The organism is Alteromonas sp. 4NH20-0056 (genome assembly GCF_057539655.1).
This window is the reverse complement of the sequence record NZ_BAAJLS010000010.1, coordinates 1-115,343: the sequence shown is the minus strand read 5'-3', so window position 1 is coordinate 115,343 and position 115,343 is coordinate 1. Positions and strand designations below refer to the sequence as shown.

General features: G+C 45.1%; 94 protein-coding genes and 1 tRNA gene (1 of these 95 running past the window's edge). 72 read left to right on the top strand and 23 right to left on the bottom strand.

Annotation, left to right across the window (positions count from 1 at the left end; all coding sequences use genetic code 11):
* From AC27EZ_RS15545 to AC27EZ_RS15505, 9 genes are all read left to right on the top strand, one after another.
* Positions 1 to 809, top strand: partial view of an ATP-binding protein gene (locus tag AC27EZ_RS15545; RefSeq protein WP_487136194.1) — the 3' portion only. The gene continues 493 nt to the left of window position 1, outside the view; 809 of the gene's 1,302 nt are visible here — the last part of the coding sequence; its start codon lies off the left edge, out of view; the stop codon is at positions 807 to 809.
* Positions 806 to 1,207 carry a cupredoxin domain-containing protein gene (locus AC27EZ_RS15540; RefSeq protein WP_487136193.1) on the top strand — a complete coding sequence of 134 codons (402 nt, stop codon included), beginning with the start codon at positions 806 to 808 and terminating at the stop codon, positions 1,205 to 1,207. The genes AC27EZ_RS15545 and AC27EZ_RS15540 overlap by 4 nt, the downstream gene beginning before the upstream one ends.
* Positions 1,200 to 1,961: an FTR1 family protein gene (locus AC27EZ_RS15535; protein ID WP_487136192.1), complete on the top strand. Its 762-nt coding sequence runs from the start codon at positions 1,200 to 1,202 to the stop codon at positions 1,959 to 1,961. Before AC27EZ_RS15540 ends, AC27EZ_RS15535 begins: the two co-directional genes overlap by 8 nt.
* 32 nt (positions 1,962 to 1,993) lie before the next feature.
* Positions 1,994 to 2,689: a hypothetical protein gene (locus tag AC27EZ_RS15530; protein ID WP_487136191.1), complete on the top strand. Its 696-nt coding sequence runs from the start codon at positions 1,994 to 1,996 to the stop codon at positions 2,687 to 2,689.
* Between the two features lie 93 nt (positions 2,690 to 2,782).
* The gene (locus tag AC27EZ_RS15525) at positions 2,783 to 3,481 is read left to right on the top strand and encodes a thermostable hemolysin (RefSeq protein ID WP_487136190.1); all 699 of its coding nucleotides are present in this window, start codon (positions 2,783 to 2,785) and stop codon (positions 3,479 to 3,481) included.
* On the top strand, positions 3,478 to 4,923 hold the full coding sequence (locus AC27EZ_RS15520) for an AMP-binding protein (protein WP_487136189.1): 1,446 nt from the start codon (positions 3,478 to 3,480) through the stop codon (positions 4,921 to 4,923). The genes AC27EZ_RS15525 and AC27EZ_RS15520 overlap by 4 nt, the downstream gene beginning before the upstream one ends.
* 14 nt (positions 4,924 to 4,937) lie before the next feature.
* On the top strand, positions 4,938 to 5,609 hold the full coding sequence (locus AC27EZ_RS15515; RefSeq protein ID WP_487136188.1) for an iron-containing redox enzyme family protein: 672 nt from the start codon (positions 4,938 to 4,940) through the stop codon (positions 5,607 to 5,609).
* Positions 5,606 to 6,418, top strand: a complete 813-nt coding sequence (locus AC27EZ_RS15510; RefSeq protein WP_487136187.1) for an SDR family oxidoreductase — start codon at positions 5,606 to 5,608, stop codon at positions 6,416 to 6,418. The genes AC27EZ_RS15515 and AC27EZ_RS15510 overlap by 4 nt, the downstream gene beginning before the upstream one ends.
* A complete protein-coding gene (locus AC27EZ_RS15505) occupies positions 6,415 to 7,053 on the top strand; it encodes a tetratricopeptide repeat protein (RefSeq protein WP_487136186.1) in 639 nt (212 codons plus the stop codon). The genes AC27EZ_RS15510 and AC27EZ_RS15505 overlap by 4 nt, the downstream gene beginning before the upstream one ends.
* A 58-nt stretch (positions 7,054 to 7,111) precedes the next feature.
* Here the strand turns inward: AC27EZ_RS15505 and bamJ are convergent, their stop codons facing one another.
* The 5 genes from bamJ to gloB all read right to left on the bottom strand — a co-directional run bounded on the left by bamJ (position 7,112) and on the right by gloB (position 12,048).
* Positions 7,112 to 7,582 carry a BamJ family beta-barrel-assembly machinery protein gene (gene bamJ / locus AC27EZ_RS15500; RefSeq protein WP_487136185.1) on the bottom strand — a complete coding sequence of 157 codons (471 nt, stop codon included), beginning with the start codon at positions 7,580 to 7,582 and terminating at the stop codon, positions 7,112 to 7,114.
* A gap of 130 nt (positions 7,583 to 7,712) precedes the next feature.
* Positions 7,713 to 8,444, bottom strand: a complete 732-nt coding sequence (locus AC27EZ_RS15495; RefSeq protein WP_487136184.1) for a hypothetical protein — start codon at positions 8,442 to 8,444, stop codon at positions 7,713 to 7,715.
* Positions 8,445 to 8,485: 41 nt separating this feature from the next.
* Positions 8,486 to 9,520 carry an ion transporter gene (locus tag AC27EZ_RS15490; protein WP_487136183.1) on the bottom strand — a complete coding sequence of 345 codons (1,035 nt, stop codon included), beginning with the start codon at positions 9,518 to 9,520 and terminating at the stop codon, positions 8,486 to 8,488.
* A gap of 4 nt (positions 9,521 to 9,524) precedes the next feature.
* Positions 9,525 to 11,192 carry a lytic transglycosylase gene (locus AC27EZ_RS15485; RefSeq protein ID WP_487136182.1) on the bottom strand — a complete coding sequence of 556 codons (1,668 nt, stop codon included), beginning with the start codon at positions 11,190 to 11,192 and terminating at the stop codon, positions 9,525 to 9,527.
* Between the two features lie 64 nt (positions 11,193 to 11,256).
* On the bottom strand, positions 11,257 to 12,048 hold the full coding sequence (gloB, locus tag AC27EZ_RS15480; RefSeq protein WP_487136181.1) for a hydroxyacylglutathione hydrolase: 792 nt from the start codon (positions 12,046 to 12,048) through the stop codon (positions 11,257 to 11,259).
* 85 nt (positions 12,049 to 12,133) lie between these two features.
* Here gloB and AC27EZ_RS15475 point away from each other — a divergent pair, with 85 nt between their 5' ends.
* Positions 12,134 to 12,973 carry a methyltransferase domain-containing protein gene (locus AC27EZ_RS15475; protein ID WP_487136180.1) on the top strand — a complete coding sequence of 280 codons (840 nt, stop codon included), beginning with the start codon at positions 12,134 to 12,136 and terminating at the stop codon, positions 12,971 to 12,973.
* Between the two features lie 85 nt (positions 12,974 to 13,058).
* On the opposite strand, the gene metG is transcribed toward AC27EZ_RS15475, so the two are convergent.
* The gene (gene metG / locus AC27EZ_RS15470) at positions 13,059 to 15,086 is read right to left on the bottom strand and encodes a methionine--tRNA ligase (protein ID WP_487136179.1); all 2,028 of its coding nucleotides are present in this window, start codon (positions 15,084 to 15,086) and stop codon (positions 13,059 to 13,061) included.
* A 108-nt stretch (positions 15,087 to 15,194) separates the two neighbouring features.
* Here metG and apbC point away from each other — a divergent pair, with 108 nt between their 5' ends.
* The 7 genes from apbC (at position 15,195) to AC27EZ_RS15435 (ending at position 21,237) form a co-directional block, all read left to right on the top strand.
* Positions 15,195 to 16,295, top strand: a complete 1,101-nt coding sequence (gene apbC, locus AC27EZ_RS15465; RefSeq protein WP_487136178.1) for an iron-sulfur cluster carrier protein ApbC — start codon at positions 15,195 to 15,197, stop codon at positions 16,293 to 16,295.
* 169 nt (positions 16,296 to 16,464) lie between these two features.
* Positions 16,465 to 17,193, top strand: a complete 729-nt coding sequence (locus AC27EZ_RS15460; protein ID WP_487136177.1) for a DUF4114 domain-containing protein — start codon at positions 16,465 to 16,467, stop codon at positions 17,191 to 17,193.
* Positions 17,194 to 17,348: 155 nt separating this feature from the next.
* The gene (gene dcd / locus AC27EZ_RS15455; RefSeq protein ID WP_421131760.1) at positions 17,349 to 17,942 is read left to right on the top strand and encodes a dCTP deaminase; all 594 of its coding nucleotides are present in this window, start codon (positions 17,349 to 17,351) and stop codon (positions 17,940 to 17,942) included.
* 94 nt (positions 17,943 to 18,036) lie between these two features.
* The gene (locus AC27EZ_RS15450) at positions 18,037 to 19,470 is read left to right on the top strand and encodes an SLC13 family permease (RefSeq protein ID WP_487136176.1); all 1,434 of its coding nucleotides are present in this window, start codon (positions 18,037 to 18,039) and stop codon (positions 19,468 to 19,470) included.
* A gap of 148 nt (positions 19,471 to 19,618) precedes the next feature.
* A tRNA-Pro gene (locus AC27EZ_RS15445) sits at positions 19,619 to 19,695 on the top strand.
* A gap of 142 nt (positions 19,696 to 19,837) precedes the next feature.
* Entirely contained in the window at positions 19,838 to 20,782 is a 945-nt protein-coding gene (locus AC27EZ_RS15440) for an SPFH domain-containing protein (protein WP_487136175.1), read from the top strand.
* A 2-nt stretch (positions 20,783 to 20,784) separates the two neighbouring features.
* Positions 20,785 to 21,237 (top strand): NfeD family protein, encoded by a 453-nt coding sequence (locus tag AC27EZ_RS15435; protein WP_487136174.1) that lies wholly within the window; start codon positions 20,785 to 20,787, stop codon positions 21,235 to 21,237.
* 130 nt (positions 21,238 to 21,367) lie between these two features.
* Here the strand turns inward: AC27EZ_RS15435 and AC27EZ_RS15430 are convergent, their stop codons facing one another.
* The gene (locus AC27EZ_RS15430) at positions 21,368 to 23,488 is read right to left on the bottom strand and encodes a response regulator (RefSeq protein ID WP_487136173.1); all 2,121 of its coding nucleotides are present in this window, start codon (positions 23,486 to 23,488) and stop codon (positions 21,368 to 21,370) included.
* A gap of 200 nt (positions 23,489 to 23,688) precedes the next feature.
* Between AC27EZ_RS15430 and AC27EZ_RS15425 the strand changes: the two genes are divergently transcribed.
* Together AC27EZ_RS15425 and AC27EZ_RS15420 are read left to right on the top strand one after the other, a co-directional pair.
* On the top strand, positions 23,689 to 24,078 hold the full coding sequence (locus tag AC27EZ_RS15425; RefSeq protein WP_487136172.1) for an MbcA/ParS/Xre antitoxin family protein: 390 nt from the start codon (positions 23,689 to 23,691) through the stop codon (positions 24,076 to 24,078).
* Positions 24,062 to 24,745, top strand: a complete 684-nt coding sequence (locus AC27EZ_RS15420; protein ID WP_487136171.1) for an RES family NAD+ phosphorylase — start codon at positions 24,062 to 24,064, stop codon at positions 24,743 to 24,745. The genes AC27EZ_RS15425 and AC27EZ_RS15420 overlap by 17 nt, the downstream gene beginning before the upstream one ends.
* A 73-nt stretch (positions 24,746 to 24,818) precedes the next feature.
* On the opposite strand, the gene AC27EZ_RS15415 is transcribed toward AC27EZ_RS15420, so the two are convergent.
* A complete protein-coding gene (locus AC27EZ_RS15415) occupies positions 24,819 to 25,865 on the bottom strand; it encodes an NAD(P)-dependent alcohol dehydrogenase (RefSeq protein WP_487136170.1) in 1,047 nt (348 codons plus the stop codon).
* Positions 25,866 to 26,135: 270 nt separating this feature from the next.
* Between AC27EZ_RS15415 and AC27EZ_RS15410 the strand changes: the two genes are divergently transcribed.
* From AC27EZ_RS15410 to AC27EZ_RS15400, 3 genes are all read left to right on the top strand, one after another.
* Positions 26,136 to 27,926 (top strand): diguanylate cyclase domain-containing protein, encoded by a 1,791-nt coding sequence (locus tag AC27EZ_RS15410; protein WP_487136169.1) that lies wholly within the window; start codon positions 26,136 to 26,138, stop codon positions 27,924 to 27,926.
* Positions 27,927 to 28,171: 245 nt separating this feature from the next.
* On the top strand, positions 28,172 to 29,497 hold the full coding sequence (locus tag AC27EZ_RS15405; protein WP_487136168.1) for an efflux RND transporter periplasmic adaptor subunit: 1,326 nt from the start codon (positions 28,172 to 28,174) through the stop codon (positions 29,495 to 29,497).
* An 11-nt stretch (positions 29,498 to 29,508) separates the two neighbouring features.
* Positions 29,509 to 32,625 carry an efflux RND transporter permease subunit gene (locus AC27EZ_RS15400; protein WP_487136167.1) on the top strand — a complete coding sequence of 1,039 codons (3,117 nt, stop codon included), beginning with the start codon at positions 29,509 to 29,511 and terminating at the stop codon, positions 32,623 to 32,625.
* A 26-nt stretch (positions 32,626 to 32,651) separates the two neighbouring features.
* Here AC27EZ_RS15400 and AC27EZ_RS15395 read toward each other — a convergent pair whose 3' ends face one another.
* Positions 32,652 to 33,269 (bottom strand): LysE family translocator, encoded by a 618-nt coding sequence (locus AC27EZ_RS15395; RefSeq protein ID WP_487136166.1) that lies wholly within the window; start codon positions 33,267 to 33,269, stop codon positions 32,652 to 32,654.
* Between the two features lie 236 nt (positions 33,270 to 33,505).
* On the opposite strand from AC27EZ_RS15395, the gene AC27EZ_RS15390 reads away from it, so the two are divergent.
* The 4 genes from AC27EZ_RS15390 to AC27EZ_RS15375 all read left to right on the top strand — a co-directional run bounded on the left by AC27EZ_RS15390 (position 33,506) and on the right by AC27EZ_RS15375 (position 38,447).
* Positions 33,506 to 34,207, top strand: a complete 702-nt coding sequence (locus tag AC27EZ_RS15390) for a DNRLRE domain-containing protein (RefSeq protein ID WP_487136165.1) — start codon at positions 33,506 to 33,508, stop codon at positions 34,205 to 34,207.
* A 348-nt stretch (positions 34,208 to 34,555) separates the two neighbouring features.
* On the top strand, positions 34,556 to 36,511 hold the full coding sequence (locus AC27EZ_RS15385) for a methyl-accepting chemotaxis protein (protein WP_487136164.1): 1,956 nt from the start codon (positions 34,556 to 34,558) through the stop codon (positions 36,509 to 36,511).
* A gap of 183 nt (positions 36,512 to 36,694) precedes the next feature.
* Entirely contained in the window at positions 36,695 to 37,366 is a 672-nt protein-coding gene (locus AC27EZ_RS15380; protein WP_487136163.1) for a nitroreductase, read from the top strand.
* A 202-nt stretch (positions 37,367 to 37,568) separates the two neighbouring features.
* Positions 37,569 to 38,447, top strand: coding sequence for an FAD:protein FMN transferase (locus tag AC27EZ_RS15375; RefSeq protein WP_487136162.1), 879 nt, complete (start codon positions 37,569 to 37,571; stop codon positions 38,445 to 38,447).
* Between the two features lie 84 nt (positions 38,448 to 38,531).
* On the opposite strand, the gene AC27EZ_RS15370 is transcribed toward AC27EZ_RS15375, so the two are convergent.
* From AC27EZ_RS15370 to AC27EZ_RS15360, 3 genes are read right to left on the bottom strand one after another with little or no spacing between them, the layout of a single operon-like run.
* A complete protein-coding gene (locus tag AC27EZ_RS15370) occupies positions 38,532 to 40,151 on the bottom strand; it encodes a hypothetical protein (protein WP_487136161.1) in 1,620 nt (539 codons plus the stop codon).
* A gap of 9 nt (positions 40,152 to 40,160) precedes the next feature.
* Complete coding sequence (locus AC27EZ_RS15365; protein ID WP_487136160.1) at positions 40,161 to 42,641, bottom strand: LamG domain-containing protein; 2,481 nt, start codon at positions 42,639 to 42,641, stop codon at positions 40,161 to 40,163.
* Positions 42,642 to 42,643: 2 nt separating this feature from the next.
* Positions 42,644 to 43,897, bottom strand: a complete 1,254-nt coding sequence (locus AC27EZ_RS15360; RefSeq protein WP_487136159.1) for a hypothetical protein — start codon at positions 43,895 to 43,897, stop codon at positions 42,644 to 42,646.
* Positions 43,898 to 44,738: 841 nt separating this feature from the next.
* Between AC27EZ_RS15360 and AC27EZ_RS15355 the strand changes: the two genes are divergently transcribed.
* The 15 genes from AC27EZ_RS15355 to AC27EZ_RS15285 all read left to right on the top strand — a co-directional run bounded on the left by AC27EZ_RS15355 (position 44,739) and on the right by AC27EZ_RS15285 (position 60,338).
* Positions 44,739 to 47,444: an HzsA-related protein gene (locus tag AC27EZ_RS15355; RefSeq protein WP_487136158.1), complete on the top strand. Its 2,706-nt coding sequence runs from the start codon at positions 44,739 to 44,741 to the stop codon at positions 47,442 to 47,444.
* Positions 47,445 to 47,448: 4 nt separating this feature from the next.
* A complete protein-coding gene (locus AC27EZ_RS15350) occupies positions 47,449 to 48,189 on the top strand; it encodes an SH3 domain-containing protein (RefSeq protein ID WP_487136157.1) in 741 nt (246 codons plus the stop codon).
* Positions 48,159 to 48,794, top strand: coding sequence for an outer membrane beta-barrel domain-containing protein (locus AC27EZ_RS15345; RefSeq protein WP_487136156.1), 636 nt, complete (start codon positions 48,159 to 48,161; stop codon positions 48,792 to 48,794). Before AC27EZ_RS15350 ends, AC27EZ_RS15345 begins: the two co-directional genes overlap by 31 nt.
* Positions 48,795 to 48,805: 11 nt before the next feature.
* Positions 48,806 to 49,330, top strand: a complete 525-nt coding sequence (locus AC27EZ_RS15340; RefSeq protein WP_487136155.1) for a TlpA disulfide reductase family protein — start codon at positions 48,806 to 48,808, stop codon at positions 49,328 to 49,330.
* A 2-nt stretch (positions 49,331 to 49,332) separates the two neighbouring features.
* Positions 49,333 to 49,587 (top strand): DUF4266 domain-containing protein, encoded by a 255-nt coding sequence (locus tag AC27EZ_RS15335; protein WP_487136154.1) that lies wholly within the window; start codon positions 49,333 to 49,335, stop codon positions 49,585 to 49,587.
* A complete protein-coding gene (locus AC27EZ_RS15330) occupies positions 49,574 to 50,713 on the top strand; it encodes a DUF3570 domain-containing protein (protein WP_487136153.1) in 1,140 nt (379 codons plus the stop codon). Before AC27EZ_RS15335 ends, AC27EZ_RS15330 begins: the two co-directional genes overlap by 14 nt.
* A 10-nt stretch (positions 50,714 to 50,723) precedes the next feature.
* The gene (locus AC27EZ_RS15325) at positions 50,724 to 51,305 is read left to right on the top strand and encodes a hypothetical protein (protein WP_487136152.1); all 582 of its coding nucleotides are present in this window, start codon (positions 50,724 to 50,726) and stop codon (positions 51,303 to 51,305) included.
* 16 nt (positions 51,306 to 51,321) lie between these two features.
* Positions 51,322 to 53,409: a hypothetical protein gene (locus tag AC27EZ_RS15320; protein ID WP_487136151.1), complete on the top strand. Its 2,088-nt coding sequence runs from the start codon at positions 51,322 to 51,324 to the stop codon at positions 53,407 to 53,409.
* Positions 53,399 to 56,374 carry a tetratricopeptide repeat protein gene (locus AC27EZ_RS15315; protein ID WP_487136150.1) on the top strand — a complete coding sequence of 992 codons (2,976 nt, stop codon included), beginning with the start codon at positions 53,399 to 53,401 and terminating at the stop codon, positions 56,372 to 56,374. Before AC27EZ_RS15320 ends, AC27EZ_RS15315 begins: the two co-directional genes overlap by 11 nt.
* Positions 56,358 to 57,116: a tetratricopeptide repeat protein gene (locus AC27EZ_RS15310; RefSeq protein WP_487136149.1), complete on the top strand. Its 759-nt coding sequence runs from the start codon at positions 56,358 to 56,360 to the stop codon at positions 57,114 to 57,116. The genes AC27EZ_RS15315 and AC27EZ_RS15310 overlap by 17 nt, the downstream gene beginning before the upstream one ends.
* Positions 57,116 to 57,451, top strand: coding sequence for a hypothetical protein (locus AC27EZ_RS15305; protein WP_487136148.1), 336 nt, complete (start codon positions 57,116 to 57,118; stop codon positions 57,449 to 57,451). Before AC27EZ_RS15310 ends, AC27EZ_RS15305 begins: the two co-directional genes overlap by 1 nt.
* A 120-nt stretch (positions 57,452 to 57,571) precedes the next feature.
* The gene (locus AC27EZ_RS15300) at positions 57,572 to 58,237 is read left to right on the top strand and encodes a MotA/TolQ/ExbB proton channel family protein (RefSeq protein ID WP_487136147.1); all 666 of its coding nucleotides are present in this window, start codon (positions 57,572 to 57,574) and stop codon (positions 58,235 to 58,237) included.
* Positions 58,238 to 58,243: 6 nt separating this feature from the next.
* Complete coding sequence (locus AC27EZ_RS15295; protein ID WP_487136146.1) at positions 58,244 to 58,819, top strand: ExbD/TolR family protein; 576 nt, start codon at positions 58,244 to 58,246, stop codon at positions 58,817 to 58,819.
* Entirely contained in the window at positions 58,816 to 59,352 is a 537-nt protein-coding gene (locus AC27EZ_RS15290; RefSeq protein ID WP_487136145.1) for an ExbD/TolR family protein, read from the top strand. The genes AC27EZ_RS15295 and AC27EZ_RS15290 overlap by 4 nt, the downstream gene beginning before the upstream one ends.
* Entirely contained in the window at positions 59,349 to 60,338 is a 990-nt protein-coding gene (locus AC27EZ_RS15285) for an AgmX/PglI C-terminal domain-containing protein (RefSeq protein ID WP_487136144.1), read from the top strand. Before AC27EZ_RS15290 ends, AC27EZ_RS15285 begins: the two co-directional genes overlap by 4 nt.
* A gap of 117 nt (positions 60,339 to 60,455) precedes the next feature.
* Here AC27EZ_RS15285 and AC27EZ_RS15280 read toward each other — a convergent pair whose 3' ends face one another.
* Together AC27EZ_RS15280 and AC27EZ_RS15275 are read right to left on the bottom strand one after the other, a co-directional pair.
* Positions 60,456 to 62,258 carry a putative bifunctional diguanylate cyclase/phosphodiesterase gene (locus AC27EZ_RS15280; RefSeq protein WP_487136223.1) on the bottom strand — a complete coding sequence of 601 codons (1,803 nt, stop codon included), beginning with the start codon at positions 62,256 to 62,258 and terminating at the stop codon, positions 60,456 to 60,458.
* Positions 62,259 to 62,471: 213 nt separating this feature from the next.
* Entirely contained in the window at positions 62,472 to 63,626 is a 1,155-nt protein-coding gene (locus AC27EZ_RS15275) for an iron-containing alcohol dehydrogenase (RefSeq protein WP_487136143.1), read from the bottom strand.
* 214 nt (positions 63,627 to 63,840) lie between these two features.
* Here AC27EZ_RS15275 and AC27EZ_RS15270 point away from each other — a divergent pair, with 214 nt between their 5' ends.
* Entirely contained in the window at positions 63,841 to 64,752 is a 912-nt protein-coding gene (locus AC27EZ_RS15270; RefSeq protein ID WP_487136142.1) for a LysR family transcriptional regulator, read from the top strand.
* A 63-nt stretch (positions 64,753 to 64,815) separates the two neighbouring features.
* On the opposite strand, the gene AC27EZ_RS15265 is transcribed toward AC27EZ_RS15270, so the two are convergent.
* Positions 64,816 to 65,220, bottom strand: coding sequence for a type 2 periplasmic-binding domain-containing protein (locus tag AC27EZ_RS15265; protein ID WP_487136141.1), 405 nt, complete (start codon positions 65,218 to 65,220; stop codon positions 64,816 to 64,818).
* A gap of 415 nt (positions 65,221 to 65,635) precedes the next feature.
* On the opposite strand from AC27EZ_RS15265, the gene AC27EZ_RS15260 reads away from it, so the two are divergent.
* From AC27EZ_RS15260 to AC27EZ_RS15220, 9 genes are all read left to right on the top strand, one after another.
* Positions 65,636 to 65,887: a hypothetical protein gene (locus AC27EZ_RS15260; RefSeq protein ID WP_487136140.1), complete on the top strand. Its 252-nt coding sequence runs from the start codon at positions 65,636 to 65,638 to the stop codon at positions 65,885 to 65,887.
* Positions 65,888 to 65,993: 106 nt separating this feature from the next.
* Positions 65,994 to 67,916, top strand: a complete 1,923-nt coding sequence (locus tag AC27EZ_RS15255) for a methyl-accepting chemotaxis protein (RefSeq protein ID WP_487136139.1) — start codon at positions 65,994 to 65,996, stop codon at positions 67,914 to 67,916.
* 227 nt (positions 67,917 to 68,143) lie between these two features.
* On the top strand, positions 68,144 to 70,723 hold the full coding sequence (locus AC27EZ_RS15250) for a M1 family metallopeptidase (RefSeq protein ID WP_487136138.1): 2,580 nt from the start codon (positions 68,144 to 68,146) through the stop codon (positions 70,721 to 70,723).
* Positions 70,724 to 71,051: 328 nt separating this feature from the next.
* Entirely contained in the window at positions 71,052 to 75,062 is a 4,011-nt protein-coding gene (locus AC27EZ_RS15245; protein WP_487136137.1) for an ExeM/NucH family extracellular endonuclease, read from the top strand.
* Between the two features lie 18 nt (positions 75,063 to 75,080).
* Entirely contained in the window at positions 75,081 to 75,677 is a 597-nt protein-coding gene (locus AC27EZ_RS15240) for a PEP-CTERM sorting domain-containing protein (RefSeq protein ID WP_487136136.1), read from the top strand.
* A gap of 142 nt (positions 75,678 to 75,819) precedes the next feature.
* Positions 75,820 to 76,704: a WYL domain-containing protein gene (locus tag AC27EZ_RS15235; protein ID WP_487136135.1), complete on the top strand. Its 885-nt coding sequence runs from the start codon at positions 75,820 to 75,822 to the stop codon at positions 76,702 to 76,704.
* 261 nt (positions 76,705 to 76,965) lie between these two features.
* Positions 76,966 to 78,831, top strand: a complete 1,866-nt coding sequence (locus AC27EZ_RS15230) for an alkaline phosphatase PhoX (RefSeq protein ID WP_487136134.1) — start codon at positions 76,966 to 76,968, stop codon at positions 78,829 to 78,831.
* A 62-nt stretch (positions 78,832 to 78,893) separates the two neighbouring features.
* On the top strand, positions 78,894 to 80,567 hold the full coding sequence (locus tag AC27EZ_RS15225; RefSeq protein ID WP_487136133.1) for a hypothetical protein: 1,674 nt from the start codon (positions 78,894 to 78,896) through the stop codon (positions 80,565 to 80,567).
* 548 nt (positions 80,568 to 81,115) lie between these two features.
* Positions 81,116 to 81,694, top strand: coding sequence for a hypothetical protein (locus AC27EZ_RS15220; protein WP_487136132.1), 579 nt, complete (start codon positions 81,116 to 81,118; stop codon positions 81,692 to 81,694).
* On the opposite strand, the gene AC27EZ_RS15215 is transcribed toward AC27EZ_RS15220, so the two are convergent.
* On the bottom strand, positions 81,691 to 82,680 hold the full coding sequence (locus AC27EZ_RS15215; protein ID WP_487136131.1) for an endonuclease/exonuclease/phosphatase family protein: 990 nt from the start codon (positions 82,678 to 82,680) through the stop codon (positions 81,691 to 81,693). The genes AC27EZ_RS15220 and AC27EZ_RS15215 overlap by 4 nt on opposite strands.
* Before the next feature lie 279 nt (positions 82,681 to 82,959).
* Here AC27EZ_RS15215 and AC27EZ_RS15210 point away from each other — a divergent pair, with 279 nt between their 5' ends.
* The 3 genes from AC27EZ_RS15210 (at position 82,960) to AC27EZ_RS15200 (ending at position 84,685) form a co-directional block, all read left to right on the top strand.
* A complete protein-coding gene (locus AC27EZ_RS15210; RefSeq protein ID WP_487136130.1) occupies positions 82,960 to 83,100 on the top strand; it encodes a hypothetical protein in 141 nt (46 codons plus the stop codon).
* A 146-nt stretch (positions 83,101 to 83,246) separates the two neighbouring features.
* Positions 83,247 to 83,861 carry a BON domain-containing protein gene (locus tag AC27EZ_RS15205; RefSeq protein WP_487136129.1) on the top strand — a complete coding sequence of 205 codons (615 nt, stop codon included), beginning with the start codon at positions 83,247 to 83,249 and terminating at the stop codon, positions 83,859 to 83,861.
* A gap of 476 nt (positions 83,862 to 84,337) precedes the next feature.
* Positions 84,338 to 84,685 (top strand): hypothetical protein, encoded by a 348-nt coding sequence (locus tag AC27EZ_RS15200; RefSeq protein ID WP_487136128.1) that lies wholly within the window; start codon positions 84,338 to 84,340, stop codon positions 84,683 to 84,685.
* Between the two features lie 61 nt (positions 84,686 to 84,746).
* Here the strand turns inward: AC27EZ_RS15200 and pyk are convergent, their stop codons facing one another.
* Both pyk and AC27EZ_RS15190 read right to left on the bottom strand, forming a co-directional pair.
* Complete coding sequence (gene pyk, locus AC27EZ_RS15195; protein ID WP_487136127.1) at positions 84,747 to 86,183, bottom strand: pyruvate kinase; 1,437 nt, start codon at positions 86,181 to 86,183, stop codon at positions 84,747 to 84,749.
* 306 nt (positions 86,184 to 86,489) lie between these two features.
* Positions 86,490 to 87,341, bottom strand: coding sequence for a MurR/RpiR family transcriptional regulator (locus AC27EZ_RS15190; RefSeq protein WP_421131701.1), 852 nt, complete (start codon positions 87,339 to 87,341; stop codon positions 86,490 to 86,492).
* Positions 87,342 to 87,623: 282 nt separating this feature from the next.
* Between AC27EZ_RS15190 and zwf the strand changes: the two genes are divergently transcribed.
* Genes zwf through AC27EZ_RS15165 form a run of 5 tightly spaced genes read left to right on the top strand, consistent with a single transcriptional unit; the run spans position 87,624 to position 93,251 of the window.
* Positions 87,624 to 89,117, top strand: coding sequence for a glucose-6-phosphate dehydrogenase (gene zwf, locus AC27EZ_RS15185; RefSeq protein WP_487136126.1), 1,494 nt, complete (start codon positions 87,624 to 87,626; stop codon positions 89,115 to 89,117).
* Between the two features lies 1 nt (position 89,118).
* The gene (gene pgl / locus AC27EZ_RS15180; protein WP_487136125.1) at positions 89,119 to 89,811 is read left to right on the top strand and encodes a 6-phosphogluconolactonase; all 693 of its coding nucleotides are present in this window, start codon (positions 89,119 to 89,121) and stop codon (positions 89,809 to 89,811) included.
* 9 nt (positions 89,812 to 89,820) lie between these two features.
* Positions 89,821 to 91,650: a phosphogluconate dehydratase gene (edd, locus tag AC27EZ_RS15175; RefSeq protein WP_487136124.1), complete on the top strand. Its 1,830-nt coding sequence runs from the start codon at positions 89,821 to 89,823 to the stop codon at positions 91,648 to 91,650.
* Entirely contained in the window at positions 91,647 to 92,600 is a 954-nt protein-coding gene (glk, locus tag AC27EZ_RS15170) for a glucokinase (protein ID WP_487136123.1), read from the top strand. Before edd ends, glk begins: the two co-directional genes overlap by 4 nt.
* A gap of 3 nt (positions 92,601 to 92,603) precedes the next feature.
* On the top strand, positions 92,604 to 93,251 hold the full coding sequence (locus AC27EZ_RS15165; RefSeq protein WP_421131696.1) for a bifunctional 4-hydroxy-2-oxoglutarate aldolase/2-dehydro-3-deoxy-phosphogluconate aldolase: 648 nt from the start codon (positions 92,604 to 92,606) through the stop codon (positions 93,249 to 93,251).
* Between the two features lie 61 nt (positions 93,252 to 93,312).
* On the opposite strand, the gene AC27EZ_RS15160 is transcribed toward AC27EZ_RS15165, so the two are convergent.
* Complete coding sequence (locus tag AC27EZ_RS15160) at positions 93,313 to 94,164, bottom strand: D-hexose-6-phosphate mutarotase (protein WP_487136122.1); 852 nt, start codon at positions 94,162 to 94,164, stop codon at positions 93,313 to 93,315.
* 113 nt (positions 94,165 to 94,277) lie between these two features.
* Positions 94,278 to 95,273, bottom strand: a complete 996-nt coding sequence (gene gap, locus AC27EZ_RS15155) for a type I glyceraldehyde-3-phosphate dehydrogenase (RefSeq protein WP_487136121.1) — start codon at positions 95,271 to 95,273, stop codon at positions 94,278 to 94,280.
* Between the two features lie 237 nt (positions 95,274 to 95,510).
* Here gap and malQ point away from each other — a divergent pair, with 237 nt between their 5' ends.
* From malQ to msrB, 5 genes are all read left to right on the top strand, one after another.
* The gene (gene malQ / locus AC27EZ_RS15150) at positions 95,511 to 97,709 is read left to right on the top strand and encodes a 4-alpha-glucanotransferase (RefSeq protein WP_487136120.1); all 2,199 of its coding nucleotides are present in this window, start codon (positions 95,511 to 95,513) and stop codon (positions 97,707 to 97,709) included.
* A gap of 109 nt (positions 97,710 to 97,818) precedes the next feature.
* A complete protein-coding gene (glgB, locus tag AC27EZ_RS15145; RefSeq protein WP_487136119.1) occupies positions 97,819 to 100,011 on the top strand; it encodes a 1,4-alpha-glucan branching protein GlgB in 2,193 nt (730 codons plus the stop codon).
* A gap of 22 nt (positions 100,012 to 100,033) precedes the next feature.
* Positions 100,034 to 102,112, top strand: a complete 2,079-nt coding sequence (gene glgX, locus AC27EZ_RS15140) for a glycogen debranching protein GlgX (protein WP_487136118.1) — start codon at positions 100,034 to 100,036, stop codon at positions 102,110 to 102,112.
* Positions 102,113 to 102,225: 113 nt separating this feature from the next.
* Entirely contained in the window at positions 102,226 to 103,779 is a 1,554-nt protein-coding gene (gene gndA, locus AC27EZ_RS15135; RefSeq protein WP_487136117.1) for an NADP-dependent phosphogluconate dehydrogenase, read from the top strand.
* Between the two features lie 71 nt (positions 103,780 to 103,850).
* On the top strand, positions 103,851 to 104,249 hold the full coding sequence (gene msrB / locus AC27EZ_RS15130) for a peptide-methionine (R)-S-oxide reductase MsrB (RefSeq protein WP_487136116.1): 399 nt from the start codon (positions 103,851 to 103,853) through the stop codon (positions 104,247 to 104,249).
* Positions 104,250 to 104,399: 150 nt separating this feature from the next.
* Here msrB and AC27EZ_RS15125 read toward each other — a convergent pair whose 3' ends face one another.
* Positions 104,400 to 105,293, bottom strand: coding sequence for a DUF2989 domain-containing protein (locus AC27EZ_RS15125; protein WP_487136222.1), 894 nt, complete (start codon positions 105,291 to 105,293; stop codon positions 104,400 to 104,402).
* Between the two features lie 122 nt (positions 105,294 to 105,415).
* Between AC27EZ_RS15125 and AC27EZ_RS15120 the strand changes: the two genes are divergently transcribed.
* The 7 genes from AC27EZ_RS15120 to AC27EZ_RS15090 all read left to right on the top strand — a co-directional run bounded on the left by AC27EZ_RS15120 (position 105,416) and on the right by AC27EZ_RS15090 (position 113,785).
* Positions 105,416 to 106,861 carry a glyceraldehyde-3-phosphate dehydrogenase gene (locus AC27EZ_RS15120; protein ID WP_487136115.1) on the top strand — a complete coding sequence of 482 codons (1,446 nt, stop codon included), beginning with the start codon at positions 105,416 to 105,418 and terminating at the stop codon, positions 106,859 to 106,861.
* A gap of 158 nt (positions 106,862 to 107,019) precedes the next feature.
* Positions 107,020 to 108,147 carry a M14 family metallopeptidase gene (locus AC27EZ_RS15115; protein WP_487136114.1) on the top strand — a complete coding sequence of 376 codons (1,128 nt, stop codon included), beginning with the start codon at positions 107,020 to 107,022 and terminating at the stop codon, positions 108,145 to 108,147.
* 141 nt (positions 108,148 to 108,288) lie between these two features.
* Positions 108,289 to 109,947 (top strand): alanine/glycine:cation symporter family protein, encoded by a 1,659-nt coding sequence (locus AC27EZ_RS15110; protein ID WP_487136113.1) that lies wholly within the window; start codon positions 108,289 to 108,291, stop codon positions 109,945 to 109,947.
* 189 nt (positions 109,948 to 110,136) lie between these two features.
* Positions 110,137 to 110,466 (top strand): hypothetical protein, encoded by a 330-nt coding sequence (locus tag AC27EZ_RS15105; protein ID WP_487136112.1) that lies wholly within the window; start codon positions 110,137 to 110,139, stop codon positions 110,464 to 110,466.
* On the top strand, positions 110,463 to 110,756 hold the full coding sequence (locus AC27EZ_RS15100; protein WP_421131684.1) for a YeaC family protein: 294 nt from the start codon (positions 110,463 to 110,465) through the stop codon (positions 110,754 to 110,756). Before AC27EZ_RS15105 ends, AC27EZ_RS15100 begins: the two co-directional genes overlap by 4 nt.
* Positions 110,746 to 113,568, top strand: a complete 2,823-nt coding sequence (locus tag AC27EZ_RS15095; RefSeq protein WP_487136111.1) for a DUF349 domain-containing protein — start codon at positions 110,746 to 110,748, stop codon at positions 113,566 to 113,568. Before AC27EZ_RS15100 ends, AC27EZ_RS15095 begins: the two co-directional genes overlap by 11 nt.
* 1 nt (position 113,569) lies before the next feature.
* Positions 113,570 to 113,785 carry a hypothetical protein gene (locus AC27EZ_RS15090; RefSeq protein WP_487136110.1) on the top strand — a complete coding sequence of 72 codons (216 nt, stop codon included), beginning with the start codon at positions 113,570 to 113,572 and terminating at the stop codon, positions 113,783 to 113,785.
* 82 nt (positions 113,786 to 113,867) lie between these two features.
* On the opposite strand, the gene AC27EZ_RS15085 is transcribed toward AC27EZ_RS15090, so the two are convergent.
* Both AC27EZ_RS15085 and AC27EZ_RS15080 read right to left on the bottom strand, forming a co-directional pair.
* Positions 113,868 to 114,062 (bottom strand): hypothetical protein, encoded by a 195-nt coding sequence (locus AC27EZ_RS15085; RefSeq protein ID WP_487136109.1) that lies wholly within the window; start codon positions 114,060 to 114,062, stop codon positions 113,868 to 113,870.
* A gap of 41 nt (positions 114,063 to 114,103) precedes the next feature.
* Entirely contained in the window at positions 114,104 to 114,280 is a 177-nt protein-coding gene (locus AC27EZ_RS15080; protein ID WP_487136108.1) for a DUF1328 domain-containing protein, read from the bottom strand.
* Positions 114,281 to 114,511: 231 nt separating this feature from the next.
* Here AC27EZ_RS15080 and yfbR point away from each other — a divergent pair, with 231 nt between their 5' ends.
* Complete coding sequence (gene yfbR / locus AC27EZ_RS15075) at positions 114,512 to 115,159, top strand: 5'-deoxynucleotidase (RefSeq protein WP_487136107.1); 648 nt, start codon at positions 114,512 to 114,514, stop codon at positions 115,157 to 115,159.
* Positions 115,160 to 115,343: the final 184 nt, after the last annotated feature.

The following is a 115,343-nucleotide window of genomic DNA, read 5'->3' as shown; positions in this document are numbered from 1 at the left end:
AAATGCTCTCTACTAAATTAGCGGCGAGAAAGGGCAAAGACCTTTCACCTGTTGCATTAACGTCTACGCCTACTGAATTGCAGCCTGTCATGGATACCCTAAATACAATGTTCAACCGCCTCAACGATGCCTTTGAGCGTGAACAGCAATTTGCATCGAACGCAGCACACGAATTACGTACGCCGCTAAGTGTGATGAAAATTAATCTGCATAACTTGGCAAAGGGTATGACAGAAGAATGTGAGGCGTTAGAGGGCATTCAAAAAGATACCGACAGAATGATACACGTCGTCAATCAAATTTTACTGCTAAGCCGCACGAGCCCTGAGCTGTTTAAAATGCAGCTCGGAAACGTCGATGTTATTGCGGTTGCCCAAAAAGTGATCACCGACCTTTACACTAAAATTGAAAACAAGCAGCAAGAGATTAGTTTAGAGGGCGACAACGTCTTTTTGATGAGTACCGAGTTTACCCTGTATACGCTGTTACAAAACTTGATAGCGAATGCTAGCGCTTATTCCCCTGTAGCTGCAGTGATTCAAGTAACGATTACGCAACTCCATGGGAATACGGTTATCCACGTCGACGATTCTGGCCCGGGTATCGCACTTGAAGAACGCGACAATGTGCTTAAGCGTTTCTATCGCGACCAACAAGAAGATAGGTATAAATCTACGGGAAGCGGCTTAGGGCTTGCCATAGTGGGGCAAGTCGTCACTATGCATAAAGGCACTATTTCGTTAGATACGGCCACTATTGGAGGCTTGCGAGTGCAAGTAACCTTGCCGAACTTGGATAAATACGAGTGACGTTTTTTTCACGGCGTTCCGTTTTTTATTCTCTGCTCTTAATGAATGGCCTTTTCGCTGGTCTTTCGTATGCTGCTTTACCCGAGGTGGTGGTTGAAATTCGAAATCATTTATTTACGCCCCAAACCATTACTATCCCTGCGAACCAAAAAGTACGCCTTGTGTTTATTAATTACGACAGCACACCGGAGGAAATTGACAGTTTTGATTTAAATCGTGAAAAGGTCATTTTTGGAGAAAGTCGTGGTGTTATTTTTGTCGGCCCGTTGCCAGCGGGCGAGTACGGTTTCTTTGGCGAGTACCATCCTAATTCCGCGGTGGGTAAGGTGATCGTCACTGACGACATGTCGTCACCACGTAGCAGTGATAGCAACAACGCGAGCTTACCCCATGATTAATTCTGTCATTCTATTTATTCGTGACACCTTACCCATATTTCTGTTGGTGAGTTTACTGCTGAGCCAATCAGGCATACGCCTTATTCATTTGCTTACTGGTGTGCTAATAGGGTTAATGGTGGCGGGTGGTTTGTACATAAACCTCGCGACGCTATCGGCGTTAGCCGAGGGTGGGGGGCTTGAAATAGTAAAGGCCGTGGTGTTGCTGATAACGCTAATCATATTGTGTTTGCTAATAAGAGACGCGATTGCGTATAACAAAAGCACCTCACGATGGGCGATGTTGTTAGTTGTTGGCATTACCATTACCAACGCCATTCACTTCTTAATCTACTCTTTTGCTTATTGGTCATCAGAGCGTGCAGACATCAGCTTAGCGATGGGAAGCATAATCGGGCTTGGCATTAGTTTAAGTGTCAGTGTTTTACTGCACGCCATAGTCAGCGCAGTGAACAATGCGTATGTGAAATTAAGCTTTCTTTGCGTATTTTGTGCTGGCCAATTTGCCGGTATTACGCTTTTGCTTGAACAAATCGATTACTTAGATGTGACTGAAAGAGTGTGGGATTCTTCTGATTGGGTTGCCGATGATAGCGAATACGGCCATTTAATGAATGTACTGTTCGGTTACGAAGCCACGCCAAGTATCGCATACATAAGCGTTTATTTTATTGCGATAACTGTACCGCTTATTTATGCCCTTTCGATGAAAAGGATAGCGACAGCGCCACACGTTGAGGGGGCGTCATTATGACTTGCAAAAAGACATTGTACGAGAGATTAAACATGAAGTACTGGCTAGCGTTATTCCTAACCGTGCTGCCGCTACGTGTTGCCCTAGCCGATAATTTTGTTGTCGATAAAGTGTATCACCCCTACGTACTGCCATTTGAACGAGAGTTTGAATGGCGCCTTACGTCGCGTCAAAACGATGATGGGAATTTGCTAATGCAACGCATATCTGCCGGACACGCGTTATCAGAACGCTCAATTCTAGAGTTTTACGTAGTGGGCGGCAGAGATGAAAATAATGATTTCTCGGTTGCTTCTTACGAGCTTGAATTGCGCACGATGCTAACAGAGCAGGGGCAATATTGGGCAGATTGGGGTTTGCTTTTCGAGCTTGAAAAACAAAACGATAAGAACGATTGGGAAATAAAAGGCGGTATTTTGACCGAGAAAGAATTCGGTCGTTTCTCACTCACTACTAACGTAACTTTGGTATACGAATGGGGCGAAACCATTGAAAACGAATTTGAAGGAGAGTTTAAAATGAAGTTTCGTTATCGCTGGATCCCTGAAATTCAACCAGCTATCGAACTATATGCTGCGGAAGATTTTATAGGTGTAGGCCCTGCCTTTATGGGGATTCGTCGTTTTGATGGTCAAAAACAGCTTAAATGGGAGCTTGGGTTTATTGCCGGGTTAAATGGCGACAACAAAGACCACACATTGCGTATGGTACTAGAATACGAATTTTAATTTATCGGTATAACTCAAAAATTATTGATGGCTTAAGTTTGACTTAATATTCATATTTCATAATCGGCTTAACAGTTAACAGAGTTGTTATTTATGTTAAGTACCGAATCATTACAAGCTTGTCCTACAAGCACACACACCGCCAAGACGACTTATTCTCGTCAAACGCAAATGCAGTTATTTACAGGTGCACATTCAACTGAGCATCGACATGCACTTCAACAGTTCATCAAAGGCGGTTTTTCTCGTTCTTATCACGCAACGCTTGAAACATTTATGCCGGTATTACTTGGTATCGGTGGAGACAAACCATCAGCGGCGCTAGGGATTCGAAGCGGCGTATCACCCCTATTCGTTGAAACGTACATGCCTGCGCCGGTAGAAGATATGTTGGCGCAGGTCAACTTCTGCACTGATCGCTCACGTATTGTTGAAATTGGTAATTTGTACAGCCAGAACGGACGTTTCACGCAGCCTCTTTTGCTATTAACCGCACTTAGCTTACTTCAACTCAATCATGCCGTCATGGTATTTACTGCCACGTCGGCGCTACGGCAGTTAATGGCAAAGATAGGCCTACCACTGACTTTTTTATGCGAAGCGTCAAAGCAAAGCTTATCGAACGAAGGCGCGGAGTGGGGAACATATTACGAAACACAGCCTCAGGTGGTGGCACTGCGCACCAGTGAAGTATCAAAGCTAGTTACATCGTCGGAAAAGGTCGCACAACTGTTTAATAGTGTGGCGCCATTATTACCAAACATCACCCATACGCTAGAGGTATACCTATGATATTAGAGCCTAAAACGTTTAAGCCCAATGGTATCGCCTTAAAATGGAACGGCGGTAGTATGTGTTATGAGGACCTAACCGCTCAAGTGAGAACCGTTTCACACTGGATGTTGCAGCAGCCTGAAAAGCACATTGGGCTAATCGCTGATAACTGTGCTGAATGGGTTGTCTGTGACTTAGCAGCGCGCGAAGCTGATAAGGTACTCACTCCAATACCACTTTATTTTTCTGAGCAGCAGCGCGCTCATGTGTTTGAAGAAGCGGGCATTGGCCTGGTGATCACCAACAATAAACACATGTACGACTGCAAAAAAGAGGTTGTGTCGCCCCTCGAAACACTTCAGGTATTCAAGATGAATGCAGTCCGCCAGCCATGTATCCCCGCGGGCACCGGAAAAATAACGTTCACATCAGGCTCAACAGGTACGCCCAAGGGCGTGTGTTTGTCTAACGTTTCGCAATACAAGGTGGCGAAAAGTGTATCTATCGCAGTGGGACTAAAGCATGTGCGTCACTTATGCCTGCTTCCATTGCCAACACTCCTAGAGAATATTGCGGGCGTTTATGCCCCCTTGCTAGTAGGCGGAACGGTTGTGTTGCCCTCAAGCAACGAGCTTGGCTTTTCCGGTGCGGCGCTTAGTAACCCCGATGCCATGCTGTCTCAAATTAGCACTCATCAGCCAGAAACTCTGATACTGGTACCTGAATTACTGATGTTGCTGGTGTCAGCATGTCAAAAAGGTTGGATACCACCGTCTTCACTGTCGTTTATTGCTGTTGGTGGCGCACATGTATCGCCTGAATTGCTAAACAAAGCTAAAGCATTAGGGTTACCTGTATATGAAGGGTATGGCCTCTCAGAAGGCGTGTCGGTTAACACATTGAACTTACCAACGCACCAGCGTGGAAGTAGTGTAGGTCAGTCGCTCGGCCACAATCAGTTGTCTATTGAAGATGGTGAGCTTGTTGTGAAAGGAAATATCTTTCTTGGTTACCTAAACCAACCTGACTCGTTTTACCCATCAAAAGTGTATACGGGGGACGTGGTATCTAAAGAGGGCAGTTATTTTTACGTTCATGGACGTAAGAAAAACATCTTTATAACCAGTGTCGGTAGAAACATTTCACCCGAATGGGTTGAGAGCGCTTTGGCTGCCACAGGTTGTTTTCAATATGCGTTACTCGTGGGCGAAGGGCAAACAAAATGCAGTGCGATTTTGGTAAAACGAGACAGTTCGTTAAGCGCACAACAGATTGAAGCCATTATCGTCAAGGTAAATGAAAGCCTACCTGAATATGCACGCATTGCGAATTGGCATGCGATAGATTCGCTACCACCTAATGCGTCACTACTTACCGCCAATGGCAAGCTTCGTCGAGCTCAAGCGCTTGATTATTTTCACACCATTATTAGCCAGTTAAACAACCAACTTGTTGCTTAAATTAAGGGTACATCATGAAATTATTTGAAAGACTTGAAAATGAAACACAGAACGAACGTGCTTATCTCACATCATCGCCTATTATTCGTCGCTGCTTTGAAGGCAACATATCAGTTGAAGACTACACCGCATTTTTATCGCAAGCCTATCATCATGTAAAACACACGGTACCCCTGCTTATGGCGACGGGGGCTGCATTGCCTGAAAGCAAAGAGTGGTTGCGTGAAGCGGTCGGTGAATACATTGAAGAAGAAATGGGCCATCAAGAGTGGATTTTAAATGATTTGGCAGCCTGTGGCGTAGATAAAGAAGCGGTAAGACAAAGTGCGCCGGCAAGTGCAACCGACTTAATGGTATCTTATGCGTATGATGCAATTCGCCGTAAAAACCCATTATGCTTTTTTGGTATGGTGTTTGTGTTAGAGGGCACCAGTATTGCGCTTGCTGATAATGCAGCTGCGTCAATTCAAGATGTTCTAGGGCTTCCAAAAGCTGCTTTTAGCTATTTACGATCTCATGGTTCGCTTGACCAAGAACACATTGTTTTCTTCAAAGATTTGATGAATAAAATTGACGATAAGGCCGAGCAAGACCTAATTATTCACTCCGCTAAAATGTTCTTTCAACTTTATGCGAATATCTTTAGAACGTTACAGTGCAATGAGTTACTAACGGAGGCAGCATGATGACCGTAACCTTCGAAAAACAGGTGTGCTTGTTAACCGGCGCATCGGGCGGAATAGGGGAAGCCATTGCGCGGCAGTTAGCAAACCTAGGTGTGTCGCTTATTTTAACAGGCAGAAACATCAATAAACTAGGCGCCTTGGTTGAGTCGTTACCCGGCCAGCATACAGTGGTATGCGCTGATCTTACGCTGTCAGAAGATATGGATAACGTGGTGGCGCTGTGTCGTGAAAAGTCAGTGACCATGCTTATTAATAACGCGGGGGTCACGGAAACTGGCTCAATAACAACCACGTCATCAAATAATATTGAAGCGATACTTAGGACAAATTTGTTGGTGCCTATTTCGCTAACACAACGGCTTATTCCTATATTGCAACGGGCCAGCGATGCGCATATTGTAAATGTAGGTTCAACATTTGGCAGCATTGGTTTTGCCTATCACTCTCTTTATTGTGCATCAAAGTTTGGCCTTCGGGGTTTCACCGAATCGTTGATGAGAGAGTACGCGGGGTCGGGGCTGCATCTTCACTATTTTGCGCCCAGAGCCACAGAAACCGCTATCAACTCCGCACAGGTAATGTCCATGAACAAAGCGTTGGGAAATGCGGTTGATGATCCTAACGATGTAGCGGCAATGCTGGTGGATATGCTGAATAAAAAGCAGCGCCGTCGTTTTGTTGGCTTCCCAGAAAAGCTTTTTGTAAAGATTAACGGCGCATTTCCCGCCATTGTTGATATGGCGTTAAAAAAACAATTACCCACCATACAGCGATATATGAAAACGCGGAGCGAGGAAAAATTATCATGAAACGATTAACCATGAGCGTAGCATCACTATTATTCCTTTTTTCGGCTATTGCATATGCCGATGAGGGGTTATTACCGATTCAGCATAAATGGGCAGAGATAAACTACTCTGATGCCAATAGCGAGCAAAAGGTAGAGGCGTTGCTTGCGCTTGCCTCTGACGTTGAAAACCGCATAAACGCAAATCCACAAAGTGCAAATGAGTACACCTGGTTAGGTATTATTCAGTCTACCACTGCCGGTGCAGAAGGCGGAATTGGCGCATTGAAGTATGCTAAAGCGGCTAAGAAGAGCTTTGAAAAGGCGATGAGTATTGATGAGTCTGCGTTACAGGGCTCGGCGATGGTAAGCTTGGGCGTGTTGTATCATAAAGTACCGGGTTGGCCGATAGGGTTTGGAAGCGATAAGAAAGCAAAGGCCTTAATGACCCAAGGGCTGACGTTAAATGCTGACGGTATTGACCCTAACTTCTTTTATGCTGAATTTTTGTTTGACGAAGGGGAATACAAGCAAGCAATGATATATCTTGAGCGGGCTGAAGCCGCGCTGCCACGACCAGACAGACCGCTGGCAGACAAAGGGCGTCAAGCTGAAGTCCAACAGCTAAAAGGCAAATTGCTCGCCAAGCTTAATTAGTCATCGCAAGCAAATTATTTTGCCCACACCCTGCAGCGCTTAAACACGGTGCGGGGTGTTATTTAATGTCTAGCAATTCAACATCAAAAATTAATAACGAGCCTGGTGCAATTTGGCCCGCCGCGCTGTCGCCATACGCCAAGTGCGACGGAATAAAAAATCGAAATTTATCACCCTCTACCATAAGCTGAACACCTTCTGTCCAGCCAGCGATTACTCTGTTCAATGGAAAGCTGATAGGCTCGCCTCTATCTACTGAGCTATCAAATACAGTGCCATTGAGAAGCGTGCCGTGATAATGCACCTTAACGGTTGATAATGCAGTAGGGTGCTGTGTGCCTTGCCCTTGCTGTAACACCGTGTATTGCAACCCTGAGGGGGTTTCATTTACGTCAGGGTTGGTTTTGTTTTCAGTAAGAAAAGCACTACCTGCTTCACTGTTTTCTGCCGCAACCTTTTTGTTCGTTGCGCTTCGGGTAAACAGAAATATGGCTAGGCCAATGATGATGGCAAAAATAATAAATTTCATTGTATTCACTCATTTATTTAGATTTTTAGGCAGTGTACCACTCGATGTTTATAACGCGTATTTTTTCTTAAACCCATTGTTTTTATTCAGGTTGAGGGCTGTTTATCTTGTTACTATCCCTTCTATTTGGCTACCGTAAATTATGAACGTGTAATCCAAAGCGACTTTGTGTTCCAGTCACTAACAGTTTTCCCGTTTCAGCTAACGTGTTATGCGCTTGTTTAGATAAGCACATATCGATATCTTCTAGCTTATCTGTCTCGATAATTTCGATTCGATGTCGGCAGTGCTTTCTGCCATTTCTTTTTCTATAATCCATATCAACGCGGACATTTTGTTGGTCTGCTACCTTATGCAACCCAAACGGCAGCGTCTTATCGACAAATATCCAGCTAAACATCAAAAACAACAAAGGCATGACGATGAGGGAAAGTTTGCCTCGCCAATTATGGGTAAGCCGCTTCGAAAACTTTTCATCTAGGGTCAGACATGTAAACCATAACACTATAAGCGAAATAGACAGCAACCAAAATAAGCCCACTGTGTTACTCGACCAACTTTTTGCCACCATAAAGTCACAGAACATACCCACGAGTCCCGACACCAATATCGCAAAAAACGATATCATCATTACGCGTGTAGCCACATGTTGTTCAGACCACTTAAGGGGCGGAAGCTCCGCGTTTTTCTCCTCATCATCATGAGGCTGTTGAGGTTTCGTTTTTAGTTGTTCTGACAGCGCCATGTTTGCGGCATCAAAACGTTCAGGGAATTGCGCCTTGTCGATATTGGCAATGACATCTTCAAGTTCTTCAATGGTGTACTGCGAATAATCAGGAGAGTTATTGTGGTTGTTTTGCATATCCAAATCCGTGGCGAGCTCGTCTTCTTTGTGGCTTTTATTTATAGCGTATTGTCTGGTGGGGCAGGTACGCTCGCTTCCTTTTCCATTAATTGCGATTTCCAGCGCTGTTGCGATACATGGGCCTTTACCAGCTCTAAGCATTCATTCACAACGCTCAGTACTTCTTGGTCCAGTGCGTCGGCTGCCGAGGTGTAATCGTGTAGTCCTACCGATACAAAGTGATCTATACGCTCAGCATCTAAGTCGCTTAGCAGGTTCACAAGCGACATGGTTACAATATCGGTTACCGATTCTTCCAGCGTATTTTCAATTGTTTTACCAATAATAGGTAGGTAATTTAGGGTAGACACTTGGGCATTACTGCGTACCGCTTTACCCACGCTTTTTCGCACGTGTTCACGAATAGCTTGGCCGTGCTCTTCGCTAGTAATAGATTTGCCAAGGTGATTAACCACCCCTGCTAGCCACTGTGTTATCACGGGGCGTCTGGGGGCTAGTACCTGCGCGGTAATATCATCAAGCAGGGGCGAGCCTGCGGCGATATCCTTTTGTGCGTCGCTCAACACCTTTACTACTATTCTGTCGCTGAGCTCTTCTACAAAAACGTCGTAGTAAAAGGCTAAAAACCGAAAAATAGCAGTTTGGTTTAAGTCGATTATTTCATACTTATGAAGGCGATGAAGAATAGAGAATATGCGTAAAAAGCGGAAGAGGCGTGTGGCACCTAAAGGGATAAGGCCAACAATATCGTACCAGTGTAAAAACGGGAAAAAGTACCAACGAAGATGTTCTTTACGAATAATTGCCACTATCCACCGAAAACAGAACTCGGTTAAGAAAATAGCAATAAACACCAAATCGACAAAAAGAAAGTTGTTGTGAATAGGGTTGTAAGCATTTACAAAAGCGGGGAAGTAGTCGCCTAGCACACCATAAATAGCGTCGCTTTCATAAAGGGAATCGAAAATAAGCCATGCTAGGTTGATAAAAAGCACCCCTAGCATGACTAAATCTAAAATTAACCAGGGCGTTTCGTGGCTATTGCGTAAATTATCCCGGTTAATCTTAAACATGGTTCTATCCTGATACGTCTAAACGCGTTACGTCTACATGCAACTGAAGTTTTTGGCCTGGTTGCAGGTAACGTTTGGCATTTAAGTTATTCCATTTACTAATGTCGCTAACACGAACATTGAATTTATCGGCAATTCTAGACAGAGAATCACCGTTTCTTACGGTGTAAGTTACTTTCTTAACAATGCCGCTGCTTGCTTTTTGGGTAGAGGTTGACGGTTTCCATATCACCAAGTCTTTACCTAAACGTAGGGTGTCGCCTGGCGCCATACCGTTCCATTTCGCCAACTGCTTGGTACCGACGTTATATTTACGCGCAATATCCCATAACGTATCACCTGACTTTACAGTGTGCATTATTTTTTGCGACGATGTTTTCTTGTTTTGAATGCGTGCTAAACGTTGGTCTTGTGATAGCGCATAATCGTTTAGGGCCTTTAATGCCACAGGAACCATAACGTATTGACCAACGCGGATCATGTTTGAGTCTAACTCATTTACCTGTTTAATAACGCCAACCGTGGTGTGGTATTGGTTCGCCAATTTAATCAAGCTATCACCCGATTTTACCTTGTGACGTACCCAATTTAATCGGTCTGTTCTATCTACTTTGGCAAGTTCGCTTATAAAGGCGTCGGCTTTATCAATTGGCAGTAGCAACCGATGCGGGCCATCAGGCGAGGTTGCCCAGCGATTAAAGCCTGGGTTAAGTGCATGTAGGCCTTTTAGCGTCATACCCGCCAGCTCAGCGGCAAAAGCGAGGTCTACCTGCGAACCAATATCTACCGCTTTAACCACCGCTACGTTTTCCACTTCTGGCCACGAGTAGGCGTAGGTATCTTTGTGTTTTAAAATGTCGGCAAGCGCAAGCAATTTTGGTACATAGGCACGGGTTTCACGGGGGAGTGCTAGGTTCCAAAAATCAGTTTCTTTTCCTGCTCGTTTATTTTTGCGAATGGCTTTTGATACGCGCCCTTCACCGCTATTGTATGCCGCAAGCGCATGAAGCCAGTTGCCATCGAACATGTTAACGAGGTAGGTGAGGTAGTCTAGCGCACCTTGTGTCGATGCTACCACGTCACGTCTGCCGTCGTACCACCAGGTTTGATCCATACCAAAGCGTTTGCCTGTGCCTGGGATAAACTGCCACATGCCAGCGGCACGGCCATGAGAATAGGCAAAGGGGTCGAACGCACTTTCTACAATAGGGAGTAATGCCAACTCCATTGGCATGTCGCGTTTTTCAATTTCATTAACAATGTAATAAAGGAAAGGTTTAGCGCGTTTGACAACGCGTGCCATGTATTCAGGATGCTTTAAATACCAGTTTCGCTGAACGGTAACGCGATTATCATCGGGCACCGTAAATTGAAAACCGTTGCTTACACGCTGCCATACGTCGGTTATTTCAGCTTCTACTTCAATTTTTTCTGGCGCGGGCAGTGCTTCCGCTTCTTCAAGTACGTCATCGTTAGGGTGCAGTACTTCAATTACACCATCTTGTGCAATGTCGCACGCGTGTTGTTCGGTTTCTGTTTCGTGGGTTTGTTCGCACACCTCACTATTTGGCTGATTTTCTGTAGTGTTAACAAGCTGCTGCCCTGTTAACTGACAGCCACTAAGCCCTAGCACCAACACGAATGGCGATAATAAAAACAACTTCAACTGCATTATGAAGAGACCTCTTGGTGCAACTGCAAACCACACATTGTACGCAAAATGGCGTGATGTTGCATTAAAACTCATCTTTGTAACGACGAACCGCGGCGAAAACGGCGGCATTATCGCTGAGACTGCTATTCGAAAATGATTCGGCTGCTTTTTTCACAGAAAGTTCATGTGAGCGAAGAAACGGGTTGATGTTTTTTTCTTTTTCGAGGGTTGAAGGCAGCGTAGGCAGATTGTCGTTTCGCTGTTGTTCTACCCATGCTGAATACTGTATTAGTGCCTCGTTATTGGGCTCAACAGCGCGCGCAAAGGCTACGTTAGCTTGCGTATACTCGTGTGTGCAATACACCAATGTGTCATTAGGTAAGCGTTTGAGTTTATTCAATGAGTGCAGCATCTGCTCTGGTGAACCTTCAAATAAGCGTCCACACCCAGCTGAAAACAATGTATCTCCGCAAAACAATACGCCATGACCGAAAAAAGCGATGTGATCGAGCGTATGGCCTGGCACTTCCATCACTTGAAGCTGCATATCAAAAATTGGCAGGCTGACAGTATCACCTTGCGATACTGATTTGGTAATGCCTCTAATGTGATTGCCTCTAGGCCCGATAATTGGAAGCTGCGGTGCTATGGCAGCTAGCTTTGTAATACCGCCAGTGTGGTCGCGGTGGTGATGGGTAATAAGAATAGCTGCCAGTGTTAGGCCATGTTGCTTGAGGTGGGCAAGCACCGGTTCGGCGTCACCGGGGTCGACAACAACTGCATGCGTCGCGTTGTGTACGCACCAAATGTAATTATCGGTAAACGCGCGAATAGGCGTTATAGCAATGTCGTTTGGAAGCGTCGTTGATGTCATTGTGCACCTATTTGTTTAAGACTATTTGTCAGCTACTATAAGAACTTGTTGTAAACAGAGCAACCTTGGGGCAGTCTGCTTAACTATGAGATCTGCATTTCGACCTAAATCGCCACGTTACCCGCACTCTTGGGATGACTTCCCTGCGGGGGAGCATATTCGCGACACTATATCTGAGGTGTGCGAAGAATATGCACAGCGCATTTTCGGTTATCACTTCGTTAAATTAGGCAGCTTGAGTGCCAGTATTCCGCTTACCCAAAGCCCTATTCGTAATATCATAACCCAAGCGCCTCATCGGGTGTCTAACAGTATCGTACAGGCAAACACCAAACCGATTGTCGCCAATGAAAGTGACGGTGGGCAAGCGTATCGCAAAAGCCCTTCTAAATTCCTGACGACACCGCAAGTTATTGGACAGTCGCACGTGCTTCCGTATTCTGAAAACAGTATCGACGGTTTTTTACTGGCGAATGAATTAGATTTTGCACAAGACCCTCACGAAATATTACGAGAAGTAGACCGCGTGGTTACGCAAAGTGGTTATGTGATAATTAGTGGTTTCAATCCGCTCAGTTTAGCGGGGATAGGGAAGTTTCTGCCCGTTAAGCGAAATAATATTTTGCATGACGCCCGCTTTTTTACCTCTTATCGAATTAAAGATTGGCTTCAATTGTTGGGCTTTGAAATTGTAGAGCAGCGACAAGTCATGTTCTCGACGCTTTTTTTTCAACCCAGAAGTAAACATGCGCTCACGTTGCAGCGCTATTTGTCTGAATACCTACCTTGGTGTAGTGCGGTGTACGTGATCCTTGCGCGAAAACGAGAAATCCCTATGACAACCATTAGCCTGAAGCGTAAAGCAAAACCACAGTTTGCGCCAATGGGGGCAAGCGCAAGAACGCCTTCATTGCGGCAGCGATAACAGTCATATCAAATATATATAGCCAATAAAAAAGCCGCGTATAAAACGCGGCTTTCGAGTATGTAAACGGTGTTACGCCAAAGCGTTACTTCACTCGCATACCAGGCTTCGCACCTTCATGAGGCTCAAGAATATAGAGCTCGTCGCCACCTGGGCCTGCTGCTAACACCATGCCTTCGCTTAAACCAAAGCGCATCTTACGTGGAGCGAGGTTTGCCACCATAACAGTGTGCTTGCCAATAAGTGCTTCAGGCGAGTAGGCTGATTTAATACCAGCAAATACTTGCTTGGTTTCACCGCCTAAATCTAGCTCTAAACGAAGCAATTTATCTGCTTTTTCAACATGCTCGGCATTGGCAATGCGTGCAATACGTAAATCGACTTTGGCGAAATCTTCAAACGATATGGTGTCGCTGATAGGGTCTTTTGCTAGCGGGCTTTCAGGGTCGATAGCCGGTGCTTGTGGCGCTAGGCTTTCCTTTGAATCTTCAATCATGGCGTCTACTTTTTCCATTTCTACACGCTGCATCATAGGCTTAAACTTATTAATAGCGTGGCCTTTCAATAAGGTTTGCAGTGAATTCCAGTTAAACTCGTCGTTTAAAAAGGCTTCTGCTTTTTCCGCTAACACCGGCAATACCGGCTTCAAGTAAATTACCAATAAGCGGAACATGTTAATACCTAACGAACACACATCGTGGGTAAACTGTTGTTTGGTGTCGTCTTTAATCGTTACCCACGGCGCGTTGTTATCAATGAACTGATTGGCTTTGTCGGCCAATGCCATAATTTCGCGCACGGCTTGATGGTACTTACGCTTTTCGAATAACGCGGCAATGGTGTCTGACGCGTTTTGGAACTCGGCAATAAGCTCTGGCTCGATAACGTTGTCAGATAACTTTCCGTCAAAGCGTTTGGTAATAAAGCTGGCACAGCGGCTAGCAATGTTAACCACTTTACCTACTAGGTCAGAATTTACTTTCTGTGCAAAGTCGGTGAAGTTAAGGTCGATGTCGGTAACACCGTCGCCTAACTTAGACGCAAAGTAGTAACGTAAATATTCTGGGTTCAGGTGGTCTAAATAGGTGCGGCCTTTAATAAATGTACCGCGCGACTTAGACATTTTTGCACCATTAACGGTAACAAAACCATGAATATTAACCCCCGTTGGCTTACGGTAACCCGCACCTTCTAGCATGGCAGGCCAAAACAGGCAGTGGAAATACGTAATGTCTTTACCAATAAAGTGGTAAAGCTCGGCATCTGAATCAGCTTTCCAGAAATCGTCAAACTCAAGGCTGTTTTGGTCGCAGAAGTTTTTGAAGCTGGCCATATAGCCTACTGGCGCGTCTACCCATACATAAAAGAATTTATTTGGGGCACCTGGAATTTCGAAACCAAAATAGGGAGCGTCGCGGCTGATATCCCACTGCTGAAGGCCTTCGGTGAACCATTCTTGAAGTTTATTTGCCATTTCTTCTTGTAGCGCACCAGAGCGTATCCACGTTTTTAACATGTCTTCAAACTTAGGTAAGTCGAAGAAGAAGTGTTCAGACTCTTTAAGTACTGGGGTTGCACCCGACACCACGCTACGTGGGTTCTTCACTTCTGTTGGGCTGTATGTTGCGCCGCACACATCGCAGCTATCGCCGTTTTGGTCTTCTGCACCACAGCTTGGGCATGTCCCTTTTACGAAACGATCAGGTAAGAACATTTCTTTTTCGGGGTCGAACAATTGGTTAATAGTGCGCTTGCTAATGTAACCTGCGTTATCAAGGCGAGTATAAATTTCTTCGCACAACGCCTTGTTTTCTGGAGAATGGGTTACATAGTAGTTGTCGTAATTAACGTGAAAATCAAGCAGATCCTGATGATGCTCAGCACGCGTTCTTGCCACCATTTCTTCCGGAGTAATGCCAAGTTCCTGCGCTTTCAGCATAACGGGCGTACCGTGTGCATCGTCGGCACAAACACTGTAACATTCGTTTCCGCGTAGGCGCTGAAAACGTGTCCAGATGTCGGTTTGAATGTGTTCAAGCAGGTGACCTAAATGAATAGAGCCGTTTGCGTAAGGCAACGCGCTGGTTACCAGAATTCTACGTTTTTCTGACATAATGACGTTAATGATTCTTTGCGTTTCAAAATGGTTGCAAATACTAGCGGAAAACCGCGTTTTTTGCATTACGTAATTCACACAAATCTTTAGGTAGTAGGGCAATTTATGTTCTTTTCTCGAAAAGCCGAACCAGTAACGCAAAAGGTTGCTGCTATTTTAGCCAGCTATTTTAGTCTTGATGTGTCAGACACCTTACCGTGGTGCACAGTGTCTGATAGTGACAACGTTGAAACCATTACCGTAACCTTACCGTTTTGTATGGACACTCAATTACCGACATTACACGCACATGTTGTTGAACAAATGAAAGGTAAGGTGCAGCACGAGCACCTTGCCTTCAAACAGCGCATTGAAGTAGGCGAAACCGCCAACGCACCGGTCACTAATATTAAAAATATTATCGCTGTGGCGTCGGGCAAAGGCGGCGTAGGAAAAAGCACCACCAGTATTAATCTTGCGTTTGCGTTAATGCAAGAAGGTGCAAAAGTAGGGGTGTTAGATGCAGACATTTATGGGCCATCTATTCCCATTATGCTCGGCAACCCAGATGCACATCCTCATAGCGACGATAATAAGCATATGCAACCTCTGTCATCACACGGCATTGTGTCTAATTCTATTGGCTATCTGGTACCCCAAGATGATGCTGCCGTATGGCGTGGCCCCATGGCCAGTCGTGCGCTTAAACAATTGCTAGACGAGACACTGTGGCCCGTACTTGATTATTTAATTGTGGATATGCCACCGGGAACCGGAGACATTCAGCTGACAATGGCGCAGCAAGTTCCCCTTACAGCGTCAGTGGTGGTAACCACACCGCAAGACTTAGCGTTAGCTGACGCGCAGAAAGGCATTTCTATGTTTGAAAAAGTCAATGTGCCGGTGCTCGGCCTTATTGAAAACATGAGTTATTACCAGTGCCGAGCATGCGGTACCAAAGATTATATTTTCTCGAAAGATGGGGGAGAGGCATTGGCAGAACGTCATGGATTACCCCTATTAGGGCAACTTCCTCTTGATATAGGCATTCGTGAACATGCTGATGCGGGTACGCCGTTACTTGTTTCATCGCCAGATTCACCGCTAGCCACCTGCTATCGCGAGGCGGCACGGGCATTATCGATGCAGCTTGCACTCACGGTGCCCAATGCCAAGCACGGCGCATCGCATATAAAAGGTGACCAAATAGGGTTTGTAGCACGTTGAGCTACTGTTTTTTCAATTTGTGATGGTTACGTTTCGCATTTTGAGAAAGTCAAGGGTAGAGATGCAGCCTAAAATTTTAATTGCTAGTAATTACATGTAGATACAAGAGCTATTTGATTTGGCATACAACTTGATACGTAACAGTAACGAAGTTGTTAAGGGCAGCACTATGTGTAAATTTATCACGCAAGTTTTTTTTGTTTTGTGTTTTACAGTGGGTAATGCGCATGCTGCGCTTGTCGAATTTGGCGATATTTTCCCTAGCCTGCTTGAGGCGCAATCGGCGTTGAATACTGCAGATATGACAGTAGATTCATCTATGCTAACGCTAAAGCATGACCACAATGTTAGTGTATTTTTTATAAGCGAAGGCGCGGGTTATAAAAATAGCTTCGGTTGGTATGATGCATCGACAAACCCAACCAACGTTGATAACCGAATTATGCTTTGGGAAAATGCATCTGGCACAGGTGAGGGGCTTCAAGGCGGTGGAAGCTTAAGTACGGGGGATAGTATAACGCTTGGCAATCTATCTGCCGGAACAACGCTTGGTTTTTTTATTACTGCCAACGGTTTTTTCACTGGAAGCAATGGCACGCATTTTTTCACTGATGAAATTTATAACCCAGACGACATGCAGCATGTAATTGCTGGCGTTTATCCCGAATTTGGTATTGTTGCACTAGGCTTTGAAGACATCTACGGCGGTGGTGATAAAGACTACAACGACTTACTCGTCGCTATCGATTTTGGTGTGCCAAATACTCGTCAATTACTGTCAGCATCTGTGCCTGCTCCAAATACGTTCCTACTGCTTGTCACTTCTTTCGCTATTCTTATATTTGTTCGTTGTCGGCATAGCAACGACGAACGAACCGACTTGCGTGATAGTTTTTAAGGGGGCCGTTGATTCGTATTAGATGAAGCGAGCCAGTATCAAAACGTCGAACAGCAATAGTTCGCACGTTAAATCAAAAAAACAAGCCCGCTAGCAGTTGATTGGGCTGGCTTACATACGCATAATAGCGGCCTAATGAATTAAGGAATTCCACCATGCGCTTGTGCGACCGCGATATTTATCAGTATTTACAAGACGGCAAAATAGCCATCGACCCTAGGCCAGATTATGACCAAATAAGTGGTGTAACGGTAGATATTCGTCTTGGAAACAAATTTCGTGTATTTGAAGATCACCAAGCCCCTTTTATTGATTTAAGCGGCCCTAAAGCGCAGGTACAAGAAGCGCTTGACCACGTTATGAGTGACGAAATTGAACTTGAGGATGGCAAAGCGTTTTTTCTTCATCCGAAAGAATTAGCACTGGCGGTGACGCTTGAGTCGGTTACGTTACCCGATAACATAGTGGGGTGGTTAGACGGTCGTTCTTCGCTTGCTCGACTGGGGCTGATGGTGCACGTAACGGCCCACAGAATCGACCCGGGTTGGTCTGGCAACATCGTGCTTGAGTTTTATAACAGCGGAAAGTTGCCTTTAGCGCTTCGCCCAGGAATGAAGATTGGCGCGATCAGCTTTGAAGTACTCTCTAACCCCGCAGAAAAGCCTTACAACGCCCGCGTTGATGCTAAATACAAAGGCCAGGACGGGGCGATAGCCAGTAGAATTTCCTCAGATGATGAAGATAAATAAAACATAAACGTTTCAATAGGATGATTTACGGCGTTATTACTGATAAAAGTATATAGGTGAACGGACTAACACCATTAAACGCTTAAGGTCATCCATGCCAATTACTCCAAACAGCCCTGCGCCCGAAAGCAATACGCCAGTTAAGAAAAATAGCATTATCGCGGGGGCGTTTATTGCCTCTGTGTTAACGGCGCTTGGGCTGTTTTGGCTTGGGCAGCCTGATGACATTGCCTATACCGCTGCAATTACGCTGTTTGTCGCCACCTTATGGGTAACAGAAGCCCTACCTATTCCCGCTACGTCTATTATCCCTTTTGCGTTATTTCCAATGTTCGGTGTGTTGTCACATAGTGAAGCAGCTTCCTCTTTAGGTAGTCATGTTATTGTTTTACTGATGGCGGCATTCATGTTGTCTAAAGCGCTCGAGCGCGCGAATTTACACAAGCGCTTTGCCATTTATATGTTAAGAGTAACGGGCTCGGGTAGCCCACTGAAAGTTATTTTAGGCTTTATGCTAACCACCGCCGTGCTTAGCATGTGGATAAGCAATACCGCTACCATACTTATGATGTTACCTATGGCTATTGCCATTATAAATGCGCTAGACAACCCGCGTTTTGGCGTAGCCCTTATTTTAGGCATTGCCTATGCCGCCAGTTTAGGTGGGGTAGGTACACCCATTGGTACACCGCCCAATATTATCTTTATGAGTGTTTATGAAGAAACCCAAGGGGTTGAATACAGTTTTATTGAATGGATGAAAACGGGTGTACCTATTGTTATCGTGGCTATTCCGATAATGGCGCTGTGGTTAGCCAGAGGAATAGATAGAGTTGGCGATATTGATTTGCCAGCGCCGGGGGCATGGACAGATGCCGAGAAGCGCGTATTGGCTATTTTTGGCACGGTCGCAATGGCATGGATATTCAGACCATTTTGGACAACATGGATTGGCGTTACCACCATAAGTGACAGCACCATTGCGGTAGCGGGTGTAGTGGCCATGTTCTTGGTTAACAGCGGGAACGACAAGGGCGTTACCGACAAAAAAGGCAATAACGACAAGCTTCTCGATTGGAAAACCGCAAACGATATCCCTTGGGGGATGTTGCTGTTATTTGCCGGTGGCATTTGTATTGCCAAAGCGTTTATGGCGTCTGGCCTTAGTGTGTTAATGGGAACTTGGCTGACAGGCCTCTCAGCATTGCCTATATTGCTATTGGTATTATGTATTTGTTTATTTGTAACGTTTCTTACTGAAATAACCAGTAATACCGCAACGGCAACATTGCTTATGCCCATATTAGCCGCGGCAGCGCTAGCGGTAGGCGTAGACCCTAAATTACTGATGATCCCAGCGGCCATTAGCGCCAGCTGCGCGTTCATGCTTCCTGTGGCTACTGCCCCGAATGCTATCGCATATTCAACCGATAAGTTCGACATTAAAACCATGGCGAGAGAAGGCATTGCATTAAACGTGATAGTGGCATGCGTGGTAACGATAGTGTGCTACGCCACACTTACTTAGTCATGACTATACAAAAACATTGGGGAAGTAGGGCAATGAGCAACAAGGTTAAGCGTAAACTGGTTATCAATTAATCGCTTAACGCTGCTTTTACGTAATATCCGTTGCAATGTGGATAAATTTGAGTAAACTCGTTGGCTCTTTCGGTCGGTGTGTGGCGCAGCTTGGTAGCGCACTGTCATGGGGTGTCAGGGGTCGGAGGTTCAAATCCTCTCACACCGACCAACTTCTCTTCTTGATACTCCCTTACTCGGCCTTAACCATCCAATAAGCAACGCTTCCTCACAATTTAATCTCTATCGGTATATTCAATTTGTGATATAACAATTTAAGAATTTTGTTGTATAAACATTTTAGGAGTACATAAATGGAATTAGAGACACTACTCGATTACGTATTTTCGTATCAAATTATTCTCCTCGTGCTGATTGTTATTGGCCTGAAATCGTCTATTAAATTTGTCCCGCAAAACAGGGCTTTTATTATCGAGCGTTTCGGAAAATACAATACAACCCTAGAAGCGGGTTTGAACTTTATTGTTCCCTTTATTGATACCGTTTCTGCCGATCGCTCGTTGAAAGAGCAGGCGGGTGATGTACCAGAACAATCTGCAATCACGAAAGACAACATTACGTTAAGCGTAGACGGCGTGCTGTATTTCAAAGTGGTAGACCCTTATAAAGCCACCTATGGTGTCGAAGATTATGTTTTCGCTGTAACTCAGTTAGCGCAAACAACCATGCGTTCTGAGTTAGGCAAAATGGAGTTAGACAAAACTTTCGAAGAGCGTGACCTACTAAATACCAATATTGTGTCGGCGCTAAATGAGGCGGCCTCACCTTGGGGCGTGCAGGTGTTACGTTACGAACTAAAAGATATTAACCCGCCAAACTCAGTGTTAGATGCAATGGAACAGCAAATGAAGGCGGAGCGTTTGAAACGAGCGCAAATTCTTGAGTCGGAGGGTGATCGTCAGGCGGCCATTAACCGCGCAGAGGGTGATAAGCAAGCCATTGTATTAGCAGCCGAGGCAGATAGAGAACAGCAGATATTAAAAGCAGACGGTGAAGCGCAAGCCATTATTCGTGTTGCCAAAGCAGACGCAGAAGCGATTGAAACCGTGGGTAAAGCGGCTGCCACGCCAGAAGGCCAAAAAGCGGTTCAGCTAGATTTAGCAAAGAGTGCCATTCTGGCGAAAGAAAAGATTGCGAAAGAGTCTTCAGTGGTGCTGTTACCCGATAGCAGCACTGAGATAGGTAGTGTGGTTGCGCAAGCAATGACCATTGCAAACACTATCGGTAAGAAGGCTTAGCTATGGACAATATGTTAACTAACTTGCCTCATTTTCTTCTTGGTTTAGGGTTGGTCCTGCTTATTCTTGAAGTGGTTATGGGCTTTACTACTATTTTGCTCTTAACGTTAGGCATATCAATGATGCTAACGTCTGGGCTTATGTACTTGGGTATTCTTGATGAGTCTATGCTGTCGGCATTTGTTGTCATAGCTATTATTGATGCTGTGCTAACGCTAATCGTATGGCGACCGCTAAAAATGCTTCAGCAAGACCGCGCGCCAAAGGAAGTAAAGTCAGACTGGATTGGTACCACCTTTGATATAGACACCGCTATTGCACCGGGTGAACCAGGTGCTGCACGCTTTTCAGGTGTGATGTGGACAGTGAAATCAGCCGTTCCCATACCAAAAGGCACAACGGTGGAAGTGTCAAAAGTAGAAGTGGGTATTTTGTATGTTAAACCTGTCGAATAGCTTGGCACTGCATTCTAGCTTCTGATAAAAAGCACCTCATGGTGCTTTTTTATTGCCAGTACTTCTAATCATATCGATTAGTAACGTGACGTTGTTTAATAGCCAGCATCAACGGTATGCGTTGTTGGGCTTAGGGCAAATATTTCTTTAACGTTTGAATCAATGCTTCTTTTTCAATGGGTTTAGTCAGAAATTCATCCATGCCGGCATTCAAACATTCCTTTTTATCTTCTGGAAACGCATTGGCTGTTAAGGCGGCAATCGGCGCCTTAATTTTTAAGTCGTTTCTTAAAATACTCGATGCCGTTAATCCATCCATTATGGGCATATTGCAATCCATCAATATAAAGTCAAAGTTATGTTTCTTGCAGGCATTAACAGCTTGCTCACCGTCCTTAACATGAACAGTCTTGTAACCTTCCATAACAAGCATAGCTTTTACTATTTCGGCATTAATCTCATTGTCTTCTGCCACAAGTACTCGATAAATGTTGTCGGATTGCTTTTCATTAGGCGTATTGTCCGGGGTGCCTAGCTGCTGCAGATCAAGTTCCAAATCATTTCGATTGAGGGGTTTTGTATGCGTTCTCCAGATGAGTGAGTTAACGGGGTCATCGCTCTCTAATTGCTCTAATTCCGCAGAAACTAAAATAACAGGGGGGAAGGGGGTTACATCTCGCTCTTGTAACACCTTGAGTAAATCGACACCACTCATTTCTGGCATGGCTAAATCTAGAATAATAACGTCATAAGCATCGTAATCGGCATTTAAAAAAGCGCTAGCGGAACTGAATGTGGTGGCTGAGTACCCCATACTCGTAACAATGTGAGAAAGATATTCTCGACTTGTTTGGAGGTCGTCAACGACTGCGCAGTTAAGGCTTTTTGATGTGTGCAGATGAGCCGTGGGAAACTCGCTGGGCACCATTGGCATTTCAAAGGTAAACTTACTGCCATGGTTTAAGATTGACGTAACTGAAATATCACCCTGCATAAGCAATGCAAGCTGTTTAGCGATACTCAAACCCAGCCCGGTTCCACCATATAGTCGGGTTGTTGATTGGTCGGCTTGCTCAAATTTCTGGAATACTGCACTAACTTTTTCAGGTGCGATCCCTATGCCCGTATCTTCGACACAAAACGAAATAAAACTTTCATCTTGTTTTTTGAAGGTGTTTACCGTGAGCGTTACCGAGCCTCGTTCGGTAAATTTTATGGCATTACTTAACAAATTATGGAGAACTTGAGATATACGGGTAATGTCACCCAATATAATGGGGGGAAAGTCACGCTCTTTAACGTAATGAAAAGTGATGCTTTTGTTTTGGCAGTAAGTACGCTGCAATGAAACGACGTCGTCAAGAAGTTGATGTAAATCCATTGGGCTGTTTTCGATGCGAATTTTGCCCGCTTCAATCTTTGAAAAGTCTAAAATGTCATTAATTAGTACAAGCAATTGCCGCCCCGCGCTTTTCGCTTTTTTTAGATAATTAGTACTTTTTTCGGGTGAATCTATGGCAAGCTCAATCATCCCAAATAGCCCATTCATTGGGGTGCGTAGTTCATGACTCATGCTGGACAAAAATTCTGACTTAGCTTTGCTAGCTTGTTTCGCTTTAAGGGCTGATGCTTCTGCTTTGTTTTTAGTCGCGATTAGCTTTTTGATAGAGTCTGTAATCTGTCGCTCCATGGGATAAAAAATAAAGATCGCTTCTATGAGTAATAATGCTAATGTTGCTACCCATAGATAGAGTTCTATGTTGGAAACTTTATCGACCCGCTCACGCGCTGATAATTCAAATGCGTCAACGGTATTGTTCAGATGGGCTAAAATCAAAGACGCTTCTTCAATATTAATTCTTCGTTCACTGGGACACTGTTGAGTAACAACGGGCGTTGCACGTTCAATATACTTTTTCACTCGTGAGTCTAGTTGGTCTCTACCAAAGTAGATTTTTGTAACACTGTCGGGAAGGTTGGGGAGTGAGGTTAGCGCTAAGTGGTTTTCAGTAAACTTGTTAAGTGCTTCGCCCAATGCTAACTGGCTATTTCCCGTGGTGTCTTGGCAGCTATGAATTTTTTCTACCAATAATGCAATGCGTTGAGAGAGCATCCGTTGTTGCCCTGCGATATTAATGATGCTCGCGTCAGCACGCTGCTCACTAAAAAGACCCCTCATAACAAACACTGTTGTGGTAACGAGAGAAGCAACTAAAAACAACGCGAGCACATATCGGAGTCGGATGGACATAATTCAGCGATTTTAAATCCGTATTAAAAAAAGATAATATATACTTGGCTTTTACGCAATCTGAAGGGATTAAGTTTATGATCCTTTCGCTCAAGCGCGCCAAACAACGTGAAGTTATGACGTTCGTATTTGTAGTGAATATTGAAAGTACTCCGAAATTGAACTATATTTGTTATTAATTCAGTAGTAGGAACCTCGTAATGACTGCCCTAGAAAGTAAGGTGCTAGCGCAAAATCCAAGTAAAACGGCCCAAGTCGCACTTAAGGTGTTTTTTAACATCATGAATGAGTGGAACGTTAAAAACCAAGATCAAATCACCTTGCTTGGTAAGCCCGGCTCGACAACGTTTTATAATTGGAAAAAAGGCCAGGCATCTAGCCTGTCGGTAGATACAATGGAGCGAATCTCTTACATTATGGGTATTTACAAGGCGTTAGGTATTCTATTTCCAACACGAGAGCAGGCTGATGCGTGGATTAAAAAGCCTAATAGCTACTTTAATAATGAATCGGCGTTAGCCTATATGCTAAAAGGTAGCATAGTGCATTTGAATGACATGCGGAGATACCTTGATGCACAACGAGGTTAATACGTTACTGCCTGACTGGGAAAAGTTGCACCGTTTAGTCCCTAGTCACTTTCCCCCCATCGATTTATTCGAAAACGTAGCGTCGCCAGATGAACTTGAGATTGTTTTTGCCATCGAGTCGATGACGAATGACAGGCTCCGTGATGAAGTAGGTAATTTAGCGCTGGTACCCGCTGAAGAAAGAATTTCAGGCCCAGGCTCGACGTCTATAATGGCGGCATTTACACATATCTCTTTGCCTAGTCGTTTTGCCGATGGCGTTGAATATGGTGTTTACTATGGTGCAAGAGATTTAGATACGGCTTTTGCTGAAACTATCTATCATCGCGAAAAGTTTTTGTCAGCAACGAACGAGCCTGATACTGAAATAACGATGCGCTGCTATATCAATAAAGTGGCGCTGGAACTTCATGATGTTAGGGGCGATGCGTTCGCGCATTTATATGCTGACGATTATACCGCTCCCCAGCAATTTGCGAAGACTATGCGCACGAATGGCAGTAATGGCTTATTGTATAAAAGCGTCCGCGATGAAGGCGGCGAATGTGTTGCTGCATTTAAGCCAAAAGCCGTTACCATCCCCGTTCAAGGTGGGCATTTTAAGTATGTATGGAGTGGTAAAAAGCAGAAGATTGAAAATATACTCGAAGTAAACCTCATCAAATAGGTTTTCATTACGTAAGTAACCATTGCATATAAGGCGCATCAACGTAAGGTTACGTGATGCGCTTAAACAGAGGTTACAGCGTTAAACTTGCCATATCGATAACAAAACGATGGGCCACATCGCCTTGTTTTAAATGCGTAAAAGCATCATTGACTTGTTCAGCTCGAATAACTTTGCATTCAGGGTGGATACCGTGTTCTGCACAAAAATCCAACACTTCTTGGGTTTCTTTTATACCACCAATGAGTGAGCCTGCTACTCTGCGTCTTCCCATCACAAGTGGCGCGGTCATTGGTTCTTCCATTGGCCCAATTTGACCTACAATAACCAAGGTACCGTCTACATCAAGCAGAGGGGTATATTGATCAAGAGAGTGTTTTACCGGCACAGTATCAATAATAAGGTCAAACGATGATGCAGCGGTTTTCATTGCTTTACGATCGGTCGACACTAAAATGCTTTTAGCCCCGCTGTCCATGGCGTCTTTCTCTTTAGAGTTTGAGCGGGAAATCACAATGACTTCTGCACCCATTGCGACGGCGAGTTTGACCGCCATGTGACCCAGTCCACCCATGCCTATTACACCCACACGGCTTCCCGCTTTTACGTTCCACGTTTTCAATGGTGAATAAGTGGTGATACCCGCGCAAAGAATCGGCGCCGCTTTCGATAAATCGAGGGCATCAGGTACAGAAAGTACGAATTCTTCGCGAACGACAATGTGTTTTGCATACCCTCCTTGTGTGGTCTCGCCTGAAATGCGATCGGGTGCACCGTAGGTTGGCGTCATGCCATTACGACAATATTGCTCTTCATGATTATCGCATTGATCACATGATTGGCAGCTATCAACCATGCAGCCAACAGCAACATGGTCGCCAATATTGAAATGGTTTACCTTTGCGCCAATATCGATAACTTTGCCAACAATTTCGTGGCCTGGCACAAGAGGGTATGGCTGCGGGCCCCAATCTCCGTTAACCGTATGAAGGTCTGAATGACAGATTCCACTATAAAGAATTTCAATAGCGACATCATTATCACGCAACTCACGTCGTTCGAAATGGTAAGGCACCATGTGTGCGTCAGTAGAATGTGCCGCATAACCAATTGTTTTCATATGAACCTCAGTACGTTATGGATTGGGATTAGTCTTCAGCATAACGTATTTGCAATGTAATTAGCACATTTGATTAACTTAACGTAAGGCTAATGAGAGAGCGCTGTTTTTAACGATAAACATAGAGATTGTCTGGTGAACCGTTTACAGAGTATTTCTTTCGCGCGAAATACGGCTAAAAAGTGAAACAGAACGTGTTTTTTGTGTCGCTTCGGTAGTAGTTAACCATTCAAATAGATACTATAGAGAAAAATATAAAAACCGTTATTTATGCAACTACACACTTCTTTCATTATCTTTCTTTTTATCAGTCTATATGTGCTTTCATCGGCTGTGTGTGCTAACGACGATATTGATGCTGTCATTGATACGATGCGGTCGCCGTCTTACGACTGTCCTAACGACGAATTATTTCCCGAATTAGAGGCGGTGCTTGCCCGCGACACGTTAACCTCGCAGCAACGCTTTGCGCTAAATGCTGCCAAAGGGCAGTTTCTTATTTGCCAAGGTGACTACGCCAGCGCACTTACCCTGCTAAAAGACATTGTTGAGCAAGATGATATAGATAAAGAGTCTTATGCTTACGTGTCTGCCATTCACCAAATCGGTTTTGTTTACGATGCACAAGAAAACCCTGCTCGCTGCTCATATTATTCAAAAGCACAGACGCTTTCTTCACCAGAGCGCCATAGCGATGTGTTTACAAGCGCATCGCTTGGGTTGATAACCTACTGTTCTGACTCAATGGATGTGGCCGAGCGTTTAGGTAAAATGTTTAGTGTGCTAGAGCGCTATTCTGATATTGGTAGCCCTGGTGAGTTAGCGCATATTCACAACTCAATCGGCTTGTTATACGGCAGTTTAGGGCAACACTCGTTAGCTGCTGAACAGTATCTAAAAGCCCATGAAATGGGGCTTCAAGTGTACGAGGGTAGTAACAAGCTAAGTATTTTAATTAGTGCGATTGTGTCACTACTGGGCAGCGGGCAAACTGATGAAGCCTACAAACGTATTGCTGAATACGGCATGCTTAATAACGAAATTGATACGCCGCTGACGAATTACCTTTATCAGTACGCGCTGTCTTTTTATTATCGTAAAACGCAGGATTATGAAAAGCTTGCGTTGACGTTGCCAGATTTAAAACTGGCGGTAACTTCTATTTCTAGTCGCTTTGGCATGCTTATTTATAAGTGGCATGAGGCTGAAGTATGTTTGCAGAAAAACGATCTAAAATGTGTGCAAAACTATCTGAACAGCATCGAAAATACAGATAACTTCATTCCTGCGAACTTTATTACCAACCTTGATTATTTAAGTTTCAATTTAGCGATGCATTTAGCATTAGGAGATATTGAAAAAGCTCGAGTTGCCAATCAGGTATTCTCCAAAGAAGCAGAGAAAAAGCGAGTTAAACAGCAGGACTCTGCTCGCGTATTAAGTGCAGCAAATCTATACAACCGAATTTATGATTTAGAGTCGGAAATAGAGGCAGCCGAGCAACGCCGCAATAATATGCTGATGGTAATCGCTGTTATTATTCTTATTCTCACCGGGGTTGCGGCGTATGTATTGCGCAAGAAGTTTCTAGCAGCAAAAGCTATCGACCCAGTAACGCAGCTACTTAATGCCCAAACCGCGATAGGGCGTATTGATAGGCTAGCGCCTCCTAAGTCTGAGCGCGCTATCGCTATCGCCATATTCGACATAAGTAATTTGCGCGAGATTACACGCAAATTGGGCTCGACGAAAGCAGACAGTGTACTTCGTCAAATTGCACAAGCACTGCAAAAAACCACTCGCGGGAATGATATTTTAGGGCGTTTCGGTACAGAACAGTTCATTTTATGTTTGCATAACATCGAAGAGCGAAGCGCACGTGTTTTCTTCGAGCGTGTTCAAACGGCGTTAAATAACACGTTTGATGGTAAAGATAATGAGCGCGATATTGCGGTAGAGTCGAAAATGAGTATTTTTATCGCACATGAGAAGATTACTGGCCTCAACGATATTTTAGATGACATGGTCCTCTCTATCGGTATGAATACCCAAAAGCGTTGATGCCGTTACTCTTCAAAAATGCGCAGGCGAGAAGCCTGCGTTTTTGATTTTACCCTAAAGGTAACTGTGCAAATAGCCAAATTGCAGCGTAGGCCCTCTATCGTCGACGAAAGCGTAAATTACTTATTTATCTCATTAAACTCTAATTACCTACTTTTTATCGCTTAAAGTGTTCTTATCACATCAAAACCCCGTATCTTCTGCACAGAATAATAATGTTAGTTGTGGTGTGTTCGGAGACGGGAATGGGTAATAACAATAGTAACGAAGCAACAATTTACAATAAGAAAGCGCCATGGTTAGTTCACCTTGTTGTATCTATTCTTATCCTCATCGTCGCATTTTTTATTGTTACCGCGATGTTTTCGAGTAAACCCGAAGCTAAAAAGTGGGGAAGTGCGCAAGCCGCGCCAACCGTAGCTGTTGATGTGATGGACCTTTCTATTGATAACTATGAAGTATGGATTGGCTCTTACGGCACGGCACAACCGCTGACGCAAACGCAATTGGTTGCCGATGTATCAGGAAGAGTGATCGCGGTATCACCCAACATCCGTGCAGGCGCAACGTTTAAAGAAGGGGATGTGCTGGTTCAACTAGAAGATCGCGATTTTCGAATTGAGGTAGATATCGCCAAATCAGCGGTTGCTGAAGCGAATGTAAATTATCTGCAAGAACTTGCCGAGGCAGACTTTTCAGCGCAGCAGTGGAATAGACAACCGAAAAACGAAGCGGCGAAGTTGCTTGCACTACGCAAACCACAAGTTGCCGCAGCCGAAGCCGCGCTACAAGCGGCCGAAGCACGATTAATGGGGGCACAGCTCAATTTAGAGCGAACAAAGATAAAAGCGCCATTTGATGGCATGGTACTAAGCCAATCAATTGATATTGGGCAAGTAGTTACCCCTTCACAAACCATTGCATCGATATACAGCACAGACGTTGTCGAAGTGCGCTTACCGATTAAAACCGCCGAATTAGAGTACTTTGTTTTAGACCAAAACAGCGCAGGACAGTCATCGAATCCTAGGGTCAAATTATTTGGAGATTTAGGCACCAAAACGTATCAATGGGAAGGCGAAATAGTAAGAACGGAAGGGGCGTTCGACCCCACCACCCGTATGCTTTTCTTAGTAGCACAAGTGAAAAATCCGTTTAGTGCTACCTCTCAAAGACCTGCATTGCGGGTTGGACAGTTTTTGCGAGCTCAAGTGGAAGGGCAGCAGTTAAACAGTGTGTTCGTTATTCCACGCCAGGCTGTGTCGCAAAGCAACCGAGTCAGTGTTGTAGATAACGGCATTCTCCGTAAACGCGCTATTACGCCACTTTGGACAGACAACGATAATGTAATCGTGTCAGCATTGCCTGATAATACAACTCACATGCGTTCAAACTCACTTAAACCAGAAGATAAGTTAATACTTACGCCTACGGCGAATATCCCTGATGGTACTAAAGTAAAAACACTCGAAGACACGTTACCAGAGTCATCTCGCACCACTGCGGTCAATGCAATTATGACAAACGCAGCAGATACCGCCAACAGCACTAACGCATCTAAAGAACAGTAGGAGTTGCCAACATGATTGCATGGTTTGCTAAAAACGATGTTGCCGCAAATATTCTCCTGGCCGTCATTTTAATCTCGGGCTTGTACGTAGTTTCTAACCATATACCTGTCGACTTATTCCCCGAGTTTGAGCAGCGCAGTGTGCGCGTATCAATGTCACTTCCAGGCGCATCGCCGCAAGAGGTGGAAGAAGGAATAACAATCCGCGTAGAAGAGGCGGTACAAGATTTAGAAGGCATACGTGAACTGAACTCGTCAAGCAGCGAGGGAAGTGCCTCTATTACTATAGAAGTAGAGGAAGGGTACGACGTTCGACAAATGCTCGATGACGTAAAAATACGCGTGGATTCTATAAATAATTTTCCTGTCGATGCTGAAAACCTGCTGATTCAAGTGCCGCAATGGCGTCGAGATGCTATTGGTGTGGTGCTTTATGGTGATTACGATCCTATTACGCTTCGCAGGCTGGCCGATACGGTAAGGGATGAGTTAGCGTCAAAACGTGAGATTTCACAAGCGGAGGTTGGCGGAACATTACCGTTTGAAATTTCGATAGAAATTCCTGAGCTAGTGTTAAGAAAATACGACCTTACCTTAGAGCAGGTCGCTACCGTTATTCGCCAAAATGCCACCGATGTGTCGGCGGGTAACTTGAAAACACAAGGCGGCGATATCTTCATTCGAAGCCGAGGCCAGGCTTACAATGCGTTGGAGTACGCCAATATTCCTATCGTAACCACCCAAGACGGCACCATGATTAAATTGGGCGACTTGGGTACGATTATCGATGCGTTTGAAGAAACGCCCCTTAAAACGCGATTTAACGGTATGCCTGCGGTAGAGGTTGAAGTGTTCCGTACCGGCGATGAGAGTATTATTGAGGTAACGCAAGCGGTTAAAGATTACGTTGCATTAAAGCAAGGGCAAATGCCTGAGGGGCTAAATTTAGATTTTTGGAGAGACAGAAGTGAGCCGATAAAAGCGCGCCTTGCAACGCTCTCAACCAGTGCATGGCAAGGCGCTTTATTGGTTATTACCTTGCTAGCATTGTTCTTACGCCCATCGGTAGCCTTTTGGGTATGTTTGGGTATTCCAATGAGCTTCATGGGCGCATTCTTACTGATGCCTGTCTTTGATATTAGTTTGAACTTAATGAGCCTGTTTGCCTTTATATTAGTGCTCGGTATTGTTGTGGACGATGCGATTGTGACAGGCGAAAACGTTTATGCTCATTTGGAACGAGGCGAAAACCCGCTTGATGCCGCCATTAAGGGTACGCAGGAAGTGGCGGTGCCGGTCACGTTTGGTATTCTCACAACTGCTGCTGCATTTCTTCCGCTTGCCTTTCAAACTGGTCGTGGAAGCTGGTATGCCGCCATTCCGTTTGTCATTATTCCCGTGCTGTTGTTTTCCTTAATCGAATCGAAATTTATCCTTCCAGCGCATTTAAAACACGTAAAACCACGCGGCGATAAACCGGCCTCGAAGTTGTCTGAAATTCAAAAGAAAGTAGCAAGGTCGCTAGAGGTACTTATCGAACGGGCTTATCAGCCAGTGTTAGCGCGCGCAATGAAATGGCGATACGCGAGTTGGATATTGATGTTCTCGGTTTTGATTATCATCATAGGCTCTATTGCCAGCGGACAAACTAAGTTTGTGTTTTTCCCACGGGTTCAAAGCGAGGTGGCCACCGCCACGCTGGTTATGCCTGCTGGAACGGCATTTGAAAGTACAGACCGTATTGTAAAAGCCATAACTGGCCATGCTCAGGCGTTAAAAAATGAATACCTCGATGAAGATACCGGTGAGTCGGTAATTCGAAATATTTATTCGGTAAGCGGTGGGAGGAACGCCACCACCGGGCGTGTGCAAATAGACTTAGTTCCTCCAGAAACGCGAACAATTGACGTATCCACGCGTGAGATAGTCAATGAATGGCGCAAACGAGTGGGGCAAATTGCAGGTGCTGAACAATTGAACTACCGTGCTGAAATAGGCGGGTGGGGCGGAGCTCCGGTTGATGTCGAACTGAAGGGGCGAGATACCAACGCCTTGAGCCAGTTAGCAGATAAACTTAAAGCTAAAATGGGCGAGTATGCCGCCGTTTTCGATATTGAGGATTCGCTCTCCGATGGTAAAGAGGAATTACAGTTGGCGCTAAAACCAGAAGCGAGGTTGTTAGGCGTTGATTTAAACACGGTGGCTCGTCAAGTTCGCCAAGCTGTGTTCGGTTTTGAAATTCAACGTATACAGCGCGGGAGAGAGGAGGTACGTGTTATGGTGCGCTACCCACTTGAGGCTCGCCAATCTATTGAAACACTTGAACAAATGATGATCCGCCTTGGCCCCAATCAAGAAGTGCCATTGTGGCAAGTCGCTGATATCTTACCGGGTTTTAGCCCAGACAGTATTTTGCGTGTTGATCGCCAGCGAACGTTGTCTGTAACTGCTGACTTCGACAAGCAAAATGGCGACTTAACCTTAGTGCAAAAAGAGATTGATACTTGGCTATCAGAGCAACTTGGCCAATACCCAGGCGTGACCTTCGAAATGGCCGGGGAAGCGCGCGATCAGCAAGAATCGTCGCAAAGTTTGATGGTTGGGGGAATTGGCCTGGCAATTCTTATTTATATTCTGTTGGCGATACCGTTTAAATCGTATTCGCAACCGCTGATTGTTATGTCGGTTATTCCTTTTGGTCTTGTGGGTGCTGTAATGGGGCATTGGATCATGGGAATGGATTTAACCTTGTTAAGTTTTATGGGGATGTTGGCGTTATCGGGCGTTGTAGTGAACGATTCGTTAGTGTTGGTTGACTATATTAATCAAAAGCGCCTTGAAGGTGTGGCACTGAAAAAAGCGGTTTATGACGCAGGTGGCCGCCGGTTTAGGCCGGTTCTATTAACATCGTTAACTACATTTGCTGGCCTAATGCCGCTGTTGTTCGAAAAGTCTACGCAGGCTCAGTTTTTAATACCCATGGCCGTCAGCCTAGGTTTTGGAATATTATTCGCCACATTAATCACGCTATTTATCGTGCCTATCAATTATTTGATCCTTGAAGACGTTAAGCAATATTTCAGAGGGTATTGGACAGACATTAAAGGCGCGCTTAGCGCTAGGAAGTGATTGGGGATGGGTTAATGAGCAATCCATTAACCCAGCGCCAGCCAAATGCCAACGGCGGCAATGAGTGAGCCCGCGATGCGGTTCATAATACGAACGTTACCACTTTTCAGCAGCACCGAGCGTAATGTTCTTCCGCCAGACGCATAAGTGAGTAAACAACAAAACTCTAGCGTTAAAATGATAGCAATTAAACTTGCGAGTTGGGGCGCTAACGGCTGTTCAGGTAATAAGAATGGCGGAAGTAAAGCTACAAAAAACGCCCAGCCCTTGGGGTTGGCTATCGCGGTAACGAAGCCCTGAGTCATTAACGCTGAACGTGTGGTTTGGTGCTCATTGCCTTCGCTAGCAATAGCCATTTTTCCGCGAGACAACCACATTTGAATGCCTACGTATAACAAGTAAGCACCACCGACATACTTAAGTGCTATAAACACCGAGGGGTAGTTAAGCAGTAGCGTCGCCACACCAATGGACGATAGTGTCGCCACTAGCCCTACGCCAACAAGTTCTCCTATCATCATCCACAGCGCACGTTTTACCCCTATGCTCATGCCTAGCGTCATTGCTAAGGTCATACACATACCAGGGGTGATAGATACAAAGAAAAAGGTGGGAATAAACACAGACAACATGCCCCAACTCATAGCGTAGTTCCTACAATTAATTTTCGAGCGCGAAAATTGCCAGAAAATGGGTGAGTGCGCAAGTGTGTGAGTGTCAGGCATATCAACATTAGTATGTGTTGTCTGATTGTCAGGTTTTTTTACAAGCTGCCCATGAAGCTAATTTAAGTTATTGATTTAAATTGTTTTAATGGTTTGGCGTAATGTTTGCATTGGTTAGCTTGGAATTTCAATGATGTTTAGGTTGTGTAAATTAAATGAGCAGTAAAATCAAAAGTATTATCCTTGGTCTCGCCCTCGCAGCGTCTGCTTTCTCAGCGCAGGCAAGTCTTATTTCAACCACGCTTGGGCTTGATAGCTTCATCACTACCGCAAGAAATGGCGACGCTCCTGCCTCGGCCGCAAATTTTTCGAGTTCTGGCGGTACAGACTTTTTCGTTCGTGGGCGAAGAGGCGGTGCTAGTAACAACAACCCTCAGCTTGAGACTCAGTTGTTTTTCATGTTCGATTTAAGCTCTATTGCTTCTTATCTGGAACTTGGCAGTGCCACATTGTACTTAAATCAAAATAATCGCTTGAACTCTGTTAATGCTAACGCAGACTTGTTTTTGAGTACGGTAACACAGAGTTGGGACGAAAGTGCAAATGCCCCAGTATTCAATACAACAGGCACAAAAGATGAGTTTAAGTTTGGCACCAACGGTCCGAGCGGTTCGGCAGCTTACAGTCAAGCGTTTGAAATTGATTTAACGGCGTTAGTTCAAGCATGGTTAAGTGGCGCTCAAGATAACTTGGGTTTGCGTATGAGAATAGAAGACGATTTTGTTGCAGCTTCATTTTCTCTAGACGGCCAAAGCGCACCTCGTTTAGTGATAAATCAAGTACCTGAGCCTTCGTCACTAGCAGTGCTTGCGTTAGGGTTGATAGGTTTAGGCGCACGTCGTTTCATCAAAAAATAGTATAAGCTGTTCAAAGTTATACTGAAAAGCGCCTCTATTATGAGGTGCTTTTTTTTACCTTTCTTTACCTATGTAAGTTGACAGCCGACCCCTTACGTTTTCGAAAAACAGGCATACATCACGAAAATTTACAGCGGTAATTCATTCACTGCTATACATTAACGCTCTCAATATTCTCTCATGCATTATACTGTCTATACAGCGCACACTCGCTGGCGTGTTTTATTTTTACATCACGACTAACTTTTTAGGGTGCGAAGGATTTACGCCACTGTCTGAATACTGGTAGGGTAGGAGTGAAGATGTTGGGCTATCCGCCTTATAAAACAAAAAAAGAGAGAAGTGTCTATGAACATTCGCAGTAAGTTAATTACCGCCTTTTTGGTTGCAGTTACGATACCCATTATCGTGTTGGTGGTAACCACAGCGGTTCAAACGTTCAACCAGTCAAGACACTATTTCATTAATAGCGCCACGCAAGAGATAAACCAAATTGATAATGCTTTTGAGCTGTTTTTCGAAGGCATGAAAGAGCACGTGCGCTATATGGCAGATGACAAGCGTCTTACAGCTGCGGGTGATGTGTCAATTACCAGTTACGTAGGCAGAGAAGCCGATATGACACCGTCGCAGAACGGTGCTGTTGAACGTGCTATTTTTGAATTTCACGGTCAGTTTCGTGAAAAGCACCCTAATTTGTTAAACGTTTATATGGGAACGGAAACCGGTGGGTTTATTCAGTATCCTGCCGAGCCAATGACGAACTACGACCCCCGTAAGCGCCCATGGTACATCCAAGCGAAAGAAGCCAAGGGTAATGCGATAATCACTTCACCGTATCAAGGTATATCTGGCGGGCCAATGATTTCTATTGCTGTCACAATCGCTGGCGCAAGTGGCAGTGTAGTCGGTGTTCAATCTATTGACGTTACGCTAGATACCTTAACTAAGTTAGTCAATAACGTGAAGTTGGGTGAAAGTGGCTATGTGATTTTGGTCGATCAAAATGGCGTAGTGTTAGCCGACCCGCGAAATAAGAGTAATAATTTTAAGAATATCAGCGAGCTACGTGGTGACCCGCTTTATAGCGCATTAAGCACTGAGCGAGAAACAAACTTCACGGTGGATGGAGACGACGGCGAATTGACCATAACACGCTACCGCTCACCCGCGTTAAATTGGCAGTTCGTTGGCGTTATCGAAAGCGCCGATATTGAAGCTCCTGCATGGAACATTGTCACAACAATGATGGTTGTGTTAGTGGTTATGTTGGTGCTTTGTAGTGTGTTGGGGGTGCTATTAGCGAATCGCATTGTTGCGCCCATTATTAGCATTAGTCGTAGTTTAAAAGGTATTGCTGATGGCCGTGGTGATTTAACGCAGCGGTTAGAAGTACGCGGCCATGATGAAATTAGCGAGCTGGCCAATTATTTCAATGCGTTCATGGACTCCATTGGCGACCTCATCACAAGAATTAAATCGCAAGCAGAAACCCTTTATCAATCGTCTAACGAATTCAGTGCCATGGCAACATCGTTAAAGCAAGCCAGTGAAAAGCAAGAAAACTCGATAGAACACGCTGCTACGGCGACTAATGAGATGGCCGCAGCGGCGCAAGAGGTCGCGCAAAATTGTGTGTCGACACAAGATGCCACCGAGCAAACCGATAAAGCAAGTCACAGCGGTCGCACCATTATTCAAGACACGGTAACGCAGGTTGACCAACTCATGCAGCTTACCCGTGACTCGTCGGTGGCAACCAAAGAGCTTGAAAGTGAAAGCGGAAATATCAACCAAATATTGAGTGTCATTAGAAGCATTGCAGAACAAACTAACCTACTTGCGCTAAATGCTGCTATTGAATCAGCGAGAGCAGGCGAGCAAGGGCGCGGCTTTGCTGTAGTAGCCGATGAGGTTAGAACCTTAGCCCAACGTTCTCACGGTGCCACGGAAGAAATAGAAGGGATGTTATCGAAGTTAATTGACCGCACGCGGTTTGTTTCTGGAAAAATGGATACCAGTTTGCAGCAGTCTGAACGCGCGACTGAACAGTCTAATCAAGCCAGCAAAACGTTTGAAGATATTAGCGCACTAGTGCAGCAGATAATGAACCAAATTACGCAAATTGCGACGGCAGCTGAACAGCAGTATCAAGTATCAGAAGAGATCAGTAGAAACATTGTTGGCATGCAATCGTCCACAACCGATATTGGGCATGCGTCGAGAGGGCTTTCTGATAATGCCGACAGCTTACTTGTGCTCTCACGAAACCTAAATGAGTTAGTCGGGCAATTTAAACTGTAATAAGCGGTAGGTTGATGTTGTTATTATCTTTGTAATAACAACATCAATGTTAAATGCGCCGTGTACATACATATCTATAAGAATAAACAATCTATCAACCGTTCCTATTTGTTGCATCCCAAACGGGCTGTGTTTACTCTATTTTAACAATTAAAATAAACACAACGCGTAGAAGGAATGCATATGAATTTCGCTGAATTTGCGGCATCACGAAAAAGTGTAAGAGGGTTTACTAAGCAACCCGTATCAAAAGAAACAGTTGATGCCATCATTAATGCCGCAAAGTGGGCGCCCTCGTCTTACAATACGCAAACATGGAAAATTCACGCCGTAACGGGCGATGTGCTAGATAACATTCGACAAGGGAATACCGAGAATACGCTAGCAGGCAAGCCTCACGTACGAGACTTTCCTTACAAAGAAGACTATGAAGGTATTCATCGCCAGCGCCAAATCGACGTTGCTGTTCAGTTGTTCGATGTCATGGGCATTACTCGAGAAGATAAAGAGAAGCGTATGGACTGGATGATGCGCGGTTTTCGCCAGTTCGATGCGCCGGTATCGTTGGTTTTAACTTACGACAAATCGTTAGAGCCTGCAGGGATCACCCAGTTCGGTTTAGGATCATTGGCTTACGGTATTGTACTCGCCGCATGGGATTTAGGGTTAGGTTGCGTTATTAATGGCCAAGGAATTATGCAGTCTGAAGTGGTGCATAAATACGCCAATATTCCCGATGACGAAGCCATTATGATATGTATTGCCCTTGGTTATCCCGATCACGACTTTCCTGCTAACGATGTGCGTTCGACCCGTGCAGACAATGACGAGTTTGTAACGTACCACGGGTTCTAATTTGTGCGACAGAAGAGGGTGTGTATACCTACCTACGCAGAATACACACCTTTTTATTGCACAAAATATGATAGGCTATCGGCTACTATTGCGTTAGTTTAAGGCTGCTATGTTCCGCTATTCTCCGTGCGTTTTATTGATTTGTACCCTTTCTATTTTCTTTCCTGCCCATGCAAAATGGTTTTGGGGTGAGGAAAGCATTATGGGCACCAATATCGAAGTGCAAGTGTGGGCAGAGACTAACGAGCAGGGCAACAAGGCGCTGTCACTTGTGTTCGATGAAATGGAACGAGTTAACCAGCTCATGAGCCCTTACATTGAAACCAGCGCTTTAGCGCGTGTTAATCGCGATGCTAGCGCAGCGCCCGTTGTGGTAGATGCTGTTACCTATCAGGTAATAAAGCAGGCCATCGAAGTCAGTGAGCTCACCAATGGCGCGTTTGACATTACGTTTGCAAGCGTTGGCTTTATGTATGATTACCGAGCCAGCACAAAGCCCAGTGAGAAGGTTATCAATGAACACCTTGCGGCAATTAACTATCAGCACGTGCAATTAGACGACGAATCTCAATCAATCTTTTTCTCACACCCTAACGTTAAAATTGATCTCGGCGGTATTGCCAAAGGCTATGCGGTTGATGCATCTATTGATGCGCTAAAAAAAGCGGGTATAGCGCATGCGCTGGTTACCGCTGGTGGCGACACAAGATTACTCGGTGATAGACGCGGGAGGCCATGGGTTGTTGGTATTCGCGACCCCAGAAATGAAGAGAAACAAGCGGTTAAGCTGCCGCTGGAAAACACCGCCATTTCAACTTCAGGCGATTATGAACGCTTTTTTGAAGCAGACGGCAAACGCTACCACCACATACTGTCACCTAAAACCGGTAAGTCTGTGTATGAAGTTCAGTCGGTATCGATAATAGGGCCTATCAGCACCATGAACGATGCGTTATCTACATCGGTATTTGTTTTAGGTGTCGTTGATGGAATGAATCTCATTAATCGCTTACCCGATTACGAGGCAATTATTTTGGATAACCAGCGTAAACTTCATTTTTCAAAAGGCTTAACGCAATAATTAACGTAAAAAAGAGCCAGCTTCCTCAGCCGTAATGTAGCAGATTACAGAAGAAGCAGGCTCGTGAAAGATGTTGCGCGGCGCCTACATTGTGCCGCTTACAATCGGTTCAAAAGCAGTCAGGCTGTCCATCAGCGTCGTATTACCCAATCCATTGCTTGGGAATAGTTGTGAAAACTGGCCTTGCTCTCCGTGAAGGGCCAAATAATTAAGAATAATGGTTTCAACCAAAAGGTTGACGTTGTTAGCGGCAGGGGTCGATGCCGTTTCTACTGCACCATCACTACGCATAAAGCCCAACTGTTGGTGGCGAGCTTGAATATCTGGGGTGGCGCCAATCAATTGTGGTGCGCCGCCTGGGTTGTATACTAAGAAAAACGATGCAGACGTTGACGAATTATCACCGGTCCATACGCCTTTTCCACGTCCATTTTCAGAATCGTCTACCATACCGTTACTGAATACCGACCCATCGCTACACACATACATCATGACCGGCACGCCTAATCGTGCTGCGTATTCTAATACTGCACCCATGCAGCGGCCTGCGCGACGGTCGCGCACTTCGCCGGTGGCTCGACTGCCATCGTGATAATCATAGCCTCCCATGGTAATAGTACCCGCGCCAGCGAACCCATTCATAACCAGTTTCATGACAGATGCCGTTTTACGAAACTCTCCGTCACTGCCGAACTCCTCGTCGCTAAAAATACCGCTTGCTCCAACAATGAGTGGGTCAAGGGCAGGGTCGAGCGTACTTGGATCGCCAAATCGGTCGGTTATGTCTGCACTTTTTACGTACCCACAGCGCACCATATCTTTAACCACATCGTCGGTGGTTATTTGCGTATTAACACGGTTTAGCTTCATATCGCTAATACGTTGGATAGACTCCATTACGGCAACCGAGTCTTGCTGACTTAACAGGCCTACCAAGTCACCAGTATCAACCAGACCGGTAACGTCTGAAGGTCTATCAATTTTGGTCGGCCGTATTCCGGTGTCAATCATCGCAGCAGGAGCCATCGAATTCCCCCCAGAATCACTATTACGTGAGCCTATAAGGGTAAGCAGCGAGCCATCTGCTCCTGCGCGATTTATGCCGTACATAGGATTGTGAGGGTTGTTGCCCGTATCATTTTCTGAGCGGGCGGGAATAACGGCCCCGTTGATGTTAGCGCGATTAGTGACGCTTACTTTATCTAAAATGCCGTTTAAAAACGCGCTATCGCTGTGAAAGGCTAGCCCTAATTCGTTATTTACAAAATCAGACAAACCGGTGTTGGGGTTGGCAATGCTTGGCACCATATCGCCGGGTAAGCCTTGGCGGCTATATCCGGCGGTACTGAGAAAGTCTAGCTGACCGCCGCGACCACCTACCAGCACATTAGACCCCGCAATATTGGCACCGCCAGCAAGATCAAACACAATGAATGGAATTTTCCCCGCGCCTTGCGATGCAATGCCGCACGTTGCTTTAAGGGCTTCTAAATCAGGAGACAGGGTTGCGTGCGCGTGGTTTGGGTTTGCAAACATACTTAAAATAGAGCCGCCTGTTACCGCAGCCGCGCCGGTACAAAACCCTTGTGCAATGAATTCTCTGCGCGTCATAGGGCGGCTGTGATCTAAGTGATACAAAGGGGCGTCAGCATTTGGCGCTCCGGTAGGACGCTTTTTGAAAAAATGAGAAGTTAGTTTTGCCATGGTTTGTTCCTACTGTATCAACATCGTTGCGCTACCTAGCACCGCCGCACAACTCGCTTTTGCTACGGTTCGAGTGTATTGCGCTGTGCATGATGTGCTGTTGTCACACGTGGTAAGGCGGTCAATGAGCGCGTTCACTTCAACGCGTACGCTATCGGTATTTGCTTGTGTGGCAATATTGCTGCCTAACATAGTGCTAAGTATTGGCTCGACAACATTAACGCGACGTTCTGGTGAGTAGGCCGTACTTGCCGGCAACGTAAAGTCAAAGTCAGGAAAATAAGCGTTACGCAGCGAATCGGTCTCGACTAGCGTGTCGCAGTATCGAATTGCCAGTTGTGTTATGGCCATCTGATTTGCCGCCAAGAAGCTAGTCACATTTGTCGTAGATGGTAGCTGCTGTTTAAGTTGGGTGAAGGTATCGTTCACAGTCGTTGTACTCATAGGCACACCGGTTAAATTTGCCATGGACGCATTGATTTCAGCAAAATGACGCACGCCAACTTCAGCTTGTGCAGCAATATCTGCGCCTGGCGCCGGGGCAGGTGGACGGGCCTCAACACGCACATCCGTGTTATCCCCTAATACTTCAAAAGTCAGGAAGAACTCGTCAAGCGCTGGGCCTTTTTCAAGTGGAATTATCGTACCTTGTCTCGATAACGGCTGACCGCTTCCAAGTGTGTAGCTATTCGCACTTATGGTTGTATTAAGGGTTGCAAACACTTGCCCAGCAAAAGATTCTCGCCCATTTACACCAATGCGCATTCCCTGAACCGCAACGTCTGAAATAGCGGCATTGGGATCTAAGGATACAAAGAAAGGTTCTGCAAATAGATAACTAAAACTATCGAATTGACTTACCTCAAATACAATATAGCTTTCAGGGGTATCGATAAGCTCGCTAATACCAAACAGTAAGTAATATTGTTGGCCTACACCGGCATCAAAGTTTTGTAGTATCTCGTCTTCTGCTAGCGTTCGATTATGAATAGCCACCATGCGTATCGTGCCTGCCCATGGCACATCACCCGATACTTCATTACCCAGAACAAAGGCGAAGCTATCGTCCCAATCTAATAGGCTACCGCCTTCAACCGTATCCATATCGCCGGTAAATTCACCGTTTACAAACAATCGGCGTCGATTGTTGGCATCAAAGTTTACAACCACGTGTTGTAGTGCGGCTTGTAACACCTCATCAGCATCTGCGGTTGACAGCGCTGGCTCTCCATTTGCATCGGTGTTGTCTTGTCGCAGCAATACATCGTAGTTGTAAAGCGTTTGTCCCAGGGTTACGTTTCTCCGGTCACGCCCACCTGAATAACTCACAATACGTGCTGGGCCTTCTTGCGTAACATTTGCTGGCGCGACCCATGCTTCTATTGCGAACTCTCCACTGCCAAGAATAAGTTCGTATAATTTACGGCTATTCGTGGTGCTGCCTTGCGCTTTGCCATCCTGTAGTTGAATACCATAACCGCCTACCCAGTTATATTCGCCTGATAGGGTTAAATCGAGCGCTGGGTCGACACCTGACGTATCAAAGGCGGTATTGCCACTGCCTGTCTTAAACTCCCATTTAGCAATGGTGTTCTGTTCAAATCGTCCGCCACCACTGGCTAACGTGCCATCGAACAATGATAGGGCGTTTGAGTTTACTAGGTTGTCTGCAAGCTCAGTCAAGGGAATATTATCTGCCAATGATTCAATAGCTGCGCGCAACGCTTCACCATCTTGTTGGCAATCACTCCAACAATTGTGGAATTCGTCTCGAAGGCGAACTACAAAGCGAGAATCTTCAGGTCTATCAAGATTCATCCTGTCTTTTGCCGCTTCATAGGCTTCGTTAATATCACTAGAGGAAAAGTAAGGAGAAATAGGGATCGTTGCACTGTTGGTATGACAGCTCACGCAAAACGTTTGAAGCATTGGGTACACATTTGCCTCAAATAACGCCGGACTATCGGGAAAGTTGCGAGTCGCACCAGGCACTTTGGCGATGGGCGCTTGTAATTCGATTTCAGTGGCTTGATTTTGTGCCTGAGATTGCCCTGCCCAGTCCGTTATCCATGTTGTCATAATGTCTGCACATGCACTGTCGCTCGAGAGCCAGCAGTTATGTCCTCCACCTACTTTAGTCACCAAGCGGGATTCACTAGGACGTGAAAGGTCAACGAGGCTTCCGGTATCAGAATAGGCCAAGTTAATGTCGTCATTACGGGCAAAAGTGGGAGACTGCTTCCCCTGAACGTGGCAAGCACCGCAACGTTCAGTGGTTGCCATATTATCCCACAAGGCGCGTTTAAAATTGGCGACATCGTCGGTACTCGCCGCGGGGCCGGTGTAATTAACAACGGGCTGCTCTGTTGGAGGTGGTAAAGGCGTTGATGTAACCTCAGCATCACCGCCACCGCATGCGGTAATAGCGCATGTTAGCGTGGCAATGCAAAGCAGCCGAAGACGCAAACGAAGGGGGGGCAGGGTGTGCATTCTTATTCTCCCTTACAATAATCGGCTGCGTGCGCGAATACTGTCTTTATTTGGTAACCGCTTGAAGCAAACTGGGCAGCCATGTTTGAAAGCTGTGCTCTGTCGTTGGCATCTTGTGCCTTTCGTAAGCATACTTCCTCGAATACTTTCGTTACTTGGCACGAGGCAAACTGCTGACTGTTTGCTAACTCTTCGCCCATCGATTTGGCGCCGTTACCACTGCCAGGCAATGCGTCTGACCAACCTAAATTAAAATTAGGGCCCTCACGCCAGTAGTTATCCCAGCCATCATCGGTGGTGACATAACCGTGAACAAAATTGTTGCTGTTTATCCAGTATTTTTCCTGCACCCGTAAACCGGTTGCTGTATCTATCTCGCCGCTACCATTGTATTGCAACGCTCCACGTTCGCCGTCGGGATCGCCGTTTACATCATAGTTGTAGTTGTAATAGGCGAAAGCTTGCGCGAGCGGATCCATCCCGGAATGGCAGCTTACACAGTTGTTGTGGAATAGCCGGCTGTCACCACCGGGACTGCGGCTTACATCTTGCCTAATACGATCTGGTGGTCGCGTAATATCTGCAACTCCTTCTAGGTCTGTGCATAAGTGATTTATAAGGGTGAAGCGGAACATGGCGCGGTTCGTACCATCTTTAAAAAATGCTTTTGCTGCGGCGCGAGTCGTTATTACGCCGGCTGTCGCACTAGCCGGTAATCCAGTAACCGTCGACTGTGTGGTGCGAACTAAATGTTCGTCAAGGTCGGTAACACGCTCTTCCATTGCCAAGTAGTGATCGTTATTGTTATTGCTGTAAGCAGGTAAATTTAGCGCGTCGTCGCCCACGTACAAGATATCGCCGCTTAGCAATTGCCTAAAATCAACATCATCTCGTGCCATTCCAATCACGGTAGCAATGTAGTCGTTAAGGGGTTCAAATTTATCAAACGCTTCGTTGGTCCAAGGCGCGGCCCATGTTTTGAGTGTTACGTTATAAAAAGCTGGGTTATCCATTGCTAGGTACGCGGCCTGCTGACTATTACCTGCCTCTATATGTGCCTGCATAGCATCAAGCACTGTGGTTGATGCCGGCACACCTGCAAGTCTATTGTGCATTTTATCTGCCTGCTCTCGAGGGCCTGCCGTAGCAGTATTCATGGTAATTATTAATAGGGCGATTTTACCTGCAAGCGTTGCAGCCGCTTTACATGACCGCCTATGTTCTGTAATGGCAGTTTGAAAAAATGGGGTGTGCACAGTCTTTGCTCCTGATAACGGCAACCTATAGATGAAAGCAATGCTTGCTTGAACAATAAAGTGTGACGTTCTTTCTTACGTGTTAGATTTCATAACTATCAGCCAGCGTAGTAACTGTGCCGATAAAGCAAAAAAGCGCTGATTTTTAAGTAAAAAGCGCAATACTTCTTCACGTCTCCGTAGACGCCAATGTTGACCAGTTTATTTTAACAAATGCCGTCTGGCGCTTACTGCCGTCAAGAAAGAAACGCTTTTTCGCTTTTGGTTTTTAGCACAACGTTGTGCCAATGCAGTAATTTTACGATTGAAGTACGTTTACAAGAATTGAGCCACTCCCGAAAAACCTCGGAAAAACAGTCGTTCGCGCACGAGTGTAGGGTAATCGAATGCAAGTATATGAACTTAACGTGTCGTCGTTTTACAACAGCAATCTTCTTTTTTGGTCATGATAGGGTGGTCAGAAGAATTGTTTCTGTTTTTAATTGCCTATTAATCAATGCTTTAATTTGATATGTGTCTTATTGGTTACGCTGGGAAGTATTGCCTCGTAGACATAAAAAGAATTAAGAAAAATTTTTGTCATTGGTGGCGATCATTTTTCTATAATTTCTCTCATTCATTCCGATAACGTATCTAAAGTTATTCCTTTTGATGACTGTTGACCTTGTTTTAACAAAGATGAAGTGAAATGCTGATAGCATACAAGAACAGCGTGCCCGGCACGTTAACATGAACTGAGTGTCTCGCTTTATCCACACTTACTTAGGGTTATAGCAGGTTGGTATACTTGTTTCATTATGTTCTACACCGTAGCAAAACTGTGGCATTTATAGGTAGCCTTATGTCGGCAAATATTTCAATCACACGTATTCAGTGCAAGCTTGCAGCCGTTATTGTAAGTATGTTGCTGATTACCGCCTGTGGTGAATCGGTGGTGTCTCAACGCTCCGATGAACCTGACCCTGTGGTGGTTGATATACCTATTGCATTCGTGAAGCGCACGCTACCGGTTGATGAGAACGGCACTCCACTTGCGAGCGATTTACGAGAACCCAGCCAGTTTTTACCTGGCGCGGCGCTTTACCTTAAAGCGCGAGCGTCTGTCAGCAGCGAAGAAGTGAATATCACCGATCGTGCTTTTTTAGAGGACTCTACGCAAGATAGTAGTGATGAAGACGTCGATCGTCCTCAGTATGATGTGAAAGATGTCGAGGTGTCTTACGACGGCTCAACGCTTTTGTTTGCAATGCGTGCGCCTACTATCGACAATGCTGATGACGATGAACAACCTACATGGAACATATGGGAATACCATCGTGTCACTGACGAGCTGCGTCGCGTTATTGCTTCAGACATTATCGCTGAGGCTGGTGATGATACCGGCCCCGTTTATTTGCCCGATGGCAGAATTATATTCAGTTCAACCCGCCAAAGAACCAACCAAGCCATACTCGTTGACGAAGGGAAAGCGCAATACGCTGGGTTAGAGGAAAGTTTGAATGTACCCGCGTCTGTGTTACACGTTATGGATGCAAATGGCACCGGTATAACCCAGGTGTCTTTCAACCAAAGTCACGATATTGATCCTATGGTTATGCCTAACGGAAAAATACTGTTTACCCGTTGGGATCAAGCAGCTGGTGACAAGGGGATGCATTTATACCAAATGAACCCTGACGGTAGTGAATTAGAAATAGTCTACGGCCGCCATAGCCATGAACTTAATGGCCAAAACGTTCACTTTGCACAAAGCCGGGTCACGCCTGACGATAGAGTGCTGGTGGCAGTAAGGGCGTACGAGCGTGATACACTAGGCGGGAACTTTTATCGTTTAGATACCGCAAATTATATTGATGTAAATAGCCCCGTTGCCAGCAGCGATAGCTTGACAGGCCCCGGTCAAGAGGCGGCGCTTTTCGATAACATCGACACACAAAGCGTATTGTCACCTGGCGGCTATGTTGCCGCGTTATACCCGCTATTTGATGGTAGTTCACGCCAACTTTTTGCGTGGAGCCAATGCCGTGTATTCGACCCTGACCAAGTGGTAGAAGAGGGCGTAACGCGCACTATATTGCCATGCAACGATACACTACTTGCAAACCCTGATATCGAGGCTGCGCCCTTATTGTATGGTTTGTGGATTTATGATCCTCAAACGAATACACAGCAGGTTATTGCGGCGCCTGAAGAAGGCGTAGCGTATACCGAACTGGTCTCAATGGAATCTCGCGCGTTTCCTGCCGATTATGCGCAAACTGAACAGCTTGACTCTTCTTTGGCTGAGCAGTCGTTAGGCCGAGTACATATACGTAGTGTCTATGATTTTTCCGGTGAAGATGTTACCCCTAGCGGTATAACCGTTATGGCTGATCCCACGCTGACTTCAGCAGAGGCACGCCCCATTCGGTTCATGCGTGTAGTAAAAAGCGTGTCTATACCTGACGATGATGTTGTTGATGTTAGCCGCAGTGACTTTGGTCCTGTTCGCAACATGTTGATGCGCGAAATTATAGGGTATGTGCCTGTCGAACCAGACGGATCGGTGCTAGTTGACTTACCGGCCAATGTTCCCCTGTCGTTTAGTTTTTTAGACCGCAATGGAAAGCGTATCTCACAGCGCCATGACAACTGGTTACAATTGGTGCCAGGTGAGGTAAAAACGTGCAATGGATGCCATACGTCAGACAGTACATTGCCACACGGTAGGGCAGAAGCAGAGTACCCTTCTATTAACTTAGGCGCACCGACGACAGGCGGCGCACACCCTGGTGCTAACCCAGCGTATTTTACCGATTTGGGTGAGACCATGGCGCAAACAAAAGGGCGCATTGATGGTATTGCTTATCCATCGCCAGATATCGAGTTTGACGACGTGTGGTCAAACCCTGAGACTACAGCAGCTGCGCCTTCGATCCGCTATACCTACGGCGATCTAACGTCCGCAATTCCTATTTCACAAAGTTGTGCACAGCGCTGGACAGTGCAATGTAGAGTGATGATTAATTATCCCGACCATATACAGCCGTTATTTGAAGTAGACCGAACCACAGTCGACGATGCGGGGATGGTTGTGAACGATAATACCTGCATCAGTTGTCATACGCCTTCAAATGCCGATGGCGAGACGCAAGTGCCGATTGCGCAGCTTGATTTAACGAACCAACCATCACTTGATAACCCAAACCAGCTAACAGGCTACCGTGAATTATTGTTTACCGATAATGAAGTAGAGCTGGTTGAAGGCGTGTTACTTGATAAGCTCGTTCCTGCGTTTGACGCGAATGGCAATCCAATATTTGAGCGCGACGAAGACGGAGAGTTGATATTAGACCCCGAGGGCAACCCCATACCTGTTATGCAAACCGTGCCGGTTTCTGCGTCGGCAAGAGCAACGAGTGCAGCGGCAAGCAATACTTTCTTTAACGCGTTTACGACAGGGTCACATGTAGGCTATTTATCTGATTCTGAATTAAAAATGATTGCAGAGTGGCTAGATTTAGGGGCACAGTATTACAATAACCCTTTTGATGTGCCTCAGGACTAGGTAAATGCGTGTAATCGTTTTTGTTTTCGCTTTTCTATCACTCTGTCAATTAAGCGCTGTGCGCGCCGAATCGGTGGTGGTAAAGGTTGTTGAGCCCTATGCCGATATGCACACCGGGCCTGCATCAGAGTTTCCAATATTCCACGTTATTGAGCGTGGAGAACGCATTACCGTGTTAAAGGAGCATACTGGCTGGTACAAGGTAGTGACCGAAGACGGTAAAGAAGGGTGGATTGCCAAAGCGGCGCTTGCCAGCACACGAGACGTTGATGATAGACCTTTGCTGTTGGCCCAAAACAATTTTGAAGGTTATCAGGGCAGAACGTGGGAGTTCGGCATTTTTGGCGGTAAACTGGATGATGTTAATGCCATGTCGGTGAGTGCTGCGTGGATATTAACAGAGAACATCGCGGCAGAAATTAGCGCGACGCAAGCGTTAGGTGACTTTTCTGATAACCGTATGTGGCTAGTTCGACTACAGCATTACACCTTTCCCGAGTGGCGACTAACACCCTATTTTACGCTAGGAGCCGGACAAATTCGCACCGAACCCAGCGCGACATTGGTGCAAAGCGGAGCCGATACCCGAACTAATGATTTATTAGAAGTAGGGGCTGGCGTGAGATATTACCTAACAAGAAATTTTGTAATGCGCGCAGAATACAAACGATTAACCGCGCTTACAGAGCGAGATGAATTTGAGGAGTTAAACCAATGGACGCTAGGGTTCTCGGTCTTTTTTTAGCCGGTACAACATTAATTACAGCAGCACCTGTCGCTGTTGGTCAGGAAACGCCACCGCCAGTTATCGAGCCTGAATTAGACAGACGGGACATTCGAGAAGCGGATATTGACAGTGAAAACTTCGAAATAGGTGTGTTTGCAGGCCAAATCAGTATTGAAGACTTTTCGTCGTCTTCAATTATTGGCGTAAGCCTTGCCTATCACATCACTGAAAACATCTTTGCTGAGGCGAGCTACGCACAAGCTGATGCGGGGCAAACCAGCTTTGAGATATTGTCGGGTGGTGCGCCGTTCTTAACGGATGATGAGCGGGAGTATACGTACTACGACCTCTCGGTGGGCTACAACGTTAACGGCGAGTTATTTATTACAGACAGCACCGTATTCAATACCGACTTTTATTTAACGGTAGGTGGCGGAAGCACTGAGTTTGGTGGCGACAGTCAATTCACACTCACGTTGGGTGGAGGCTATCGCGTGCTATTAACCGACTATTTCGCGTTGCGTCTAGATGTGAAAGATCACATCTTCAGCAGTGAAATCATTGGTGAGGAAAAGGACACTCACAACATCCAGTATACCCTGGGTGCCAGCTTCTTTTTCTGAGGACTTAGCATATGAAGTTTAAGCTAATAAACAGTTTTACCGGTTTAGCATTGGCAGTATTTGTACTGCTTGCACTGACCGTATCAACCGCATCTGAGGCCTCTGCGCCAGTTAAAAATCAACCCGCGTCTGATTTTACCCTAAAAAGTCGTGACGGTGACAACCGTCGCCTAAGCGAAGAGCGGGGTAATATCGTTATTGTTAACTTCTGGGCATCATGGTGCGGACCGTGCCGAGAAGAGTTGCCCGCGTTTGAAGAAATGTATCAAGAGTACGCAGATTTAGGCGTGACGATATTAGGTGTTAATGTGGATGACGACTCGAGTAAAGCCGATGTGTTGCTTAATGATATCGATATTACTTTCCCTGTGCTGTATGACCCAAATGGGGAAGTGAGTGAGCTTTACGACGTTTCCGCCATGCCGACCACCGTTATGATAGATCGTGATGGAAACACGCGACTGATACACAAAGGCTACAAGTCGGGCGATGAAAAAAGCTATGAAAAAGCAATAAAACTATTGTTGCGAGAATGATGATGAAAATACGTTCACTAGCCACTGTGCCGCTCGTCCTCGGTGCACTCCTAAGTTCAGGGTGTGTAAGTACGATAGCCAGTATTCAAGATATAGAGCCATGGGTAAAACCCTATGAGCGAAGCAATTTAGCCGACCCTATCATGAGTGCGAACAGAAACCCCATTGCACTGGCTTACGTGAAGCACGTATTTGAAGCCCGAGAAGGCGCCAGAGGAGCGGACGGCGGTGCAGGGGGCGGTTGTGGCTGTAACTAAATACCGATTACTGCTATTAATGGTTATTGCATGCGTGAGCGTGACATCGAATGGCGCAGTACTGCCACAAGACCGCTCAGATGCCATGTACCATAGTTACTCGGGCGATGGTGTAACCATTGACGGGCCGTCGGTGTTGCTGCGTAAAAAAGTCGGTAATAACGTGTCAGTATCAGCGAACTACTATGTTGATACCATCTCTGGTGCGTCTATTGATGTAAGAGCGCAAGCCAGTGAATACCAAGAAGAGCGCAAAGAGACAACAGTAGGTGGCGACTTTCTTCACAACAAAACACTGATAAACGTCAGCTACACCAATTCCAGCGAAAACGACTTTGAAGCAAATTCTTATCATTTGGGTATCAGTCAGGACTTCTTCGGCGATTTAACAACGCTGTCGCTCAGTTACTCTCGAGGTGATGATGAAATTAGACGCCGGGGTGATGAAAGCTTTCTTGAAGAGGCGAATCGCCAAAAGTTTGGTTTGGGGTTAACGCAGGTTGTGACAAAAAGCCTAATTGTCGGCGTTAACGCTGAAAACGTATCAGATGAAGGGTACCTAAACAACCCCTACCGAGCGATCCGCTACCTTGATGAAAACAGTGCGCGCGGGTTTTCATTTACCACCGAGGTTTACCCTACTACCCGAGTGAGTAATGCATTCTCGGTTAACGCTAATTATTATTTACCTTACCGTGCAAGTATTTATGGCAATGCTCGCTATTACACCGACACATGGGGGATAAGGGCGACCAACGCAAAGGTGGGTTACATTCACACTATTGGCGACGAATGGATTTTGGATGCGCATGTACGCTTTTATCAGCAGGATCAAGCCGATTTTTACCGCGACTTATTCACTCGTGCGGACGAATTCAACATTATGGCTCGCGATAAAGAACTGTCGACATACTCTGGCGTCTCCGCTGGTGTCGGTGTCACTTACGAGTGGGCATTTTCTGCGGCATCATATTTGAAAAAGAGCACGCTAAATTTCGAGTATGATTATATGAACTTTGACTACGACAACTTCAGAGACGCCACGGACGATGCACCAGTAGGTGAAGAAGCGTTATTTGGATTTTCTGCAAACGTAATTAGAGCCTACGTTTCGGTTTGGTACTAAGGACCCTGTAATGACAACGGTGCATACACAACAAAAACAAAATAAACAGTCGCGACTTCACGAGCTCGGTATAACCAACTGCATTATGCTGGTAATGCTTTTTGCTGCAATAACCTTAACGGTCGCTTCATTTAATGCGAAAGCGCAAGAAGCGCCATTAACCACCCAAATCGAGACCCTTAAAAAAGCGCTTATCGAACTTAATAGAGATTTATTTATTCTTGAGGAAGATTTGTTGTTTCCCTCAAGCACTCAGGTAGCCGTTTATTTGTCGGTTGATGTGGGTACCTATTTTTCTTTGGACGCCGTTGAGTTGAAAATTGATAACGACACGGTTACCAACTACTTGTATACCGAAAAGCAAGTAAAGGCATTGCAGCGAGGGGGAATTCAGCGTTTGTACATGGGGAATGTAAGTCAAGGTACTCACGAGCTTACGGCGTTTTTTATTGGTTACGGCCCGGAAAATCGAGAGTATAAACGTGCGGTGACGTTGCAATTTGACAAAGAGGACGACGCCCAAGCCGTAGAGCTTAAAATTATCGATTCTAGCGCCAAGCATCAGCCTGAATTTTCTGCTGTTGTGTTATAGGTCGCGGCGCAAAATTATGCAAAAACGCTTCTTACTGTTTTATTTTGTTGCCTGTGCTATTGGCGGCACGTCGGCATCCACAGCCGCAACGTCGACAACAGCCGAGCAACACCACGAGGCCCTGCGGTTTGGCGAAATCGTATATTCACTTTACACGGATGACCCGCTAACAAGCTTAAGCAAAATGGCAAAAGCGAGGCAGGAAGGTGTCAGTGACGAGCAATTAAAAATAGTGTCATTGCTAGAAGGTGGTGTTGGTCTTAGTTACGGTATGCCCGACTTAGCACAGCGAAACTTAGGTCAAGAAGGGCAACTAACGGGCAATAGTAAGGGCCCCCTTGCACTGTACTGGTTAGCACGACTGCATTTCTCTCAGCATAATGCCGAAAAAGGGTTAGATGCGTATCACGCCTTTTTGCGCACCGTTGAGGCCCGTGATATTGATATTGATGAATTACTCACGCCTTCTCAATGGTACGACGTTAATTATGAAGCGGCGCAAGCATCGCTGAATATTGGTAGACCAGACATTTCACGTTTTGAGCAGGCGCTTCCTACTGACCACGTAACCCGCCAATACTTAGACTATAACGAAGCCGTGCAGGCATATTCAAAGGGCGAATATGATACTGCCATTAATGGCTTTGCCGCGGTAGCGACATCACTGGCAAAACAGCTTACCACCACGACCACAAAAGAAAGTTGGTTACAATGGATTGGTTGGTGGCAGGACCGAGAGCAAGAAGCGGTTCAACGAGCAGAAATACAAGCGCTGCTAAATCAAGTTCACCTTTCCCATGGTCAAGCAATGCTTGCGCGAGGACGCTTTACTGATGCATTGGGCGAGTTTGGAAAAATTAATGGGCAGTCATTGATAAGAGATGAAGCATTACTTCAGTACGGCTGGGGGTTAGTCCGCCGTAACGACTGGCCGCTAGCAATGGGTGTGTGGGACTTCTTATCGCAACAACCTGATAATCTTTACACGTTGCAAGCAACTCATGCATTGGCGCTAGGTTATGCCGAGCAAGACGGAGAAGTACAGGCTTATGAAACACTGGTTCGTCTTGTTAATAAATTAGATAATGTGGTGCGAGAGCTTGATGTACTCAGTCAAAATTTGTCTAAAACTGGGTATTGGCAGTCACTGGCGTCAGGCGTACGCTCGTTAAATGTTGATGATGTAGACCGCACGGGCGATAGTGATTGGAAAGCCTTGTGGCCCGCTGCTCACCAAGACTTGCTTATCTCCCTTATGCTTACCGATGTTGAACAGCAGGATCAACTGTCGCAACTAGAAGAGCTCTATACCTTAAAGACACAATTAAATGAAAGATTAGGTACGTTAGAACGTTTTACATTGCTGTTAAATGAGCGCGATCAAGCACATGCATTACGCACAGCGGCATTTGAACAGAGCCCTACCAAAGCACGACTGTCTGATATTGAAGAAAAGCTACACGCGCTCACTACGCGCTTAGCGCAAACAGAACAGACTTTAGCTAATGAATCTGTGATAGACAGCGCTGACGTGATGTTTGACGCGCTTAGTATCTATGCCGATAGGCCGCAATTAGCCATGCTCGAGCGATTAGATAACGCGCAAGCTCGCTTCAATCGAATAAAAGAGGCGCGTACATTACGACCCACTTACGAGCAGCGATTAACACGGTTAAAGGGAATACTGTTGTGGACGCTTTCAGAGCAGAGCATTGACGCTCAATGGACCTTAAATAAAGCAACCAAGCAAACGCAGGCTCTGCTCGAACAGGCAAAAGCCCGACAAACACAGTTTGAAAGTTTGCTTAGACAAAATAACCTTACGCGTGCTGAACGCGAGCGCATCAGTGGTATGAAAACACGCATTGCGTTACACGCTGCCACCACAACGACGCTTATTGAATCACTAGAGCAGCAGCTTACCAGCGAAGCCACGTTGGCCATTGAGGCACGTCGCTACTACCTTGTTCAGCAGCAAAATTTAAGTAAATTAGCGATTTTACAGCTTAAAGATCGTTGGCGACAGGGCTCACAGAGTAGGCTGTCAGACGACGCACTCGTTACCCCAACGCGAGCAAACGAGAGGGGCGAAAATGATGAATAAATCACGATTGCCATTTTCATTTTCGGGAACGGCGACAGCGATATTGTTATGCTTATCTGCTTCAGGCTGTAGCAGTATGTTCGGTGAAGAAATTGTCGTCAAAAACGTTGAACCCAAGACAACGTCACTTATTACATCGCTTGATGTGAAGCCCATTTCTGTGGAAAAAACCACGTTATCTCCTGGTGCAATTGATGTTATTCGCGATGGCTATGCAGAGCTCGTTGGGCAGATTGATAACCCGTCCTTGTCGAGACAGCTAGCGTTACGACTGGCGGACGTTGAAATGCTACTGGCCGAAGAGCTTCAGGTATCTGGCAGTGGCATGGAACGTGATGAAGATGTGCTCTATCAGCGTGCTATCGATGCATATAAAATGGTACTAACAAATTATCCTGGTGATGTGTCTGAAGCGGAAGTCTTATACCAATTATCTCGTGCCTATGACTTGCAGGGAAAAAGCAGAGAGAGCGCGATAATACTGGCAGAATTGTTAAAGCTTCAGCCTGACTCTATACATGCTAGTGAAGCATGGTTTAGACAAGGTGAGGCCTATTTCAGCGAAGGTGATTATGCCAATGCGGCAAGTGCGTACAGCAAGGTGCTCGACGTACAACAGTACGATACATTTTACATCATGTCTGCTTATATGCAGGGATGGTCGTACTATAAATTAGAAGAACAAGAAGCGGCGCTAGTGTCGTTTGACGCTATGCTGGCAGCAAGCTTTTCACATTTGCCAGATGCCAGTAGTGACTTTCTCTACGGGCAGCCAGAGGTGAGCGATTTATCTCAAGGGCAGCAAAAGCTGGTGCAAGATAGCTTGCGCGTTATGGCACTGCTATTTTCATACAGAGGAAACGGCGACGCCGTTGTCGATTTTTATAACTTCTATGGCGATAAACCGCATAGTTACCTTGTTTATAACGAACTGGCTCAGCAGCATATTGATAATGACCGTTTTTTAGATGCTGCCGAGGCATACCTGGCGTTTGCTAGCACACACACTGACCACGGCGAAGCGGTGCCTTTTTACGTTAAGCACATCGACGCGTTTATTTTAGGTGATTTCCCTAGCGAGGTGATGAACGCGAAAGCAGGCTTTGTTAGCACATTCGGTTACGAAACAGGTAACTACACACGTTTGAGTATGATAAACCGGGAAAAAGCCAACCCATACCTCTATCAATATTTGCAAGAACTGGCACAGTCTAACCATAGCTTTGCACAACAACTCGTTGATCTGGACAAGCGTAATACGCTGCCTGATGCGCTGCAATTGCTTGATGATGATGCGCTTAACGACCAAGCATCTTTGGCATTTTCTGATGCTGCAGCCTATTACCTAGAGTTCATCAGCACCTTCCCTGATGACGAAAAGCGGCCTCTAATACAATTTAATCTTGCGGAAAGCTATTTTCAAGCGCAGCAATACGCGCTCGCGATAACGCAATACGAAGACTACGCCTATCGGTATGTGAACCATGAATCTTCAAGCGATGGTGCTTATACTGCGCTGCTTGCCTACGATGCATTACTCAACGACCTGAATGACGAATCCGACAAAATCGACGACACAGCTTTATCGTGGTTAGAGAAGCAACGGAAAAGTCGCGATGACTTCATCATAACGTTCACTTCTGACCCCAGAGCAATATCAGTGACACAAACGCTTATGCAAAGTCAGTTTGATAAGGCGCAATTTGCCGATGCGTTGTTTTATAGTCAGTGGTTGTTAACGCCGCCAGACGCTGTCACGCAAGAGATAAGTGCATCGCTACGTTATTCCGCAAACCTAGTAAAAGCGCATAGCTACTTTGGTTTAGAACAATACGCCGACGCAGAACAAAGTTATGCCTTTTTGCTTCAATCGATTGCGAGTGACAACAGCGATTATGACGCGCTTGTACGCAATTATGCGGTAAGCATGTACAAGCAGGCAGAATATGCGGTTGCCAGTAATGATCTGGAGCAAGCGATTGGCCATTTAAAACGGATTATCGATAACACTCCCAATGTCGATGTCCGTATTAATGCCCAGTATGATGCGGCGACCTATTTACTTACCTTATCTCGATTCGATGAAGCGCAGCGTATGTTTCAAGATTTTGAGGCACGTTTTCCTGATAATGCATTAACCTCGACGATTGAAAGTAAATTGCTATACATCTTTGAGCAAACAGAGCAATGGAAACCTGCAGCGGATATTCTTTACCGTCAATGGACGTTAGAAAAAGAAACTGATGCAGGGAGAGAAGCGTTACTTTTAGCGGCTGAATACTATGACTTAGCGGGTGACAGAAGCTTATCATTACCTGCATATCGCACCTATGCACACGCGTATCCCGAGCCATTCGATACCGTAACTGAGGTACGATTATTGATGAGCGAGTTTTACAAACAAAGTGGCGAAGAGGAAAAACAGCGCTTTTGGTTGAATAAGCTTATTGCAGGACACGACAATGCGGGTAGCAGCCAAACTCCTCGTTCGTTAACGTTAGCAGCAATGTCAGCCATGGTATTTGCTAACGATGCAAAGCACACGTTTGCTGCCATAAAACTTGATCAACCCTTGCGTGACAGCATGAGCAAAAAGCGCGTAGCGTTAGAGCGGGCCGTTCTGGCTCATAATAAAGTACTTACTTATGGTGTACGTGAATATGTGACGGTAGCGAACCATCAGCTTGGCGAATTGTATCTTACATTGGCATCAGACTTAATGGCTTCTGAAAGACCGACCGAATTATCAGCATTAGAGCGTGAGCAATATGACCTGTTACTTGAAGAGCAGGCATACCCGTTTGAAGAAGAGGCGATAACGGTTTTTGAGACGAATGCACAACGAAGCTGGAAAGGTGTTTATGACGAATGGGTGCGCGCAAGCTTTGATAAGCTGTCTTCCTTATCACCTTCTGCATATCGTAAGCCTGAAAAAGTGGAGGCGCTTGATGTTAACCGTTATTAAGTTCACCGAAACGTGTCGACGATATTGGTCTGGCTTTTTCATTATACCTATTTATATATTGATGCTGAGCGGCTGCAGCGTGATGCCGTCTTTTAATGAAAGCACCGAGCCGGAAGTAGCCCAAAGCAGTGAAACGCAAGAAACCCTCAGCATGTCTTCACAAGATATGTTGGCCAACGCACTGCTTGAGGCAGAAAACCGATATGTTCTCGCAAAACGCACAATGACGGTTGAGCAAAAAGAGCAATTTGAAAATGCAATTCGCCTTTTTAATAGTGGCAATGTTGATGATGCCAGTGAGGCGTTGGCACCGTTACTTACTGGTAACAATGTCTCGTCAGCGGTGTGGGTGCTTAACGGTGATATTGCACTTGACGCCGGTAATACAAAACAGGCGGTGTCTGATTTTCACAATGCACTGGGCGCCAACCCGTTTAATTATTTTGCGTTAAACCGGTTAGGAATGTTGTACCGCGAAAAAGGGCAATTCACAACGGCAAGTAACTACTATAAGCAGGCCGTTGCGGCATGGCCAGGTTTTGCAAATACCTATTACAATGCGGGTATTCTGCACGACTTGTATTTGGGCGAAAAGCAGACTGCGATAGCGATGTATGAAAACTACTTAGCGTTGATTGCTGTTGATGTCGCCACGCCAGAAAAAGAGATAAGAACGATTGAACGCTGGATTGCCGATGCAAAACGCAAGTTGTCCAGCAATAACGATTTAAAGGAGCAATAATGCGGTTTCATACTTATCGTCTGTCGCTGATGTTACTTTCTTCTTTTGTCGTGTCGTTAAGTGCAAACGCACAGAACGTTGATGAAGCGACGCCCGACACACCACTTCGCTTAGAAGCCACAATTCGAGGTAACAAAGAGCAGCCAAGAGTACTGAGTATTGTGCCATGGCAATTACCGAAACACAGAAATATTAGGGGCGCGTTATTGTGGACCCCCATGAATACCCAGCCACAGCCTATTGAGCGCAATCGCTTTTTACGCAGAGTGGCATTGAATCAACATTTCAGTGACGTTGATGAAATGAAAGTACCGCCAGCTACACAAGATAATTAATACGTATTAATCACACGTGATGTGTGGGCATCCAGATAACCAAATTACAACAAAAATGCGGTACAACACTATTACGGGCAGCCAATAGGTAGTTGCTGCAACGAGATAAAAGGAAAAATTATGCAAGTCTTCGACGTTATTGTTCGCTTCTTTCAAGAAGGTGGCCCTTTCATGTTCCCCATCTCTATTGTGTTAGCAATAGGGTTAGCGATTGCCATTGAACGATATGTATTCTTAAACTCGGCAAAGCGCGTTAATAAAAAAGCGTTTGCAGAGTTAGAGCCATTGTTACGCCAACAGCATTACGACCAAATCGTGCGAATTGCCGACCATAATGCAGCGCCGATCACCCGAGTCATTGGGGCGGGTATCGCGCGGCTCCAAGTTAGCCCGCGCAGAGAAGATATCGAGTATGCAATGGAAGAAGGCTTGATGGAAACCATTCCTCGCCTTGAAAAGCGCACACCGTATTTAGGAACACTTGCGAATATTTCTACCCTACTGGGGTTGTTAGGGACCATTATCGGTCTTATCGCCGCGTTCTCTGCGGTAGCAAATGCTGATCCATCAGAAAAGGCTAGCCTTTTATCACAAAGTATTTCTGTGGCAATGAATACCACCGCATTTGGCTTGATTGCTGCGATACCACTGCTAGCGTTTCACTCGCTCCTGCAAACCAAAACGACAGAGATTGTTGATAGTATGGAAATGGCCGGTGTGAAGTGTCTTAACGTGTTAATGGCGAAAAAGACAGTGAGTGCCCACAGCAGACAATCTGACGAGTAAATTATCATGTTAGGCAGACGTAAACGCCTTAAGAAGCAAGATGTAGAGTTAGATATCACGTCGTTCCTCAACCTGATGATTGTGTTAGTTCCTGTATTGCTGATGATGATGGTGTTTTCACGAATTACCGTGGTTGAGTTAACGCTTCCTGGACTTGAAGCATTAGGCGAGGGCGCCGATGTCGAAAATCAGCAGCTTGAGTTATTTGTGACGCCTGAGGGCAGCGCGGTGTATTTTCCATCAGGGTATTTAGTGAAGCAAATTTCAACGGTTGCTGACAGCAAAACCGGCGTTGTGCAACAGGATTGGGATACCCTTCAATTTGTTTTGAAACAAATGAAGCAAACGCTACTAGGTAAAGGGGTTGAAAAAGACGACATTGTTTTGATGATAGACGACCGTGTTGACTATCAAAGCCTAGTGACGCTGCTGGATAAAACCCGTTCTTACAAAGATGTGGTTGCGGCTTCAGTGGTCGACGCTGCGTTATTCCCTGACGTTTCATTTGCTGAAGTTCCTGCTGAAATGACTAATCTTGATTGGTCAGATGCGGCAATGGCAGAGGGGGAGGAAAGGCAATGAAGCAGTCAGTAAGAGCAAAGCGTATGGCGCGTAACCATAAGCGCAATGCAAGACAAGCAAAGCTAAGCCTTGTGTCGTTGATGGATATTTTTACTATTCTTGTTTTTTTCTTAATGCTAAATGCATCAGACGTGCAGGTATTAGATAACCACAAGTCTATAACGTTGCCTGAGTCACCATCTGATGTGGCCGCTAAAGAAACATTATTGATAATGGTGAACAACAGCACCTTAGTATTACAGGGGCAAAAACTGGCGAATATCGATGAAATTTTAAGTAGCAATGAAGAGACCATCGGAGTATTGGCTGATGAACTTGCATTTCGACTTCAGCAGGCGTCAAAGCGTGCGAGCGTTGATGCAAGCGATGAAAGCGCAGTGCAAGGCAAAGCTATCACGATTATGGGCGACCGTAGTGTGCCTTATGCATTGTTAAAGAGGATCATGTATACCTGTGCGCAGGCTGGGTATACCGATGTATCGTTAGCGGTTGAACAAAAAGCATCGTCGACAAACCAGGAGGGCGCTGCATGAGTAGTACGTACATGCAAACGCAACTTCCTTGGGCTTCAAGTGAAAAAGAAAACCGTACGTTTAGTTTCATTACGTATGGAACACTAGCGTTAACGCTAATGTTAGCGGTGGTGGTAAATCTCATAGAATTGCCTGAGCAAACACGAGAAGAAAAAGCCACATTGCCCCCGCAGCTTGCTCGTATTATTCAACCTAAAGTACCGCCTCCGCCGCCAATCGTAGAGCCTAAACCAGAGCCTATCGCTGAAGAGGCGCCGCCTATAGAGGTTAAAGAAAAGCCCAAACCTACGCCAAAGCCTGTTGAACCAGAGGTTGTTAAGCCTAAGCCGAAACCGGCACCGCAGGTACAGCCAACAGAGGCTGAAAAAGTGCAGCAGGCAAAGGAAAATGCAAAGCAAACCGGTTTGTTAGCGTTTCAAGATGATTTTGCCAGTATGCGAAATACCCTGAGTCTTGCAAACGTTGCCGACACCCAAACTGTCGAAGGTGCGGGTAAAACAGAAAAGACTGCGCGCAAGCGTATAGGAAAAGAGGTTGTGGCGAGTGACAGCGGAGGCTTACAAAACGCTGAAGTCAGTCAAAATATTGGTGCCCGCGGTGAGCTTGCCGGGCGCAGAACGACGGAATTTAACGCGCCGGAAGAGGGGGCAGCCTCACTAGCAGCGAAGCGGATTGAGCAAGAAGCGGCGGTTATAGGCGATAGAGATGTTGAGTCTATTCGTAAAACGTTAGATGCAAATAAAGGCGCGGTTTATGCGCTATATCGTCGAGCGCTGAGAGCTAACCCTGATATAGAAGGTAAAGTTACGGTAAGACTGACTATCGAGGCCAATGGAGCACTTTCCGCGGTAGATTTACTTAACAGTGAACTTGATGACGAGGCGTTAGAAAAGAAATTGCTAGCCCGTATTAGCATGATCAATTTTGGCGCGGCAAACGTTAAGCAAACACAACTTGAGTATGCGTTTAACTTCTTACCATATTAAGATGGTTGTCGCGTTACACAAAAGCCGAGACTAACGATGTTAAGCTCGGCTTTTTCATAATGGGCTCATTTCCCTGAAGCAAAAGGTGAGGTGAGGAAAAACAACATAACCGTTACGTTACGAACTTTTTAAGAGCTGGTGGGCGCTATGAGACGGCACGGGTTTTGACCAATAATAACCTTGCCCAAATTCACAGCCTAACTCCATCAATGTGGCCAACGCTGCTTCATCTTCGATGCCTTCGGCGACAGTTCTTAATCCAAGACTCTTAGCCATATTAACAATAGCTGCAATGAGCGGCTTGTCGTATTTATCTTTTCCAAGCGCCCCAATAAATGAACGATCTATTTTCAGTGTCGTGGCATTAAAACTTCGCAGATAATTTAAGTTTGAATAACCCGTTCCGAAGTCGTCTATCGCAATAGCGATCCCTAATTCACGCAGCTGGTTAATCTGCTGTGCAATACCATCTTTGTCGTTAATAAACAAAGATTCAGTAAGCTCTAATTCTAGCATAGAGGCAGGAATGTCATGATATTCTAGTGCGTCGGTGACGACTGTGACTAAACTGTTGTCTCGGAACTGAACGGCAGAGATATTGATGGCAATACGAAGGTTGGTATACCCTTTCTTTTGCATGTTTGCACCAAACTTACAAACCTCGTTAATAACCCATTGTCCTATTTCAACAATAAGGCCACTACTTTCAGCAATCGGGATAAAGTTATCTGGAGAGATAAACGAGCCATCATCTTGCGGCCAACGAATAAGTGCTTCAAGTGCGGGGGTAGACCCATCATTCAGGTTTACGATAGGTTGATAATACATTTCAAATTGCGACCCTTGCACCGCACTTCGTAACATTTGTAATAACGAAAACCTGTCTTCACCTTCGTTATCTAAGTGAGCCTCGTAAATATGAAATGTATTGCGCCCGTGTTGTTTCGAATGATACATGGCGACATCGGCTTTTCTGCACAGTTGTTTAAAGTCTTCACCATGCTGTGGTGCAATCGCCACGCCCAACGAAGCGGTAATGGCTACTTTTGTATTCTGAATGTCAAACTCAGACTCGCATGCTTGCATGATAGTTTTAGCTAGCGATTTAACTGACTCGGTATCCTTCTCGCATGGCGCTAATATAATAAATTCATCGCCACCAAAGCGAATTAAATGATGCTCCTGAAGCAGTGATGTTTGGAGTTTTTCAGACACCATTTGTAGCAGTGTGTCGCCGGCTGAATGGCCTAAAGCATCGTTAACGGGCTTAAAGTTATCCAAGTCGAGAAAAAAGACTGCAACGTTTTTTTCTTCCGGATTAGCCATCATAAATAGGTTGGCAAACAGTTGCTCGCCATATAAGCGATTAGGTAGGTTAGTAAGCGGATCATGATGAGCAAGGTGTTGAATATGTGCATGACTTTCTTCTACTTTTTGGTTCTCAAGTTGTAAAGAAAGCATGAGTTTTTTAATGTCTTTAACCAACACGTAAACACTAAACCCGGTTACGCTGAATATAATTGTGATAAACATAACGTGTACCCATCGTAGTGATGGTACATGGGGTGTTATGAAACCCTCGATGGCAAGCCCTGAAAGTAAAAACGCTTGAAGCATTGTCAGCGCAAGCGTTATTGAGAATAGCCTACCTCCTCCCAGTGTCGCTGCAAACACCAATAAGCCGGGGAACCCCAGCGCTGCCAAGTCGAATATTCCCGCGCCTGTCAGAGCAAGGGCGAATAACATCAAAGAAAGCGTGCTGATCAGTAAGTAGATTGCTGCAGATAGTTTGCGTTTATAGGCAAGAAAATAAGTAACACATAGGGCAAATAACGCCGTACTGAAAATGGTGAATGTCACGTCTCTGGCGACAAGCAAAGCGAGCGCAACGCCGAAACCAGTGACCGCACTGATTTGCATCACACGGTTTCTTCGTAAGTGTGAAAGCGCCTCAAAAACTAAAGCAGATGGTGTTTCACCAAGATGATCAGCGTTAATAGTAAAGCCCTTCTTAAATTAACGTAATGTCTATACTCTACCTTTTGATGCGCCAAAGGCAATATATTCATGGCACTAATTTTGTACGGGCAAAAAAGGGGCAATGGCGTATTGCCCCTAGGATAGTAGCGTCGTTTACGCTGCCAGCGTTAAAATTTCTTTCGCTTTTTCAAGATTGATGTCGCCATGTTCACCAAGGGCGGTCATCCCATTTTTTTCAAGGTTTGCGATAATGCGGTCTATCGCACTCTTTTCGATGTCATAGTCAGACAAACGGGTTTTCACTTGCATAGACTCAAAGAAATCTTGAACGGCTTTTATCGTTAAATCGATAGCTTTATTTTTATCTTCGTTTTCGATACCAAAAACACGCTGGCCAAGTTGAAGAATTTTATCTTCTTTCTTTTCGCGCTGAACGTACATAAGTGATGGCAGTACGATTGCCAATGTCACGGCATGATCTAAACCGTGAAGGGCGGTTAACTCATGGCCAATCATGTGAGTTCCCCAATCCTGCGGAACCCCTTTTCCAATTAAACCATTTAATGCCATGGTCGCTGACCACATGACATTAGCGCGCACATCATAATCTTTTGGTGTTTCGAGTGCTTTAGGCCCTTCTGCAATGAGGGTTTGTAAAATACCTTCGGCAAAGCGGTCTTGAAGTGGTGCATTCACCGGATAAGTCAGATACTGCTCGATAACATGCACGAACGCATCAACCACACCGTTTGACACTTGACGAGGAGGAAGCGAAAAAGTGAATTCCGGATCGAGTACCGCAAACACGGGCTGTACGCTTTCAGACGAAAATGCGCGTTTCTGTGATAACGCAGAGCGGTTAACGACTGAGTTGCCATTACTTTCAGAGCCGGTTGCCGGCAGTGTTAATACTGCACCAATGGGCAATGGATTTTCAAACTTAGCGCCAGAAATGAGAATGTCCCACGGATCACCTTCAAAATTTACCGCCGCGGCTATAAATTTTGCACCGTCAATAACGCTGCCGCCACCTACGGCAAGAATAAAGTTAACGTCGTTTTCGCGAGCCACATCAACCGCCTTCATCAGCGTATCAAACTCGGGGTTTGGCTCCACGCCTGAAAATTCAACAACGTCCGCACCTTTCAAACTTGCCAATGTGCTGTCGTAGATACCATTTTTCTTTATAGAACCGCCGCCATAGAGAAATAAGACTTTAGCGTTTTTTGGCAGGCGAGGGGTAATTTCGCTAAGTTGGCCTCTACCAAATAAAATTTCAGTTTGGTTCTTAAATGTAAAGTTTAGCATGGTTCTTTTTTCTTCCTTTTTAACATTGCCTAGGTTTCTGATAATAGGCATCGACGTGCACAAAAAGGCGATATCGATGCTGCAATTGTGTCTTTACGTGGCGAGAAGATTTTCTACCCTGTAAATTGTGTTGGCTATCCTAGAGCGCTTGGATAAAAACAAGAAGTCAGATAATTTAGTGTAAGCCATCACAAATCTGATAGGTACACATCAAGTGTCATACCTTACCCAGCTAAAAACCTTTGTTGAAGTTTATCGGTGCGGAAATATTACCAAGGCAGCGATTAGATTAAATATGTCTCAGCCCGCGGTGACATCACATATTCAATCGATGGAATCGATTGTTGGAAGAGAACTGTTTATCAGAAAAGCGCGAGGCGTTGAACCTACGCCAATTGCTGATGACTTGGCACTGCAAGTGTCCCAACATATCGATATGCTAGAAAGCAAAGTTGACTCGATAAGGAGTCGTTCTTCTACTGTGCATGGAACGCTACACCTGGCAGGTCCTGCGGAATATCTAAGTTTCGTTGCGGGGCCAACGCTTGCTAATTTACTGCAAGCCGACAAAATCAACCTTGTGATCCATACGGGCAATAAAAACAATATCTACACGCTGCTAGAAAACGGTACCGTTGAGTTGGGCATCACAGCGTCTATGCCGAATGAAAAAATGTACGATTATCAATGTTTGGACAAAGAGCGACTGCTATTAGTAATGAACCGAGTGCAGGGGCGCGAACTTGCGGGGCAGTCGGTTAACGCGTCAATGCTGGCAGATTACAAAGTGATTACTTACGATGAACAATTGCCTCTTATCAGACAATATTTTAATAGCGTATTTAATGCGCGTTGTGAGTCACCGGTGGCAGCGGTTTGCCCTGATATTCGGGCGATAGCAACCATTGTTAAATCAGGGGTAGGGTACTCTGTGTTACCAGACTATCTGTGCAAACAAGCGATTGATACAGGCGAGTTAGTGCAGCTTGGTAAAGAGGGGCCGGAAAATGAAATATTCTTAGTGTGGAAGAAGGGAGCGCTTAATCACCCAAGAGTAGGTTATGCGAAAGATGTGATCATGGCCTTTGCCAATATGAATGTGATTACGTCGCGCCATGACAATTAAATCGCAGATATAAAAAAGCCCCAATGTATAGGATGGGGCTATTTAGCGATTATGTCTGCAGGGTTAGAATGTGCTGACCACTTTCACCGCATCAGTCACTAAACTCTCGTCAATAAAACCAAGTGTGTTTGGGTTGGTAGCAACAAGCTGAAGCATTTCTTCTTGTGAAGATACCGACTCAGGTGGCGTTCCTCGCCCAGTGAATACGAGCTTGGACCAAAATGCAGAATATTGGCTTTCAGATTTTTCCAACACGCCGCCGTTGAAGCTAGCTCTTACCGCTTCGCCTTGCTCATACGTTAAAGGAAGGGCTTTGCTACCGTCGGGAAATGTTTTCGATTTTCCCAAGTAAATACGTTTTACAGCGTCTAAATCTACGCCAGAAGCGTTTCCTGCATTAACAATAATAACATTCGCTGCGGTTACAGGTAGTGTAAATACCAAGCACAGGAGTAGGATATATTTCATGTTTAAGCACCTTAAAATACCAATTCTAATGAAACTGCACATGCAGTTGTGATAACGCTGCCAACGATGGTACGACACAATGTTTTACCACCTCTAGTGGGGGTATTATCGCAAAAGTATGGCCCACCTTCATATTGTTCGATAGTAGTGATTGTATATGACATTACTGAATTTGCTTGTTAGATTGCGAGAATATTCCTTTTATTTTAGTCAATTATTTTAAATAACGTGTAATTTTATTGTCGTTAAGGCGCGGCGAACTTATTGCCGAAACGCAATAGTACAAAGCGCGCTATGACCAATACAACGTTGTCCATACTGTCGCTATTGTCAAGTTTGTGATTGTAAACGGTATGCTACCGGAGGTGTTACATCGACTCACATTGGCGTATGCGTAAGGAGCACAATAACCACGATGGCAAAACCAAATAAAAAAGGGCCGGTAAAAACGGTCGATATTTTTTGCGCTAAATGCAAAACCCCGTTATTTAAATATAAAAAGGGGGGCAAAGGCGCATTAGTGAAATGTTTTATCGCTCGAATCGTGCACGATTATACAGCGACCCCTTGTATATGTCCGTCTTGTGGGGTTCAATTTTCCCGCGAAGCAATGATTAGAGGAATGCCGTCCTACAAAATGATGGGTGGAAAAGTAATCGTTAAGTAAGTACGCAAAATAGTTGCTGTAATCAAAAAACCGCCTACATTTAATATAATCTTGAATATCAAACTCATATGGATGTGAGCCTTTCCATTGTGTGGTGGATTTGTTTATGTCTATAAAAAGAAAGTTTCTATTCGCCATTTCTGCAGTTATTGCATTTATTGCGCTGGTCATTGCTGGCATGACGCTATTCACCACGTCAGAAAGCGTAAAAGAAGAAATAGAGCAGCAAAAGCAAAAAACAGCTGACAGGTTAATCAATATCCTCTCTATCACCGACACTATCATGCAGGAACGGGTGGTGAGTAGTATGGCTCTGCTAAAACTGCGTGGTAGTGAAGTGGGTACGCCACGCCAGAATGGAACGGCAACAGTAAAAAACACAACTGCTTCGCAATTGTTTCTGGGTTCGCAACCCCAAGCCAATGACTTTACCCTTGTTGATGGTCTTACCGACGTCATGGGGGGAACAGCCACGCTGTTTAGTAAAACAGGCGATGATTTCATTCGAGTAAGCACCAACGTAATTAAAGATGGCCAACGCGCTATTGGTACTAAGCTCGCTCCGAACGGAAAGGCGATGGCCAACATTAAGCGCGGAGAACCTTACTATGGCGCGGTAGATATTTTGGGTAGCCCTTATCTTACCGCCTATGAACCCATGAGAGATGCGGCTGGCACGGTCATCGGTATTTGGTATGTGGGATATTCTGCTGACATGAAAATACTAGAGGAAGTGATAAATGAAAGTCACTTACTCGAAGACGGGTTTGTTGCACTTAGAGACAGTAAGGGCAACATTAGAATGCATTCTTCTCATATTAATGATGCTGACGTAAATAAGGCGCTTAGTGACCGTGATGGTGAGTGGATAACCACCGTGGTTCCGTTTGAAGCGTGGGGATACGACATCATACTCGCGGCGTCTTCGTCGGAAAAGTCGGCATTAGTCAGCACCGCGGTTTTGGCCCTATTACTTAAGATTTTACTAGCCAGTATTTTCGTGCTCGTTACCGTGGCCATTCTTATTTCTAAAATAGTGGGTAAACCACTGGATGAGTTCATTGCCGTACTAAGCAATCTCGCTTCGGGTGAAGGGGATCTTACCTTTCGATTCAGAGAAACAGGAGGGGATGAATTTGGAGAAATGTCGCGCGGATTTAATCGGTTACTGGCTCAGCTTCAAGATACGTTGCTCGATGTTGACGAAGCAACCGAAGCGATGCTTCATAAATCTAAGGTATTGTCTTCAACCGCTGATGCGTCCAATAACACGGTAGCCTCGCTGAGTGACGAGACACAAGCTATTGAAATAGCCATTAATGCGTTGCGAGATAACGCTGATGAGGTTGAGCGAAACATTTTAGAGTCGAGCGAGGCGGCTGGTAATGCGGATGCTGATACTCGGAAGAGTACTGACGTCCTCAACGCTACTATTACTGACATAGAAACGCAGGCTAAAGATGTTGATGCATCGGTAGCAGTGATCACTGAACTTGCACAGGCTAGTGAAGAGATAAGTGGCGTAATGGAGGTCATTAGCAACATTGCGGAACAGACAAACTTGTTAGCGTTAAACGCGGCCATTGAGGCGGCAAGAGCCGGAGAACAAGGGCGAGGTTTTGCGGTTGTTGCCGATGAGGTTCGGTCGCTGGCAAGTAGAACGCAAGCGTCAACAGAAGAAATTCGTAAAATGATTGATAGGCTGCAGCAGGGCAGCCGGCAGGCTTCGTCAAAAATGCAGAGTAATAAAGACAATGCCTTTAGAACGGTAGAAGTAACAAAAGAAGCTGGTGCCTCCCTTGACCAAGCGTTGCGTGCAGTAGCCTCTATTACCGCATTAAATAAAATGGCCGCAGATATCGCGCAACAGCAAAAAGGCGTTACCCATGACGCGCACGCACGACTATCTAGTATTCGAGACGTGGGTAATAGCAACAGCCGTTATGCCAATGAAGTTGTTCAAAACTGTAATGATTTAGTTGAACAGATAGGGCGCATGCAGGGGCAATTACGTAAATACAAGTTTTAGGTTTGTTCAGGGGTTTCAGGGGTTATCAGCATATAGCCTGTTGGTAACCGACCACTGGTAAATGTTAATAAAGCAATGCAGTACTATAGTGTTGTGCCCAATTAACACGTTATGTAACAAATTAAAGTGGGTAAACATCGTGCGGCCCCTTGTGTTGCAAGCTGAGCCCTTTTATTCTCGCTGTTGAAAAGAAGAGATCTCAATCTTTCAACAACGGAATAAACATAATGAAACGAGTTACCGCGCTTTTTAGCGCTGTACTAGCGTTGTCTTCGTCATATGCATTTGCCGAAGATGTCGAGTACAGATTGCCCTCATCAGTTACACCTACGTTCCAACGTATACACCTAAATCTAGACCCGGACGCACCAGGCTATTCGGGTTCAACTTCTATTGATATTACTGTGAATGAAGCCACACAGAAAGTGGGCTTTTATGAACAGGATTTAGTGATATTGAATGCATCACTGTCGTTCAATGGAGAGAAAATTCCGCTTACCGTATCTGGAGGGGAATACGATATGAATTGGGGCGAAGCAAGTGACATGCTTAGCCCAGGAAAATACACGTTAGACATCAATTTTGAGGGCACGGTGAATACGTCTTCAGATGGTATGTATTTATCTCGCTTTGAAGATAAAAACTATATCTTCACTCAATTTGAAGATATGCATGCGAGAAAGGCGTTCCCAAGCTTCGACGAGCCTATTTTTAAAATACCTTATCAAATGACCATCAGTTCGCCAGCACATCAAGTGGTGGTATCTAATACGCCGGTTGAAAATGAAGTCACCAACGACGGTATAAAAACGGTAACGTTTGAAAAGACTAAGCCGATGCCTACCTACCTTATTGCATACACAGTAGGACCATTTGATAGCGTTGAAATGACAGGGCTTCCCGTTCCTGGCAGATTGTATGTGCCTAAAGGCTACGCTGATAAAACCGCATTTGTAGTAAAGCATACGCCTGAAATATTGGCATCATTAGAAAATTTCTTCGGCATTAAATACCCGTACAAGAAAATGGATTTTGTTGCGGTGCCTAACTTTACGCACGGTGCCATGGAAAACGTCGGTCTTATCACTTATCGCGATAGCTTATTGTTGTTAGAAGACGAGCCAAGCTTAACTGAGCGTTCTAGACCATTAAATGTTATTGCCCATGAGCTTGCGCACCAGTGGTTTGGTAACTTGGTAACCATGGCGTGGTGGGACGATTTATGGTTAAACGAAGCGTTTGCTTCGTGGGCTGCAAGTTATGTTATGAAAGAGCTTTACCCTGAGCTCAACTATGCAGACCGCATTGTTCAAGAAGGTGCTTTTGGCGCAGATGCAAGCCCAACGGTAAAACCGGTCAAAAAAGAAGTAAGAACACAGCCAGATGTAATGGATGGTCTGGGGCTTAACTACTCAAAGGGCGAATCGATTCTGCAAATGATCGAGTCGTTAATTGGTACCGACAAATTCCGTGAAGGTGTGCGTGCTTACATGAAAGAGCATGCATGGGGCAATACCGTTGCAGATGACTTGTGGCGAGCGCTTGATGGCGTGTCTGACTTTAACCTAAGCGCTATGATGAAAGCATACTTAGAACAGCCAGGTTATCCACTGATTCATATCGGCACAGACGGCAGCGTTGTGCAGTCTCGTTTCCATTATGCAGGCGCAACGGTTGAACCTCAAACGTGGGCTATTCCTTTAAAGCTTACCTACAAATCAAACGGTAACATCAAACAAGAAGTGGTATTCATTGATAAGAAAACCACGACACTTCCTCAGCTCGCTGAAGCAGATTGGGTATATCCTAATGATAATGCCACTGGCTATTTCCGCTGGGCCGTAAGTGCAGAGCAACTAAATGCGTTGTTGTCTGACATTGGTGCGCTCAATAAACGAGAAAAGAAAAATGTGCTCTATAACTATCAAGCGCTATTAAACGCTGATGAAGTAGGGGTTGATAGCGTTATGAAAGTGCTTAATGCACTAGCTAACGACCAAGACCCTGCCGTTATTCGTGCCGCCGTAGGTGTACTTGCCGAGTTTGATTACCTGGTTAATGATGAAAACGAAGCCAACTTTGCCGCACTGCTTAACGACAAGTACCTTCCGCTATTAAATCGCCTCACGCTAACGCAAAGCGATACCGATTCAGCAGACGTTATTCGCCTTCGTAATTTGTTGTTCGGTGTTTTAGGGATATATGCAAACAATGAAGAATTGATTGCTAAAAGCGAAGTAATCGCAAAGCAGTATATTGCAGACCCAACCAGTGTACCCTCAGGGATTGCGGGAACGGCTATTGCTATTACTACCAAGTATAGTGAAGTAGAAGACAACGCGAAATGGTTCGACACTATCGTAAAAGCCTTTAAAGATGCGCAATTGCCAAACGTTAAAAGAACCTTGGTGTATTCAATGCGATTTAAAGACAAAGCATCTGTTTTCAAGATGCTTGATTTAGCGCTAACCGACGACATTACACCGGCAAATACGGTATCGATGGTAATAAGTGTGGCGCGTAGTCTAGACGATCATACATTGCTTTATACTTGGTTAAATGAGAATAAAGATGCACTGATTGCTAAAATGCCAGACTACCATGTGTCTCGTATGCCTGAATTTGTCTCAACGACATGTTCTGCAGATAATCTTGCAATGGCAAATACCTTCTATGCACCTATTCATGGTCAGCATCAAGGTATGTCTCGTGGTGTTGAAATCATGCAAGATGAGTCAAATCAGTGTTTGCGATTGAAAGAAGCATTCCAAAAAGACTTTGATGCTTTCCTAGCAACCGCTCAGTAATACATTATTCTGAAGTGTAAAAAGAGCACCATTTTGGTGCTCTTTTTTTTGCCTTGTTACTGAATCTACTTACCCTCACGCTGCGCCTCAGAATTCATTTATAGCGTACCTCGTTCAGCTACGACTCAATTTATACCCAAATATTACAGTTTAGCTTTACCTGAACAAAGGTATAGCTGAGTTGTTCATCAAATAAGTTTATTTTGACGCGCTAACGTCATGAAAAATAACACATAGAATGTTTTTAATATTATTTTTATCAAGTTCTTGTTGTGTATACCTATGTATAAGAAATTATACCTTCCTACACAATGTTCAGGGTAAAAAAATGGTGAAGCTAGTTGGTAACAAATCGCTAAGACTGACAAAGTCAGCGCTAATGATTAATGCACTAATAGGAAGCACATTATCGTTTGGTGTAATGGCAGACACACTGTGGCAAGAAAATTTTGAGGCAGCAGCGCTTCAAAATAAGGGAGCGATTGGCGTCTCTCAAGAAGCACCCGTCACGATTGATATGGACGGCATTACACGTTGGAACATTGATGTTTCGGCAGCTGCACTAACGGCTACAACCGATTGGTTTAAAGTTAATAACAACGCCCTTCAAGCGCGAGACGTCGATGGCGAGGTTATCTGGGAATCTGAAACGATTGATATAAGCGGTCACACTAGCGTAAGCCTCGACGTTCTAGTATCGCAAAGCGGTACGTTTGAAAGTGCCGACTACGTTAATGTTTTTTATTCTGTCGATGGGCAAAGCTTCGAGTTAGTTACCTTAACTGAAGGTGCCACGACAACGGTTAATGATGACTTTGGCAGCGTAACAGTTACTGCCGCAGTGCCACAGGGCTCAACGCTCGTTGTGCGTGTGTCGATGTCAAACAATGCTAGTGGCGAGTATTCAAACCTTGAAAGTGTAACGGTATCATCGGCGACAGTTGATGACGGAAATACTGGCGGTGATGATAATAGCGTTCCAAGCGATGAGCTTCGCATGTTGTCACAAACCTGTTTTAACTGCCCTGATTTACAGGCGATTAACCTAGCAGATGATTTTGTTGAATCTATATATTACGCGTCGCTTAATACTGCGCTAGTAAATCAAGATAATGCTGAGTCGCTAAAAGCGGTTACACAAAACATCATATCAACCGGTCATCGTCCATTAACCTATTCAGAAGCGTGGACTGCGCTTACGTATACCGATGAAGACCCTGCAAATACAGACAATGTTATTCTTTTTTATAAGGGAACATCGCAGTCTAAGTTTACTAATGGCAGCGGTTCACAGAGCACCAATCAGGATAACTGGAATCGTGAGCATGTGTGGGCAAAAAGTCATGGTTTCTCTAGTTCAAGCTTAACGGCCTATACCGACATTTTACATTTACGCCCTACGGATATTTCCGTAAATAGTGCACGGGGTAACCTCGATTTTGATTTCAGCGATAGCCCATTATCAGAAGCTCCAGCTAATCGTGTTGACAGCGATTCATTTGAACCACGCGATGCCGTAAAAGGTGATGTTGCGCGTTCACTGATGTATATGGACGTTCGTTATGACGGTTCTGATAGCAACGATGCAGAAGCTGACTTGGTGCTACTTAACCGCTTAACGACAACCGATGAAGCTGCGCTAGGAAAGCTATGTGTATTGCTGCAATGGCATGAGAGCGACCCAGTCGATAACTTTGAACAAACCCGAAATAACCGTGTTTACGAATTCCAAGGGAACCGAAACCCATTTATCGATAAGCCAGAATTAGCGTCTCTTATTTTCAACGCAAGTTGTGACGGCTCTGGCGGTGAAACAGGTGGTGACACAGGCGGTGAAACAGGTGGTGAAACAGGTGGTGAAACAGGTGGTGAGACAGGTGGCGATACAGGCGGCAGCGTGTCAACCAACAGCATCTATATTTCCGAATACATTGAGGGCGGTAGCTTCAATAAGGGCATAGAGTTATTCAATAGCTCATCGGAAGTAGTTGATTTATCTGACTATACACTTCGCCTTTTCTCAAATGGCGCAAGCGGCGAAAGTGATGCCAGAGAGCTCGTGTTGTCTGGTGTAATCACGTCGGGTGGTGTCGCAACATTTGCTCACGGCAGCGCTGTTGCAGAGATGGTTTTTGATAATACAACTTCTAACAGTTCAGTTATCAACTTCAACGGCGATGATTATATAGAGCTTGCCTACAAAGGCGATGTGGTTGACGCAGTGGGTACGTTTGGTGTTAGGACAAACTGGGGCAAAGATAAGACGCTAGTAAGAAAGGCATCGATTGTCGCAGGCAACCCAAATCGCAATGCTAATTTTGATGCCAGTGTTGAATGGGACAGCTATCCGAAAGACACACTCACGTTCTTTGGTTCTCATAATGGCACTATTTCTTCGCCTGTTGATCCAACAGACCCGACCGATCCTACGGACCCCGTTGATCCTAATGAACCTGTAACCAACGTTACGCTGATTAGTGCTATTCAGGGCGACGGCGACGTTTCTCCATTGGTGGGGAATGCGGTCTTGGTCGAAGCCGTCGTTACAAAAATAACTCCACAGATGAATGGCTTTTTCGTACAAGAAGAAGCAAGCGATTCAGACGGTAATAATTCAACGTCAGAAGGCGTTTTCGTCTACTCAACAACGTATACCACCATGCCTGCGGTGGGTGATGCGGTTAGGATACGTGCTGACGTTGTCGAGTTTAATGGTCTCACTGAGTTAGTGTTAACTGAAAATGTAGAAGTGCTTGGTAGCGGTGATAGCGTGATATCTTCGTCGCTAGCGATGCCATTTTCTGAATCGGTAAATTTAGAAGCTTATGAAGGGATGCAAATTAGCTTTGAACAAACGCTTCGTGTTACTGACAACTACAACCTAGGGCGTTACGGGCAGTTCAGTGTCGCGTCTGAGCGACTCATGATCCCAACAAATCAGTTTGTGGCGGGCTCAGCAGAAGCGATTGCACTTGCCAATAGAAATGCGCGTAATTCACTTATTGTTGATGATGGCTCTAATGTTCAAAATCGTGACGATGTGCCGTTTCCAGTTGGTGGGCTTTCACACGCCAATCCTTTACGTTTAGGAGATAGTGTCGAGAACCTAGAAGGGGTTGTTCACTTTGGGTTTGGTTCTTATTACCTGATACCGGTAAATGATCTCCAAACAGTAAGAACAGGCGCAAGATTGAGATATCCAGTTCTCAATGCAGTTGGAGATGTAAAAGTCGCCAGCTTCAACGTACTTAACTACTTTAATGGCCCTGATTTCCCAACGGCTCGTGGTGCAGACTCTGAAAATGAACTTGCACGCCAGCAAGCGAAAACAGTCGCAGCAATATTAAGTATGAATGCTGATGTACTTGGTTTGGTTGAAATTGAAAATGATGGTTATAGCGCTGATTCAGCTATTGCAACACTGGTCGACAGCGTAAATGCTGAGTTGGGCGAGGATGCCTATGCCTATATTGCACCAGATGCCCAATTGGGTGGCGATGCAATCACAGTGGGTATTATCTATAAGCCTTCGGTGGTAACCCCAATGGGTAATGCTGTTTCGTCGTCTGACGTGCCATTCGATTTTGGCAATCGACAGCCTTTGTTACAGGGCTTCACCGTTAACGCTAACGGAGAAGACTTTACGCTTGCAGTAAACCACTTTAAATCAAAAGGAAGCTGTGGAAGTGCAACGGGGAATAATGCTGACAGCGGTGATGGGCAAGGGTGCTGGAATGGCCTGCGAACAGAAGCAGCTGAAGGGCTTATCTCTCTTGTGGCACAAAACAGTGATGTGCTGTCTCCTCGCGTGTTAATAATGGGTGATTTAAATGCTTACGCAAAAGAAGCACCTATCTTAGCCATTGAGTCGGCGGGTTATACCAACCTTGTGAATGCCTTCGACGGTGATGGAGCTTACTCATACAGCTTTGGTGGCGAGATTGGCTATTTAGATCATGCACTATCAAGTGCGTCATTAACTGAGTATGTCGTTGATGCCACAGTATGGCACATCAATGCAGATGAACCACGGGTGTTCGATTATAACGAAGAGTTTAAATCGCAAACACAGTTGGCAAATTACTATGCCCCTGACGCTTTCCGCTCATCAGATCACGACCCCGTGTTGGTGGTTCTGAACTTTCCGGAAGAAATCGTTATTGGTGACTTAGACGGTGACAACGATGTTGATTACAACGACGTGATGGCGTTTTACCAAGCGTTCTTGTCTGGGCAGGCCCTTGATAGCAGCTTTGATTACAACAGCGACGGTATCGTCAACTTTTTCGACCTTCAAGCGTTAATGGCAATGTGTACCCGCGCTGGTTGTGCAATTTAATTTTAAGGAAACAACAACATGAAAAAACTATTTTTACTTCTTGTGGCAGCCGCCACCTTTAATGTGAATGCCGCTTTCATTACGGTGTCGACTGACAAAGCAACGTACAACGTGGGTGATACGATTGTTGCCACAGTAAGTGCGACTAATTTAGCGTTACCTGGAGGCTTTCAAACATTATTTAGCGGTTATTCAACGCAGTTGACCTTTGATGCATCGTTGCTTGATGCTGTCTCTGGTAGCGTAATGTCGCTTGCACCTTTCGGGCCAGAGCTGGCGCCGTTCCCTATTGGACCTCTTTTCAATCAAACCATACTTGGGAACAGCGTTACTGTGAATTCTTTCCTATTTCCTTTTGATCCAACAAGCCAGCTAGGTAGAAATACCATTGGGTTATTTAGCGTAAGCTTTACTGCTAAGGCAATTGGCGATGCAGTATTGGCAATGGGGCTCAGCTCAGTGTCTGAGCCCGCATTTCAAGCTCTTCCTCCAACACAGGTGGGAACGCAAAACACAAGCTTTGCAATCACTCAAGTGTCAGCGCCTGGTACAGGCGTACTTGCTGCCCTCGCGTTAGCAGGCCTTGTTGTAATGCGTCGCCGCGTAAGCCGCTAAAGGCAAGCCGACATTGATAAAAGCCCAGCTAACGCTGGGCTTTTTTTTGCCTTCTTATTGAGGAAGAGTATTACCAAAGAGGCTATTTACACACGACTTAAAATAAACCACACTGGGTAAAAATAACTACGGTGTGATTTCTATGTTAGATACGCTTTCTTATGCCCAACGACAACGCTTAGCGTATATCGACTTTTGCTTACTGTTTAAGGGGGCCATTCATCGCCAAGACTTAATTACTCGCTTTGAAGTGGGGTTGTCGGCGGGTTCAAGAGATTTTACGGTGTACAAAGAGCTTGCGCCGCATAACCTTTATTATGATGCGAGCGTGAAACGGTACTTTCAAACCGACACGTTTTCCCCTTTGTTTAACCATGATGCAAAGCGGACGCTCGTTAAATTGGCCAACAATATTTCAGATGGATTTGATGCTATCGGTGATATGCATTTTCCTGTTGAAAGTGCATCTTCGCTAAATGTGCCTGATATTTTCGTGGTAGCCAAAGTGGTGCAGGCCATCATCAACAAAAAAGCGATAAGTATTATCTACACCTCGTTAAGCAGCGGCTCTGGCGCGCGCGAGCTTGTACCTCATAGCATCGTTGACAATGGACAGCGTTGGCATGTTCGGGCTTTTGATAGAAAGTCGGGAAGTTTTCGTGACTTTGTACTTACACGCATTAGTAAAGTATCGATAAAAGACGAACCGCACAGCAGTGAATGCATAGCGCATGACAATGCATGGTGCCGTATGATAACCCTTGAGCTTGTTCCTCATCCTAAAAATGTTAAACATCCTACAGCAATAGAGCTCGATTATGCCATGGACGCGGGCGTCCTTGTGCTAGAGGTTCGAGCAGCCATGGCAGGGTATCTGCTTCGCCGCTGGAATGTCGATTGTACTAAGCATGCAAGTTTACGGACGGGCGAGTACCAACTTTGGCTACGCAATCAAGAGTCGCTACTCAATACCGACAACCTCGCAATTGCGCCGGGCTATATTGGCGAGCAAATAGCGTACGAATAACCACGCAAAATAAACCCATTACATAACCATCTTGCGATACTTTTTAGCGATACGTGCAGCGCTTGCTTTGTATAGCGCGTAACGTATCGCTAGTCCTACCATCACATTTGCTAACACTCAGTAACTGTAAGAAATTCTTCAATTTAGTGTCAACTCACTGTCACCGAACGTTCATAAAACCACTTCATTATCGTTGTCGCTAACATGACGCAACGGGAAGCAGAGCGACGTCGTTTCTCGACATAACTCCAAGGAAAAATAATGAATAACGGCACATTTAGAAACATTAAATATTCAACTATTGCACTAGCAGTGGTATTCGGTTTATCAGGGTGTTCATTGGAAGGCGATGACGGTACTGACGGCATTGATGGTGCCACTGGCACACAAGGCCCAGTGGGTGCACAAGGCCCAGTCGGTGCACAAGGCCCGCAAGGCGACGCCGGCGACACGGCGGGTAAGCTCACTCGAATTGCAACCGTGCCCTTAGGCTCAGAAGTGACAGGGATCTTTTTGACAGAGGAAGGCGACCTATTCTTCAACGTTCAACATCCGTCTGGCGCCAATACACAAACCAACAACGTTAACACTATGGCAATCAATACCGGTACTGTTGGGGTATTGGCTGGGGTTAATTTTAACCAATTACCTGCCACCCTTCCTAATTCGCCTGTACCTGCATCAGACGTTGAAAAAGAGTTGGTGATCTCGGCCATTGGGCAATATCAAATACTAGGTCAAACTGGCGATACCTTTGGTAGCGAATTACCTGAAGGGTTAGGTCATATTTACACACTCGACGGTGAAGAGTTAGTACTTGAAAACGATATGCCTGACTTCAACGGTTTTATCTCTACAGCCGAAGGAGAGGGCTACCTTTTCTCAAACTGGGAAGAGTTGCCAGGTGGGATGAGTCGTATGAAAATTAAAAAAGACGACATGGGTATGTGGCAAGTTACTGAAGCCATGATGCTTGATTTTTCGCCAGTATGGGGCACCGCAGCTAACTGCTTTGGTTCAATGTCACCTTGGAATACGCCGCTTACGTCAGAAGAGTGGGTAGTAAATTCGTCGGTCGATTCAACGACATCACCAAGCTGGAACGACCCTGCGGCCGTTAGCACCGAAGCGCGTTTGGGTCGCATGTGGCAGATGACTGCGCCAGATGCCCCCAACCCTTATAACTATGGCTACATTGCCGAAGTAACTGAACCATTAGCCGATAGCCCCGTCATTGTAAAACACTTTGCCATGGGCCGTTACGAGCACGAAAATTCAACCGTCATGCCCGATGGTAAAACCGTTTACTTATCACAAGACGATACTGGTGGAGTGTTGTTTAAATTCATCGCTGACACAGCTGAAGATTTATCGGCCGGTACACTGTATGGCGCTAAGTTAACGCAAGATGTGGGACAGAACGACCCCGCTACGACCGGCTTTGCTGTTGAGTGGGTTGAACTTGCAAGTGGCGATAACCTGACTATTCGTGCTTGGATTGACGAATATAACGGCTTAGGAACAGATGATTATGTCGAGGGTGAGAGTTCGTTTATCACCATGGCTGATGTACAAGCCTGGGCTGATGGTGATGCAACGTATCCGACAGTAGAGCAGGGTGGCTCTCGCGTAACAGCAGGTCAACCGATGGATGACCGTGTTGCATTCCTTGAGAGTCGTGCTGCGGCGAAATTAAAAGGTGCTACGGCAGAGTGGCGCAAATTAGAAGGTATTTCTATCAACCAGAAACGTGCGCAAGAGGCCGTCGAAGGGATTGATACGATTGCTGATGAAATCGTCGACAATGCCTACCTTTACATTGGTATTGCAGATATCGATAACACCATGGTGGATGACGAAGGCGATATGCAGTTGTCGGCTCGTGTAAAAGATTGTGGTGGTGTGTATCGTGCAAAACTTGAAGCGGGGTATGACATTACGCGTATTGAGCCGGTTGTCATGGGCGGAACATACCGCTCAAGTTTAACAGGCGCAGAGCGCTGTGATGTAGAGCAACTGTCGCAACCTGATAACGTCATTGTAATGAACGATGGTCGAATCTTAATTGGCGAAGATGGCTTCCAAGAAAACAATACGTTGTGGATGTATGAGCCTGCTCAAAAGTAACGTCTTTATTGTTTAATGTTAACCGAGCACTTAGTTGCTCGGTTTTTGTCGTTGAAGTGATTATGAAAAAACTATCCTTACTAACCACGCTTTTGTTTTTACTTGGTGCGATTTGCGCATGTGACTATTTAGAAGATACGGGCGCTATTAATACAAGTGAAAGCGTAACCGCGCAGAAAGATTACCCCTATGAACAAGGCGATAACATACCCGCTTTGGCATACATTGAGCACGGCGAAATCTATAACCCTGAGTCGGTTATTCCCCCCCAGTGCTACACCAAAACAGAGGGGACAAACAACCCATGTTATGCCTGTCATCAAAGTTACGATGGTAATGAAAAACGACCTAACCAGATGGGAGATGGCACCTTACAGGGAAATTACGAATTCTCTGATGTAGGGCTAACCAACAGCTGGAAAAACCTATTTATTGATAGAAGCCAACTCATAGAGGCAATAAGCGATAACGAGATTGCCCGTTATGTTTCTCAGGACAACTATAGTGAAGCTACCGCAATGCCAGACACGATGAGAGTGAAAGGATTAGCGCTAGCAGAAAAAGCGTTTGATGAGCAGGGGATGGCGAAAGATGGAAGTGGCTGGGTTGCCTATAACTACAAGCCATTTCCAAGTACATTCTGGCCTACTAACGGCTCTACTGGCGACGCAATGATACGGTTACCGCTTTCGTTCAGACAACAAAACGGTGAGGATAACCCCGCTGTGTATATGGCGAACTTAACCTTAGTTGAAATGGCGATAAAAGATGTCCAGACTCTGCCTGTAAATGGCGTAGATGAAACCCTGTTAGGTATTGATATAAATGGGGATAACGCCTTAACGTCATCGGTAAATGTCATGAATAGGCAAACCCATTACCTTGGCGATGCACGCGGGATCCCATTGGTAAAAATGCTCTACCCTGAAGGCGCTGAATTTTTACATACCGTTAGGTACATTGGGGTTGATGATGAGGGAAATATTTTCAACGCATCACGCATGAAAGAAGTGCGTTACATGAAAAAACACCAGTTTAGAAGCCGTGAAAGTCTGGCGTCAGCGTATTACGCCGAAGCGAAAGATAAGCACTTTGAGAAGCTACCTCAAACACGTTACCTCGGCGAAAGGGGGATAGACAACGGATTCGGCTGGACCATAAACGGGTATATCGAAAATGAGGATGGCGAACTTCGCGCACAACACAGCCAAGAGCTGGCGTTTTGTAATGGCTGTCACAAAACGATAGGCTCTACCTTTGATCAAACTTTTTCATTTGCGCGCAAAGTGCCAGGCAGTAAAGGGTGGGGCTATATTAATCTGCGTGAAATTGAAGATGTGCCCAATATTAACGAAGAAGAAGGCGAGTTTCTTACGTATATGCGCCGGGTTGGTGGTGGTGATGAGTTCAGGCAAAACGCGGAAATGTTAGCAAAGTGGTTTACTGAAAACGGTACGCTCGATGAGCAAAAGTTGGCCTCTGCAAAAACTGTGTATGACATCATCACGCCGAGCCCACAACGTGCAAAATCACTTAATAAGGCGTATTTGACGATAGTCAAAGAGCAAAGCTTTTTATTTGGTCGTGACGCAACTATCACCGAGGCTAAAAATGTATTATCTCTTATCGACAAAGCACAACGGCCGCTGAAGCCTGAGAAACGCTTTGAGTGGGATATGCGGCTTGATTGGGATGTGACTCCTACCGCTGTCGAAAAAGTGGTTTACACTAAGTAAGTTAGGCTCTAAATACGGCGCACGCGAGAGACAAAGAGTGTGTGCCTTATTTTTTGCTTCGCGCAATGTTCATGTTGCGGTTTGGGTACAATCATGCGGTTGCATTTACTGTATTAGATGGCTTTTTAGACATCTGTTTTAGCAGTACAAAACACTGAAGAAGAACTGAAAGTGTTACCAAGCTTTCCATCGTAAAATCCTTTGATTATCGTAAAGTCCATTGTGACGCTTATTTAAAAAGTGATGCGTATATGTTGCACCGATACTGTCACGCTGTTGTGTTGCAATAAATTAAGCATAATGTATGCCACTTGTAAGTTGTTGTAATTATGTTGTTTTTTGTTTTTTGAGAAAGCCAGCATTAGCGCAATTACACACCTTTTGGCAATTTTACATACGGCCAGATTGCGAATAGTCAAAAAGCGTATGATGGCTAACGCACCGGTAGCATCATTCAGTGATATGATAATGACGCGATGTTAAACTTTGGTGTAGTTGTTTACGTATAGTTACTAACGTAAAGTGCTTAAAAATAGATGGAGAGAGTTGTGGATACAGAGTCACCGGTAGTGCTTCGTCAATTTGACAAGGCAACGATGCGAACGGTAAACGTAATAAGTGGCATCTCCCCTAATGCCATGAGAAGGGTGTTTGGCGCTTGGATTTTGTTTTCTGCCATTGTGGGCGTTATCGTTGCAGTTGCACCAGAGCTTAGTCTTCAGTTTATTCTGCTTACTATTTTTGTTCTCGTATCATTTACCCTCGCAATGTTTGGTCAAAGCAGGATCTCAGAAGGCTGGCCTTCGATTATATGCATAGACGATTTTATTGGTGTCGTTAGAGACCCAATGAAAAGAGAGTTTGTTTGTGTGCACAAATCACTTGTAAAAAACGCGACACCAGGCCTTATAAAGCCAAACAAGAAAGCGGTCGAAATTTTGCTCGACGAACACAAGCTTACTACGCAAGATGAAGAGGTACTTAAACAGGGAGTCTGGCCTAGAAGCGATAGGTTGGTCGGTTTAGCGCATTTTAAAAAGCGAGAAGATGTCTGCCAGCGTGTAATGGCATGCTTAGATAATAAAGCGGCGGTTAACGCCTCCACTAAAGAGGCGTGTGTTAGTTAGATGTTTGTTTGCTTTAAGCTTAATACTGTCAGTAGCGGAAAGTGATCTGAACCAATGTTTGGCAGCTTTTTAACATGAACCAGGTCAAAATGATTTGAGTGAAACACGTGATCTAATGGCCATTTCACTAAGGGGTAATGGGCATGGAAAGTATTATAGAACGCGCGACCGATTCTTGGATCTAGTAACCCACTTATCTTTTTAAACTTTCTTGTTGTTGGTGACCAAGCCACGTCATTTAAGTCTCCGGCAACGATAACCGGACCGTCAATATTCGATACTTCTTTTCCGACAAGCAATAGCTCTGCATCTCTTGGCCCCGCTGTTTCATTTTCGGTAGGGCTTGGTGGTTTAGGGTGAAGGAAAAACAATGTCACTGTTTGATTGTTTTTGGTAAACGTTAAGCGAATTGAAGGTACGTCATCTTCAATCAAAAACCGTAGGCTAACCTCTGAAAAAGGGTATTTACTATAAAGGTGCATGCCATAAAGGTTTTCTAATGGGCAATGTTTCGTGTAGGGATAATCACCTTCGATACTTGCAACGTTCTCTTCCCAGCGTTTGTTCGACTCAAGCATCACGAGAAAATCGGGCTTATGCTTTTCCACTTCAGTGAGCAGAGCATCGTACTTGTCATTTGGCATGAATACATTGCTTGAAAGTATGCTTATTGTATTATCGCTGTTAGGTGTCTTTTCACGGTGAACCTCTCTTTTATAGAATAACGTGTATGGAATAATCCATTTAAGTTGATAAAGCAAAGTAAGCAAAAGGCACGCTAGTGCGGCGTAATCGTATAAGGGGTTGCCATCGGCATCTGCTAGGTTGAATGTCCACGCTTTTGCAACGAGCGCAATGAAAATAAGTGCTGCTATTTGGAGGCGTGGAAATTCCCATACCCTGACTACCCAGTGCTTAGATGGCAGTAAAGGTGCAACGGTTATCGCAACAAGTAATACGATAAATAGGTTAAGTGCAGTAGTCATATAGTCCCTTAGTAACGAAAGTTATCTGCCAATACTGGTGCGTAGAATGGCATTAATTGGCGAATAACAATTTATGTAGCGTCTGCGCTATTCCCTTTTTAGAAAACGTTGCGGTATCACCCATTGATTCTGTTGTTCAACAGGCCGCTTGATAACAAATACATTACATGCTCAGGTATGCAATATTTGAGAACGACTCGTAACATAAATACTATTATTAACAACATTAAGCTAGCCAATCCACTACTAGTAATTAGTAACGATAGTGCCTAAGAAGCAATGATAGTGCCGACGACGTTATTTCTTGCACTCTTACTTCCGACAATGCAACCCAGTGCTATACAGGATGCGGCGCGGCGCATGGGGCAACAACAAGAAGCTGAACAGCATATCACCTATGCCAAAGCAAAGGGCACGTAAAAAATGCGTGACGCGTGAATAATTTTTACATTAATTAAAAAAGTCAGAAATGTCGATTTCTAATTTTTCTATTTTAATCAGTGTTTTATGTTGTTGGCATTGGATTCGCATTAGTATTTACGAGTTTCAACAAAAGGAGAAATGTTATGAAACGCACATTACTATCAATGATTGTTGCTACAACACTATCGACTTCAGCACTTGCTGGCGATATGGATACCGACAACAAATGGGAAAAGAGTGCTAAAGACGCATGGATAGATGGCAAAGCCGAAGCAACGCTATTGTTCAATGGCAACCTAGATTCTTTTGATATCAATACCGACGTTAAGAACGGCAACGTTGTATTAACGGGTAGAGTAGACAATTCGGTCGAGAAAAAATTAGCAGAAGAGTTAGTAGCTAACATCGACGGTGTAGTATCTGTCGAAAACTCTCTAACGATTATTGAACAGCATAATTTAGATGACGATGAAATGGTGTCTTCAATGTCAGATGACGTGGAAGACGGGGTTGATGAGGGCACAAGTGAACTCACCGACGCAAAGATAGCGACCGTCATCAAAACAAGGTTGCTGTTAGATAGTGATATCTCTGGATTTGATATCGATGTAGACGTAGAAGCCGGCTACGTATCGCTTACCGGTAACGTTGATTCAGATGCCGAGCGTCAACTAGCATTAGAAATTGCAAAAAACGCTTCTGATGTAATCGAGGTAAAAGATAATCTACGCGTAGTAACAGAAACAGCGATGAACTAGCCCGCGCGGCACGTTTATCAGATAGGGGCCTAAAGGCCCCTTTTTTATACTTGCCCTAAAACGTCTGAGTAAAGCCCTTACACCAGAAACTCGATACAAGCGCCCTAATCTAACGCTTATATCTAAATACTAAGCCGAAATACTATATCACTCAAAACGACATCCTAGACGTCTAAAAGCTGCTGCCCCAACAATAGCGAGTTAACCTCAAATTTTGCGACACCGTAACGCCACTCTACAAGCCTTGCTAGCGCAGCGTTAAATTTACGCAATACAGTGTAGGACTTGCAGATGAACCCTATTCTGATGATTGAATGCATCAATAAGTAATTGAAATTAAGTGTTATTTTATTTGGCATGATAGCTGCAAATATTAAACGGTATAGAGTGATTAGTTATGCGATACACAATGACGCTTTAACGTCTTAGCAGTGCGAACCGATTACCGTTTTCCAATTATTATTAAGGGTATAAAGATGGATTTTTTACGTTGGTTATTTTCAGGAATATTGTTATCAGCGTCTATCATAGTAGCTGGCGTTGTGGGTAACGGCTTCGCGTTCATGAGTCAGGCAGAGGCGGGAAGTGGTGAAGCACAATTTCATACCGGTATTGTAAACATCGAGCGTGCATACAAACTAACTGATTTTGATGTTTCTAAAAAGCAACATTTGCTAAGAAAAACGCGCGTAGAATATTACATTGCAGAGGCGAAACAGGCAGATATTCGAGGCTGGACATACAAAAGAGAGCAACTAGTAGAACGTGCCCAAGGTTTGTTGTCGTATCACCAAAGCCGATTTACGTTTAGCGAGCAAGCGTAAAAATGGCGCACGTGATGAACATAGAAGGCGAGTGACTCCTATCACTCGCCTTTCGTTATGCTTATTCTATATCAACAATTTTGAGCGTATTGGTGGCACCCACTTTTTCCATCTCATCGCCGTAAGTAAGAATAATGCTGTCACCACTTTTGACTAAGCCTTTCTCTTTAAGTACAGCAACAACATCGTGCTTTAATTTACCAGGCTCACTGTTCGAAGAATCGAAAAACACTGGCTGAACGCCACGGCAAAGCGCCATTAAATTCAGTGTTTCTTCATGTCGAGACATCGCGATAATAGGAAGAGAAGTCGTAATGCGCGACATCAACTTCGGTGTGGTACCACTTTCGGTTAGCCCGACGATCGCTCTCACACTTGGGAGATGATTGGCCGCGTACACTGCCGACAGCGCGATAGATTCGCTGGTTGAAGCAAATAGCTCATCCATACGGTGTTTCGAGATTTTGACGCTAGGGTGGGTTTCAGCGCCTTCACACACTCGTGCCATTGCCTCTACGGTTTCGATAGGGAAGCTACCTGCAGCGGTTTCCGCCGATAGCATGACCGCGTCTGTACCGTCTAGAACGGCATTGGCAACATCCATCACTTCGGCACGCGTTGGCATAGGGCTATCAATCATCGACTCCATCATCTGCGTTGCCGTGATCACGACCTTGTTCAATTGACGAGAGCGAGCGATAAGTTTCTTCTGTACACCAACAAGCTCAGCATCACCGATTTCTACGCCTAAATCACCACGTGCAACCATGACGGCGTCTGATGCGCTTATGATGTCTGTGATAGCTTCATCTGTTGCTACCGTTTCGGCGCGTTCTACTTTCGCGCAAATTTTAGCGTAACAGCCAGCTGCTTCCGCTAGCTCGCGCGCGTAATGCAAATCTGCGCCGCTGCGAGGAAACGATACCGCTAAGTAGTCGACACCAATTTTAGCTGCAGTTTTGATATCTTCTTTATCTTTTTCCGTAAGCGCTTCAGCAGATAAACCGCCGCCTTGACGGTTTATGCCTTTGTTATTACTTAACTTACCGCCTACCGTCACTTCGGTGAGCACTTTACGGCCTTTCACTTCCGTTACTTTAAGCTGAATACGTCCGTCGTCTAACAGTAATATGTCGCCAGCAGATACATCGTCAGGTAATGCTTTGTAATCTATGCCTACTTGCTCAGCGTTACCATCATCTCGACCTAACTCAGCATCAAGAATAAAGGCAGCACCAACCTTTAAATGTACGGCGCCATCGACGAATCGAGCAACACGAATTTTCGGACCTTGCAAATCACCTAATATGGCAACGTATTTTCCAAGGCTCTTAGCGGCTTCTCTAACGCGCTTTGCTCTTTCAATGTGATCTTCGGCCTGACCGTGAGAAAAGTTCATACGTACTGTGTTAGCACCGGCTGCGATAAGCGCCTTAATTTTTTCTAGAGAGTCAGTAGCTGGCCCAAGGGTGGCAAGAATTTTAGTTCTTCTGGTCATGTGAATCCGTCGCTCGTTTTTTAGAGTGAAACGCTTAGTAAGAACATGTGCTGAATTGATTTACGGCACATGTAATCGCTTTACGTAATTTTATTACAGAATAGTAGATGAAACTGACTGAAATGTGAATTAAAGAAAGAAAAACACACCACTGGCTCGACCAGTTGTTGTCATTTGGGTCACTCACACAGGGAGTCTCTCGTTTTTATATCAGAAGCAAAGCGTAGAATACGAGGAGGTGATTATCAACCTGCTTGCTGAAAGCAGGTTGATAGAAAAGAAAATGTGTAGTGCGGGTTAGCGTTGCTACGAGTTCGGCTTTTCGTAGCGTGAACCTCGAAGCGTGTCTTTAACACGCTTTAAGTTTTCTCTGAATTTATTGCCTCTTCGCAGAGTAAACCCTGTCGCCAAAACATCAATGAGGGTGAGCTGTGCAATACGAGACGCCATTGGCATGTACATGTCGGTATCTTCCGGTACTTCCAACGACAATACAAACGTACACTCTTGTGCGAGCGGGCTATTTGCTGAGGTGATACCCACTACCGTGGCATCATTCATCCGCGCGATCTGCGCAATCTCAACTAAGCTCTTCGTACGCCCGGTGTGAGAAATCAGTACTACCACATCACCATCTGAGCAATTCATGCAGCTCATACGCTGCATGAGTATATCTTCAAAGTAAACAACGGGCACATTGAAGCGGAAAAACTTATTGAGCGCGTCGTGGGCAACAGACGCTGACGCCCCTAATCCAAAAAATGAAATCTTTTGCGCTTGAGTCAGTAAATCAACGACTCGATTAACAGTTTGTACATCAATGGATTGCTTGGCTACCTCAAGGGAGGCCATGGTCGATTCGAATATTTTATTGGTGTACTCGCCAGGACTGTCGTTTTCATCGACATGCCTGTTTACGTAAGGTGTACCGTTTGCGAGGCTTTGTGCTAAATGTAGCTTGAAATCGGGAAATCCTTTTGTATCTAGGCGCCGACAAAATCGATTCACAGTTGGCTCACTAACATCAGACATTTTAGCTAATGTTGCTATACTCGAATGAATCGCGGTTTGCGGGTTCGCTAGAATAATTTCAGCAACCTTACGTTCCGATTTACTAAAGACTGCTTTGTTTTGCGTTATTTTTTCTAAAATATTCATAAGGTTGTAACAAATTTCAAGAGTGATTTGATTTAATGTTCAACTGTAATAGTACCCAATGTGACGGAAGTAACAAGAAAAATGTAATTTTTTGACATTTTATTGCTGTAAACTTGCTGAACTGAATAAGATTTCGTGCTAAATGTGCGCCAAATAGATGTTAGTAAGGTGAAAGTTGTAATTTTACTACATTTAGTGTTAACTATATGCTAATAACACTCGAAAGACAGCCGAGAAGCGTGATGAGTCTTTCGTATATTTATATTAAGAAGGTCGACGAATATGGTATTGGAGAATTCCTACGAACCCTGTGACTTCGTGCTATTTGGCACGTTAGGGGATCTTTCAAGACGTAAGTTATTACCGTCTTTATATCAGCTCGAGAAAGCTGACTTGATGCACCCAGAAACCACCATTGTAGGTGTTGCGCGTCAAGAGATGTCACTTGATGACTATATTGAAGAAGTCCACAAAAACTTAGTTAAGTTTGGTGAAAAAGACTTATGCCAAAAGACCTGGGGAAAAATGAAGGCGCGTTTGCATTATGCGTGCGTCGACATGAAAGATGTAACCAGTTATAGCGTATTAGATGACCATGTCGACCCATCAAAGACAATGGTGTGCTACCTAGCAACACCTCCCGCGATTTATGGCGATATCTGTCAAGGCTTGCACAGTTGCGAGATTATCGATTCTAGCGTTCGCGTTGTACTTGAGAAACCGATTGGTCATGACCTTGAATCATCAAAAGTTATCAACGAACAGGTAGCGGAATACTTTGATGAAAAACAAATTTATCGTATCGACCATTATCTAGGCAAAGAAACCGTTCTTAACCTTGTTGCTCTTCGTTTCGCCAATTCTATCTTCGCGACAAACTGGGACCATAACTGCATAGACCACGTACAGATTTCTGTCGCAGAGTCGGTCGGCATCGAAGGCCGTTGGGGCTACTTCGATGACGCCGGTCAAATGCGCGACATGGTTCAAAATCACCTTCTTCAAATTCTTAGTTTAGTGGCCATGGAACCGCCAACGACACTCGATGCAGACAGCATTCGTGACGAAAAGCTTAAAGTGCTTAAAGCGCTGCGCCCAATCAATTCATTCAATATCAATGAAAGTACGGTTCGAGGTCAGTACACAACGGGTTTTGTGAAAGGCGAAGAAGTACCGGGTTACCTAGAAGAAGACGATGCGAATAAGCAAAGCCGCACCGAAACCTTCGTTGCTATTAAAGCGGAAATAGATAACTGGCGTTGGGCGGGGGTTCCTTTTTACCTTCGTACCGGTAAACGTATGCCAAATAAAGTAAGTGAAGTGGTTATCTACTTCAAACGTCAGCCGCATAACTTGTTTGGCGACAGCTTCAAGAACCTTCCGCCCAATAAATTGGTTATTCGTTTGCAGCCTGATGAAGGCGTAGAAATCACCGTAATGAATAAAGTACCAGGGCTGACCAATTCGGGCTCAATGGATCTTCAAAAATCAAAGTTAAACCTTAGTTTTTCTGAAGCGTTCGCTGATGAGCGTATACCTGATGCTTACGAGAAATTGTTGTTAGAAGTGATGTTAGGTAACCAAGCACTGTTTGTTCGTCGCGATGAGATTGAGCAAGCATGGACGTGGGTTGATTCAATCTTAGAAGCATGGAAAGCATCAAGTGAGCCGCCAGAACCTTATCAAGCGGGGACATGGGGCCCGGTTGACTCGATTGGCTTGTTAGCTCGAGAAAACCGCAGCTGGTACGAAAGTAAAACACCGAAGAAGAAATAGCATGGCGTTAACAACATTATCATTTGATAGCCCTGATGCGCTTACCAGCGCCTTTGCGGCCGATTTAGTAAGCATCTTAAAGACCGGTATACAGACTCGTGGTCGCGCATCGCTTGTTGTCAGTGGCGGAAGAACGCCGTTGCCACTTTTCAAGCAGCTGAGCGAGACAGATCTTGAGTGGGATAAGGTTGATATAACCCTTGCTGATGAGCGTTGGGTAGAAGAGGGGCATGAGGCGAGTAACACTAGTCTTGTTAAACAAAACCTTATTCAAAACAAGGCAGCTTCAGCGCGCTTTGTTGAGCTAAAAACTGAAGGTCAGGACGCTAATGACGGCGTTTTGGCTGCGCAGGAAAATGTCGCTAGCATGGCACAACCTTTCGACGCGCTTATTTTAGGAATGGGAGAGGATGGCCATACGGCATCGTTGTTCCCTTGTTCTGAGCAAGTGCAAGCTGGGTTAGACATGAATAGTGGTAACACGTGTATTGCGGTGCAGCCAACCACAGCACCTCATCAGCGTATATCCTTAACGTTGCCAGCGCTGTTGAACAGTAGAAATATATTTTTGCATCTTACCGGTGAGAAAAAGAAGCAAGTGCTTTTAGACGCTATCGAGAATGCATCAGAATTGCAAAAGCCCATTACCGCAGTCGTTAACCGCGCGCCGGTTACCTTGATGTGGGCGCCATAGGAGACAACCATGAACCCGAAAATTGCAGAAGTCACTCAGCGTATTATTGAACGCAGTAAAGATACGCGTAAAGCCTACTTAGAGAAAATCGAGACCGCGCGACGTCAAGGTCCACACCGTGGTGCATTATCGTGCGGGAATCTCGCGCATGGTTTCGCTGCATGTGGTACGGCTGATAAATCTGATCTTCGTTCAATGACAAAAGCCAATGTTGCCATTATTTCTTCATACAACGACATGCTGTCAGCCCATCATCCTTACGAAACGTACCCTGCGATCATTAAAGAGGCAGTGAAAGAGGTAGGCAGTGTGGCACAGTTTGCTGGTGGTGTTCCGGCAATGTGTGACGGCGTAACGCAAGGGCAAACGGGCATGGATTTGAGCCTGATGAGTCGAGACAATATTGCACAAGGAGCAGCCATTGCCTTGTCGCACAACATGTTTGACTCGGCGTTAATGCTGGGCATTTGCGACAAAATCGTGCCTGGGCTGCTTTTAGCATCATTGACGTTTGGACATTTACCTACCGTATTTGTGCCGGCAGGTCCAATGCCGTCGGGTTTACCGAACAAAGAAAAAGCACGTGTACGTCAAGAATATGCTGAAGGCAAAGTAGGTCGTGATGCGCTATTAGAAGCAGAATCACAGTCTTATCACTCAGCGGGTACCTGTACATTCTACGGCACAGCAAACTCAAATCAGCTAGTGGTTGAAATGATGGGCCTTCATTTACCGGGATCGTCGTTTGTGAACCCAGGTACACCATTGCGTGACGCGTTAACCAAAGCCGCTGCCGTTCAGGCGACTCGCTTAACCGATTTAGGTGATAACTATACGCCAATTGGTCATATTGTTGATGCTAAAGCCATTGTGAACGGTCTTGTTGGACTATTGGCAACGGGCGGTTCTACTAACCATACTATGCACTTGATTGCGGTTGCGCGCGCGGCGGGTTACATCGTTAATTGGGACGATTTCTCAGACATTTCAAACGCCGTGCCGCTACTAACACGCATTTATCCAAATGGTTCTGCCGATATTAACCATTTTGTAGCTGCTGGCGGCATGTCATTACTCATCAGGCAGTTACTTGATGCTGGCTTGTTACACAACGATGTGAAAACTATCTGCGGCGAAGGCTTAGACTTTTATACAAAAGAGCCAGTGCTTATCGATGGCGTATTAGAATGGCGTGATGGCCCCACTGAGTCGCTCGATAAAGAAGTACTTGCGACAGTGGAAAGCCCATTCAAACCAGATGGCGGTTTGAGCGTACTGGAAGGTAATTTAGGTCGTGGTGTGATTAAAACGTCAGCCCTTCGTAAGCCGCAATGCACAATTAAAGCCCCAGCCGTTGTATTTGAAGACCAATTTGAATTAGATGCTGCATTTCAGTCAGGCGACTTAGATAAAGATTGTATCGTAGTGGTTCGCTTCCAAGGCCCGTCGGCGATTGGTATGCCAGAATTGCACCGCCTTACGCCACCACTAGGTGTGTTGCAAGACCGAGGTTTTAACGTTGCGCTAGTTACCGACGGAAGAATGTCAGGTGCATCGGGTAAAGTACCTGCGGCAATCCATGTTACTCCTGAAGCGTTTAAAGGCGGTTTATTGGCGAAAGTTCACAATGGCGACATGGTTGAACTAAATACCGTGACCGGCCAACTTACGCTACACGTTGACGAAGCGACGCTTGAGTCAAGAGAACCGGCACCAGCCAATATTAGTCATCATCATGTGGGCATGGGGCGCGAAATGTTTGGCGGAATGCGTGCCATTTTAACGGGTGCAGAAGAAGGTGCATGCTCGTTGTTTTTCAACCAGGAGCAAGCGCTATGACACACAAGTTTGTGTCTGACGTAGGCGGGACGAATATTCGTGTCGCCCGCGTGACCGACGAGGGTGTAACAGACATTAGAAAGTACCTGTGCACAGACTTTGCGAGTATTGACCTCGCTATCGCGCAATATTTTAACGATATGCCTCAGTACACATTTACCCAAGGATGTATTGGTATTGCGTGTCCCGTGTTAGGTGACCAAGTTGAGATGACTAATCACAGTTGGGCATTTTCTCAAAAAGCCCTACGCAGCCAGTTATCACTTGATGCGTTATACGTTATCAACGACTTTACTGCGGTGGCCCATTCATTACCGGCATTGGGTACAAGCCAAGTGTTACAAATAGGTAGTGGTGTGGCGAAAGAGGGCGGCAACATTGCTGTATTTGGCCCCGGTACCGGGCTAGGCGTTGAGCATATTACGATGACCTCGTCAGGATGGCAGACGCTAGACGGCGAGGGTGGCCATGTTGATTTTGCGCCGGTTGATGAAACTGACGTTATCGTATGGCGTCATTTACACAGTACGCTTGGTCGCGCATCGGCAGAAGAAGTCATGTCAGGTAGAGGGATTCATAATATCTACACCGCGCTAGCGACACATGCAGCCGAACCTGCCACCTTCACCGATGCTGCGCAAGTGAGCGAAGCGGCGTTGGCAGGAACCTGTGAAATTGCGCATGCAGCACTAACACAGTTTTGTCGAATCATGGGAAGTTTTGCGGGGAATCTTGCTCTTAATATGGCGACCACCGGAGGCATATTCATCGGCGGTGGCATAGCTAGCCGATTCCCTGAATTTATTCAAAATAGTGATTTCAGGGCTCGCTTTGAGGCGAAAGGCCAGATGAAGCACTATGTGAAAGATATCCCTACCTATTTAATTGCAGAGCCTGATCATGGTTTATTAGGCGCCGCTGCATATCTTCAACAACATACTACGAGCTGAATTATGACAACGAATTGGAAATATTCACCGGAAGAAATTTTTGCAGCGGGCCCGGTTGTCCCTGTGTTGGTGATTAACGATGTAGAGAAGGCTGTACCATTGGCAAAAGCGCTAATGGCTGGCGGCATTAAAGTGCTAGAGGTGACGTTAAGAACGCCTTCAGCGATTGACGTTATTAAACGTATTGCGGAAGAAGTGCCAGAGTCGCTAATTGGCGCGGGCACTGTGACTAATGCGCAGCAGCTAAAAGCGGTGACTGAAGCCGGTGCTAAGTTTGCGATTAGCCCAGGAATGACTGCGGATTTGTTAAAAGCAGGGATGGAAGCTGATATTCCTCTTATCCCAGGTATTTCCTCAACATCAGATCTTATGAAAGGTAAAGACGCAGGTTATACCCACCTTAAGTTTTTCCCAGCAGAAGCTTCTGGTGGTGTAAACGCGATTAAATCTATTAGCGGTCCGTTTCCTGATGTAACGTTCTGTCCAACGGGCGGTATTGGTCCAGGTAATTACAACGATTACCTTGCACTTAAAAACGTTAAGTGTGTTGGTGGCTCTTGGTTGGCGCCAGACGATGCAATAGAAGCGGGTGATTGGGATAGAATAACCCAACTTGCAAAAGATGCCGTGGCGGGCGTTAAACACGCATAACGATAAAAAAACCTGCTTTACGCAGGTTTTTTTATATCTGATTGCTTCACTATCGCGACGACTATAACGGCACAACCCGTTGGGTTAGCGTATGCGAAGCCCCTGGTGCGACTTCTAAGCCTTGGGTAACCGCAGATTCAACGCATAACATATGTTTGTATCCAAACGCATCCATGTCTGAAATAGATGCGGCTCCTTGCCACGGATTCCAAACTACTAAGCTGTCACTGCCCGACGAGATAACGTCGGTAAACCCTTTACCCTCTTGCTCGATGGTTGCCCTTTCTACCGCACCCAAATGAATACGGTCTGTTTCTTGTGAAATGGTGTATGGTTTGGGCGCAGGCATAATGGCCCAGTCAGCCGTTTTATCTTTGTACTGATGGTTAATACCCGCTAATGCCGTGTCTTTAATATGCGAAACACTAAAGTAGGTATGCAAGGCACAGTTGAAAGTAAAGGGGGCAACGCCTGTGTTTTTAGTGGTAAGGGAAACGTCAAGCGCGCGGCCAATGACAACAGTTAACGTTACATCGCAGTCGTACTCAAACCCTTCAGCACGAGTAAACAGTGGCGATAAGGTAATATGTGTACCCGTTCCATCTTCTGTTGCGCTAATCAGCTTCCATACTTGAGTGCGCAGAAAACCATGAGAGGGCAGCGCACCTTTGTCACGGCCATGATCGTCACTAAACCACGGCCAACAGACGGGAATTCCACCGCGTATAGGCCGCTCGCCATTTAAATATGCATGAGGGCTTACCCATAACCTCTCTGTATTATCGCTTTTGGGAATAAACGAAAGTACATGCCCGCCAAACAAACTAATTTGAGCAGTAGCGAACTCGTTATCGACATTGAGGAAGGTAAGGCCGTTCGCCTCACTTATTGTAACGGAAGTGACCGTATCCATACGTTCTCCATGAACGGACAAAAAAGACTATTGTGCATCTAAAACAAAAAAGGTGCGAATATTATTCGCACCTTTTTTATCGATTGGGTATAAGGCGTGACCTTACGCCACCCTTATTTAGAAACGTGAGCCACTAAATCAAGAACCTTGTTTGAGTAACCCCATTCATTATCGTACCAAGACACTACCTTCACGAAGGTGTCTGTTAGTGCAATACCTGCAGTGGCATCGAAGATTGATGTATTTGGATTACCGATGAAGTCATTAGACACAACCGCATCTTCAGTGTAAGCCATGATACCTTTAAGCTCACCTTCTGACGCTTCTTTCATCGCAGCACAAATGTTTTCGTAGCTGGTAGGTGTGGCTAGATTGACCGTAAGGTCAACGACTGATACGTTGGGCGTAGGTACACGGAAGGCCATTCCTGTTAATTTACCATTAAGTTCTGGAATGACTTTACCTACTGCTTTCGCTGCGCCAGTCGATGATGGAATGATATTTTGGCCCGCGCCACGACCACCACGCCAGTCTTTTGTTGATGGGCCGTCTACGGTTTTTTGTGTCGCTGTCGTTGCGTGTACTGTTGTCATTAAGCCATCAACAATACCGAATTTATCATTTAGTACTTTAGCGAGAGGCGCTAAGCAGTTCGTTGTACATGACGCATTTGAAACAATGTTTTCGCCTGCGTAACTGTCTTGGTTTACACCCATAACGAACATTGGCGTGTCGTCTTTAGAAGGCGCAGACATGACGACTTTTTTCGCCCCTGCTTCTAAATGCTTTGATGCTGTCTCTTTCGTAAGGAAAAGGCCTGTTGATTCTACAACAACGTCAACATCAACCTCATTCCACTTTAGAGCAGAAGGATCGCGCTCTGAAGTAATACGGATTGTTTTACCATTTACAATAAGGTTGTTGTTATCTACCTTTACTTCGCCGTCGAATAATCCATGCGTAGAGTCATACTTGAGTAGATAGGCAATATAATCTGTGTCTAGAAGGTCGTTTACTGCAACCACTTCGATGTCTTCACGAACCGCTGCAGCTCGCATTACTAAGCGTCCGATTCGTCCGAAACCGTTAATACCGATGCGAATTGTCATGGCGTACCCCTATTAATTAGTATAAATGTGAAAATAAATTACGTAAAGTATGGATCAAAATGGCATAATTGGCAAAAGAAAAAGCAAAAGTGTTGCAAAATTACAAACAAATACTTATGCAATCGTATTCAGTTTTCACCGAACGCATGTTTCTAGAATAATGTTAATAAATTGTATTAATACAAAATCGGCATTTTTCGATCGCGTGCCTTTCATTGAAAAACAGGAACAACAAAGATGACACAACAACGTCTGCAACAACTGGTTGAAATGCGTGGAATAGAAACCCACTATGTTGACGCGTGGGGCAAACCAGCAACCATCGCAGAATCGAGTAAAACCAAGTTACTCAATGCGCTTGGTTATGACACGGATAACGATGAAGTGATAGCATCTCAAATGAGAGACGATATCAATTCAGTATGGTTATCTGTACTTAATCCTGTTCATGTTATTCGTACCGATGAAACTATTAATGTTCCCGTTCGATTACCGCTAGAGCTGGTAAACGATGAACATGTGCTAACGATTACACTAGAGTCAGGCGAAACCCTGTCGCATACCTTTACCCCCGTAGATGCTGAAATGACCACAATGGCTCACATCGACGATGTAGAGTTTCATGAATACGTTGTCACCTTGCCAATGGTTCTCCCAATAGGCTATCACACGCTTTCTTTATCGGCAGATGGCGATACTTTCGGCGAATGCCGTATGATTATGGCTCCTAAAGCGTGTTTTACACCAAAAGAAATAAAAGAAGGCAAGAAAGTATGGGGGTTAAGCGTTCAGCTTTATTGCGTAAGAAGTGAAAGTAACTGGGGTATAGGTGATTTTACCGACTTAACGACGCTCATTGAAAATGCAGCGGGCGTAGGCGCAGATTTTATAGGCTTAAACCCTATACACGCTTTATATCCTGCTAACCCCAATGCGTGCTCTCCTTATGGTCCAAGTTCGCGCCGTTGGTTAAATTATTTATATATCGACCCAACAGCGGTTGATGGCTTCGAAGACGATAGTGTTCAATCTATTGTCAAGTCAGAGGCATTTACCGCAACCCTTGAGCATGCTCGAAACGTTGAGCATGTTGATTATGAGGCTGTCGCACAGCTTAAACTTCAAGCGTTACGTGCTGTGTTTGAGGTGTATGACGCCCGCTTTCTAAAAAAGAATACGAAACAAAACAAAGCATTCAAGGCATTTGTGGAAGAGGGCGGAGAGAGCCTTGACACGTTAGCCGTTTATGATGCACTGCAATCAGACCTAAAAGCAAAAGGTAAAGAGAGCTGGGGTTGGCCTGTATTCCCGAAAGAATTCCAAGATTATCACAACGCCGCGGTTGCTAAGTTTAAAAAAGCCAATGCCAAAGAAGTGAAATTTTATCTATTTTTACAGTGGATTGCCGCACAACAATTAGAAGCCGCCAGCCAGAAAGCGACAGACTGTGGGATGACGATTGGTTTGTATCGTGATTTGGCAGTAGGCGTTAGTGAGGGAAGTGCTGAAATTTGGGGTAACAAGGACTTGTATTGTACCGATGCGAGTGTCGGTGCGCCGCCAGATATCTTAGGTCCACTGGGACAAAATTGGGGACTTCCTCCCATGGACCCTCGTAAATTGTACGAGCAGGCGTATCAACCCATTATTGATTTGTTCTCTGCAAATATGGCATCAAGCGGTTCATTACGTATAGACCACGTGATGGCATTGCTGCGTCTGTGGTGGGTATATCGAGGTGATAATGCAAAAGCAGGCGGATACGTTTACTACCCCGTTGACGACCTTCTTGGCATTTTAGCGCTCGAAAGCCATCGTAATGAAAGCTTAGTTATAGGTGAAGACCTTGGAACTGTGCCTGAAGAAATTCGCAGCAAACTTGCAGATAATGGCGTGTATTCTTATCGCGTATTTTTCTTCGAGCAAGCCGAAGACGGTGGCTTCTTTTCTCCTAGTCATTACCCCGTTCAGTCTATGTCGACACTTACCACACACGATATGCCCACCCTTATTGGTTATTGGCATTGTTTAGACTTAGAACTCGGTAAGACGTTAGGGCTTTACCCTACTGATGAGGTGCTACAAACGCTTTACACCGACCGTCATGACAATAAGCAATCGATATTAGATTCACTTCATGGTCATGGCTCAGTAGATGACCGAGTAAGCCGCGATGTGAACAATACGCCAATGACAGAAACGTTGAATTATGCGATGCAAGTGCATATGGCGAAGGGCTCTAGCGCATTGTTGAGTTTGCAGCTAGAAGATTGGTTACAAATGGATAAGCCGGTGAATATTCCCGGTACGTTTAACGAGTATCCGAATTGGCGCAGAAAGCTAACACAGAACGTCGAGGATATTTTTCATAATCATGCTATAACTGGGCTAGCACATCAGCTAACCCATGCACGTAAAAAGGCAGGTAATGGCTAGGGATTACATAGCCATTAAATGCAGAAATAGCGAATAGTAAGCGTGGTTACTATCGCCTAAATTACAGGTAATGAACCCGTGATTAGCGGGTTTTTAACAGGAGTATTTAATGCAGTTAGCACAGCAACTTAAGAACGCGTCGTGTACCCATCCGTATTCGTCACTTGGCGTGACGAGCACAAATGACGGGGATAAAGTAAGAGTATGGCAACCGGGTGCCGACACCGTTTCGTTGACGTGGCTTGAAAAAGGGAAAAAGAAAAGCGCTTCACTTGCATTAAAGAAAGTCAGTGATTTAGGCTTGTTTGAAGGGACAGTGCCAAACACATGCAACGGCAAAAATTATCGCGTAGATGTCACTGCTGGCAGCAATGATTATAGCTATGTTGACGCGTATCAGTTTAAAGACGAAGCGTTTCACGCCGTACACTTTATTGACAGTAAACCAGCGAATTTATACGAACAAGCCGGTGCTCAGTTATTGTCGCTCACACTGTCAGATAACGCGCACCTTGATGTTGTTCGATTTTGTGTTTTTGCCCCTAACGCCTCTGCTGTGTCTGTAATAGGTGATTTTAATCACTGGAACGGAAGCCTTCACCCAATGGAGAAAACGTCCATGGGATATTGGGTATTGGTTGTACCCAATGTTACCGAAGGCGCTCGTTACAAATATCAAATAAAAGATGCAAACGGCCACGAGCTGCCACACAAAGCTGACCCATTAGGCTTTAGTGCGGAACAATACCCGTCACATGCATCGAAAATCTACAACCACGATAACTATGCATGGAATGATGCTGAGTGGCTTTCCTCTAGAAAGCGCGATAAATACGCGCAGCCTATGAGCATTTACGAAGTACACCTTGGTTCTTGGAAGCGCCCAGATGCAGATAGCGATGGACGTTATCTCTCTTATCACGAATTAGCCGATGAATTGATTGGTTATGTGAAAGATATGGGGTATACGCACTTAGAGTTACTGCCTGTTTCAGAGTTCCCATTTGATGGAAGTTGGGGTTATCAACCTGTCGGTATGTTTGCTCCCACTAGCCGCTTTGGTTCACCAGATGACTTCAAATACTTCGTAGACAAGTGCCACCAAGCGGGCATTGGCGTTATTATCGACTGGGTTCCTGCGCATTTCCCAGAAGACGCCCATGGCCTCGCACGTTTCGATGGAACGCATGTATACGAATATGACGATCCACGAAAAGGCTGGCACCCTGATTGGAACTCTTGTATCTACGATTTCGGCAAAGACACCGTAAGGCAGTTTTTGGTTGCCAACGCACTTTATTGGCTAGATAAATTTCATATCGATGGGCTTCGTGTGGATGCCGTTGCCTCAATGCTTTATTTAGATTATTCCAGAAACGATGGAGAATGGATCCCCAATGTTGACGGTGGTAATGAAAACTACGAAGCCATTAGTTTACTGCGGTGGATGAACGAAGAGGTTTACAATGCGTTTCCAGATGCAATGACCATTGCAGAAGAATCCACATCCTTCCCTAAAGTATCAAGGCCCGTGTTTGATGGTGGGCTTGGGTTTGGCTTTAAGTGGAATATGGGGTGGATGCACGATTCTTTGAATTATATTTCAAAAGACCCAGCTTATCGCAACTATCATCATGGCGATATTACGTTCAGTATGGTGTACGCGTTTGATGAAAATTTTGTATTGCCCATTTCGCACGATGAAGTGGTGCATGGAAAAGGGAGCATGTTGCGCAAAATGCCGGGCGACGAGTGGCAACAAGCGGCAAATCTTCGATGTTATGCAGGTTTCATGTATGGTCATCCTGGCAAAAAGCTCAACTTTATGGGTAACGAGCTTGGTCAATTTAAAGAGTGGAATCATGATGCTGGCTTAGACTGGGCGGCGTTAGAGAGTGATAAGCACCGAGGCATTCAAGCGGTGTATCGTGCTCTGAACCATATGTACCGCGATACACCCGCGTTGTACGAACAAGATCACGTTCACGAAGGGTTTGCATGGCTAGACCACGACAATGCGTCGCAGAGTATTGTTTCATTCGTACGCAGTGCGAAGGGAAATAAACAAAAGGTGTACGTAGTAAGTAACTTCACACCTGTGCCAAGAGAGCATTTTAGAATTGGCGTTGATACCAACGAACCTCTCACGCTGTTATTAAATACCGACTCGAGTGAGTTTGGAGGAAGTGACTTTGCGGTAGAGCAAACCCTTACACCTACATCGGTACCGTGGAATGGGCGCGCGCAATCTGTCGATATTACGCTGCCACCATTGGCAACCATTTTCTACGTGACAGCGTAATTTAAGGATACTGAAGCAATTGATGGATAATGAGCTAGCATTTTCTACTATACAAAATGGTGAACCCACTCCTCTTGGCGCAACGCTAAAGCCAGAGGGGTGTAACTTTGCCATTTACGCGCCAAATGCAAAATCGGTAATGTTGTGTTTGTTCAATGGCGATACGGAAGAAACAATTGCTGAATGCCCATTACCGGAGAAAACCGGTGATGTGTGGCATGGCTTTGTTCCATCGATTCTAGCAGGGCAATATTATGGGTATCGGGTTGAAGGGCAAGATAATAGCCTTCATGATTTCTCGACGGATAAATTGCTTATCGATCCTTACGCTAAAAAGCTCAGTCGCCCGTTACAATGGGACGAACGACGTTACAAGCATGATTCACAGTTTATGGTTCCAAAGGGCGTTGTGTTGAGCGAAGACGAGCTAACGCCGCCATGTGCTACGTTAGTTCCTATAGGAAAACATAAACGCATTATTTATGAAGCCCACGTAAAAGGGCTGACGAAACAACATCCAGACGTACCTGCTGAGCATCGTGGTAAATTTCTGGGTGCAGCGCACCCAAGCGTTATTGCGCACATTAAGCAGCTTGGTGTTACTACCGTGCAGTTTATGCCGGTTAATGCGTTTATGCCTGAGCCCTTTATTACTGATAAAGGATTAACCAACTATTGGGGCTACAACCCGATAAACTTCTTTGCCCCTGAGCCTCGATATGGGGTGAATAATGCGCTCGATGAGGCCAAGCAGATGGTAGCGGCTTACCATGAAGCCGGACTAGAGGTTATCCTTGATGTGGTGTACAACCACACTGCTGAGGCCGGGCACGGGGGCCCAATCCTCTCGTTTAAAGGGCTTTGCCCTTACAACGCATATTTACTAGAAACCACCGACAAAAAAGACACGGTCTACTCAAATCATTCTGGGTGTGGAAACACGATAAACACCAGCGACCCATTTATGATGGGGATGATATTAGATGCTATGCGTTTCTGGGTCTCTACGGTTGGTGTTGATGGTTTTAGGTTTGACTTAGCGGTTGCGCTAGGAAGAGAGCCTCAAGAATATACGAAAACATCTGGCCTGTTACGGGCCATTAGCCAAGATCCTACATTGAAAGATAAAGTATTACTTGCTGAGCCTTGGGATATTGGACCTAACGGTTATCAGGTTGGAAACTTTCCTTCGCCATGGTTAGAAGTTAACGATAAGTACCGAGATACGGTGCGTGCGTTTTGGCGCTCTGATGATGGTGTAACGGCAGATTTTGCGACGCGGTTAATGGGGTCGCGAGACATATTTCACAAAGGGCTGCGCCATATTTCCACCTCGGTCAATAACATTACTTATCATGATGGTTTTACGCTTCACGACATGGTGACATACTCAGAGCGCCATAACTTAGACAACTTAGAAGATAACCGTGATGGTCATGGGCATAACCTTTCTCACAATTATGGCATTGAAGGCGAGACCACTGACACGGCAATCATCCAATTGCGTGAACGCCAGAAACGTAATTTATTTGCGACCTTAATTTTCTCTCAGGGAACCCCGCATATTTTAGGGGGGGACGAATTAAGTCGGACACAAAACGGCAATAACAACGCCTACTGTCAGGACAACCCCATAAGTTGGTTTAATTGGTCCCTTAACAAGAGAAAACAAGATTTCTTGTCGTTTTGCCAATACGCCGTCCGACTGCGTCAAACGTCAAGTTTACTCAGTGAATTAAAGCTCGATGATGACCATTTCACCCTGGGCAGAAATGTTAGTCAGATTAATTGGTTTAAACCAGATGGATCTGACAAAGCATCTGAGGATTGGAACGCAAAACATAACAAAGCATTCGGCGTTGAAATAAAAGGGTGTGCTTCTGCTCATAGCTCCGTGGAGCACTGGTTTTTGTGTGTTAACGCCAGCGATAACGATGTCAGGTTTCACCTTCCTACACCACCAAAGAGCGGAGGATGGACACTGCATCTAGACACACGCTACGCGTCGTTAGATGATCAGCCATCTATTTGCATTCAAAAAGTATTCTTGCAAGCAAATCGCTCGTTAGCATTGTTTAGTTTTAGTGAAATTACGCCGTAAGCTTTACCGTTGACGACAAAAGCGGCATACCGTATCGATATTGTCATGATAAGCTGTTCTTTATTTATCCAGATGGTATCATGCGCACCCATCTGGAATGTGAGGGTGAACCTATGCAAAATGAAGGTGGAAATCAGAACACATCGATCGCGTGCGATATTGGCTTTATCGGATTAGGTGTGATGGGCAGTAACTTAACGATGAACTTGGTTGACCATGGTTATCGTGTTGCTTGCTTTGACTTAGATCAGCAGAAAGTTGACGCTATCCTAACCAAGGATGCGTCTGAAAGAGCCGAAGGAACTGCGCCACGCGTTGAAGGGTGTAGCTCATACACAGAGCTTCTTAGCAAATTAAAAGCGCCTCATCTTATTATCTTGTCTGTGCCGGCAGGCGATCCCGTAGACCATGTTTGTAACCACCTCATTGATGCTGGAATTAACGCTGACGATATAATCGTTGATACTGGTAACTCACTATGGACCGATAGCGTTGCTCGCGAGGAGCAGTACAGAGGAAAATTCGTATTTTTCTCAACAGCGGTATCTGGTGGTGAAGTTGGGGCACGATTTGGTCCCTCTCTAATGCCTTCTGGTAATCCTTACGCATGGACTCGCATTGAGCCAGTATTAAAATCAATTGCAGCGAAAGTCGATCCACAAACCGGTAAGCCAATAGAGAGCACGACACCGGGACAGCCTGTAATTGAGGGCGAACCTTGTGCCACTTATATAGGCCCTATTGGCGCCGGTCACTATGTGAAAATGGTTCATAATGGTATCGAGTATGCTGATATGCAGCTTATTTGCGAGGCCTATCATGTTATGCGCGAAGCGCTTCATATGGCGCCTGCGGAAATAGCAGAAGTATTTAGACGTTGGAACGATGGAAAGCTAAATAGTTACCTTATCGAAATTAGTGCCGAAGTGTTAGAGCAACTTGACCCAGAAACCAAGCAGCCTTTAGTAGATGTAATTCTAGATAGAGCCGGACAAAAAGGGACGGGCCTATGGACGGCAGTCAGTGCGCTTCAGGTGGGCAGCCCAGCACAAACCATCACGTCAGCAGTCTTTGCGCGCAGTATTTCAAGCTTGAAAGAAGAGCGTGTAACTGCAAGCGCAGTGTTAACAGGTCCTGACGCAGTAACCTATTCTGATGAAGAAAAGATGGCTATCGTAAATCAGCTTGAACAAGCGCTTTACTGCTCAAAGATTTGTGCATATGCGCAAGGGTTCCAGTTGATGGCGATGGCAGGCAAAGAGCACGGATGGAAATTAGAGTTCGGCGAAATTGCAAAGATATGGCGAGCAGGCTGTATTATTCGTGCTGTGTTCTTGCAATCCATTTCGAAAGCGTATGAAACCAATGAAGATCTATCAAACCTGTTGATGGACCCATTCTTTGCCCAGCAAATTTCTGAGTATCAATCTGATTGGCGTCAATCTATTGCGCAGGCAACACTAGCTGGTGTTCCATGCCCAGCGATGATGTCAGCACTGAGTTATTACGATTCTTATAGAACAGCAGTATTGCCGGCGAACCTGCTGCAAGGGCAACGTGACTACTTTGGTGCGCATACCTATCAACGCGTTGATAAAGCGCCTGGGAAGAAGTACCACATCGAGTGGAGTGATCCAGCTCGCCCCGAAACGGCTATCAAACGCTAAGATAACCCTTTCACTGATAATGTCTGAAAAGGTGTATTGTTAAATACACCTTTTTTTGTTTGGAGAGAAAAATGTCAAATAATGAGTGGCAAGATAAACTAAGTGAAGACGAATATCGCGTGTGCCGAGAAGCGGGCACAGAGCGACCATTTACCGGTGCATTATTAGATGAAAACCGCAAGGGCATTTATGTTTGTAAATGCTGTAATGCAGCGTTATTTCCATCAGATACCAAGTTTGATGCAGGCTGCGGTTGGCCCTCGTTCTTCAAACAACTTGACGCTGAAAACGTAGGCTATCGTGAAGATAACTCGCTTGGGATGCGTCGGGTAGAAATTTATTGTAAACAATGTGATTCACATCTAGGGCATGTATTTTCTGATGGACCTGCGCCAACAGGTCAGCGTTACTGCGTGAACTCATTGTCACTTACCTTCAACGGTGAGGACAACAGCTTAGTAAAAGGGTAATCGCGCTGAGCAAAGGGTCTATGAAAGGTGAACTTCTGGTTAAAATTTAACCTCTTTGGGCTCGGTAGCGAAAGACCACACGAAAATCCGCGGCATAACCGCGGATTTTTTCATTTTTTTAGCCGTTGAAAGTGTAATTCATTTTCAAAATCACAGTCGGTCAAGCATCAGCGTATCGGCATTAAACTCGCCTGAATTTAATGAAGACACAATATCGTCAATAATGTTATCAAGGATTGAAACCGGTAAATTAAATGCGTCGCCTAGTTGTTCTCGCTGAATAGAAGGCATACGCTCATCAAACGCTTCGCTTACTCCATACCATACGTAAGCCATGCGATAATTTTCGGTATCCATGCCGATTGACGCAAGAGAATGGTAAATACCGATATCAATATTATCGGGGTCATCGTATAAACTTAATGCCCGATATAGCGTTTTGATAGTTCGCACTTGGTCTGTCTTTATCTGTGCCGAAGCTAGTGAAACCAAGAGCTCAGGGTCTCTCACCTTATTGCTTGCTGCGTACCTTTCAAAACGGTGAAAGGCGTCTTTATCGTTGAAGCGCGTCCAATGATAATAAGATAGGTAGGGATCAAGAGAGCTTTTCGTTTCTCTTGCGAGCCGCTTCAATTCTTTTTGCGCGGTAATAACCCCTTTTAGCCGAGTCGCTTCTTTTCCTTTACGCTTAATATGTTCAATGTGCTGCACCTCGTCGACACAGACTAAGTAATCTTCGAAGGCTAGTAACAACGGGTATTTGTACGCGTCCGTTTTGTCATCTTGGTGATAGTAACGTATTCGAATAATATCCGCTCTTTCGTACCTACAGCGGGCATCTAAGCTAAGATCCAGACATAACTCGCTGTTTTCGTCGCAGATTTCACTGATTGTAGGTTCGAAGAAGTCACCGCAGCCTTGCAGTACCAAACTTACAAGCAATACGAAAAGTGTATGTAGCGTTTTTGTTGGAAAATTACCAAACAAACGGCGCGAAGTAGACGTTATTGTTAGTTTTCTGAAATTTATCAACAATTTGGTCATCCTAGGTTGTTTTATTAAGATTATGCCCGTCATCGTCAGACGATAACTCACCGAGTGTACCCTAAGAATAACAATAGCTGACGTGCAAATAACCGTTAATTTTCATCAATGAAGGCAGAAGCATGAATCAACAGTTTGAGCAGGAATTACAAAGTAGCTGGCAGGAGCGCCAAGAATACGCAGAAATGATGTTGCCTTTAATCGGTAAATTATACCGAAATAGAGCAATAGAAATTTCTGTTTATGGTCGCTCACTACTTAATGCTAGTGCAACAGACATCATCAAGGCACACAGAAAAGTACGCTTACACGAAGGCATTAAACTACGCCTAAGAGAAAGCTTTCCTATTCTTGAAGCGTTGAATGACATGCAATTAGCGCCTGCTCAAATAGATATTGGCAAACTGGCTTTTGATTTTAATTTCGGCTCTGCGGTTGACAACACCGACCTAACGGCCTACCTCAAAGAAAAACTAAACGACGTTGTTGATAAGAACGATGAACAAGAACCTCAAGACGTTGTACTTTATGGGTTTGGTCGTATAGGTCGCCTTCTTGCTCGCTTGTTGATAGAGCGTCAGGGTGAGAATAATAAACTTCGCTTACGCGCCATTGTTGTCCGCGGCGGAAGAGAAGGGGACTTAGAAAAACGCGCAAGTTTACTTCGTCGTGACTCGGTCCATGGACCTTTTAATGGCAGCATTTCAATTGATGAAGAAAAGAATGCCTTAAAAGCCAACGGTTCATATATTCAGGTCATCTATGCCAATAGCCCTGATGAAGTTGATTACACGAAATACGGTATCAACAACGCGATCGTTGTTGATAACACGGGTATCTGGCGTGACCGCGATGGGCTTGGGTTACACCTAAAAGCCAAAGGCGCAGCGAAAGCAGTACTTACGGCACCTGGTAAGGGCGATATCAAGAACATCGTTCACGGTGTTAATCACGATGAAATATTGCCTGAAGATACTATTATTTCTGCGGCAAGTTGCACAACAAATGCAATTACGCCAGTGCTAAAAGCGCTTGATGAAGAATATGGTATTGATAACGGTCATGTTGAAACCGTTCACTCATACACCAACGATCAGAACCTTATTGATAACTACCACAAAGGTGATCGACGCGGCAGAAGCGCGCCACTTAACATGGTTATCACTGAGACTGGCGCAGCGAAAGCGGTATCTAAGGCCTACCCTAAACTAGCAGGTAAGCTTACGGGTAATGCTATTCGTGTACCGACGCCTAATGTTTCACTGGCCATTCTTAACTTAAACCTTAAGACTGCCACTGACAGACTCGCGGTGAATGAATTCTTGCGCGATACGGCGTTGTTTTCATCGCTTCAGCACCAAATTGACTACACCGCCAGTAAAGAAATTGTATCTACAGACTTAGTTGGCTCGCGCGCGGCGTCAGTCGTCGATTCGCAAGCGACAATTGTGGCTGACAATCGCTTAACGTTATACGTTTGGTATGACAATGAGTTTGGTTACAGCTGCCAGGTAATGCGTGTAGTGCGTGATATGGCGGGGATTACGTTCCCAACACTGCCACTTTAATATTAAGTGCTGTATAAAAACCGACCTAAAGTGGTCGGTTTTTTGTTTGTGTAAACAAAACCTATACTACTGAGCGCAGAAAACACGAGGCTTCCAATAGTATTTCTACTATTGTCTATGCTAAATTAGCGCACAAATAACAAGGAAAACGACAGTCCATGCATATTTCCAGTCAATTCGATAGCGGTAACATCGACGTTGTTAGCGCAGCATCACCCGAAAAGATCATTCTTTCGATACCCAACGACAATCAATCCGAGTTTGCACAGTGGTTCCATTTTAGATTAGTGGGCGAAACATTCGTTACGCACACCATGACACTGACAAATTTAGCTAAGTCAGCGTATCCAGCTGGATGGGAAGAGTATAATGTGTTGGCTTCTTATGACCGCCAGACATGGTTTCGCGTGCCAAGTAAATTCGACGGCGATAACTTAACGTTCTCGCTTACGCTAGAACAACCTAGTGTTTACTTCGCGTACTTTATTCCTTACAGCTATGAGCGTCATTTAGACTTAATTCATGATGCACAGATGTCCTTAATGTGTGAGCACCGCTTTCTTGGCTTGACTCTAGATGGTCGAGATATGTCAATGCTTGTGATTGGTGAAGAGACGCCTGAAAAGAAAAAGGTGTGGATTACGGCCCGTCAGCATCCAGGTGAAACCATGGCCGAATGGTGTGCCGAAGGGTTAATCTACCGCTTGCTTGATGAGCAGGATGGCTTAGGAAGAAAGCTGCTTGACGATGCTGTTTTCTACATTGTTCCTAATATGAATCCTGACGGCAGCGCTAGAGGCCACTTACGCACTAATGCGGTAGGCACAAACCTCAACCGAGAGTGGGCTACACCGACAGCAGAGAAAAGTCCTGAAGTACTTTATGTCCTCAACGCGATGACTGATATTGGCGTTGATATGTATTTGGATCTTCACGGTGATGAGGCATTGCCATATAACTTCGTTGCCGGTACTGAGGGTAACCCAGGTTATAACGCAACCATTGCAGACCTTGAGAATACCTTTAAAGATACACTGATGGCGGCTACGCCCGAATTTCAAGACGTTTACGGCTACGATAAAGATGAACCTGGTAAGGCCAATCTAACCGTAGCCTCAAACGCGGTTGGTCATAAATTCTCGTGTATGGCTTATACCGTTGAGATGCCTTTTAAAGATAACGCTGACGTGCCTGATGATGTGTACGGTTGGTCTGTACAGCGCAGTAGACAATTAGGTGAAGATTTGTTGATCGCGGTAAAAGCGGTAATCAGCAAGTTAAAATAACAGGAGATTAGGCGGGTTATTATGATAGGTTAATAACCCGTTTTTTATATCCATAAGCATCTTGGTTATCGACGGTCATTACCGAAAAATAAAACATCCAAAAAAAGAAATCATAACAACAAAATTTAGAGGGGAGTCACCTTGGAAGGGTTATACAGTTTTCTCGTTTTACTAGACGGGTTTTTAGGGGGAGCAGGGTGGTTTCCTTACGTGCTTCTTGGCGTGGGGTTGTTTTTCACCATATACCTAAAATTCCCGCAAATTCGATTTTTTAAGCATGCGTGGCAAGTGGTTACGGGTAAGTTTGATAAAGAAAGCGATCCGGGTGATACCACCCATTTCCGAGCACTAACTACCGCGCTATCTGGAACGGTTGGAACCGGTAACATCAGTGGTGTTGCGTTTGCTATTTTCCTTGGCGGCCCTGCAGCATTATTCTGGATGTGGGTAACAGCATTCTTAGGTATGACAACAAAGTTTGTAGAAGTAACTTTGTCACATAAATACCGGGTAAAAACTGAAGACGGCACCATGGCGGGTGGTCCCATGTACTACATGGATAGACGCTTGAACATGAAGTGGTTGGCTGTAGCGTTTGCTATCGCGACCGTCATCAGCTCATTCGGTACGGGTAATTTGCCACAAAGTAACGGTATCGCGCAGAGCATCGAGGCTACATTCGGTTTTGAGCCGTGGATGGTTGGCAGCGTGTTAGGTATTTTGCTGGCGCTTGTTATCCTTGGCGGTATTCAGAGGATTGCCGCGTTTACTGCGCGTGTAGTGCCGGTGATGGCCGTTATTTATCTTATCGGGGCGATGGGCGTGATTTTCGCGAACCTTGAGAATATTGGTCCGTCGTTTGTCTCTGTGATTAACGATGCCTTCACGGGTTCTGCCGCTGCGGGTGGCTTCTTAGGTGCTTCATTAGCATATGCCTTTAACCGTGGTGTTAACCGAGGTCTGTTTTCTAACGAAGCGGGTCAGGGGTCTGCACCTATTGCTCACGCTGCGGCGAAAACTAAAGAGCCAGCATCTGAAGGTATGGTTTCGTTACTTGAACCTTTCATTGACACAATTGTTATTTGTACCATTACCGGCTTAGTCATCCTGTCTTCCGGTGTATGGAAAGAGAAGCACGAAAACGTCTTCGATCGTTCAGATATGCTGTTTGTTGAGGGCAAGTACGATGATAGTAACCAAGCGGATGTAGATAAACTCTACGGTTATCTTAACGACGTAGAAGGTAATGAAGTCAACGCGTTTAACGGCACTATATCGGTAGTTAATGGCACAGCAGTTAGTGGCGGGTTTACACTATTAAACTCTCGTTCAGTCGCTGAAGACGTGAAATATTCGGTGGGTAGCGAAGACTTGTTTACTGGTACGCTTAAAATTGAAAAAGGTAAGCCTGTTAAAGACAATTTGGAAATTAGCGGTAAATCGCTAGTGCATTCAGCTGCGCTGACCACGATTGCCTTTACCCGCGGTTTCTTTGGGGACTTTGGGCAGTATATTGTTTCGATTGGTCTGATGCTGTTTGCCTTCTCAACCGCGATTGCATGGTCGTATTACGGTGACCGCGCGATGACCTATTTGCTTGGTCCCCGTTCAGTAATGCCTTATCGCGTGATTTACGTGGCAGGTTTTGTTTGGGCGGCGTTCTCTGATACCACGTTAGTGTGGGCGCTATCAGCAGTCGCTATCGTTGTGATGACCCTTCCAAACTTGTTCGGCATTATGCTGTTAAGTAAAGAAATGAAAGAAACAGTGAACGATTATTGGGCACGAAATAAAAAATAATTGTCACTAATGAAGGCGTGTTCCGGCATCCGTTAAAAAACGGGTGTCGTTACACGCTTTTTTTGTATCTATTGGCGCATTAAAACCAACTGCGCTTCACAGGCGTAACTAAGTTAAGTATTATTGCGCACCTCACTTATTTAGCGCTACTTGGGTTTTATCTCATGTATTTTCAAACGGGAGCAACATATGGCATTAGTAAATTGCCCGTCATGCAGCAAAAAAACGTCTGATAAGGCAAGCAGCTGCCCGCATTGCGATTTTAAAATTGGTAATGCAAGTGCTGAAGACATTGAACGTAAGCAGCAGTTACAAAAGTTTAAGAAACTTCAGAGTATTCAAAACCAGTCGCTCATTGCTATGCTTATCTTTGTCGCAGGTTTTGGTTTCATGTATTGGGGTGGCACCAAACCTGGTGATTTGCAGCATAACTTAGCCATAGTGGCGAGCGTATCGGGCTTTGTTTGGTATTTGGTTAATCGTGCCCGTATTGTATTAATTAAGCGTTTTAATTCATGAATGTAGAAGTATTAGTTAACAGCATGACGCCAGAGCTTTATGAGCGCCTACGTCTTGCGGTGGAAACAGGTAAGTGGCCTGATGGAAATCCTCTCACTGAGGATCAAAAAGCCAGCTCTATGCAGATGGTAATGCTGTACCAAGCCAAAATTGAAAAGTCGTCGGAACATATGACGGTTGGTGGAAATGGCGAAATTGTGCACAAAAGCAAACAAGATTTTAAACGTGCACTTGTAGATGAAAAAGATGATAACAACACCATAGCGCGGTTTAAACAGGATGATATTTAGTCGGTTATTTGCAGCATCGTATACCAGTTCAAAGCCCGAAAAGCGGTTAGAAGCAATCAACAACCTTTCACCAGAAAAGCCAGCAGAAAAAACAATACTCCACGAGCTTGCGTTTAATGACGACAGTGCGGACGTCAGTGTAGCGGCACTTGAAAAACTCAATACGTTTGTTCTATGGCAGAAAATGGCTCAGATTGCCAAAAATGACAGAGTAAAACGCCTTGCTGAAAGGCGGGTTGAAAGTGCACTGTTACAAACGAGCGATATTGTATTGTCTGACTCAGAGCGAGATGCTTATTTACGTGAAAACGCTAATGCTGAGCTAATTCAACATGTGGCGAGCAAAAACACCTCGATAATTGACAACGCCGTGTTGGCAAAAGCACTTCTCACAAAAGTAGACAAGCCCTCATTTACGCAGTTCGTTCTAGTAAACACGTCGTCTGATGAGTTAAAGGCACATATCGTGTCGTCTATCAACGATATTACTATGCTGCAAAAGCTTGCTAAGAAAGTAACCTCTGAAGAGATGCAAGCTGTGTTGGACGCGCGTGTCGATGCGTTACTCGTTGAAGCTCAAAAGCCAAAAGCGTTGGCTCGCGCATTTACCTTATGCTTATCTAAATACCAAGCGTTAAAAGATAAGCAAGACGTCGAAGCAATTGAATCGAAAAAAGTAGCGCTTGAAACTGAGTATGCATCACTGTTGCAAGATATAAAGTTGCTCGATGATGAACAAGCTAAAGACATTGCGGTAAAGTATGAAAAAATTCATACACAACTTACCCGTTACCTTGCGCAAATAAAACCACAGTGGGAAGCCCAGCAGCGTGCTGACGCGCTTACGTCGCTGTTAGAACTCTACAAACAGCAGATGGAGCATGCACAGCAACAGGTCAATTGGTTATTTGACGAGCGGCTGTGCGAGGCGACGCTGGCAGACGTCGCGGTGGTAAACGAGTCAGTCAGAGGTGTGGAAGCCACCATTGAGCAATTAACGCGCATGTCTTATCAAAATGTTGATAATGCAAAAGCAAAAGCCGCAGCGCTAAATGAGACGTTAGATGCCTTCGCCATGCAGCAGCAGTATGCGCAAAAATTACTTTTATGCGTAGAGCGTGCTGAGGCACTAACGCGGGATGCCGCGAGAGAAGACGGGGCAGATAGTTCTGAGACGACAAGCGATGTTAATGCTAACGAGGTTGATGGCGTGGTCGCGCAATTTGAAGCGCTGCAAGAAAAATACAACAGTATTTCTGCACAATTAATCAAATCGCCAGTGTCAATTGACGCGCGATTTAAAAAAGTACGCCGTGATATTCGTGCAAAACAGCGAGAGGTAACAAGTCGCTCGAAAAACGAAATGAACAGTGTTCGTAAGCAACTTTCAGTCATAGACAGCTTGGTTAGCCAGGGAAGGTTTCGTGCAGCCATGGCGAAGTTTAACCGAGTAAAGGCTTCTTTCAGTGGGCTAACGGTTGAGCAGCAATCGCAATTACAAATTCGTTTTGATAATACAGCAAGTGAAATTGAGCGATTGGAAGGGTGGCAACAATACCTTGCAGCGCCTCGAAAACCATTGTTAGTTGAGCAAGCACAACAACTTGCTGAAAGCGAAGCGGGTGATATTAAAGAACGAAGTGAAGCAATTCGTGTTTTAAGGCAGCAATGGCTTAGTTTAACCGGTGCCGATGACGGTGACGATACAGCGCTGCAAGGCGCGTTCGACGAAGCATTAGAAAAAGCGTTTCAGCCGTGCAGACAACATTACGCCGAGTTAGATGCTCAGCGTGCCGAAGCACTCGCCATCCGTAAAGCGCTAGTTGAAGAAGCTACTGTTTTAGATGCATCCTTGCCAGAAGATGTGTTATCAAAGCAGGTAGACCGTCTTTCAAAAAAATGGAGTGTGACGGGGCAAGTTGAAAAGGCGCAATATGAGACGCTAAAGCAATCTTGGCATGAAGCATTGGCGCCACATCAAGAGAGAGTTAAAGCGTGGAGGCTTTCAAACGCAGAGAAAAAATCTGCATTGGTCGACGAAGCGCTAGCGCTATGTGAAGCGCAAGATGTCTCGCAGGCCGCTGACGCAGCCCAAGCATTGCAAAAACAGTGGAAAGCAATTGGTCATGCTGGGAAGCGTAGTGAAAGCAAACTGTGGAGCGCTTTTAAATCGGCAAACGATACGCTTTTTGCAAAATTGAAGGAAAGCCGAAAAGCTCAAGACCAAGCAAGTCAGGCCCAGGCTGAAGCGCTACTTGAGACGTTGACGAGTATTGCAGAGACTGACAGTGCCACTGAGAAAAAAGCGCGGTTGGACGACTTTGAACGTGATTTGCCGGGTTTAACGAAGCCGCAATTGCAAAAAGTGGAACGCCAAATTGGTGTTATTCGAAAGCAGCTTAACGACAGTCAACAGCAGGCAAAGAACCGCAGGTTGCGTGAACGCGCAACAGCGCTGTTACGCGTATTAGAACGTGGTGAAATACCACAGGTTGATACAGAAGATGGTGAGAAAATAGGAAAGCGTTTACTGGCGTTACTTACCGCAGACACCCCTCATACTCGTGATAGAGCGTGGCTGACGGTAGCGCTAGAAGTGGTTACTGAAAACCAAACACCGGATAATTTGTCAGACATAAGAACCAACGTGCAGCTTACATTAATGACAAATAAATTAGAGCACGGTGAAAGTATGTCTGCCCGTGATGTAGTTAATGCGTGGCTTTCTCACGGTGTGGTTGATACTGAAGAGGTAGCGTTGCTTGCGCGTTTTGCGGCAATTATTGAAGCAAACCCGAAGGTGCTTGATTAGTATGAACAACGAAATTGAGTACGTGTTTGAAAGCGAGATGCGTGCGTATCGGTTTTTAAACACCGTAAAACATTTCGATGCTGATGACTTACGCGTTAAGTTCGGTCGAAGTGACACTCACGTTTATGTGTCTTATCGGTACGTACTCGGTGAGTTCGATACCACGCTATCTAAGCTCGATGATTTAGCCCGTGAATTGGGGGGGAGTGAGGCTTAAGTGCTTCTCGTTCAGTTTGAAAGAACTGCAAATAAAAAAGGGCCGATATAATATCGGCCCTTTTTCGTGTTATGCGTAATGATTAGCAATCATCATCTTTCGCATCGACACCTTCTTTTACGTCTTCACAAGCATCTTCTACTGCATTACCTGCGTCTGTTACCATTTCATCAAGCTCTTCGCCTGCATTTTCGGCTTCGCCATCTCCACATGCAACTACTGACATTGCAAATACTGAAACAGCCGCTAATTTTAAAAGTGATTTTAATGTGATCATATATTTCTCCAAATCCTTTGATGTTTTGAATAGTGGTGTAGTTATGCCCTTGGTGCCTTGCCGCGTAATGCGTTAGCAATTAGCGAAATTACTAGCAATGCTACAAAAATAAAGAATAAAAACTGCGCGATCCCTGTCGCTGCGCCGGCTATTCCGCCGAAACCAAAAACTGCTGCAATAATGGCGATGATAAAAAATGTAATTGCCCAACCTAACATGGTTATCTCCTTGTTTTGCTTCCGTAATGACACAAATACTAATGCGAGTACTGTGCCGCTTTGTTAAGCTTCTAATTATTAAAGGTTTATTTCTTTTTAATGGCTTTTTGTGTTGTTTGAAGTCAGCGGTGTGCTAAAGGTTTACACAACACATTGCATTTTTTACATTGTGCGGAAAACCTAAAATACAAATGCTACTATGCAACAAGCGAACAATAGGGAAAGACAATTATGGCAAATTCTCATTCGGCTTTTATAGGGTTGATGCAGCGCGCAAGAAACGTAAAACGCTGGCCGTTAATGGCACAGTTTCAAGATGAGATGCTATCTACTCATGTTTACGAAGCGTCGGTGGTGGCACATATGTTAGGTGCAATAGCGGCTGACGTATTTAATGAAGAGGTAGATCCTGATCGAGTTGCGGCGATGGCGATATTTCACGAAGGCAGTGAAATTGCTGGTATGAGTGATATACCAAGCCCTGTTAAATATCATGACCCGGAAACGACGGCTGCTATTAAGAAATTAGAAAAGCGGTTTGAGGCGATGTTGATCAAAACGTTGCCAGAAACGCTACAAGCGCGGTACCAACCTTTAATTGAGCAAGATAAAGATGATATTCATGTTCGTTTAGCTAAAGCGGCGGATGTATTGTGTGCTTACCTTAAGTGTGATTACGAGCTGTCAAAGTCTAACTCAGAATTTGCGAACGCCATGCATGAAATGGAAGTTCAACTAAACCGTTATCGTCAGAAGATGAAATCGGTCGATTATTTCTGCCGCATCTTCTTAGAAGACGCAAAAGCGACACTCGATGAGCAAACAAAAGATTTGGAATGGGTAGAGCGCGCCAATAATCTCCATTTAGATACAAAATAATAAAAACATCGTGCTGCTAAACGCAGCGCTATTAATTGGGTGTCACCCCCCTTTATACATAGACACCCACCTTTTCAGCTTACTCCCGTGGACGCAACCAGTAGCCACAAGCCTTTCCTGAACATAGACACCCACAACTGTTAGGCTGAATAACCAGAGTGTAAATATGGAAGCGTAAATATGC

Bases quoted from the DNA above. Each gene is read 5' to 3' on its own strand.
- AC27EZ_RS15265 (WP_487136141.1), bottom strand. From the start codon at position 65,220: ATGAAATATATCCTACTCCTGTGCTTGGTATTTACACTACCTGTAACC.
- AC27EZ_RS15200 (WP_487136128.1), top strand. From the start codon at position 84,338: ATGGATTTTTTACGTTGGTTATTTTCAGGAATATTGTTATCAGCGTCT.
- AC27EZ_RS15120 (WP_487136115.1), top strand. From the start codon at position 105,416: ATGAATCAACAGTTTGAGCAGGAATTACAAAGTAGCTGGCAGGAGCGC.
- AC27EZ_RS15425 (WP_487136172.1), top strand. From the start codon at position 23,689: ATGACTGCCCTAGAAAGTAAGGTGCTAGCGCAAAATCCAAGTAAAACG.
- AC27EZ_RS15505 (WP_487136186.1), top strand. From the start codon at position 6,415: ATGAAACGATTAACCATGAGCGTAGCATCACTATTATTCCTTTTTTCG.
- AC27EZ_RS15350 (WP_487136157.1), top strand. From the start codon at position 47,449: ATGCGTGTAATCGTTTTTGTTTTCGCTTTTCTATCACTCTGTCAATTA.
- AC27EZ_RS15535 (WP_487136192.1), top strand. From the start codon at position 1,200: ATGATTAATTCTGTCATTCTATTTATTCGTGACACCTTACCCATATTT.
- AC27EZ_RS15245 (WP_487136137.1), top strand. From the start codon at position 71,052: ATGGTGAAGCTAGTTGGTAACAAATCGCTAAGACTGACAAAGTCAGCG.
- gndA (WP_487136117.1), top strand. From the start codon at position 102,226: ATGCAAAATGAAGGTGGAAATCAGAACACATCGATCGCGTGCGATATT.
- AC27EZ_RS15230 (WP_487136134.1), top strand. From the start codon at position 76,966: ATGAATAACGGCACATTTAGAAACATTAAATATTCAACTATTGCACTA.
- AC27EZ_RS15125 (WP_487136222.1), bottom strand. From the start codon at position 105,293: ATGACCAAATTGTTGATAAATTTCAGAAAACTAACAATAACGTCTACT.
- pgl (WP_487136125.1), top strand. From the start codon at position 89,119: ATGGCGTTAACAACATTATCATTTGATAGCCCTGATGCGCTTACCAGC.
- AC27EZ_RS15100 (WP_421131684.1), top strand. From the start codon at position 110,463: ATGAATGTAGAAGTATTAGTTAACAGCATGACGCCAGAGCTTTATGAG.
- AC27EZ_RS15380 (WP_487136163.1), top strand. From the start codon at position 36,695: ATGAATTTCGCTGAATTTGCGGCATCACGAAAAAGTGTAAGAGGGTTT.
- AC27EZ_RS15400 (WP_487136167.1), top strand. From the start codon at position 29,509: ATGATTGCATGGTTTGCTAAAAACGATGTTGCCGCAAATATTCTCCTG.
- apbC (WP_487136178.1), top strand. From the start codon at position 15,195: ATGTTCTTTTCTCGAAAAGCCGAACCAGTAACGCAAAAGGTTGCTGCT.
- AC27EZ_RS15320 (WP_487136151.1), top strand. From the start codon at position 51,322: ATGCAAAAACGCTTCTTACTGTTTTATTTTGTTGCCTGTGCTATTGGC.
- AC27EZ_RS15250 (WP_487136138.1), top strand. From the start codon at position 68,144: ATGAAACGAGTTACCGCGCTTTTTAGCGCTGTACTAGCGTTGTCTTCG.
- AC27EZ_RS15410 (WP_487136169.1), top strand. From the start codon at position 26,136: ATGCAACTACACACTTCTTTCATTATCTTTCTTTTTATCAGTCTATAT.
- dcd (WP_421131760.1), top strand. From the start codon at position 17,349: ATGCGCTTGTGCGACCGCGATATTTATCAGTATTTACAAGACGGCAAA.
- AC27EZ_RS15260 (WP_487136140.1), top strand. From the start codon at position 65,636: ATGGCAAAACCAAATAAAAAAGGGCCGGTAAAAACGGTCGATATTTTT.
- bamJ (WP_487136185.1), bottom strand. From the start codon at position 7,582: ATGAAATTTATTATTTTTGCCATCATCATTGGCCTAGCCATATTTCTG.
- AC27EZ_RS15205 (WP_487136129.1), top strand. From the start codon at position 83,247: ATGAAACGCACATTACTATCAATGATTGTTGCTACAACACTATCGACT.
- AC27EZ_RS15165 (WP_421131696.1), top strand. From the start codon at position 92,604: ATGACAACGAATTGGAAATATTCACCGGAAGAAATTTTTGCAGCGGGC.
- AC27EZ_RS15240 (WP_487136136.1), top strand. From the start codon at position 75,081: ATGAAAAAACTATTTTTACTTCTTGTGGCAGCCGCCACCTTTAATGTG.
- AC27EZ_RS15375 (WP_487136162.1), top strand. From the start codon at position 37,569: ATGGGCACCAATATCGAAGTGCAAGTGTGGGCAGAGACTAACGAGCAG.
- AC27EZ_RS15295 (WP_487136146.1), top strand. From the start codon at position 58,244: ATGTTAGGCAGACGTAAACGCCTTAAGAAGCAAGATGTAGAGTTAGAT.
- AC27EZ_RS15090 (WP_487136110.1), top strand. From the start codon at position 113,570: ATGAACAACGAAATTGAGTACGTGTTTGAAAGCGAGATGCGTGCGTAT.
- AC27EZ_RS15475 (WP_487136180.1), top strand. From the start codon at position 12,134: ATGAGATCTGCATTTCGACCTAAATCGCCACGTTACCCGCACTCTTGG.
- gloB (WP_487136181.1), bottom strand. From the start codon at position 12,048: ATGACATCAACGACGCTTCCAAACGACATTGCTATAACGCCTATTCGC.
- metG (WP_487136179.1), bottom strand. From the start codon at position 15,086: ATGTCAGAAAAACGTAGAATTCTGGTAACCAGCGCGTTGCCTTACGCA.
- AC27EZ_RS15485 (WP_487136182.1), bottom strand. From the start codon at position 11,192: ATGCAGTTGAAGTTGTTTTTATTATCGCCATTCGTGTTGGTGCTAGGG.
- yfbR (WP_487136107.1), top strand. From the start codon at position 114,512: ATGGCAAATTCTCATTCGGCTTTTATAGGGTTGATGCAGCGCGCAAGA.
- AC27EZ_RS15310 (WP_487136149.1), top strand. From the start codon at position 56,358: ATGTTAACCGTTATTAAGTTCACCGAAACGTGTCGACGATATTGGTCT.
- AC27EZ_RS15190 (WP_421131701.1), bottom strand. From the start codon at position 87,341: ATGAATATTTTAGAAAAAATAACGCAAAACAAAGCAGTCTTTAGTAAA.
- AC27EZ_RS15105 (WP_487136112.1), top strand. From the start codon at position 110,137: ATGGCATTAGTAAATTGCCCGTCATGCAGCAAAAAAACGTCTGATAAG.
- AC27EZ_RS15210 (WP_487136130.1), top strand. From the start codon at position 82,960: ATGATAGTGCCGACGACGTTATTTCTTGCACTCTTACTTCCGACAATG.
- AC27EZ_RS15315 (WP_487136150.1), top strand. From the start codon at position 53,399: ATGATGAATAAATCACGATTGCCATTTTCATTTTCGGGAACGGCGACA.
- AC27EZ_RS15300 (WP_487136147.1), top strand. From the start codon at position 57,572: ATGCAAGTCTTCGACGTTATTGTTCGCTTCTTTCAAGAAGGTGGCCCT.
- AC27EZ_RS15510 (WP_487136187.1), top strand. From the start codon at position 5,606: ATGATGACCGTAACCTTCGAAAAACAGGTGTGCTTGTTAACCGGCGCA.
- AC27EZ_RS15355 (WP_487136158.1), top strand. From the start codon at position 44,739: ATGTCGGCAAATATTTCAATCACACGTATTCAGTGCAAGCTTGCAGCC.
- AC27EZ_RS15280 (WP_487136223.1), bottom strand. From the start codon at position 62,258: ATGCAAATCAGTGCGGTCACTGGTTTCGGCGTTGCGCTCGCTTTGCTT.
- AC27EZ_RS15225 (WP_487136133.1), top strand. From the start codon at position 78,894: ATGAAAAAACTATCCTTACTAACCACGCTTTTGTTTTTACTTGGTGCG.
- pyk (WP_487136127.1), bottom strand. From the start codon at position 86,183: ATGACCAGAAGAACTAAAATTCTTGCCACCCTTGGGCCAGCTACTGAC.
- AC27EZ_RS15235 (WP_487136135.1), top strand. From the start codon at position 75,820: ATGTTAGATACGCTTTCTTATGCCCAACGACAACGCTTAGCGTATATC.
- glgX (WP_487136118.1), top strand. From the start codon at position 100,034: ATGGATAATGAGCTAGCATTTTCTACTATACAAAATGGTGAACCCACT.
- AC27EZ_RS15215 (WP_487136131.1), bottom strand. From the start codon at position 82,680: ATGACTACTGCACTTAACCTATTTATCGTATTACTTGTTGCGATAACC.
- AC27EZ_RS15335 (WP_487136154.1), top strand. From the start codon at position 49,333: ATGAAAATACGTTCACTAGCCACTGTGCCGCTCGTCCTCGGTGCACTC.
- AC27EZ_RS15460 (WP_487136177.1), top strand. From the start codon at position 16,465: ATGTGTAAATTTATCACGCAAGTTTTTTTTGTTTTGTGTTTTACAGTG.
- edd (WP_487136124.1), top strand. From the start codon at position 89,821: ATGAACCCGAAAATTGCAGAAGTCACTCAGCGTATTATTGAACGCAGT.
- AC27EZ_RS15255 (WP_487136139.1), top strand. From the start codon at position 65,994: ATGTCTATAAAAAGAAAGTTTCTATTCGCCATTTCTGCAGTTATTGCA.
- AC27EZ_RS15430 (WP_487136173.1), bottom strand. From the start codon at position 23,488: ATGTCCATCCGACTCCGATATGTGCTCGCGTTGTTTTTAGTTGCTTCT.
- AC27EZ_RS15290 (WP_487136145.1), top strand. From the start codon at position 58,816: ATGAAGCAGTCAGTAAGAGCAAAGCGTATGGCGCGTAACCATAAGCGC.
- AC27EZ_RS15415 (WP_487136170.1), bottom strand. From the start codon at position 25,865: ATGAAAACAATTGGTTATGCGGCACATTCTACTGACGCACACATGGTG.
- AC27EZ_RS15385 (WP_487136164.1), top strand. From the start codon at position 34,556: ATGAACATTCGCAGTAAGTTAATTACCGCCTTTTTGGTTGCAGTTACG.
- AC27EZ_RS15285 (WP_487136144.1), top strand. From the start codon at position 59,349: ATGAGTAGTACGTACATGCAAACGCAACTTCCTTGGGCTTCAAGTGAA.
- gap (WP_487136121.1), bottom strand. From the start codon at position 95,273: ATGACAATTCGCATCGGTATTAACGGTTTCGGACGAATCGGACGCTTA.
- glgB (WP_487136119.1), top strand. From the start codon at position 97,819: ATGCAGTTAGCACAGCAACTTAAGAACGCGTCGTGTACCCATCCGTAT.
- AC27EZ_RS15160 (WP_487136122.1), bottom strand. From the start codon at position 94,164: ATGGATACGGTCACTTCCGTTACAATAAGTGAGGCGAACGGCCTTACC.
- AC27EZ_RS15345 (WP_487136156.1), top strand. From the start codon at position 48,159: ATGGACGCTAGGGTTCTCGGTCTTTTTTTAGCCGGTACAACATTAATT.
- AC27EZ_RS15530 (WP_487136191.1), top strand. From the start codon at position 1,994: ATGAAGTACTGGCTAGCGTTATTCCTAACCGTGCTGCCGCTACGTGTT.
- AC27EZ_RS15515 (WP_487136188.1), top strand. From the start codon at position 4,938: ATGAAATTATTTGAAAGACTTGAAAATGAAACACAGAACGAACGTGCT.
- AC27EZ_RS15435 (WP_487136174.1), top strand. From the start codon at position 20,785: ATGGACAATATGTTAACTAACTTGCCTCATTTTCTTCTTGGTTTAGGG.
- AC27EZ_RS15405 (WP_487136168.1), top strand. From the start codon at position 28,172: ATGGGTAATAACAATAGTAACGAAGCAACAATTTACAATAAGAAAGCG.
- AC27EZ_RS15395 (WP_487136166.1), bottom strand. From the start codon at position 33,269: ATGAGTTGGGGCATGTTGTCTGTGTTTATTCCCACCTTTTTCTTTGTA.
- AC27EZ_RS15520 (WP_487136189.1), top strand. From the start codon at position 3,478: ATGATATTAGAGCCTAAAACGTTTAAGCCCAATGGTATCGCCTTAAAA.
- malQ (WP_487136120.1), top strand. From the start codon at position 95,511: ATGACACAACAACGTCTGCAACAACTGGTTGAAATGCGTGGAATAGAA.
- AC27EZ_RS15365 (WP_487136160.1), bottom strand. From the start codon at position 42,641: ATGCACACCCTGCCCCCCCTTCGTTTGCGTCTTCGGCTGCTTTGCATT.
- AC27EZ_RS15370 (WP_487136161.1), bottom strand. From the start codon at position 40,151: ATGGCAAAACTAACTTCTCATTTTTTCAAAAAGCGTCCTACCGGAGCG.
- AC27EZ_RS15525 (WP_487136190.1), top strand. From the start codon at position 2,783: ATGTTAAGTACCGAATCATTACAAGCTTGTCCTACAAGCACACACACC.
- AC27EZ_RS15095 (WP_487136111.1), top strand. From the start codon at position 110,746: ATGATATTTAGTCGGTTATTTGCAGCATCGTATACCAGTTCAAAGCCC.
- AC27EZ_RS15305 (WP_487136148.1), top strand. From the start codon at position 57,116: ATGCGGTTTCATACTTATCGTCTGTCGCTGATGTTACTTTCTTCTTTT.
- AC27EZ_RS15275 (WP_487136143.1), bottom strand. From the start codon at position 63,626: ATGCTAAACTTTACATTTAAGAACCAAACTGAAATTTTATTTGGTAGA.
- AC27EZ_RS15450 (WP_487136176.1), top strand. From the start codon at position 18,037: ATGCCAATTACTCCAAACAGCCCTGCGCCCGAAAGCAATACGCCAGTT.
- AC27EZ_RS15080 (WP_487136108.1), bottom strand. From the start codon at position 114,280: ATGTTAGGTTGGGCAATTACATTTTTTATCATCGCCATTATTGCAGCA.
- AC27EZ_RS15340 (WP_487136155.1), top strand. From the start codon at position 48,806: ATGAAGTTTAAGCTAATAAACAGTTTTACCGGTTTAGCATTGGCAGTA.
- AC27EZ_RS15490 (WP_487136183.1), bottom strand. From the start codon at position 9,520: ATGTTTAAGATTAACCGGGATAATTTACGCAATAGCCACGAAACGCCC.
- AC27EZ_RS15325 (WP_487136152.1), top strand. From the start codon at position 50,724: ATGACAACGGTGCATACACAACAAAAACAAAATAAACAGTCGCGACTT.
- AC27EZ_RS15115 (WP_487136114.1), top strand. From the start codon at position 107,020: ATGCATATTTCCAGTCAATTCGATAGCGGTAACATCGACGTTGTTAGC.
- AC27EZ_RS15420 (WP_487136171.1), top strand. From the start codon at position 24,062: ATGCACAACGAGGTTAATACGTTACTGCCTGACTGGGAAAAGTTGCAC.
- msrB (WP_487136116.1), top strand. From the start codon at position 103,851: ATGTCAAATAATGAGTGGCAAGATAAACTAAGTGAAGACGAATATCGC.
- AC27EZ_RS15390 (WP_487136165.1), top strand. From the start codon at position 33,506: ATGAGCAGTAAAATCAAAAGTATTATCCTTGGTCTCGCCCTCGCAGCG.
- AC27EZ_RS15495 (WP_487136184.1), bottom strand. From the start codon at position 8,444: ATGCAAAACAACCACAATAACTCTCCTGATTATTCGCAGTACACCATT.
- zwf (WP_487136126.1), top strand. From the start codon at position 87,624: ATGGTATTGGAGAATTCCTACGAACCCTGTGACTTCGTGCTATTTGGC.
- glk (WP_487136123.1), top strand. From the start codon at position 91,647: ATGACACACAAGTTTGTGTCTGACGTAGGCGGGACGAATATTCGTGTC.
- AC27EZ_RS15440 (WP_487136175.1), top strand. From the start codon at position 19,838: ATGGAATTAGAGACACTACTCGATTACGTATTTTCGTATCAAATTATT.
- AC27EZ_RS15085 (WP_487136109.1), bottom strand. From the start codon at position 114,062: ATGATCACATTAAAATCACTTTTAAAATTAGCGGCTGTTTCAGTATTT.